Annotated in this window: 66 protein-coding genes; 44 read left to right on the top strand and 22 right to left on the bottom strand. The window is 34.2% G+C overall.

Annotation, left to right across the window (positions count from 1 at the left end):
• The first annotated feature begins 336 nt into the window (after positions 1 to 336).
• From F0000_RS12345 to F0000_RS12315, 9 genes are all read left to right on the top strand, one after another.
• Positions 337 to 2541, top strand: a complete 2205-nt coding sequence (locus tag F0000_RS12345; RefSeq protein WP_149625029.1) for a hypothetical protein — start codon at positions 337 to 339, stop codon at positions 2539 to 2541.
• A gap of 70 nt (positions 2542 to 2611) precedes the next feature.
• On the top strand, positions 2612 to 3679 hold the full coding sequence (locus F0000_RS12340) for a T9SS type A sorting domain-containing protein (RefSeq protein WP_149625028.1): 1068 nt from the start codon (positions 2612 to 2614) through the stop codon (positions 3677 to 3679).
• A 143-nt stretch (positions 3680 to 3822) separates the two neighbouring features.
• Positions 3823 to 6183: a hypothetical protein gene (locus tag F0000_RS12335; protein WP_149625027.1), complete on the top strand. Its 2361-nt coding sequence runs from the start codon at positions 3823 to 3825 to the stop codon at positions 6181 to 6183.
• A 366-nt stretch (positions 6184 to 6549) separates the two neighbouring features.
• Positions 6550 to 6681: a hypothetical protein gene (locus F0000_RS28270; RefSeq protein WP_255452705.1), complete on the top strand. Its 132-nt coding sequence runs from the start codon at positions 6550 to 6552 to the stop codon at positions 6679 to 6681.
• A gap of 252 nt (positions 6682 to 6933) precedes the next feature.
• Positions 6934 to 8676: a M57 family metalloprotease gene (locus F0000_RS12330; RefSeq protein ID WP_149625026.1), complete on the top strand. Its 1743-nt coding sequence runs from the start codon at positions 6934 to 6936 to the stop codon at positions 8674 to 8676.
• A gap of 478 nt (positions 8677 to 9154) precedes the next feature.
• The gene (locus tag F0000_RS12325; protein WP_149625025.1) at positions 9155 to 9367 is read left to right on the top strand and encodes a hypothetical protein; all 213 of its coding nucleotides are present in this window, start codon (positions 9155 to 9157) and stop codon (positions 9365 to 9367) included.
• Between the two features lie 197 nt (positions 9368 to 9564).
• Positions 9565 to 9762 (top strand): hypothetical protein, encoded by a 198-nt coding sequence (locus tag F0000_RS12320; RefSeq protein ID WP_149625024.1) that lies wholly within the window; start codon positions 9565 to 9567, stop codon positions 9760 to 9762.
• A gap of 50 nt (positions 9763 to 9812) precedes the next feature.
• The gene (locus F0000_RS27745) at positions 9813 to 9989 is read left to right on the top strand and encodes a hypothetical protein (protein WP_188112109.1); all 177 of its coding nucleotides are present in this window, start codon (positions 9813 to 9815) and stop codon (positions 9987 to 9989) included.
• 431 nt (positions 9990 to 10420) lie between these two features.
• Positions 10421 to 12214 carry a helix-turn-helix domain-containing protein gene (locus F0000_RS12315; protein WP_149625023.1) on the top strand — a complete coding sequence of 598 codons (1794 nt, stop codon included), beginning with the start codon at positions 10421 to 10423 and terminating at the stop codon, positions 12212 to 12214.
• A 50-nt stretch (positions 12215 to 12264) separates the two neighbouring features.
• Here F0000_RS12315 and F0000_RS12310 read toward each other — a convergent pair whose 3' ends face one another.
• Entirely contained in the window at positions 12265 to 13374 is a 1110-nt protein-coding gene (locus F0000_RS12310) for an adenylate/guanylate cyclase domain-containing protein (protein ID WP_149625022.1), read from the bottom strand.
• Between the two features lie 174 nt (positions 13375 to 13548).
• Between F0000_RS12310 and F0000_RS12305 the strand changes: the two genes are divergently transcribed.
• From F0000_RS12305 to F0000_RS12205, 21 genes are all read left to right on the top strand, one after another.
• The gene (locus F0000_RS12305; RefSeq protein WP_149625021.1) at positions 13549 to 14811 is read left to right on the top strand and encodes a serine hydrolase; all 1263 of its coding nucleotides are present in this window, start codon (positions 13549 to 13551) and stop codon (positions 14809 to 14811) included.
• Positions 14812 to 14830: 19 nt separating this feature from the next.
• Positions 14831 to 15715 (top strand): SDR family oxidoreductase, encoded by an 885-nt coding sequence (locus tag F0000_RS12300; protein WP_149625020.1) that lies wholly within the window; start codon positions 14831 to 14833, stop codon positions 15713 to 15715.
• Between the two features lie 11 nt (positions 15716 to 15726).
• On the top strand, positions 15727 to 16062 hold the full coding sequence (locus F0000_RS12295) for a DUF983 domain-containing protein (RefSeq protein ID WP_255452704.1): 336 nt from the start codon (positions 15727 to 15729) through the stop codon (positions 16060 to 16062).
• A 129-nt stretch (positions 16063 to 16191) separates the two neighbouring features.
• Positions 16192 to 16482: a hypothetical protein gene (locus F0000_RS12290; RefSeq protein WP_149625018.1), complete on the top strand. Its 291-nt coding sequence runs from the start codon at positions 16192 to 16194 to the stop codon at positions 16480 to 16482.
• 11 nt (positions 16483 to 16493) lie between these two features.
• Positions 16494 to 17432, top strand: coding sequence for an NAD(P)-dependent alcohol dehydrogenase (locus F0000_RS12285; protein ID WP_149625017.1), 939 nt, complete (start codon positions 16494 to 16496; stop codon positions 17430 to 17432).
• Positions 17429 to 18007, top strand: a complete 579-nt coding sequence (locus F0000_RS12280) for an NAD(P)H-dependent oxidoreductase (RefSeq protein ID WP_149625016.1) — start codon at positions 17429 to 17431, stop codon at positions 18005 to 18007. Before F0000_RS12285 ends, F0000_RS12280 begins: the two co-directional genes overlap by 4 nt.
• A gap of 106 nt (positions 18008 to 18113) precedes the next feature.
• Positions 18114 to 19070 (top strand): NAD(P)H-dependent oxidoreductase, encoded by a 957-nt coding sequence (locus F0000_RS12275; RefSeq protein ID WP_149625015.1) that lies wholly within the window; start codon positions 18114 to 18116, stop codon positions 19068 to 19070.
• Positions 19071 to 19072: 2 nt separating this feature from the next.
• The gene (locus F0000_RS12270) at positions 19073 to 19783 is read left to right on the top strand and encodes a GNAT family N-acetyltransferase (protein ID WP_149625014.1); all 711 of its coding nucleotides are present in this window, start codon (positions 19073 to 19075) and stop codon (positions 19781 to 19783) included.
• A gap of 82 nt (positions 19784 to 19865) precedes the next feature.
• Positions 19866 to 20894 carry a serine hydrolase gene (locus F0000_RS12265; RefSeq protein WP_188112108.1) on the top strand — a complete coding sequence of 343 codons (1029 nt, stop codon included), beginning with the start codon at positions 19866 to 19868 and terminating at the stop codon, positions 20892 to 20894.
• Positions 20891 to 21328 carry a hypothetical protein gene (locus F0000_RS12260; protein WP_149625012.1) on the top strand — a complete coding sequence of 146 codons (438 nt, stop codon included), beginning with the start codon at positions 20891 to 20893 and terminating at the stop codon, positions 21326 to 21328. Before F0000_RS12265 ends, F0000_RS12260 begins: the two co-directional genes overlap by 4 nt.
• Before the next feature lie 84 nt (positions 21329 to 21412).
• On the top strand, positions 21413 to 22006 hold the full coding sequence (locus F0000_RS12255) for a Crp/Fnr family transcriptional regulator (protein WP_149625011.1): 594 nt from the start codon (positions 21413 to 21415) through the stop codon (positions 22004 to 22006).
• 53 nt (positions 22007 to 22059) lie between these two features.
• Complete coding sequence (locus F0000_RS12250; RefSeq protein WP_149625010.1) at positions 22060 to 22704, top strand: hypothetical protein; 645 nt, start codon at positions 22060 to 22062, stop codon at positions 22702 to 22704.
• Positions 22705 to 22716: 12 nt separating this feature from the next.
• Positions 22717 to 23172, top strand: a complete 456-nt coding sequence (locus F0000_RS12245) for a DoxX family protein (RefSeq protein ID WP_149625009.1) — start codon at positions 22717 to 22719, stop codon at positions 23170 to 23172.
• A 2-nt stretch (positions 23173 to 23174) separates the two neighbouring features.
• Complete coding sequence (locus F0000_RS12240) at positions 23175 to 23708, top strand: NADPH-dependent FMN reductase (RefSeq protein ID WP_149625008.1); 534 nt, start codon at positions 23175 to 23177, stop codon at positions 23706 to 23708.
• A 184-nt stretch (positions 23709 to 23892) separates the two neighbouring features.
• Complete coding sequence (locus F0000_RS12235; protein WP_149625007.1) at positions 23893 to 24261, top strand: hypothetical protein; 369 nt, start codon at positions 23893 to 23895, stop codon at positions 24259 to 24261.
• The gene (locus F0000_RS12230; RefSeq protein WP_149625006.1) at positions 24245 to 24739 is read left to right on the top strand and encodes a DUF1772 domain-containing protein; all 495 of its coding nucleotides are present in this window, start codon (positions 24245 to 24247) and stop codon (positions 24737 to 24739) included. The genes F0000_RS12235 and F0000_RS12230 overlap by 17 nt, the downstream gene beginning before the upstream one ends.
• A 66-nt stretch (positions 24740 to 24805) precedes the next feature.
• Positions 24806 to 25111 (top strand): hypothetical protein, encoded by a 306-nt coding sequence (locus F0000_RS12225; RefSeq protein WP_149625005.1) that lies wholly within the window; start codon positions 24806 to 24808, stop codon positions 25109 to 25111.
• A complete protein-coding gene (locus F0000_RS12220) occupies positions 25098 to 25505 on the top strand; it encodes a DUF5367 family protein (protein ID WP_149625004.1) in 408 nt (135 codons plus the stop codon). Before F0000_RS12225 ends, F0000_RS12220 begins: the two co-directional genes overlap by 14 nt.
• Positions 25506 to 25565: 60 nt before the next feature.
• Positions 25566 to 26411: an NmrA family NAD(P)-binding protein gene (locus F0000_RS12215; RefSeq protein WP_149625003.1), complete on the top strand. Its 846-nt coding sequence runs from the start codon at positions 25566 to 25568 to the stop codon at positions 26409 to 26411.
• Between the two features lie 111 nt (positions 26412 to 26522).
• The gene (locus F0000_RS12210; protein ID WP_149625002.1) at positions 26523 to 27785 is read left to right on the top strand and encodes a serine hydrolase; all 1263 of its coding nucleotides are present in this window, start codon (positions 26523 to 26525) and stop codon (positions 27783 to 27785) included.
• Positions 27782 to 28534 (top strand): hypothetical protein, encoded by a 753-nt coding sequence (locus tag F0000_RS12205; RefSeq protein WP_149625001.1) that lies wholly within the window; start codon positions 27782 to 27784, stop codon positions 28532 to 28534. The genes F0000_RS12210 and F0000_RS12205 overlap by 4 nt, the downstream gene beginning before the upstream one ends.
• Positions 28535 to 28559: 25 nt before the next feature.
• On the opposite strand, the gene F0000_RS12200 is transcribed toward F0000_RS12205, so the two are convergent.
• The 4 genes from F0000_RS12200 to F0000_RS12185 form a co-directional block, all read right to left on the bottom strand.
• Positions 28560 to 29414: an AraC family transcriptional regulator gene (locus F0000_RS12200; protein WP_149625000.1), complete on the bottom strand. Its 855-nt coding sequence runs from the start codon at positions 29412 to 29414 to the stop codon at positions 28560 to 28562.
• Between the two features lie 471 nt (positions 29415 to 29885).
• Positions 29886 to 34100, bottom strand: a complete 4215-nt coding sequence (locus F0000_RS12195; RefSeq protein WP_149624999.1) for a hypothetical protein — start codon at positions 34098 to 34100, stop codon at positions 29886 to 29888.
• Between the two features lie 27 nt (positions 34101 to 34127).
• Positions 34128 to 35555 carry an IS66 family transposase gene (locus F0000_RS12190; RefSeq protein WP_149624998.1) on the bottom strand — a complete coding sequence of 476 codons (1428 nt, stop codon included), beginning with the start codon at positions 35553 to 35555 and terminating at the stop codon, positions 34128 to 34130.
• Positions 35556 to 35812: 257 nt separating this feature from the next.
• Entirely contained in the window at positions 35813 to 36250 is a 438-nt protein-coding gene (locus tag F0000_RS12185) for a hypothetical protein (RefSeq protein ID WP_149624997.1), read from the bottom strand.
• Positions 36251 to 36876: 626 nt separating this feature from the next.
• Between F0000_RS12185 and F0000_RS12180 the strand changes: the two genes are divergently transcribed.
• Complete coding sequence (locus F0000_RS12180; protein WP_149624996.1) at positions 36877 to 37167, top strand: hypothetical protein; 291 nt, start codon at positions 36877 to 36879, stop codon at positions 37165 to 37167.
• A 39-nt stretch (positions 37168 to 37206) separates the two neighbouring features.
• On the opposite strand, the gene F0000_RS12175 is transcribed toward F0000_RS12180, so the two are convergent.
• The 3 genes from F0000_RS12175 to F0000_RS12165 all read right to left on the bottom strand — a co-directional run bounded on the left by F0000_RS12175 (position 37207) and on the right by F0000_RS12165 (position 41851).
• Positions 37207 to 37956: a LytTR family DNA-binding domain-containing protein gene (locus F0000_RS12175; protein ID WP_149624995.1), complete on the bottom strand. Its 750-nt coding sequence runs from the start codon at positions 37954 to 37956 to the stop codon at positions 37207 to 37209.
• An 8-nt stretch (positions 37957 to 37964) separates the two neighbouring features.
• Entirely contained in the window at positions 37965 to 41006 is a 3042-nt protein-coding gene (locus tag F0000_RS12170) for a two-component regulator propeller domain-containing protein (protein WP_188112107.1), read from the bottom strand.
• Between the two features lie 278 nt (positions 41007 to 41284).
• Complete coding sequence (locus F0000_RS12165) at positions 41285 to 41851, bottom strand: hypothetical protein (RefSeq protein ID WP_149624993.1); 567 nt, start codon at positions 41849 to 41851, stop codon at positions 41285 to 41287.
• Positions 41852 to 42464: 613 nt separating this feature from the next.
• Here F0000_RS12165 and F0000_RS12160 point away from each other — a divergent pair.
• From F0000_RS12160 to F0000_RS12150, 3 genes are all read left to right on the top strand, one after another.
• On the top strand, positions 42465 to 43961 hold the full coding sequence (locus tag F0000_RS12160; protein ID WP_149624992.1) for a xylulokinase: 1497 nt from the start codon (positions 42465 to 42467) through the stop codon (positions 43959 to 43961).
• A complete protein-coding gene (gene xylA / locus F0000_RS12155) occupies positions 43958 to 45283 on the top strand; it encodes a xylose isomerase (RefSeq protein ID WP_149624991.1) in 1326 nt (441 codons plus the stop codon). Before F0000_RS12160 ends, xylA begins: the two co-directional genes overlap by 4 nt.
• Positions 45284 to 45846: 563 nt before the next feature.
• A complete protein-coding gene (locus F0000_RS12150) occupies positions 45847 to 47193 on the top strand; it encodes a sodium:alanine symporter family protein (protein WP_255452703.1) in 1347 nt (448 codons plus the stop codon).
• Here F0000_RS12150 and F0000_RS12145 read toward each other — a convergent pair.
• The 3 genes from F0000_RS12145 to F0000_RS12130 all read right to left on the bottom strand — a co-directional run bounded on the left by F0000_RS12145 (position 47190) and on the right by F0000_RS12130 (position 50426).
• A complete protein-coding gene (locus F0000_RS12145) occupies positions 47190 to 47588 on the bottom strand; it encodes a DUF2452 domain-containing protein (protein ID WP_149624990.1) in 399 nt (132 codons plus the stop codon). The two genes, F0000_RS12150 and F0000_RS12145, sit on opposite strands and share 4 nt — an antisense overlap.
• A gap of 11 nt (positions 47589 to 47599) precedes the next feature.
• Positions 47600 to 47884 carry a TIGR03643 family protein gene (locus tag F0000_RS12140; protein WP_149624989.1) on the bottom strand — a complete coding sequence of 95 codons (285 nt, stop codon included), beginning with the start codon at positions 47882 to 47884 and terminating at the stop codon, positions 47600 to 47602.
• 532 nt (positions 47885 to 48416) lie between these two features.
• Positions 48417 to 50426: an OmpA family protein gene (locus tag F0000_RS12130; protein WP_255452702.1), complete on the bottom strand. Its 2010-nt coding sequence runs from the start codon at positions 50424 to 50426 to the stop codon at positions 48417 to 48419.
• 301 nt (positions 50427 to 50727) lie between these two features.
• Here F0000_RS12130 and era point away from each other — a divergent pair, with 301 nt between their 5' ends.
• From era to der, 4 genes are all read left to right on the top strand, one after another.
• Positions 50728 to 51609 (top strand): GTPase Era, encoded by an 882-nt coding sequence (gene era / locus F0000_RS12125; protein WP_149624988.1) that lies wholly within the window; start codon positions 50728 to 50730, stop codon positions 51607 to 51609.
• Positions 51610 to 51998: 389 nt separating this feature from the next.
• Positions 51999 to 56150 carry a collagen-binding domain-containing protein gene (locus F0000_RS12120; protein WP_149624987.1) on the top strand — a complete coding sequence of 1384 codons (4152 nt, stop codon included), beginning with the start codon at positions 51999 to 52001 and terminating at the stop codon, positions 56148 to 56150.
• 178 nt (positions 56151 to 56328) lie between these two features.
• A complete protein-coding gene (locus tag F0000_RS12115; RefSeq protein ID WP_149624986.1) occupies positions 56329 to 57849 on the top strand; it encodes a choice-of-anchor I family protein in 1521 nt (506 codons plus the stop codon).
• A gap of 250 nt (positions 57850 to 58099) precedes the next feature.
• Positions 58100 to 59407 (top strand): ribosome biogenesis GTPase Der, encoded by a 1308-nt coding sequence (gene der / locus F0000_RS12110; RefSeq protein ID WP_149624985.1) that lies wholly within the window; start codon positions 58100 to 58102, stop codon positions 59405 to 59407.
• An 11-nt stretch (positions 59408 to 59418) separates the two neighbouring features.
• Here the strand turns inward: der and F0000_RS12105 are convergent, their stop codons facing one another.
• From F0000_RS12105 to F0000_RS12070, 8 genes are all read right to left on the bottom strand, one after another.
• A complete protein-coding gene (locus tag F0000_RS12105; RefSeq protein WP_149624984.1) occupies positions 59419 to 59751 on the bottom strand; it encodes a hypothetical protein in 333 nt (110 codons plus the stop codon).
• Positions 59752 to 60145: 394 nt separating this feature from the next.
• Positions 60146 to 61240, bottom strand: a complete 1095-nt coding sequence (locus F0000_RS12100; RefSeq protein WP_149624983.1) for a hypothetical protein — start codon at positions 61238 to 61240, stop codon at positions 60146 to 60148.
• 149 nt (positions 61241 to 61389) lie between these two features.
• Positions 61390 to 61830, bottom strand: coding sequence for a hypothetical protein (locus tag F0000_RS12095; protein WP_149624982.1), 441 nt, complete (start codon positions 61828 to 61830; stop codon positions 61390 to 61392).
• Positions 61831 to 61898: 68 nt separating this feature from the next.
• A complete protein-coding gene (locus F0000_RS12090; protein ID WP_149624981.1) occupies positions 61899 to 62252 on the bottom strand; it encodes a hypothetical protein in 354 nt (117 codons plus the stop codon).
• A gap of 384 nt (positions 62253 to 62636) precedes the next feature.
• Complete coding sequence (locus F0000_RS12085; protein ID WP_149624980.1) at positions 62637 to 63737, bottom strand: beta-agarase; 1101 nt, start codon at positions 63735 to 63737, stop codon at positions 62637 to 62639.
• A 630-nt stretch (positions 63738 to 64367) separates the two neighbouring features.
• Positions 64368 to 64697: a MerR family transcriptional regulator gene (locus F0000_RS12080; RefSeq protein WP_149624979.1), complete on the bottom strand. Its 330-nt coding sequence runs from the start codon at positions 64695 to 64697 to the stop codon at positions 64368 to 64370.
• A gap of 2 nt (positions 64698 to 64699) precedes the next feature.
• A complete protein-coding gene (locus F0000_RS12075) occupies positions 64700 to 65812 on the bottom strand; it encodes a CapA family protein (RefSeq protein WP_149624978.1) in 1113 nt (370 codons plus the stop codon).
• A gap of 6 nt (positions 65813 to 65818) precedes the next feature.
• Positions 65819 to 66796 carry a M23 family metallopeptidase gene (locus tag F0000_RS12070; protein ID WP_149624977.1) on the bottom strand — a complete coding sequence of 326 codons (978 nt, stop codon included), beginning with the start codon at positions 66794 to 66796 and terminating at the stop codon, positions 65819 to 65821.
• A 212-nt stretch (positions 66797 to 67008) separates the two neighbouring features.
• On the opposite strand from F0000_RS12070, the gene alaS reads away from it, so the two are divergent.
• On the top strand, positions 67009 to 69639 hold the full coding sequence (gene alaS, locus F0000_RS12065; protein WP_149624976.1) for an alanine--tRNA ligase: 2631 nt from the start codon (positions 67009 to 67011) through the stop codon (positions 69637 to 69639).
• A 27-nt stretch (positions 69640 to 69666) separates the two neighbouring features.
• Entirely contained in the window at positions 69667 to 70614 is a 948-nt protein-coding gene (locus tag F0000_RS12060; protein ID WP_149624975.1) for a GSCFA domain-containing protein, read from the top strand.
• A 50-nt stretch (positions 70615 to 70664) separates the two neighbouring features.
• On the opposite strand, the gene F0000_RS12055 is transcribed toward F0000_RS12060, so the two are convergent.
• Positions 70665 to 71231 (bottom strand): hypothetical protein, encoded by a 567-nt coding sequence (locus F0000_RS12055; RefSeq protein WP_149624974.1) that lies wholly within the window; start codon positions 71229 to 71231, stop codon positions 70665 to 70667.
• 994 nt (positions 71232 to 72225) lie between these two features.
• Here F0000_RS12055 and F0000_RS12050 point away from each other — a divergent pair.
• Positions 72226 to 75171 carry a T9SS type A sorting domain-containing protein gene (locus F0000_RS12050; protein ID WP_149624973.1) on the top strand — a complete coding sequence of 982 codons (2946 nt, stop codon included), beginning with the start codon at positions 72226 to 72228 and terminating at the stop codon, positions 75169 to 75171.
• A gap of 308 nt (positions 75172 to 75479) precedes the next feature.
• Here F0000_RS12050 and F0000_RS12045 read toward each other — a convergent pair whose 3' ends face one another.
• Positions 75480 to 76283: a S24 family peptidase gene (locus tag F0000_RS12045; RefSeq protein ID WP_149624972.1), complete on the bottom strand. Its 804-nt coding sequence runs from the start codon at positions 76281 to 76283 to the stop codon at positions 75480 to 75482.
• A gap of 481 nt (positions 76284 to 76764) precedes the next feature.
• Between F0000_RS12045 and F0000_RS12040 the strand changes: the two genes are divergently transcribed.
• The 3 genes from F0000_RS12040 to F0000_RS12030 all read left to right on the top strand — a co-directional run bounded on the left by F0000_RS12040 (position 76765) and on the right by F0000_RS12030 (position 79670).
• Positions 76765 to 77193 (top strand): TIGR02594 family protein, encoded by a 429-nt coding sequence (locus F0000_RS12040; protein WP_149624971.1) that lies wholly within the window; start codon positions 76765 to 76767, stop codon positions 77191 to 77193.
• Positions 77186 to 77596, top strand: coding sequence for a phage holin family protein (locus tag F0000_RS12035; RefSeq protein WP_149624970.1), 411 nt, complete (start codon positions 77186 to 77188; stop codon positions 77594 to 77596). The genes F0000_RS12040 and F0000_RS12035 overlap by 8 nt, the downstream gene beginning before the upstream one ends.
• Positions 77597 to 77999: 403 nt before the next feature.
• Positions 78000 to 79670, top strand: coding sequence for a T9SS type A sorting domain-containing protein (locus F0000_RS12030; protein WP_149624969.1), 1671 nt, complete (start codon positions 78000 to 78002; stop codon positions 79668 to 79670).
• Positions 79671 to 80204: 534 nt separating this feature from the next.
• On the opposite strand, the gene F0000_RS12025 is transcribed toward F0000_RS12030, so the two are convergent.
• A partial coding sequence (locus tag F0000_RS12025) for an aromatic amino acid hydroxylase (RefSeq protein ID WP_149624968.1) occupies positions 80205 to 81481 on the bottom strand: 1277 nt, incomplete at its 5' end.

Raw genomic sequence — 81481 nt, 5'->3', positions numbered from 1 at the left:
ATATGAACAAGTAAGCAGGTTAGATGGGATAACTATGTCTAATTGGGAGATGTAAAAAACAACAAGTAGCTATAAAACAATAACTTACACAAAATCGAGTTGAAATGAAAAAATAACGATCATTTTTTAAAGTAAAAATATAGCAGAATAGATATAGAATATTTTTAAAAACCAATTAATAGAGGTCCCCTTATAAATTATATGTTATATCTATTCATTGATTTTTAGTAATCTATTAACTAATTATTTTGCTTGTTTTGCAGATTGAAAAAAAATGTAGAAGAAAAGGGGTAACAATTTTATTCCCCAATACATTAAGGGAAAAAAACAAAAAAAATGAAACGAGTGACACTACTTTATGGATTACTTTTATGCTGTTTACAAACAGCTTTTGCCCAAGTACATCCGGGAAATTTAACTATAGATGAGCAATCAGATATTGATTCATTTGCCTACACCTCTATTGATGGGGATTTAATTATCCAGGAAAAATCTGCAGGAGCTATTGTAGAACTAAATGAGCTTTTAACACTAACATCTATTAATGGAAATCTTAGAATTATAGCAAACGGTGCAGTATCCAATTTGGATGGATTTTCTAATCTTACAGATATTGGATCTGGATCTATTACAATTTCTAATAATTCTTCGCTAAACAATATCAACGGATTATCAGGAATTACTACAATTACAGAACGACTTGTTATCGAAGATAATAATGTATTAGACAATCTTGATGGACTTTCTAATATAGCTATTTTAGATGGGTTTGAAGGTTTTTCTTTACGAGTAAAAAGAAATCCAAACCTATCAAATGGATGTGGTATAATACCTATTCTTACATATGATCCAAGTTATGTACCAGTATATCCATCTATAAACAGCAATGGAACTTATACCAGTTCTGTAGAAGATATTATTGCTCATTGTAATACTTGTAACACTTATGAAGGCAATTTAATACTTACTTCTCAGACTCAGGTCGATACTTTTAACTACTGTGAAATAACAGGAAATCTAACAATTCAGGAAAATGTGACAGGAGGTATTACAGACCTATCAAGTTTTGCAACACTAAAAACTTTGGGAGGAGGACTTTACATTAAGAGTAATACAAGTATTACGAATCTGGATGCCTTTAATAATCTTAAAGCAGTTAATGGTTCCCTAGAGTTATCAAAAAATGCAGTTTTAGCAAATATAGATGGGCTATCTAACATAGAGACAATTAGAGGTAATTTGGTGATTTCTATCAATAAAAAAATAACTTCTTTAAGTGCATTCAATACGTTAACAACCCTAAGCGGTAACTTAAATCTACTTGCAAATGAAGGGTTGACAGATTTAGATGGTTTTGTGAATCTAAAACAAATAGAGGGCTTTCTTGAAATTAAAGGGCATAGAAATATGCGCAGTTTTACAGGGCTTAGTAATTTAAATACTATTGGCAAAGACTTACGAATTATTGGTAATGATTTCTCTAATTTGGATGGTTTAATAAAGCTTAAAGAAGTAAAAGATAATATCGAATTAACTAACAATTTTAAGCTAAGCGATATCCATGTGTTTGCTAATATTCTTTCAATTAAGGAATTAAGAATTAAAAATAATAACCTTAGCAATTTCAGTGGTTTTTCGGGATTAAAGGATGTAAGAGCAATAGTTTTAAATAATTGTGATATAACAAATCTCAACGATTTGTCTAATTTAACTTCTCTTGCTAACAGGTTGGTATTGTATAATAATAAAAACTTAGAAAATATTTCAGGAATTTCTAATGCTATAGGTAAGAATATAATTCAACTTGAAATAGGAGGTAATCCAAATTTAGTTTCTCTTTCGGGGGTAGAAAACCTAGAGGTAATTAACTCATTTGTTTCGATTTTTAATAATCAAAAATTAAAGGACTTAGATGCGCTATCTAATATAAATAAGATTACCAAAAATCTAAAAATACAAGATAACTCAGGATTAGAAAATGCATGCGGTATAGTGCAGCTGCTAGAAAATGAAACAGCCGTTGGAGGAACAACAACTATTACTACTAATGGAGTTAATACGAGTGCCGTCGAAACTATTATTGCGTTCTGCGATACCAATAGGGTTTTTAATGGTAATATCACAATTCGTACTCAGGAAGATGTAGATACGTTTAAGTATGCCAAAATTATTGGTAACCTTACTATACAAGAATCTTCTGCTGCTGCAATTAGAAATCTCGATGGTCTCACATCGTTAACAAATGTATCTGGGGATATCCTGATAAAGAATAATGTAGCATTATCTACTCTAGATGGTTTGACAAGCCTGAATACTGTAGAAGGAGAATTTGTTTTGGATACAAACAATACTATTACTGAATTAGGCTATTTTAGATATTTAAGAAGTATTGGTGGTAAACTAAGTGTTATCAATAATCAATCACTAAAAAATATAGATGGTTTTTCTTCATTAAGAGGTGTCTATGGTAATATAATTATACGTAATAATAAAAAACTTACTAATATTAAATGGACTAAGCTCAATCACTTTCCCTTTTAGAAGTAGAATATATAGTGGAATTTATATTGATAATAATCAAAGCCTCAGTAATATTGATGGGCTTATCGGCATGAGAATAGTACCTGGAGATGTCAGCATAACAGCTAATCAGGTATTAAGAACATTAGATGGTCTTTCTAATATATATGGCATCCAAGATCGATTGGTGGTTAAGGATAATACAGGATTAGAAGATGCTTGTGGAATATTACATTTATTAGAAGGTCATAGATTGGATTATCGTGCACCATCTTTAGGAACTTCAGGGTCTGAAATAGAAAATAATGGAAACATTTATACTTCTAAAATCGCGGTAATAGAATCTTGTAACAAAATATTGAATGGGGATATTACACTTACTTCTCAAGCAGAAGTAGATGCTTTTGATTATAACATTGTTAAAGGTAGATTAACCATTGCAGAGTCAGTTTCAGGCAATATTACCAATGTTGATGCCCTACGAATCTTAAAAAAAGTAGGAAGTTTACATATTATAAATAATAGACTATTAGAAAATCTTAGTGGGTTCAATAATTTAAGAAAAATTACAGATACTAACGGAGATATTCTTGTTTTGGATACTAATAATGGATTGCCAAATGATGGAATAGATATCATTAATTATTTCTTTTGCCTTCGTATTATAGGAGGAAATCCAATCCCAGGACCTGGAGGACAATTCATTGTTGTGCCTTATGAAACCATTGGAGGGGAAGAAGTTGTGAAAATAAGATCAAATCTATCAGATCCTTTTACGAGTATCACTCAGATCTCTCCAGAATATCCCTGTGAACCAATACGACCTAAAAATGTTTTTGTACAGAGGGACGGGAAAAGTTATAACCATACTGATGAGAATATAATTACAGAGAAACTACCGATCCAAATAAAAAGTATAGAAAAAATTATACTATACCCAACCATTTCTAAAGGGTATCAAATAAATATATCAGGATTAAAAACAGATTTCGCATATTCTATTTATAGTACAACAGGACAACTAATAGAGCAAAACAAAATATTGAATTCCTCGCAAAACACAATTATACGCTTCAAGGAGCAATTAGAATCGGGAATGTACTTCATAAAAATACAAGAGGAGGGGAGAATCAACACTCTGCGATTTATGGTTAAATAAACTAGTATTCAAAAATATATGTTAGAAAAGAGCTTCCTAATCAGGAGCTTTTTTTAAAATATAACTGGTATAAAGGGTAACATATTGGATCATCAATACATTAATGCTGATTTAAAACTTTAAAAATTTAATTGATTCAAATTATGATAAAAAATAGCATTAAGACATTTTTAGTATTCGCCCTAATGATCATTGGGGTTTCATGTGAAAAAGATGATGAAATACCCGTAATTTCTGAAACATTAGAAAATAACAAAAAAAATACTAAAGTAGCTTTCCAAAACGGAGCTATTGTATTGGGGCAAAAATTACAAAACCCCTATGCCGTAGAAAATATGAAGAAAGCCTATCAAAATCTTACAGATGGTTTAACAACTGGAATCACTGTACCAAATAAAACACACTATTATGTAAAATTTGATCCCAGAACCGAAGAGAAATTAGATCTTCTTAAAAATGATGAATCGCTAGAGTTGTTTTCTTATCCATTGGATTATGAAATGGTAGAAGGAGGAGATTATTATCATGATCCTCAAATACCAATAGATGAGGTAACATACCAATATTCAGCTGTACCAGTTACTTATAAGTTTCCAGATGTGCCTTATCAAATACTAGAAGAATTATATCTTCCAAAAACCAGTTCAAACTCAGGAACTGGAGAAAGATATGACATTTTTATTAATGCCTTGGAGGATGAAGCTTTACGAATTACCGGAAATTTGGATGCGGAGATAAAAACAGATGCCCTTGCTAAGAAAAAATTTGATAAATGGAATCCCGATGGTCATATCATGGTATGGGATAATACAACTGGAGTAAATCGTTTTGTGCCTGTTGTAGGTGTCGAAGTAAGAGCAAGACGATGGTTTAGAATTGAAAAAGCAATCACTGATGCCAATGGATATTTTAGAACTTCCTCGTTTAGAAGACCTGTTAATTATAGTATCAAATGGGAAAGACATGATTACAGTATCCGATCGGGAAATTTTGTACAAGCAATTTTAAATGGGCCTAAAAACAGAGAAAGATGGGATGTCAATTTAGGAACTTCAGGAAGTAATTGGGTAACAGATGTACAACAATATTATGCTTTGATTCATCAAGCAGCACATGATTACTATTATACCGATAGATTTGGATTGTCTAGTCCGCCAAAAAATGGCATTTTAAAACCTCAGATAAAAATTTCAGCAAATTTTAATACTAACCCTAATAAAGCACCTGGTCATGCTGCTTTATATGCGCGTATTGGAGGAATTTTTCCTTCTATCTATATTAGAAGATGGGGAGACGATGAAGAAGCTATTTATGGTACTACAATTCATGAATTAGCACATGCAGCACATTGGGATATGGATCGAGAAGCTTTCAGGTTTTTGGCTAAAAATGCATACCTTAATCCAGGTCTTCCAAAAGAAGCAAAAGAACATTTTGAAAGAGTTATAGAGAGTTGGCCAGAAGGTGTTGAATGGCAATTTACGACACACAGGTACCGTAGGCTTACAAATAATCCACAATACAGTTATGTGCAAGGTAATCAATTTGACACCGCTCTAGAACGACCCATTTATACTCCTGTCGTAGTAGATTTAATGGATGATTTTAATCAAAATACCAATAACTCCGACCTACCCATAGATATAGTATCGGGATATACAATACAACAGATAGAACAAGGACTAATAGGTTCTTTATCATGGAATCATTGGAGAGATAATATGATATTAAGACATAATAATTTTACTGAAATTTTTGTACCAGGACTCTTCAATAATTGGGAAGGTAATGAACCATTACCACAAACCTTCGAAGACGAATATCTAGTTGGTGATTGGGATGGTGATGGCAAAGATAATATTGCCGTGCGTAGAAACAACGAAATTATATTAGACTATAATTTTGATAATATACCAGACTATTCTTTCTTCTTCGGAAATGGTAATCAAGAAGATGAATATCTTGTAGGTGATTGGAATGGTGATGGTAAAGATAACATAGCTGTGCGCCGAAGTAATCAGATCATTATGGACTATAATTTTGATGGAAATGTAGATAGTTCTTTTTTCTACGGTCTAGGCAATGCTGAAGATGAATATCTTGTAGGTGATTGGAATGGCGATAGCAGAGATAATATTGCCGTTAGAACAAGTAATGGTATTGTAATGGATTACAATTTTGACGGCGCACACGATTTTGTTTACTATTTTGGATCCGGACCAGGAGAAGATCAATACCTGGTGGGAGATAGAAATGGAGATGGTAAAGATAATATAGGAATTAGGAGACAGCAATATATTACCATGGATAATTTTTTTAGCAATACTTCAGACTATTATCAAACCTATGGAAATGGTAATACCGAAGATGAATACCTGACTGGAGATTGGAATGGTGATGGTAAAGATAATATAGCGGTAAGACGTGGAAATGAGATTTTAATGGATTATGATTTTGATACTCAAGTAGATTTTTCTTTCGAATTTGGATTTGGTACAGAATAAAATCAAATAACTTAGTCAAAATAAGAAGACATATCAGCAATATATTTTGTAAAGAGCTTCCTAATCAGGGAGCTTTTTTATTTTTAAATTTAAAATGATCAATAGGGTACTCGGTAATTTTTAAAAGATGAAGCTGTGGTATCTCAATTAATACCATTTCTGACTTAAAATTTCCCGCTAAAACTTGTTCTTTTTCGTTGATGCTTCAAAATAAAATGTAATCGTAACTTAGGCTATGCTCGCATTTTCTTTTTTGCTTAAACATAAAATACCTGTTTTTTATTTGAGTATTTTTAAATCAGAACTGGTATAGAACCCATTACCAACTCATTAGAACAACTCTTTTCTGATGTAGATGACACTCGATTGTTAGTTGGTAGTAAAGCATTGCAAGCAGCTTTGTTATACTACGGACAAATAAAAGAAGCCAATAAAAAAGAAGTAAATAGTGCAAAACCTATTTATGAAGATCTAAGACAACGATTTTCCAGAAAATAAAGGACACTATTCTATTATATTCTATGAATCCGAATGATTCTTTATTGAGTCTTTCGGGTTTCTTTTTGAATAAAAAACACTCAGTTTTGAGTCTTTTTCACTCGAATTTGAGTGTTTTATACTCGATCACCAGTATTTTTGATTCCATTTTTTGCTTACATATTATTTTTTAAAAATAATGTACGATTAGGGGGTAACATTTTCTGCTCTTAATACATTAAAGTGACTTAAACATATTAAAAACATAAAATAATGAAAAACAATAAGTTAAATTACTTAAGCTTTCTATCCTTTTTAATCTTGGTGTTGATTATAGGATGTTCTGAAGAAGATAATTTATTAGAAAATGAAGGTTTAGTAGAAACCGAGAACGATTTAGTACTAAAATCCATAATGAGTTGGGGGTTTCCAAAAGATGTCATTGAAGATAATGGAGATCATTATTTGGTAGATGATGATATCGTTTTCCTCAAAAATCAAGAATATGTTTCTCGACAATCCTCGGATGCTAAACAAAGAAGACATCAGAACCTTGTGATTATTAGTAATATAAATATTTATATAAATCCAGGAATGAATTCAGATTGGCAAAGCGCAAGTATTCAAGCTATAGAACGATGGAATGCTATTAATTCAGGACTTAATCTAAAAATAACATACTCAATTACCAATGCTCACATTGAAATTATGTACGATTTACAGGACCCAAGTGTTAGTTTGAGTTCAAGTTCTTTTGGGTTGGGATCATGGCCAACAATAAATGGATTACCTGGTAAGAGAATTTGGGTTAATCCTGATTTTAATTCTAATTCTAATTGTAATAAGTCAATTACTCAAAATATGAGAATTTCCAATGTACAACATGAGTTAGGTCATAATTTGGGAATTACACATACAAATTCATCTTTCGGAACTTTAATTCCGGGAACGCCGAATACAGATTCGCAATCGGTAATGATTGGCGGGAACCCTTGTATAATTGATAATTTTAGTTTGGGCGATATTAAAGCTGTTACTTATTTATTTCCACAACCAGGATTATTACAAATGAGAAGTTGGGCACATCAACAAGGAGATTTTTGGGATGATCAAATATGGTTAGCAGGAGATTTTAATGGTGACGGAAAAGATGATTTTGCCAAAGTTTTCGATGATAGTGGTTTAGCGAGTATGGATGTTCACTTGTCAAATGGAAGTAGTTTTTCAATTCATCGATGGGCTACTAAACAAGGAGGTATATATGGAAATGAAAAATGGGTTACTGGAGATTTCAATGGAGATGGTAAGGACGATATAGCCAAAGCTTTTCCCGATAGTAACTCCTTAGCATATTTTGATGTTCATATTTCAAATGGGAGTAGCTTTTCATTAGAGCATTGGGGCACTAAACAAGGAGGAATGTATGGAAATGAAACATGGCTATCTGGAGATTTTAACGGTGATGGAAAAGACGATTTTGCAAAGGTTTTCCAGGAGGATAGTCACGCTAGTTTTGATGTTCATGTTTCAAATGGAACTAGTTTTGTTATACAACGATGGGCAACCCAACAAGGTGGAATGTATGGAAATGAAAAATGGGTTACTGGAGATTTCAATGGTGATGGAAAAGATGATTTTGCTAAAGCTTTTCCAGATAGTAACTCTCTGGCATATTTTGATGTTCATGTTTCAAACGGAAGTAGTTTTTCATTAGAGCATTGGGGAGCCAAACAAGGAGGAATGTATGGAAATGAAATATGGATGTCTGGAGATTTTGATGGAGATGGAAGGGATGATTTTGCCAAAGTTTTCCAAGACGATAGTCGCGCTAGCTTTGATGTTCATGTTTCAAATGGAACTAACTTTGCTATACAGAGATGGGCAACCCGACAGGGAGGAATGTATGGAAATGAAAACTGGGCTATTGGTGATTTTAATGGAGATGGTCATGATGATTTTACAAAATCATTTAATAATGGTGGTTCTGCTAATATTGATGTTCACTTAAAAAGGTAATAATATCAAAATATTCTTGAAATAATATAATAGTAGAGAAAGAATCATAACACCATTTTATTATTTCAATATTGCTATGGATTCATCAAATTATTAATCATAAAACAAAAATCAGTAGCGAAAATTCTAAAGTTTCAAAATTAAAATTAAACAAATTATCTATTGTTAAGCTCAACACAATGCATATGATAAAAGGAGGTAGTATAGGAGCACCTATCATATCTTCTAATAGTATAATATCAACAAGAACAACTGGATAATTTCTTAATTCAGCTATTTTATCCCTGCTCTTCAAAGAGTGCTCTGCGACAGTTTGCAACTTCGCAGCGTTCTGAGTGAGCGATAAAACTTATGAAATTAATTATAAGAAACAGTTACAAATTAGTTTTGTAGCTGTTTTTTTATGCAATTTAACAAGAATACAGGTAACATTTTAAACGGATAATACATTAAAGATTCATATTAATAAAAAACAAACATGGTAAAAAAGAATTTTGATTTTGCAGGAATGAAAGTATTGGATAAAAAAGAACAAAAATCGATACTTGGAGGTATGAAATGGAAAGGCCGTAGAAAAAGTTGTAATGTGCAATATAGTGCTACATCACCTACAGCATTTGCGAATGCCATATCAACTCCTGCTCTTCGAAGAGTGCGCTCTGCGACAGTTTTCAACTTCGCAGCGTTCTGAGTGAGCGATAAAACTTATGAAATTAATTATAAGAAACAGTTACAAAGTAAGTTTCGTAATTGTTTTTTGATAAAAAGAAAAGAATAAAGGTAACAATTTAAGGACTGGATACATTAAAGGCTCATTACATATAAAAAGACATATATCCTGAGTGTCTATAAAAGTTCAGGTTTTTATAAATATTTAATTTTTTAATTATGTTACAAAACATTTTAAATCTAGAAGGGATTAAAATTCTAGAAAGAACAGAAAAAGGAATGATTAACGGTGGTTTTAATGACATCCCACAAGGTTGTCAAACGTGTCCAGGTGATTGTAGACCAAATCCTTGTCAACCAGAGACTTTTGTTTGTTATTCACCCACAGATCCTACTCTAGTATGTCTAGAACCTTAGGATGAGGCTATTTGAATCTTTAATTTATTAATCATTTAAATAAAATAATTATGTTACAAAACATTTTAAATCTAGAAGGAGTTACATCCTTAAACAAAAAATCTCAAAAATCAATAGAAGGAGGGCACGCTAATCCAGACTCTTGTCTTCGCACGTGTCGGACAACTAGCGATTGTAGAAATGAGGCTCCAGGTGGTGTATGTATTGATGGGTATTGTCTTACCTAAAAACATCTCAGATAAATTAGAGATGAGGCTGTCTAAAAAGGTTTAGGCAGCCTCCTTATGAAGCTATTAATACTTTGGCATGCGCTTTTATAAATGCTTCTATTTCAAATAAATATTCAATAGAATGGTTAGATATTTCAATCTCTCCCGCTACTAGTAAAGACAGGGCCTCACAGAAATGTGAAGCCTTTCCTATTTCTACCTAGTACAGAATAAGTACAGAATTAAGTGTTTTTCAAAGCTTTAATAAATTTTGCTAGGTATTAGTTGGAAATGATGCAATATCGTTTGTAAATATTTTCTAAAAAGTTCTCTGCGAATACGCCAATCTTAAATTAATCTTGAGTTCAACGTCTCATTCTAAAAATTCTTTACAAGAATAAGCCTTCTCTTTCAATACTTTATTAAATTTATAGCTGTGTTTGTAAAAGTTGAATTTATCGAGTGCCGACATAACATCCTTAGACAAATCTATTGTCGTTTTACCGTTTAAAAATTTAAGTGGCGACCATAGCAACGACTATTTTTCAGATGGTATTACCGAAGAAATCATCAATGCACTTACCAAAATTGATGGACTAAAAGTTACAGCTCGTACTTCCTCTTTTGCTTTTAAAAACAAACCATCGGATATTAGAATTATTGGTAATGAGCTAGGTGTAACTAATGCTGTAGAAGGTAGTATTCGAATTGCTAAAGAGCGTATTCGGATTTCAGCTCAATTGACACGGACAGATACTGGATTTTTACTGTGGTCTGAAAAGTTCGATAGGGAACTAGATGACATTTTTGCACTGCAAGACGAAATTAGTCTTTTGATTGCTGATAAAATTCGTGAGAATTTTGGACATATCGATATTGGCGATTCTCTTGCTACAGTACAAACGGGAAACCTTACTTCTTATCAATGGTATTTGAGAGGGCGGTACTACCAGCTTACTTGGAACTTAGCGAATATGGAAAAGGCTATAGAGTTTTATCAAAAGGCTGCAGATTTTGATAGTTCCTATGCCGACCCGATTGTATCCATCGGATGGTGTTATGCTATTATCGCAAGTTGGGGGCATATTGATAGAAAAGAAGGTTTAGAAAAAGCCAATTTATATCTCGATAAAGGATTGAAAATGAATCCCAATTCCTACACAGGGTATTTTGGTAAGGCGACTATTAGTTTTTGGGGAAATTGGCAATTCGAAAATGGTTTCAAAGAACTGCAACTTTGTTTAAATGAGAACTCCCATTTCTCTGAAGGCAGGGAGGCTTTAGCCGAACTCTTTACTGCTACGGGTTTTTTTGAAAAAGCGGCTGAGGAAACAGAGCAGATATTGAAAATCAATCCACTTTCTCCAAACCATTATTATACCAAAGGTAATTTATATTATTTGCAAGGTGATTATCAAACTGCGCTCAAGTGTTTTGAAAGTTCCTTGAAGCTTGACAACAGTTTTGATTTGAGTCGACATTTAAAAGTAGCTTGCCTACTGTTTCTGCGCGATAAAGAAAAAACATTGAACTACGCTAAGTCTTTCCTAGACGATAAGTTGGTGACAATTATAGAAGCAATTTTCAATGCTGTGAATAACAACCAAGTCCCAGATTACGACGAGAGTTTACTATCCCAAAATCTAAATTTAATGGTGTATTGGGATTTTTATTATCTGGTGCATTGTCAAAAAACAGATATAGCTTTAGAACGTTTCAAAGAAATGGTGGAGAAACGCATTGGGCAAATTATAAACTTTCAGTTTGACCCATTCTTAGAACCTCTGAGAAATACAAAGGTTTTCAAGGGCTTACAGGATGTTATTTTTGGTGGTGTTCAAGCATCGACCTTCGATATTGAAACGGATAAAGTAGCAGACACTCCAACGTTTACGAACAAAGAATCAGATGAATTAAAAAGTGCATTAGACAAAACTCTTAGTTGTGAGCAAGCTTTTCTTCGTTCAGATTTGTCACTTCGTTTATTAGCGGAAGAATTAAGCATTCACCCAAACCGTTTGTCAAAATTTATCAATGATTATCTACAAACTAATTTTACAGAATTAGTTAACGGTAAGCGTTTGGAACATTTTCAAAAGATAGCTTTGTTACCCGAAAATAGCCATTTGACCTTATTGGGGTTGGCTTATGAAAGTGGGTTTAATTCCAAAACGGTTTTCAATACCTACTTTAAAAAAGTGGCAGGTATGACGCCAAAGCAGTGGCTAAAAAGTCAAGTATAGAATGATGTTCTACCTATTTGTAATTTACATTACACTCCATAGACAGTAGTTTAATATGAAACCCTTGCGGCCTTGTGAACTGCAAATACTTTAATGGAATTTGTTTTACCTTTTAAGTTTTTAGTTCCTAAATCCTCTAATCTATAGGTTTCTGAAGGTTCTAACTTTCGCGAAAGCGGTTCTGAAATTAAGAAGCCTTTTTTTAGTTCAGTTGTGAGCCCTAGTATTCTAGCAGTTGTATTCAGCACATCCCCTGTAAAGAAAATATCTTTTTTCAACGCTCCTATTTCGCCAGTTGTTACCTGGCCGAAATGTAACGCTGCTTTGAAATCCGGGATAGTATTGTACTTTTTCTTAAAGTTCTTTTTTTGCTTTTGTAATGCAGTTTTCATATCAAAAAAACATTCAACACATCGGTTGTTCTTTAAACCTTTATCCAATTTCCAAGTAATGACAATCTCATCGCCTACGTATTGATAAACTTCACCATAGTTTTTTAGAATAGCATCCGAAAAACTTCGGTAGTAATCTCTTAATAATTTGAAGTAGGTTTTGTGGCCCAGTTTTTCTGCAATAGTGGTGCTATCCTTCATATCCACAAACATAAATATGCGATTTTCATCAACAGGTTTGTGGTAGCGACCTGTAAAGAAATTATATAATATATTTTGTCCCAAGTTTTCGCTAATTTCCGAATACAGCAGGGAGACTAGAAGCGAAAAAAGCAGTTGAATCCAAGTACTGATATGTGTTATACTGGTAAAAAAACCAACGTACTCATTCCATATCTTCTTGCTAAAAAAAGACTCATTGGATACTATACTTGCGGCCAATAAATATAGAATCAAAACCAAAACGGAAAGTACAACAGTATATAAAAACAGTTTGCCAATAATCTTTTGCGGAAAACTTTGCTTTATAAAAAGTTTGTTGACAATAAAGACTTCAATACAACCTACAATACAGCCAACCAAAAAAATGCTGACTGATGCAAAAATCACTATCTCGAATGTTAACGGAACGTCAGATTCTATAATGTCAGTTTGCTCAGGATTCACTGCATATTGAGACCACATTACTAGAAATGCAATCGCAAGCCAAATGATTCCAAAAGGGAGTATGCGTTTAAGATAATATTTGTTTTTGATTGATATTGACATTGTTACAAAGGAATCAAACTTTCAAATCAATTCATAGTAAAAAGTTCCGATTCTCATTGTATAGGTTCTGAATTTCATTTCAGAACGATTGCCTTTCCTTTCCAAGTCATCTTTGTATCATCAAAAAATTATCAATCCACTTCGCAATAGTGCGGAGTAAAAAAACGAACAGTTATGACAACAAGTATTAGAATTATTTTAGCCACTGTATTAGCACTATTACTATCTGTTACCACGTCGTGCTCAAACGATGATGACAACACGGTAGCACAATCGACGCCTAATGGAATCCAAACTCAGGACAACCTTACCGCATACCTTGAAGAAATCATTGAAACCCAAGAAATCCCTGGTTTTGCGCTAAGTATTGTCAACAATGATAATGTTGATTACAAGACCTCATTTGGTTTTGAAGACATTGAAGAACAACGCGATTTTAATAACCAAACAGTTATCAATATAGCTTCCTTAAGCAAATCATTTGTTGGCGTTGCCACTGCAAAAGCTATTGAACAAGGCTATTTTACTTTAGATACACCTATCAATGAGTTATTGCCTGTTGAGATTGTAAATCTTGAAAATCCAGATGCAGTAATTCGGGTAAGGCATTTGGTCACACATACATCGGGTATTGTAGATGACCAAAACACCTACCTTCAAGCCAATTATTTCATATTACCCAATCAAGATATGAGCACAACTGGTGCTACTATTTTGACGAATGGTCTAGGTCTTGAAGTAATGAATCCTGTTTCGCTTGAAGAATATTTAGCAGAATATTTTTTGGAAGATGGAGGGTTGTATGGCAATTCCAATTTTATCGATACAGAACCAGGTGAAGTTTGGTCGTATTCCAATGTGGCTACTTCTTTAATGGGTTATGTGATTGAATCGGCGACAGAAGAGGATTTCGCTTCCTATGTGAAGGCCCATATTTTATCGCCCTTACAAATGAATAATTCCACTTTTGATGTAACAGAAGTGAACCAACAGGAATGGGCCATTTCTTATATAGACAAAAATACACCGCTTCCATTTTATGGAAATCACGGCTATCCTGAAGGAAGTATACACACAACAAATGATGATTTGGCCAACTATCTTTTAGATATGACCAAAGGCATCAAAGGACAATCCAATACGCTTTTCGGAACGGCTTTTTATGAACTATTATTTACCCCGCAGCTTGACGCAGGTATTGTACCCAATGGATTTGCCGAAAACCACGGCTTGTATTGGTACAAAAAAGGGAATCTTTGGGTTCACGGAGGTAATAGTTTAGGAGTGTCTAGCCATATGGAAATTAAGGCAGATGGCAGTTCAGGCTTCTTTGTCATTGCCAATATGGATGGCACTTTCACACAGAATGAAGGGAAGTGGAACACCGTATTACAACTAATTAAAGACGGTATAGAAGAGTATTTACAGAATAATTAATCGAATAAAATGAATGGTGATGATACGAGAAAGAAAGAATAGTAAAATCCTTCTTGCTGGAGCCACAGGCTATTTAGGAAATCATATTGCTCAGGCTATCGTAGCCAAAGGACTGTCAGCAAGATTACTTACACGAAAGAAGGAAAAACTAGCACAATATCAGTCGGAAAGCATTGAAATAATGGAGGCTACGGTTACCGAACCCAATACGCTTTCAAGAAGTTGTGAAGAAATTGATACGGTGATATCCACCATAGGTATCACGCGCCAAAAAGATGGGTTCACCTATATGGATGTAGATTATCAAGCCAATCTAAATCTGTTACGAGAAGCCCAGAGAGCGGGTGTGAGAAAGTTTATTTACGTATCTGCTATTAATGGTGACAAGCATCGAGACCTAAAGATTTTTGAAGCTAAAGAAGCGTTTGTAGATGAGTTGAAAACTTCAGGGCTTGAATACACAGTAATTAGACCGAACGGATTTTTCTCTGATATGAAGGACTTTCTTCAAATGGCAAGTAAAGGGCGTGTGTTCCTTTTCGGAAATGGAGAACAATTGATGAATCCGATTCACGGAGCCGATTTGGCAGAAATTATTTTGAATATGATTGATGACCCTACCAATGAATGTTCTGTAGGTGGACCAGACGTGCTTACACAAAATGAAATTGCAGAACTCGCATTCGATGCTCTTGGCAGAGTGCCCAATATCTGGCATTTACCAGATTCGGTGAGACGTTTCAGCCTTTGGTCGATACGCACTTTCACTTCCATTGAGACCTATGGACCCATTGAGTTCTTCCTGACCTTGATGGCCAATGATAATGTGGCAACTCGCTACGGAACGCATAAAATAAGAGACTTCTATTTCGCGGAAGCAAAAACTAATCAAAATATAAAGTGATGATGCAAAAAATGTTAAGTAATAAGTGTCCCAATTGTGATAAAGGACATATTTATGAAGAGAAGAATATCTATTTCAATTTTAGAAAACCAAAAATGAACAAAAGTTGTTCGCATTGCGGATTTGCTTTTGAAAAAGAACCTGGATTTTTCTTTGGAGCAATGTATGTCAGTTATGCGCTGGGAATTGCCGAAGCAGTAGCTGTGTTTATCATCGGAACATTCTTTTTTGAAAACACATTCGATTTGAAGATTCTTCCTTGGATAGCCATTACCATTCTTTCACTATCCTCATTTAATATGCGAATGGCAAGAATCATTTGGATTTATCTATTGAAGGGAGTTTGAAGCTTTTTAAATCTCGATTATCGAGTAAAAAAGTTCGGATTTACATTCCAGAACGACTGGCGACCTAATCCGTCGCATCTTTGAAACATCAAATTACAAGAGTTTATTCATCAACAAAATCAATCCAGTATGAAAACAGATTTTTATTTACTCGCTACGTACGTGCAAGAGCTACAACTCTTCGCAATACAACTGCATTTAGACACTATCGTGGGCAAAGGACGATGGAATTTTGACCTCGAAGATTGTGACAAGGTGTTGAGACTGAATTGCAACTATGCTAAGAAAGAAAAGGTGATTCGCTTCCTTGACCGAAACGAACTCTTTCACAAAGAACTTCACTACCTAGAAAGTGAGCAATATGCGCACATAGGCAAAGTGAGACCACTCTCGGTGTATAATATTCCTTTAAATGCATAAACCTATCAAAAATGAAAGCAGTAGTATATTCTAAATATGGGGCACCAGAAGTTCTACAACTTAAGGAACTTGAAAAACCTGTGCCTAAGCCCAATGAGATTTTGGTAAAAGTGTTTGCAACCTCTGTGACATCTGGTGACGTCCGATTACGGGCCTCAGATTTTCCACCACTATTTTGGTTACCGGCACGATTGATTTTCGGATTGTTCCGTCCCAAAAAGCAAATCTTAGGTCACGAATGGTCTGGAGCTATTGAACAAGTCGGAGCAAAAGTTTCAAAGTTTAAGGTTGGCGATAAAGTATTTGGCACCACCACTATGTTGAAAACAGGAGCCTATGCCGAATATATGTGTATTCCTGAACATTGGAGTCAAGGGGTTGTGGTTAAAAAGCCAAAACAGCTTTCTCACAAAGAAGCTGCGGTTTTGCCTATTGGTAGTATGACGGCGCTGTTTCTACTACAAAAAGCAAACATTCAGAGAGACCAAAAGGTGCTTATCTATGGAGCTTCGGGTAGTGTGGGAAGCTATGCAGTACAAATTGCTAACTATTTTGGGACGCGTGTTACAGGAGTCTGTAGTACTCGAAATATTGAGATGGTTGAACAATTGGGAGCGGAAACCGTAATCGATTACAAAAAACAGGATTACAGCCAATCATCAGAACGCTACGATATCGTATTTGATACCGTAGGTAAAACCTCGAAGTCGGCTGCTAAAAAGGTACTGAAGCATAATGGGAAATTCGTTTCCACAAAAATGCTCACAAAAGAAAGCACAGAGCTGCTTTTACAGGCCCGTCAATTGGCAGAAACGGGAAAAATAAAACCATTTATAGACAAAGAATACAACTTAGAAAATATAGTTGAAACACATCGATATGTAGATTCTGGCAGAAAACGAGGGAATGTATCAGTAGTTGTCCATCATCAAAAAACAAACGAACAATGAAAAAAGTACTCATCATTAACGGACACCCAGATAAAGAAAGTTACAATTGGGCTTTGGCAGAAAGCTATAAGAAAGGAGCCATTTCGGGAAGTGCCTTAGTAGAGACCTTAAATCTTAGCGAATTGAATTTTGACCCCAATTTAAAATATGGATACAGAATTCCGTATGAGTTAGAACCCGATTTAAAAATGGCTATAGAAAAGATTAAAGAAGCAGAACACTTGGTTTGGGTGTTCCCGATGTGGTGGTACGGTTTGCCTGCTTTATTAAAAGGTTTTATTGACCGAACATTTTTACCAGGTATCACTTTTAAATATCAAAAAGGAAAATTGTTCCCAGATAAACTATTGAAGGGTAAAACAGCACGAATTATTGTAACTGCCGATACGGTAAGCTGGTACAATAGTTTGGTGATGAAAAATCCAGCAATCAATCAGTTTAAAAAAGGAGTCTTGGAATTCTGCGGTGTAAAACCAGTCAAGGTTACATACTTGGCTGCGGTAAAAGATTCCACAGAAAAACAACGAACGAAATGGCTTTCTAGAGTTAATCGCCTCGGAGTTAGTGTATCCTAAAATAAGTCTTAAACACTTTTAGAACAAATCAGACTTCCGCTCAAACAAGTGTTTTGAGCTTTACATCAGCAAATTTGTATCAGTATTAATCAAAAAATAGAAAAAAATGAAAAACATTTTAGCCTTTTCTGGAAGTAACAGTCCAGATTCCATTAACGAGAAATTAATCCAATCCGTAATTGAAAGATATCCGGAGTATGACATTAATTTAATAGACCTAAAGCAATTTGAAGCACCAATTTATTCACCGAGTATTCAGGCAAAAGGTATTCCAAAACCCATTCAGGATTTGTATGCCATTTTTCAAGAAAGTGATGGCTTTATCATTGCTTCCCCAGAGCACAATGGTCTGCCAACAGCATTTTTAAAGAATACTTTCGATTGGCTCTCTGCATTCACACAACAATTCTTTGGGGAAAAACCAGTCTTGTTGCTTAGTACTTCACCTGGTGCCACAGGCGCACAAACGCAACTGGCTTTATTGGAAAAGTTAATCCCGATTTGGGGTGGAATTGTAAAAGCAAGGTACTCGTTGGGAAGTTTTAATGAGAACTTCGATACTAACTACAATACTATAACCAACAAAGCGGAACTACAACTGTTAGACAAAGCATTGTTCGCTTTCGCGGAAGCGGAATATGAACCAAAGAAAACCAATGCGGAAGTTGTACAGTCCTACTTTGATGCTTTTCAAAAAGGAGACTTAGATGGGGTTCTTGATGTCTTTCATCCCGACTGTTATATAGTAAGTGTGAAAGAAGAAGAACGATTAAAAGAACAATTGCACGGTATCTATCGCACCCGCAAGGAAGCGAGACAGTTTTTAAGGAACATTGTATCGCTTTTTGAAACCAAAGAATTCATTGTTGATACGGTTCTAGAAGCGGGCGATAATTTGGTAGTCGCTAAAGGCACATTCTCGCATTTGGTGAGAAGCTCAGGAAAACTCTTTAACAGCAACTGGGTACAGCTTTGCGTTGTGGAAGATGAAATGATAAAAGAATATCGCTTTTACGAAGATTCTGCTGCGCTTATTGAGGCATCTAACATTGAATATGCTTAAAAGTGATACCAGCAGCAATACAACATCAATTTGAATTTTGGAGTCATATCGGTCAAGTGGGTGGATACTTTCATCAATATGAAGGATTTTCCAGTCTTTCCCCTAAAGACGCCACTTGGCCATCCAAAATATTCAACCTTAAAACGCACCATATTGAAAGGTTGAAAGGGAATATTGAAGGATATAAGTTAACTAAGTCGGTCGCTGTTGCAGAAAATGAACACATCGAAGCACTTTTAAAAACACAAGGATTTATCCCAACCTCTTCTGTGGAAGCAATGACAATGAAAGTCCAGTTGAAAACAGTATATACCGAATATCCTGAGATTGAAAAAGTAACGGATGAGATTGGCGCGAAAACTTTTGCAAAAATCGCTTCAGAAGCTTTTAGGTATTCTATTTACAATAGTACCATAAATCCATTAATACAAAACGAAAAGGTTCAGCTTTTCTTAGGAAAATACAAAGGGAATTATGTAAGTTGTGGAATTGTATTTCAAGATTCTAATGGCGATTCTGGACTTCATATGATTGGCGCCAAAAAAGAATACCGAGGTTTGGGATTAGGAAAGAAAATGACCGAACATTTGCTTTCTATCGCATTAAGAAACCATAGTCAATACATTCATCTAGTAGCCTCAAAATTAGGAGCGCCCATTTATCACAAACTTGGCTTTCAAAACCGAGGATATTTAAAATCTTACACCATTTAATACTACTATTATGAAATATATCTATTTAATCCTGTTCGGTGCTATTTTCAGTACCAATGCTCAAAATGTAAATGAACTTTTGTTGAGCGAATTAGATGCTACATCAGAGAATCCTGTACATAGCATTTCCGTATTTATGAAAACTAATGATAGTCTCATAGTAAGCCAGGCAGTTGGACTGCGCGAAAAAAACGGAAGTAAAGCTAGGACAACAGACCAGTTTAGAATAGCCAGTAGCACCAAAATGTTCGTCTCTACCATTATTCTACAGCTAGAAGACGAGGACAAACTCAAAATTTCGGATGAAATATACCCCTATTTAAACGATGTAAAATATTTAAGGCTGGATGATTTCCATTTGTATAAGAACTCCGCTTTCGCGAAAACAATTAGTATAGAGCAGCTACTATCGCACAAAAGTGGATTAACCGATATTTTCAATGACAAACAAGAAGCTTTTTTTGGGCGTGTGATGCAAAATCCTGAGCAGCAATATCAACCTAAAACCATTGTCGATTTATATTTTGAATTTGGATTGAACAAGGAGGCCAAGTTTAAACCAGGAGAAGGGTGGCATTATTCAGATATGAATTATGTATTATTAGGGCTTTTAATTGAAAAATTAGACCAAAAATCGTTATCACAGTCAATTCGCGACCGCATTCTACGACCACTGGATTTAAAGGACACTTATTTTGAGTTTTACGAAAAAACAGAAACGAATAAATCAAGAATGCATCAATATGTAGGTGATATTGATTTTAATGCTGTGAACACCTCATTTGATTGGTCAGGGGGAGGATTAGTAAGCACTCATCAAGACCTAGCCGTTTTTATCAAAGCCCTTTTCAACGGAAAGCTTATTTCTGAAACATCATTACAAAAAATGACGACAACAGAAGCAACTTATGAAAATCATTTGCCCTACGGTTTGGGGGTCTACAAATCGGTTTATAATGGTGACACCTTTTATGGACATTATGGATTTTACGGAACGTATATTGGTTATTGTCCAGAAACAAAAACGACACTTTCGTATTGTATCACTCAAGCAATGCCTTTTTTTAATGTGTATGAATTTGTAAATTACATTGTTGAAAATTCAAAATGAAAACACCTAAAACCATAGCCATTTCTTTCTTCTTGATTGCCTTGGTTATGGGTGTGATATTTTATTTTGATTTGAGCTTCCCTAGAGGTTTAGAAGGATACTTTAAGAAATCGTATTATGGGCAGTTCGGTGCGCTTGCCATTGCCATAGAATTGATAATCGCATCATATTATTTGTTTCGGGGAAATAACAAAGCAAATTTCTATCTAGCACTATTCGGTTTTACGGCTGTTTTGGATATATTATTTCATATCAGCGGTTTTCTCACAAGTAATGTTCCGATTTATGGAATGATTATGTTTGGAATCTGTTCTATCATCTCCTTTTACATTTCATTTTCAAACTCTTTTAATTTAGGCAAGATATCCCTTTGGGGTGCCTTATTGAGCTTTGTAATGGGGAACCTTATTGAGTGGTTTTTTAATTTTTATTAAACCAGTAGGATACCGAAAGCAAACTAATATCTTTTTAATTTCGGACGAATTCTTTAAATTAAGTTCCTGTAAACGTGTTAGGAATTGAATTATAAAGAATCTCATAAGCTTTTACTTCGCAATGTATCTCGGTTTATCAACTTAACTGAGTTAGAAAAGCAGAAATACATCTCTTTACTCACCGAAATAAAGGTGGAGAAGAAAGATTTCCTTATGCAAGCAGGTGAGATTACCAAGTATGAATATTTTATCACCAAAGGATGTTTGAAAGTGTATACTTTAGATGAGGAAGGCGCACCTCATATTTCAATGTTTGCTATTGAAGATTACTGGACTGGTGATTTGTCAAGCTTTATGACCAAGGAACCTTCAAGATATTATATTAAAGCAACGGAGCATTCAGAACTTCTGGGAATTTCGAGAGAGAATTATGATTTGTTGTTTCGAGAGATTCCAAAATTTGAAAGGTTTTATCGCATCTTATATCAAAAGTCTTTAATCAGTTATATCAGACGCTCAAACTACGGCATATCTTTAACAGCTGAAGAACGATATTTAGAATTCAAAAAGAAATATCCGCAAATTGTCAGTAGAATTACTCAAAAAGATTTAGCTGCATACATTGGGATTACACCAGAATTTATGAGCAAAATTATCACAAAAGTCAATCGAATGTAAAAGTCTTAAACTAGTTCATTTTTTTTCACGCTTCACCATCGCAATTTTGAAGTGTGAAAAAAGTAAAACTCATATCAACAGTCTTTATAATTGGTTTTGTAAGTACGTTACAAGCTCAATTTACCCAACTAGAACTCTTTTCAGGTTTTGATAAGACCGACTTCACACTGCTGTCTAGCTATTCAGTTAATGACAGCAACACCTTAAGCATAACCACCCTAGCTTTCTTTCAGAAATTTAGAAAAAAAGAAAATCAAGTCTTTGATGACGTAGGCGTACAACCTACATTATTCTGGAATTTTAATGAGACTATATCCGTCGGACCTTCCCTATACTATAATAGTTTCGGAGGGTTTTCAGAAAGACTATCAGCTCAGTTCACCTTAAAGAATTCCAGCGCTCTATTTATTGTTATTCCAACTGTAGCATATTCAGAAAAGAAACAGGCTAGTCAAGCCGAAATATTTGCCCAATTTCAATTAAGCAAACCACTAACCGCAACTATTTCACTGTGGTTGAATGGACAGTTTCTAACTGTTTGGGATAAGTTCAAATCGCATTCCAGAAGCTTCCAACAATTACGTTTAGGTCTATCCTACAAAGGACATCAATTTGGATTTGGGGCAGATTTTGACCAATACGGACATAAACCTATTCAAAAATCCTCTTTCGGATTGTATTACCGTAAAACATTTTAAACCATACATATTATGAAAAATCTATTCAAAAAATTAATTACGACACACCCTAATTTGGGGTTTAGTATTGCACGTTTAACGCTAGGATTAGTCATATTTCCGCACGGCGCGCAAAAGTCATTAGGACTCTTCGGTGGATATGGTTATTCCGGTACGATGGAGTCGTTGACTACCCAAATGGGTTTGCCTAGTATTGTAGCATTCTCAGTGATTATGATTGAGTTTTTTGGCTCTATTTCATTGGTTCTTGGACTCTTTTCAAGGTTTTGGGCAATGTCTCTTGCAGGTATGTTTACTGGCATCATAATTACTACGCAGTTAGAACACGGATTTTTTATGAACTGGTATGGTAACCAAGCAGGTGAAGGTTACGAATATTCTCTTTTAATAATTGGTCTTGCATTGAGTGTGTTATTAAATGGAAGCGGAAAATGGTCAATTGATTCTATAATCTTAAAAAATAAATAATTATGAAAAAAGTAATCACAATTGCAGGTAGCAACAGTCAAAAATCCATCAACAAAATGCTCATAGAGTACACTGTCACGCTTCTGAAGGATGTGGAAATCTTGACCATTGATTTAAATGATTATGTACTTCCCATCTATGGAGAGGACTTTGAAGCAGAGAATGGCATCCCCACAGCCGTCAAGAGACTAGATGAAATCATCAATACGGCAGATGCATTTATTATCTCTTTAGCAGAACATAATGGTTCCTATGCCGCAGTATTTAAAAATACCTTAGACTGGTTATCACGTTTAGATATGAAAATTTGGAAGGAGAAACCTATGCTACTTATGGCAACTTCCCCCGGAGGAAGGGGCGGCGAAACTGTACTACAAGCGGCAAATGCTTCTTTTCCATTTCTGGGAGCACGAATCATAGAAACATATTCGTTGCCATCTTTTTATGACAAATTTAAGGATGGTGGAATTGTAGAAGAGCACTATAGAAAAGAATTGGCAGATAAAGCAGTGGCATTTTCTAAAAAATTGGGCTAAGATAACGGAACACAACTCTGGAAATTCCTTGATAAACTACATCAAGTTAATAAATAGAAATCCAGATAGTTAATCTTCGATTTGCACAATGCACTTTTCGAACAAATCATATTTCCGCTCGAATAAATGATGGGGAGTATATCTACGCAACTTTGTACCATAATTAACAATCAACCTTTTAACAATGACCACATTAGTGAAATTAATTATCGCCATCTGTCTAGCAACTATGACAGGGCAAAATGACCCTCAGGCATCATCTGATGGATATGAAGGTCTAGCGTATGCAGGTCTATCTAAAGAAGACCCGATAGAGGAAAGAGCGTTTACGGTTCTTACAAACAAATGCAATGTCTGTCACGAGAAACGCAATCGTAGACGTGTCTTCACTGAAGATAATATGAATGGCTGGTCAAATTATGTATACAAGCAGGTGTTCATTAAAAAGCGAATGCCAAAAGGCAAGAAAATAAAACTCACCAGCGAAGAGTATCAAGATTTATTAACCTGGATATCATCCATAAAAAATAATGAAAATGGAAATCAACTTTAAAATCATCATATTGATACTAGGCATCTTATTTACTGGACTCACCGCAGGATTATGTTTTACTTGGTCTAACGCAGTAACTCCGGGAATCGGCAGACTGGATGATTTAGGTTTCTTACAGTCATTTCAGGCAATGAACCGTGCCATCATTAACCGCAGTTTTCTCATCACCTTTTTTGGACCAGTAATACTGCTATTCATCAATGCCTATTTGCATCGTAATGCACATCCCACGACATTTTGGTCATTTATGCTCGCGGCAATTCTATTCCTCATTGGAATAGGGTTGATAACGGTTTTCAAAAATGTACCGCTTAACGAACTGTTAGATAAAACGGTTCTTGAAAACCTTTCGACTATTGAGCTTAAGGAACTACGAACCAAATTTGAGCAGCCTTGGAATCGTTGGCATATTCAGCGTACCATTGCTTCTTTCACATCCTTTGCACTATTGCTTATAGGATTAATTCATTCAAAATAAAGACACTTTCGCAAAAGCGTAATCAGCCAAGTTTAAGCAATTAGATAACCGCAAAACAAAAGAATTATGAATACCAATTTTCATTTACTAGCAACATATGTACAGGAGATACAGCTTCTAGCTATCCGACCCCATTTGGATGTTATCGTTGGTACTGGTCAATGGAATTTTGACCTAGAGGATAATGATAAGGTTTTAAGATTACACAGTAGCCATTCAACCAAAGAGAAGGTGATTCGTTTCCTAAAACGAAATGAACTCTTTCATAAGGAACTTCATTATTTGGCAAGTGAGCAATTTGCGCATATAGGTCAAGTAAGACCGCTTTCATTTTACAATCAATCAAAAACGAACAGTTATGAAATATTTTAGAGCTATCAGTATTGGAATTATTATCTGGATTATTGGGGTGAGCGTATACAATATATCGTTTTTCATCCCCGTCTTAGAAAACCCAGCAGAACAAGCAAACACTGCGTTATTCATTGCAGTAATACCATTGGCGTGGCTTGGAGCAAAGCGGTATTATGAGAAGGAAAATCATACCCAAGGATACAGGGTTGGACTAACATTCTTTTTGATTGCGGCCATTCTGGATGCATTGATAACAGTACCTCTTTTTATTATTCCATACGGAGGTTCTCATTACGAATTTTTTACAGACTTGGGCTTTTGGCTAATAGGTCTTGAGTTTATAGCCATCGCTACACTCTATTGGTTTACTAAAGTCTATACCAAAAGAACCATATCAAATTTTCAAAAATAGAATCAAAAAAGACTTCAAGAGTTGAAGCACAATTATTTATCAATTTAAAAACAAATAAAAATGAAAACTGAAAACATCGTAGTCATCGGAGGAACGGGAAAAACTGGTCGCCGAGTAGTGAAAAATTTAAAGGAAGCTGGATACAACGTTCGAGCTGTTGGCCATAGCACTACTCCCGCTTTAGATTGGGAAAACCCAGAAACGTATGACGCCGTATTAGAGGGTATGGATAGAGCCTATATCGTGTACTATCCAGACTTGGCTGTGCCAGGCTCGAAAGAGGCCATAACCACCTTAACCGAAAAGGCTAAAAAAGCTGGACTACAAAAAGTAGTATTGTTATCGGGTAAAGGAGAAACTGAGGCGGAAGCCTGCGAACAAATTGTAGCAAATTCTGGCTTAGACTACACCTTGGTTCGAGCATCTTGGTTCAACCAGAATTTTAGTGAAGGTGCTTTTATAGACTTTGTATTAGATGGTGTTGTAGCACTACCTATGCCAGAAGCTAGAATTCCCTTTGTAGATGCCAATGACATCGCAGATGTAGTCTCTAAGGTATTAGTGGATGACGCTTACAACGGCCAAACTATTACCGTAACGGGTCCAGAAATGAGGACTTTTGAAGAAGTTGTTGGGATTATGGCGAAAGCTAGCAACAGAGAGCTACAGTATGTGCCTATTTCTATTGAAGAATTTAAGGATGGGATGAGAAAAGCGGGATTGCCAGATTCTTATGTTTGGCTCTTCGGTTACTTATTTAAAGAAGTGTTAGGAAATCCAGATAACCAAGAGATTTCTTATGACGTTGAAAAAGTGTTGGGTAGAAAAGCTATCGACTTTACTGAGTATGCTGCAAAAGTGGCAGCTACAGGTGCTTGGAATGTAGCAGTACCTCAAACCAACTAATTAGTAAGCAAAGGCTCTGTAAAACGCGACGAGTTTTCAGGGCCTTTTAATGTCTTGTTTCACTTTAGAATTTACTTCTATAGATAAAATATCCTTTTCAAAACTCGGCCTATGAAACGATTTTTAAAATATACGGTATGTGCAATTGTATTGATTGCAGTGTATGCAACAATAATTTCCTTTGGTACTGATAGAGGGTGGTGGTATACACCATTTACACAGGAAAAAGCACCTAATGAGTTTATTTCCTCTGTACAAGAGGAGTTACAAAATGAGTTTATTGGTAATATGGCTTTGGGAGTTTTTAAAAATGGAAAACTTACAGCAGAGTCTTTTCACTCGAATGGTAAGACTGTAGATAGAAATACCGTTTTTCAAGTGGCATCATTATCTAAGTTTGTTTCTGCCATTGGCGTGATGAAACTTGTACAAGATGGAAGATTAGATTTAGATGTTCCAATAAACCAATACCTGACCAGATGGCACTTACCAAAAAGTGACTTTGACAATTCAAAAGTAACAGTAAGATATTTGTTAAGTCATACCGCAGGATTAACCGATGGTCTCGGTTATGCGGGTTTTGAAAATACAGAAGATGTTCAAACTTTAGAAGCATCCTTAACCAAAGCGAAAGATGCAGACTCAGGTAGTGATGGTAGAACGGTCGTTGGTATCGAGCCAGGAATTGAGTGGCGATACTCAGGTGGTGGTTTCACCCTTTTGCAACTTATTGTTGAAGAAGTAAGTGGGCAATCTTTCGATGCCTATATGAAAACTGAAATTTTTGAGCCATTACAAATGATATCGTCCTTTTATGAATGGGATGAACGCTTTCGCGAAAGCGTAGCAGATTTCTACAATTCAGATGGTTCAAAAGCAAGACATCGCTATTATACAGCACAGGCAGCAAGTGCGCTTTACACCACTTTGGCAGACTTAGAAAAGCTCTTTTATTTATTTGATAAAGACCATACTAATCAAAAACCATTATCAACTGATTTTCAAAAAATGATGTGGCAGGCGGAAGCAGAAACACTTGGAGCTCCCATTTATGGGTTAGGCACCTTTTTATATACCGAAATAGACAACCAAAACTTTATCATAGGTCACGACGGAAAGAACAATCCACCTATTAACACGGCTTTTCGATACAATCCTGTAACAAAAGATGGCATTATTCTTTTAACAACAGGAAGCGCTGATTTTGCCACAAGAATAGCGAGCGATTGGGTGTATATCCACACAGGTAAAGTAGATGCACTTCTCTTTAAAAGGCAACTGGGAAAGATGATTCAAATTATGATTATTGGCGTGGTCATCATTTTGGTTTTGGTCATATCTATCGCTTTCATTCTTAAAAAAACTAAAAAATGATGATATCGTATCCACTCATCAAGCCTAAATATTATTGGTCTTTGATAAAGGACTTAAGTGCTTTTATTAAATCCCCTGTCTATAATACAGGGCTGCAAAAAAGTACGAGAAGTAAAGTCTATGACACCATCGGGCTCTTTTTAATCAAGGTAGTTTTCTCAGTAGTAGTAGCATCATTACTACAGTTCATTTATGACCCTGAGAATCTGACTTCAACAAATATGGCAGAGCGTTTTTCTCCTATACTTCTATTGGTGGTTGGTGGGGTTGTATTACCACTATTTGAAGAGATTACCTTTAGACTGTCACTAAAATTTAATCCAATATATCTTGCCTTAACCACCGGAGGATTTTCATATTACATTCTAACTAAGGCAGTCTTTAAAAGTAGATTATCGCTTATAGATGACTCATTATGGTATAGAGTAATAACCGCTGTTATAATAGTCCTAATTACGTATGCCGTTTGCAGAAAAAAGAACATTTGTTTAGTGTTACGGCAATTTTGGGAGAAGAATTTTAGAGTGATATACTACTTGTCTTGCCTAAGTTTTGCTTGGTTACACATTTTTAATTTTGAGTTAAGTTTAGTCAACCTTTTGTGGATGCCTATTCTAACACTTCCACAACTATTCAGCGCAACTATTGCAGGATACACAAGGGTTGCCTTTGGTTTTCAATATCCACTTTTGGTACATATGACAACCAACATTTTCTTTTTGAGTCTCGCATTTTTACCGATGGACTAGAAAAGAATTTCAGTGAATTTTTGGATTACTTAATCTGGCTTGGGCGATAGCCAAACTTTTTCGCGAAAGCGTTAGAAAATGAGCTAAGACTATCATAACCTACCTGCCACGCTGCTTCTTGAACAGTAGCTTCATTTTCACTGATAAGTTTGTGGGCAGAAGTTAGCCGTTCATTTTGAAGATATTTAAAGACAGGAACGCCAAAAATAGCTTTAAATTCTTTCTTGAGTCGGGTTGTATTAAACCCGATAGCTTTGGAAAGTTCTGAAAGTGATGGCGGATTCTCTAAATTTTCCAAGAGAATATCTTTTGCTTTATTCAGTTGCTCTCTGTGCAGTGGTTTTGACGCTTCTTCCTGTTTCAATGCAAGCTGACCAAAGAAATGCGATAGTAAAGCAGTAATCTGACTTCTGCAAAACATCATTTTGGTTTTTCCTGAATAGGTGTTTGAGAAAAAAGCGTCCACGATGTGTTCCATCTCTGGCGTCATAAAAAAACTTGGCCCTTCTACGTAATGGTCTTTAGGATTGACTAATTCATTCAGCAAGTCAGAGAACAATTCGCCTTCTTGATTCGGGAGTTCTTCAAGTTTACTCATCTTGGTAGCCACAACGATACATTTAAGGCTCTTTTCTGGGCTAACGGTATGTTCAAACTCTACTTTTTCATCTGCATAAAAAGCAAAGGAAAGTCCTTTGGTGTAATGAAAGTCTTTTCGTTTTTCACCGTATTTAACCGCTAAATCTACATTGCCAGAACCGTAAAAAGCCACAGCTACAATGGGCTCATCAAAATAACACGCATCTACTTCTACCTTAGTTGCATTTGCTTCTTCAACTAAAATTACAAAGTCATTGATATGGATAAAATCACGGGTCATTTTTCGAATGTTAATTTAAGAAATTTTGACGTTTTCTCATACACTGTCTCTCCAGTTTTAGGTTCGGCAGGTTCTTCTATAAAAACCGAGATACAATGCCGTTCAGCACATTCCCTTTCATTTCGTTGCTCTTTATTTCAGGAAAATTTAATTTGTTCAGGAGTTAACATATCATATGTGACTCCGGATCGCGTAAGATGTTTTACTGCTGTGTCCCAAGATTTTCTTTGCTGCATTGCTATCAAAAAATTAACAACAAAAGTACTATTAATGTTGGACAGATATCGCTTATATTTTTTTAGGTATTGGTTCCATATAAGGAACCGATTCTTTTAAAATGATGATAAAGGCTGGCGGGAACTGTTTTGCTATGCTCAATGTAAAGAGGAATACCTGGGTCAACTTCATAGGAATTTACAGTCGAATTGTCTCCAGAATCCTAGCTGTTATTTATCAAGTAAATAATCGAACTTATTGTCTCTTTAATTTTTTTAAAAGCTTTTTAAGTTTATTTTTCACCGGTGTATTGTTTGTTGTGGATGTTCTCTTGTCTTTAGAGCTGTAATCAAACGATATGTTTGGCGAGTGATTAAGGTATCGGCCAGCTTGTTCTAAAGCAATTAATGGATTACCATTAGGACTTTTTACACCTTCGATCTGGGTCCATACTAATCTTGGTTCTCTAGAATGAAATTTCCCTCTTTTTTCTGATTTAGGATTATCAACTGAAATGCTTTTTTTCTTTAATTTTTTGAATACAGAAGGAATAGGGTCTTTTGATCGATTAGAAGGGGCATCAATAGACTTTTTATTACTGGGTTGTGACGAATGGTAAGGTACAGGTCTTTCTACTAAAATTCTATTTCCTCCAATATTAGGGTTTCTGGCACCTTTTATATGTTTCCATTCTCGGGGCGTTTTACCTTTGTTAACCTTTTTTTCAATATTTTGTTTTGTATGCAAGGTAGGCTTTTGTATAATCGAACCGCGTGTTTTTAGTTGTTGATTAATACTTTTAAGATAACTTTCTGTGCAAGCTTCTCTTATTTGGTGTGCTTGAAACATTTTTTCATTAGCTTCGGCATAGGCAAAGTTTGCAATAGGGAGTAATGTGCCGTTTGCTTTTTTCATATGTTGGGTAGATCGATATAAAGATCCTATTGCCCCTACTTGAAGCGCCGCACCAGTAATCCCTAACCCTAACCAAACCCCTTGACCTATACCTGGAACAAACATCATCGGGACACCTGCAATTTGTAAGCCTATACCTGCTACATTAGCACCACCAGAAATATTCGCCCATTTTAATCCCCGTTGGGTAGTCTTTTGGGTTTTGTTGGTGTATTTTAGTCCTAGTTCTCTCCATTGTTCTGCCCCAGAGTGTTGTTCATCTCCTTTTGCCAGACGTTGTATTTCTGGATTTTCCTTTTCATTTTTTTGATAAAGTGCAGCCATTTGTGCAAAAGCTTTTTGGGTAGCAAGCTCTGGTGCATATTGGTATTGGTCTATCAAAGTAGTTCTAAGGTTCTCATAAAATTGTTTATAGGTGTTTTTTTTGTCTAGTTGCTCTTTAATCAAGTCATTTCCACCATCTTTTACCATGCTCATAATAGCATAATCTACTTCGGTTGCAGTAGATTTAGGAAGACCTATCATACTCCACTTTAGATCTTTGGCTACATCTTGTCCTGCAATAGCCGAAAGTTTAGAAGAAGCTTTAGAAATAGTTTTGGTAATAGCTTCGGGACTGGTTTCTGCGGGATATAATGCTTCCTCTATAAATATTTTCTTAAAAAAATCAAGATCCTCTTGCGGCATTCCTTCAGTAATTTCTTTTTGATCAAATAGTTTTTGGAGGCTTGGGCATAAGATAATATTCTTATAAGTTCCGTCTTTTTGTGGATCAAATAAGGCTTCTGCCGATTTTCCTTTGGTGATTTCCTTTAAAAAAGTTTTAGGATCATTGGCTTGTCCTTTCCATAACCCGTTTTCTGATGCTTCAATGGCTTGAGATTTAATAACAATGTTAGGGACCCCTTTGCCAATATTTTGCCCAAGATTACCCAAACTCTTTGGTAATTCCTCACTCTGGCCATAACATAGTACCTCTTCTACATTTGCATCAAACTGTTCAAATCGATTGGCTAGGGTTCTATGGCAAATATCCAAGTCGGTTTGCTGTAGATGCGGCCCCAAAAGTTCAGAAAGATTCGCTGCCTCTAATTGGTTTTCTACCAAGTTGTCAAGATTGCTAGAGTTATTTTCAAAGTATTCCTTCCATTTTTGGTCTACAGCTTCTTGTCGTTTCTGTAGTTCTTCTTTTATATAGTTTTGTTGATCATCTATTTGATTATTTTCAGAGAAATAATTTTGTGCTTCTTGAATTATGGAAGACTTTTCCTTTACGCCATCTGTTATTTTTACACGAGTATTTTTGGTGCAAAACTGTTTAATGAATTCCTTTTTGTAATGATCAGATTTTTGCTGCTGTTCTTGAGTAAGAGTGGCAGCATCCATTTGTAATTTAGACCGCCATACTTTTTTTATTTCCTCGGTAAACGTTTTCTTAAGTTCATCGTTCAGCCCTGTAATCAATACTCGTTCTAGAGGACTTGCGTTTATTGTGATATCTGCCAAACTAGCCAGGTTGTCTTTTTCTGCTTCGATAATGGTAAGTCTAGGTCTGCTGGCTATAGAATTTTTCCAAGCTTGTAGGTTTCTAGAGTATTCTTCTTCTTTTCCTGCTTTGGTACGTTTTGCCTGTGCCAGGTAAAGGTCCATCGTAAACGATTTTAGGTCTTCCTGGTTAACGGATCCTTTTATTGTTTTTATCTCCAGATCATTATCACCATCGATTTTCTCTAAAATATCTTTTAATCTAGTTTTATATTCTTCCTTTCTGGTTTGAAAATCACCGGCATATGTAGCAACAGGTATTTGATCTTGCTCTGTTTCCTTATTTGGGATACCATTTTTTATGTTATTCAACCTTTTATTGATAATAGCTATGCGTTCTCTTTGTGCGTCAAACATTTTACCATTGGCCAGTGCTAGGGCCATGTTTGCTCTGTCGAGATAATCTTTATTAGATCGATACTGATGATATAAAGAGTTTCCTTTTAATACATTAGAGAGTGTAAATCCACTATTGCCTGTGATTCCTAATCCCATAAATACTCCGGGAGGGATTCCTATTCCTGCAGATGCAACAGAGGTAAGGCCTAATCCAACCGCAGAGAGTGCGACACCGCCACCAAATAAATAAGGAGAAGGTTTCAAAGATTGATTGGCTTTTTTATTGGCATTCTGCAATTTGTTACTCTCATGAATACCATAGTCTCTCCATATTTCTGCTCCTGTTTCTCCCCAAATCAAGTCTTTTACGGTAGCGTTCTTTTTTTCTACATAATTATACGTGTCTATAGTTTGTGCAATCGCCCATTGTATAGCTTCTTTAGGGTTTTTGCCTTGTGCCAGATAATGATTTAGGTTTTCTTCATAGAATTTTTTGTAGATATTGCGTTGACCAAGTTTTTCTGTTATGATATCGTTACCTCCATCAGAAGAAATATCTCCAACAGAAAATTCAGACTCTACGATCGATGACTCAGGTTTGTCATACACATTTTTCATTAATGTTTTTTTCATAACCTCGCCTTTTCCTGCTCCAATATTAGAGCCCGCTTTGGATATAGTTTTGGTAATCGCTTTTGGTCCTGTGTTTGGCGGATATACGGCCTCATCAAATAATATGGTTTTGAGATAATCCAGATCTTTTTGCTCTATTTCGTTGCTATGACTAAAACCGTTAGACTCCATAAAAGAGCTGATATTATCATTTTGAAGCTGTTCTTTGTATATAGGGTTTACCAATATGTGTTGATAATCTTCATCGTTTTTAGCACCGATGATTTCTTGTGAATATTTACCCGCCGTTAAAGCATCAAACATCGTAACGGGATCTTTGGCAGCGCATTTGCCTAGCCCCCAGGATTTTGGCTCTTCAGTGTACATGGAAAAAATAGGGACTCCAGAGTCAATCTTGCTACCCAGGTCTCCCAATTTTTCAAATAGTTCCTCTTGTTGTCCATAGCAAACTACCTCCTCAGTTGCGGTATCAAACTCTGGAAACTCTTTACTCATTTTAGCAAAGTCAATATCGTTATCCTCTTTGGTGCCATGGGGACCTAATAATTCACGTATTGTTAGTTCTTGCAACAAAGACTCCCAGTTTTTGGTTCCTCCATTTTTTTGATAAACATTTTCAAAAAACTTTTGATAATCCTTAGAAGATTCTAGTTTTTGAGACCATAATTTTTTTAATTCATTTTTTAATTTGTTTTGAAGCCCAAGTTTTAAACCTGTAGTGATGACACGTTCTAGCGGAGAAGCGTTGAAAATAGCTTCTGCAATTTTCGGAATGTTCTGCTCGGAGGCTTCTATAATTACCAAACGGGTTCTGGAATTCGTAGATTTTCTCCATAGGTTGATATCTTTTTCGTATTCTTCTAAAGTAGTTTGTTTGGATTGCTCTGATTGTTGTTTAAAAATATCTACCGTAAAAGACTCCTGTAATGTTCGGTCTATCTTTTTGTTTCCATGGATTCTGCCATCTATAATTTCTCTCTTAGCAAGAGTTTCTTCTCTTTCTTTTAGTAATTTGTCTTCATCTCTCTTACTTAACATAGAATTTTTTTTTGACATTGCACGTAACTATTCAGCGGTTATTTTAGGCAGGAAATAATTTTTATTGAAAGCTTGTTTGATCTGCTCTAATACATTTTCTTTATTTTTCTTTACAGTAGCAATATAGCCTCTTATAGTTGCAAAGTATTGAGCGTGTGTTTGGGATCTAAAGCATCCTGACACCTTTTGTTTTACCTTTATCATTCTGAGATCTCTTTCCGCTTGATTATTGTCAAAAGGGATATCAGCTTGTTTGATATATTTAAGAAACAAGTCTTTATGCTTTTCTAAAGCAAAAGCTAATCGTTGTTCATCTGTTTTCTTAAATTTTTTATCATATGATTTTATAATAGGTCTTATAATAGCGACATATTCTTTGTAGATTCTTGAATAATATGATGCTTTCAGATTTGGATTTTTCTGTTTATGTTTTTTTGCTCTTACTAGTAGTTCTCTGATTCGCTTTGCCCAAGAAGCCTCAAATGCTTCTTCTACATATATAAGGTCTCTTAATATAAGAGCATTGCATAGACTGTGTTCACATTGATAGGAGAAGTAACTGCTAAAACGATCATGAACGAGTGTTCCATTATATTTTTCTAATATTCCTATAGCATCCATAGCCTTTTTACCTCTTTTTAAGTGATGTGCAAAAAAGCTTATAGTTTTGTTACTGATCACGTGTATCCAAGTATTTTTACCATTAAGACGAATTCCTGTTTCATCTGCGTGTAATAAAGTATTCTGTAATAATTGCTTTGTTATTTGTTGTTCATAGTTTTGTAAATGCGCATAACATTGTTTTTGGAAATTTGACAAACTAGCTGTAGATAGTTGATGTCCTGTCAAGTCATAAATAAACTCAGCACAGCGAGCAAAAGGAAGCATTTGATAATTTTGAAGATATACGCAAAGCGACTTTAGGTTACTGCCATATTGTGCCTTTTGGGTTAATTCTTTAGGAAAAGATCCCATATTTTGTTTACCACAATAACCACATCTTTTCTTAGCTCTTCTATGCTCTGTTACTTTAATAGAGATCGTAGGAATATCAAAAACCTGACGTAAATCATACAACTCAACTCCCTGAGATAAGTCATTACCACAGCAAATACAACTAGTAACGTCGTAGAGTATAACCTGATCAACTTGAGAAACAATCTTCAAATTACTACCCTTATGACCTTTTTGTCCGCCTGGCGATTTCTTAGAGGGTTTACGAAGGCTTTTGGTTTTTTTAAATGGATCTTGGGAAGGGGCAATACTACTATTACCACTATTCTTGGGGTTCTCGTATCTAGAAAGCTTAGCCTCCAATTCCTTAATTCTAGTACTCATTGATTTCACAAGAGCTAAAAGCTCTTCATAACTAGGACGATTTTCCATTTCCTTAATTCTAGTACTCATTGATTTCACAAGAGCTAAAAGCTCTTCATAACTAGGACGATTTTCCATGACATGAAAGTACTAATAGAACTACAAAAAAACAAATAATCAAAATGACTATATGACATGAATCATAAAAACCAACAATGAAAAATTGACATGCGCTAAATAGTTACCATTGCACTTAATTTCCTTTTCAAAACAAAGTCTTTACACTAGATAGGCTTTGGAATTTTGTTGTACCTTAACTGTTTATTATCACCAGAACTTTATTATAAAGACCAATAAAAAGTCGAGTACCCTATTATTAATCCTACTTTGTCATCTTAGGTTTTTGTTTTTTTCTGATTCTTTAAGAGCTGATTTATATACCTTTGGTGCTGTTCCAAAATTAGATTAATGGCCAGTTGTGGTTGTTCTACTTTTGTTTTTATGCACAGATTGACAATTTTCTTGATTGTAGCGGCAGTATATTTTTGGTTGCTGTTTTTGAGTTTGATTTTAGTTATCAACAACATAGCCATCATACAAATTGCCATATGGTTATGAAAACCATGCCATCCTCTGATTTGATAATCTCCCATTGCTACCAGATTTTTTCCTTCTCTAAAAATTTGTTCTACGAATATTCTTTGTCCTTGTTTTTGAGCTAATTCCTTGATATGATCATTTTCCATATTGGTTAAGGAATATTTGGTTTTTCCATCGGCATCCTTTCTAACCAACAATATCAAATCCAGCCATCTATGATTGGTAGTCGACACCTGTACCCTAGCATAATGGAATTTTGCCTTTAGGGTTCCTTTGGTGGATTTTCGGATATCAATTTGCTCAAAATCATCTTCTGATAAACTAGCTATGTATTTATCTACCCTACATTTTTCGTTAGGATCGTTATTGAAATAAATTCGTTGATCGCTTCGGATTATAATAGCTAAATTGTCTATTTACTTTTCTTGTGATTCTTTTGAGGCTGAGTACTATTTTTATAATAATGCTTTAAATGAAATTAGAAAAATAGCAATAGAGGGAAATATTAATTCTAGAAAAATTTCAAAACTAATTTTTTTAGAAAGAATCAACTATAAAAAAATACTTTTCAATAAATGGTTTTTGGAACTAAAGGGAAGAATATCTTTTCATAAAGAACTCAGAAGTAAATATTTTACAACCCTTAATAATACGATTTGTGATTAAAAAATTCGTATAAATTCATTGAATTATTTTTTCTTTATGCAAGGCAAAAAAATCAAGTATAGCTATAGCTACAGTTTATTTTTTAAACGAAGTAGAAAGGAAAAAGAAACGATGAATATGCGAAATTTTTAGTTATAAATCGTATAAATCTCCATTTGAACGTTTTTTTATCATTGAATTACCTTCTTCTTATTTGTTTAGTGAAATAAAAGAAATAACGCAAACTATATCTAAACGTTATTCAAATCTAAGTAAAAGAGAAACACAAACATATTGTCCATATATCTGCTTTTCTAATATAACAGATTCACATTTATTACAATTAAAAAATCAATTATATAATGAAGATTTCAATTTTATTGATGGAAGGCCATATTTAGGTTCTAATTTCTCTATAAAAGCTATAAAAACAAAAGCGACTTCTTCTCCAGTGGATAGGTTTGTATTTTTAATGGAAATGTCGATGAGAGCTACTGATTTTTAATTACAGAGAGAAATTTCAGTAGCTCTCATGTGTATATTATTAGCGATGCATGCTGTCTAAAATATCCATGACTTCTACTTTCTTACGCACAGAAACTGGTATATTTTCTCCATTCTTAAGCATCAGATAGCCACCATCTGCTTTTATAAAAGCACTGATGCATTGAATGTTAACCAAGTGACTTTGATGCACACGTAGGAATTGATAATTTTTCAGCATATCTGCAAAATATTTTAAGGTCTTGGTTACAAAAATCTTTTGCCCATCCTCCAGATAAAAAATAGTATTATTACTATCAGATTCACAACGCACGATATCATCAAGACTTACAATAATGATTTTGTCTAAGGTGTGTAAGGAAATTTTATCAGGTTTTTGTTCTGGAGCAGATAAGGTATCTTGTAAGATATTTAACCTTTCTCTATTCGGTTGTATTTGTTCCTTTGCTTTTGCAATTGCCTGAGCTAATTCTTCATTAGAGTATGGTTTTAAAACATAATCTATCGCTGCAAATTTAAAGGCTCTGATTGCATATTCATCACTTGCTGTAACAAATATGATTTTAGATTTTAGTTCTGGGAATATTTCCAGTACATCAAAACCAGTGCCGTCACCGAGCATAATATCCAAAAATAAGATATCTGGTTCATTGTTGCCTAATGCTTTTGCCGCTTCTACTACACTTCGAGCGGTGTCAACAATATTTATTTCTGGGTGATTTGTTTCCAGGTCACTTTTCAATAATTGAAGTGCATCGGGCATATCTTCTACTATAATAGCTGTTAGCATAATGTTATTTAGTAATCGGTTTCTAATGGTATTCTAAAGGCGATTTGGGTGCCTGCTATTGACGAATCTTCTTCTATAATCTCTTCTATTTGTAAGGCATCTTTCCCAGAAATAGATTCTAATCTTTCTTGGGTAACTGTTAATGCCATAGATTGATGGTCTGTTTTTATTTTGGCTTTTTGAGACTGAAATATACCCAAGCCATTATCTAATATCTTACAATGTAAGAATTCTTCATTAGTATGAAACAAAACTTTTAAAATTCCGTTTTTATTTCCTTTCAAAATTCCGTGTCTTATGGCATTTTCTACAAAAGGCTGAATAAGCATAGGTGGAATAAGAACTTCTTCTGGATCAAACTCAGAATCGATAGAAATAGTATATTCAAATGGTTTATTAGCCATTAGTTTTTCTACCTCTATATAGTGTTTAAGCGTTTTCATTTCCTGATCTAAGGTAATATTATCTTTTCTGGAATTATACAAAGTTTCTCTAAGTAGTGTAGCAAAGGTGTTTATAGTATTATTCATTTTTGTAGGATTACTTGTTCCCATCGCTTTAATACCATTGAGTACATTAAAAATAAAATGAGGGTTCATTTGTAGTCTTAATGCTTTTTGTTCTAGTGATAACAGATGGTTTTGCATCTGTAATCGTTCTCTTTCTTCTTTACTCTTCAATTTTACTTTTCTAATATAAGAAAGTGTGATCGCCGTTAGCGCCAGAAGTATTAACACTAATAAAGTTAACTGAAACCATATTTTCTGATAAATAGGTTTGTCGATAAATAGCTTAAATGTAATAGGTTCGCTTTCTTCCCATCTGTGATTTCTGGATTGAGCAGAAAACGAATGTTCTCCATATGCTAATCCTGCTAAATTTTGTTTCTGATCAGAAGACCAGGGACTCCAGGCAGTATTATTAAGCTTATAGCGGTATTCAATATCATTAGGGTGGTCAAGATCAATAGTTTTATAACTAAAAGACAACTCTGTTTGTGTAGGTGTTAGCTGGAGAATATTATTGTTTTTGGACCAAATATTTGGGTTAATAGAATCCAAGCTTTTATAGGCAACTTCTACATTTTCAAAGAATATTTCGGGTTTGGTAGTGGCTTTGCTGATTTCTCCAGATTCATACTTTGTTAACCCGTAAATTGCTCCAAACCAAAGATTTCCTTTGATATCTTTGGTTACAGCATTTAGACAAGTTTCAATGCCCAAAAAGCCATCATTTCTTCCAAAATGGAAGACATCTGTTATTTGATTCAATAGATTGATTTCTATTCGATCAACACCTCGCTCAGTCCCTACCCATAAATCATTATTATTGTCAAAAATCATCTGGTAGATATTGTTGGAATACAAATCTTTTTCTCCTTTTAATTTATTGAATTTTATTTTACCACTAAGATCAGACCACCAGATTCCCTGACCAGCAGTGCCTATATATAATTTATCATCATTAAATAGTAAGGTATTAATAGAAATTTTTTGATTTATAACATTATTTAGATGCGTAACTTTATTTTTTTTTAAATAACCAACATCGCCATTTTGTGTAGCATACCAGATTTTACCTTTAGGCCCTTTTTTCATATCACTAATTTGTACATCTTCAATACCTCTTCTTTTAGTGAATCTTCGGGTTTTTCTTAGCTTGTTTTTTTTATAATCATAGACAAAACGGGTAATTCCGCTAGAGTTTGACGCTGCCCAAACCGTATCATTGCTTATAACAATGGATCTAATCCAATTTGATAGAAGACCTCTTTTCTTATTAATGATACGATCTTTTATTTCTGTTTTTACTACCGTATATGTTGTTGGTTTTTTAAGATTCGACTTATCAACAACAATACTATCCTTTGTCGTTATTTGCTTATACAGAATTCCTTTACCTTCAGAGCCTACCCATATATTACCCCGGTTGTCATTGGTAATCGTCTTAATCTTTACATTAGCAAATTTTTCATCTTGTTGTATGTCTTGTATGCCATCGGTGTTTATTTTTATAAGACCCGCTTCAGAATTTGAAGCCCATATCTCATCATTAAAAGAATGTACAGCATATACTCTGTTCCTTTTTAATCCTGTTTTTTGATCATAGTGTGTAAAGTTATTAGGGAAATATTTATAAAACCCACCACCGGAGGTTGCTATCCAGATGTTAGATTGACGATCAGAGATACTTTTTCTAATATGAGAAATGGCCAATCCATTTTTTTGATTGATCTTTTTCTTTATTTTGAATTCTCCAAGGTTGACAACAGAAATCCCTCTATTGTCTGTAGAGAACCATAATTCATTATTATGGACAGAAATATGATTTACCCTCATAGGTTCTTTTATCCAGTCGTTACCATAAGTCTTAGCATTGGTATTGAGTACTAAAACCCCTTTGTTAAATGCCGCAGCATACACCTTGGATTTATGATATAATGCAGCCGAAAAATTGAAAGCACTATGTCTTACCATAATACTGGCATCTTTATGTATTTTATTTAATTTCCAAAGCCCTTTGTTTGTCGCTACCCAGAACAATTTACCATCATATACAATATCATTAATAATACTTGTATTGATTTTTGTGTCCAGCATTATTTTTTTGAGTCCTTTTTCGGGGAGGTATTGATGTATTCCTACATTGGTGGCTAGATATGTTTTGTTGTTAACTCTAAAAATTTTATTAATTTGAAATCCCTCAAGATTGTAAAACTTTTTTTTGGTTTTTATGGAAAGCCCTTTCCTGGTTCCTATAAAAAGGCTGTCATTTGCGAATGATAAAGAATGGATGTAGTTAGATAATAATCCATCATCCTCATTCCATACTTCGAATTCTTCACCATTAAACTTGCAAACTCCACCTCCGCGAGTACCTAACCATAAATACCCAATATCATCTTGTATGATATCATATACCTGAGATTGAGGTAATCCATCTTCCAGGGTATATGCCCTAAGTCCATTGTTCTGAGCAGATGTTTTATCAACAGAACAACAGATAAAAGAAATTAAAAAAATAAAATACTTAAAATTATATGGGGACATAAAAAAACTTGGTTTGATAACAAATATAATCAAACTGAATTTTTGATAATGAAAACCCATTAAATACTTATACAGAAATTCATGTTAAAAATAAACCGTATACAAGCAGGCAGTTTTTTTGGGAAAAACAGTTGGAAATAATTGGATAAGCCTGCTGTATACATTGGTCTATACTAGGAGAATGATATTTTCAAGCTTTAAAAAAGCATGAAAACGAATAGAATAACGCAGTAAAATAGTATAATACAATAAAAATATTATTCCTTTCTCTTAAGTTATTAATAGCTGGTAATTGCTGTATTTTTTGAAGGATTGAATTCGTTGTCATTCCAGGTAAAACTTTGTTTTAAATTTATATATTTAACTTCAGAGGTTTCTTTATACAATGTTTCGGTTTCCAAAATATTTCCTTCTACACCATATTTTTGGTTGGGAAAAGTATATTGAGAATCCGTATTAGAGTTTTCACAGTACACATTGGTTAATCGTGGAAGGGAAACAACCTCATTCTTATCCGTAATCATAAAATAGTAAGATTCTACTTCGGCACAACAAGCTAAATATTCAATTTCCATCTTAATCACCTCAGAGATTCCCTGTAAACCGGGATTCTCTAAGGTGGTAATAAAGATGTCCTCAAAAAGCTCCGTATCATCGATAGTGAAAGTAGATAGTTTTTCCGAAATTCCCCCCGAACGTACAAGATCCACCAAATATGTTGGATATTCTGCACCATTCTCTTTAATTTCAGTTACTGCCATATACTTTCCGGTTTTCTGAAAACTTTGTGCTTTCATAAATTGAAACCCTATAATTAAGATGAAAAAGATAATTGCTTTTTTCATATGAGTATATTTTGAGGTTGATTATTTACTCAAAAGTAAGCACAAGAAAAGATAAAAAAGTAAGGTTTTTAGTATTCGTAAGAATTGGACTAGAATTCGTGAAATCAAATGTGCTTGCCAAAATGATTATAGATGAAAAAACAAGGATAACTTGCTGTTATTATTGGGTTTATGGGTTTTTTATTTCTTTTTTTCTTTGCAAAATAACCTCTTGATGTTTTTGAAGTAGCACGTGAAATCCTAAATTTTGATTTTTTATTGTGTATGAAAATAGTATTTGTAGAAGTTGTAAGTTGTATTTGTATTCAGAAAGTACTTTTGTAATTACCAAAGGTCCAGAAGTATTTTTTCTCTAAAAAATAATATACATAGGGCAATTCTTATATAATTGTTGATGAAAATCGTGAATACCTAAGGAACGATTTTTTAAAAGCAGTAGGGTAATTTTTACAAAACAACTGCCCGTTTAAAAATTTGTAAGGTAGAAGTAGTGAAGAAGTTTACATTATTTAACCATACAAGATATAATAAAAACCAAAATTACTATTGAGATCACTCCAAAAAGTGGAAGTTTATCACGTATCTTAACAACTAAAAAAATTAAGAAATATACATGTTTTATATAGGTTTTGATTTGGGGAGTTCCTCTATAAAAGTAGCATTAATAGATGCTACCACAGGCACATCAATTTCAACGGTTCAAGAACCCAAAAAAGAGATGGATATCATTGCTGTCAATACGAATTGGGCAGAACAAGATCCAAATTCATGGTGGAAGAATATTTGTATAGCTTCCAAAAGAATTCTAAGAGAAAATAATATAACGGCAGATCAAATAAAAGGAATTGGGATTGCTTATCAGATGCATGGATTAGTACTGGTAGATAAGCAAGGAGCATTAATCCGAAATTCAATTATCTGGTGCGATAGTAGGGCAGTTACTATTGGTAATCAAGCATTCAATGACATAGGAGAAGATCTATGTATGAACCATATGCTGAACTCTCCGGCTAATTTAACGGCCTCAAAACTTAAGTGGGTTAAGGATAATGAGCCTCATCATTATGATCAAATTTATAAGTTTATGTTACCTGGAGATTATATAGCATATAAATTTTCGGGAGAAATAACGACTACTAAATCAGGGCTTTCTGAAGGTGCACTCTGGGATTTTATAGAGGATAAACCAGCAGATATACTGTTGGATTATTATGGTGTAGATAAGGAGATGGTTCCGGATATTGTAGAAACATTTGGTCTGCAATCAAAAGTATCAAAAAAGGGAGCAGAAGAAAGCGGTTTAAAAGAAGGATTACCAATAGTATATAGAGCTGGAGATCAGTCAAATAACGCATTATCTCTTAATGTGTTTAATCCAGGAGAAGTTGCGGCTACTGGCGGTACATCTGGAGTTATTTATGCAATAACAGACACTCTTTTTGCAAAAGAAGGAGTGAAATTTAATAATTTTGCACACGTAAATCATAGTGCAGACAACATTAGAATAGGTAAGTTACTGTGTGTTAATGGAGCTGGAATTCAATACAGATGGTTGAAAGATAATCTTAATCTGGAAATGAACTCATACCAAACAATGAATTCTTATGCGTCTAAAATTCCTATAGGTAGTGATAACCTGCAATTAGTGCCTTTTGGGAATGGAGCGGAGCGTATGTTTAATAATGCTAATATAGGGTCACATATTTGTAATATTAATCTAAATAAACACACGCGGTCACACATTATTAGAGCAGCGTTAGAAGGGATTGCCTTTTCTTTTATGTATGGAATGGAAATACTCAAAAAAGATGAGACAGAGATTAAAGTAATCAGAGCAGGAAATGATAACTTATTCAGAGCTGAGATTTTTGCGACTACAGTGGCAACGCTGATTGAGCAGGATATTGAGATATATAATACTACGGGAGCAATTGGTGCTGCCAGAGCAGCTGGTATGGCTGATGGTACATTTGATAGTCTGGACAGTGTGATTACAGAAAATGATCATGTAAGAACCTACCGACCACTCCAAAATAAGGAAGCATATCAGGAGGCTTATAAAAACTGGAAAAAAGAATTAAAAAGAATACTAAATAATAAAGAGATATGATCATATCAGATAAAAAAGAATATTTCAAAAATATTTCAAAAATAAAGTTTGAAGGTAAAGATTCTGATAACCCTTTAGCGTTTAAATATTATAATCCGGATCAGGTAGTTGTCGGAAAGACAATGCGAGAACATTTCAAGTTTGCAGTGGCGTATTGGCATACATTCTGTGGAACAGGGGCAGATCCTTTTGGTCCGGGAACAGTAAATTTTATTTGGGATCAATCTAAAGACGCAATAGAAGCTGCAAAGCAAAAAGCAGACGCAGCTTTTGAGTTTATTTCTAAAATGGGCTTTGATTATTATTGTTTTCACGACTATGATCTGGTGAGAGAAGGAGCGACCTTTATCGAGTCAGAAAAACGTTTGTCTACTATTGTGGAGTATCTCAAGGAGAAACAATCCGAAACAGGAATAAAACTGCTTTGGGGAACATCTAATTGTTTTTCGAACCCAAGATATATGAACGGAGCAGCAACGAATCCAGAATTTAATGTGCTTGCCAGAGCAGGTGGACAGGTAAAACTTGCGCTAGATGCTACGATCGCTCTACAAGGAGAAAATTATGTATTTTGGGGAGGTAGAGAAGGATATATGAGTCTTCTTAATACGAATATGAAAAGGGAACAGGAACATTTGGCTATGTTTTTAACCAAGGCAAAAGAGTATGCCAGAAGCCAGGGTTTCAAAGGGACATTTTTTATAGAACCAAAACCCATGGAGCCAACCAAACATCAATATGACTTTGATACAGCTACTTCAATCGCATTTTTAAAGCAGTATGGATTAGACAAAGATTTTAAAATTAATATCGAAGTGAATCACGCAACCTTAGCTCAGCATACATTTCAGCATGAGTTACAAGTAGCGGTAGATGCAAATATGCTGGGAAGCATAGATGCTAATCGAGGAGATTATCAGAATGGATGGGATACAGATCAGTTTCCTAATAATGTGTATGAAGTGGCAGAAGCAATGTTGGTTTTCTTAGAAGGTGGTGGTCTTCAGGGGGGGGGTGTTAATTTTGATGCTAAAGTAAGAAGAAACTCTACAGATATAGAAGATGTTTTTTATGCACATATTGGTGGAGCAGACGTTTTTGCAAGAGCATTGTTGGTAGCAGAAAAAGTACTTACCTCATCACCATACAAAAATTTAAGAGAAAAACGATATAGCTCTTTTGATGCGGGTAACGGAAAATCTTTTGAAGAAGGTGCGCTAGATCTCACTCAGTTATATGAACTGGCTAAAGAGAATGGCGAATTACCGCTTGTAAGCGGAAAACAAGAGTTATTCGAAAATATTATAAATCAATATCTGTAGCAATTTAGAAAGGTTACTTTGTGCTCGAAAGTCGTAATCGAAATATTTTTTTGATCAATGCCACTTTGGCTTGCTTCAAAGTAGTTTACTAACTGATTGTAAAAGATATATGTGTTACAGAAAATAGTATCGGGAATAGTGAATTTTTGATCAGGAAATTGAATCTCGATACTATTTTTTTTGCATATTATTTCGAAAACCCAAGTTGATTTACGCCAAAAGCACTTATTTATCCAATTGTTGTCTTTTTCGCACTAATAGGATGCAGCCATACTGCTGCATCTGTTTTATTTAAAGCATTAGAAACATTTAATCATCTTAAACGATGCGTCTACTTCTCAAGGACAGAAGATCTTGGTTTATCAAATTTAGCCATAGAAAAGTCACTTTTACTGATTAGATTTAATTCAGAATTAAGTGTGAATGTTATAGTTGCAGGGAGTGTTGTAATTTATAATCATAGCATAGATAAACCAGGCTTTATTAAGTTTTCAGAATAATTTATCATAAAGCTGTATCTCAAAATTCATTTTTATGCTACATTTATAGAACACAAGTGTCTTATGATCGAAAAAATAGAAGTTGGTATTAAAGCATTTAGTTCCTGGATATGGGATTGGCCTTTATTAATACTTCTTATAGGTGGGGGGGCATTTTTTTTGATATATTCTCGTTTTACGCCATTTTTATATTTTAAACATGCAATTGATGTTCTCAGAGGGAAATACGACCAGGAGAATGCTCCCGGTCAGTTAAGTCATTTTCAGGCATTATCATCTGCTATTGCGGCTACTGTAGGGATGGGTAATATAAGTGGAGTTGCGGTTGCGCTGGTAGCAGGAGGTCCAGGAACTATTTTTTGGATGTGGATTAGTGCTTTGATAGGTATGGCGACTAAGTTTTATACCTGTACTCTGGCAGTGATGTATCGATCAGAGAGCAAAGAAGGAATTACTTTGAGTGGTCCCATGTATGTGATTACAGAAGGACTGGGTGGGTACTGGAAACCATTAGCTATGTTTTTTGCATTAGCAGGGTTAATCGGGACACTACCTGCATTTACTGCGAATCAACTTACTCAGACTATTATTGATGTTTTTCATTGGAGTGAAAATGATAAGATATACATTGGTATCATATTAGCCGTCATTGCATCTTTTGTAATTCTGGGAGGAATAAAAAGAATAGGATTTGTAGCTGGTAGGCTGGTTCCCTTTATGGTAGGACTCTATTTTATTACTGTTTTTAGTATTCTGATACTGCAAATTGATAAGATTCCTGAAATGTTCTTACTGATTTTTTCGGATGCATTTTCGGGAGATGCGGTAGCGGGAGGAGCATTGGGGTATTTGATTAAAACCGGAGTAAAACGGGCTGCTTTTTCTAATGAAGCAGGAATTGGTACTGCACCTATGATGCACGGAACAGCAAAAACTAATGAACCCGTGCGAGAAGGATTAGTTGCTATGATAGGTCCGGCAATTGATACGTTGCTGGTATGTACATTGACTGCATTGGCTATTTTATCAACAGGTGTCTGGCAACATTCAGACGGAAATGGGATTTCTTTGACGCTGGAAGCTTTTAATGCCGTACTGCCTTATGGAATTGGGAATGGCATCGTCATTATTATGGTGATGGTATTCGCATTTTCAACCCTATTTTCATATTCGTATTATGGAGTGACCTGTTTGGGATTTTTAACCCAACCGAAATATGGGAAATACTATAATTACATTTATATTTTATCAATTGTTGTGGCCGCCGTAGTCAAAATAGAATTTGCTATTAATCTTATTGATAGTGCATTTGCATTAATGGCGATCCCAACCGTGATCTCAGGCTTGTTACTAGCGCCAAAGGTAAATGCGAGTGCAAAACAATATTTTAAGAAACTTAAAAACAGTTAAAGCTTCTTCCACATTTTATCAGCATTTAACCTAAAACTGCCCAAATGCTCAAAAGTACATTCCTCCGGAGCAATAATAGATAGGAAAGATTGCTCTTCCTTATCTTTATATAAATGATATGTATATCCCGCCACTGGTTCAAAACTGAATTTGGAACTGTATACAAGGTTGTTATATTCAAATTCATTGATTAAAGCATCATATTGCTTTTTTAGCTCATCGTATTTAGCCTTAACTTGTTTGTTTACCTTGTAGATATTATTATTTTTCCAGGCCACTGTATCTGTAGTGGTAATTGATGGTGCACCTACATTTGTAGCATACGGTTTTAGCCCTGCATCGTATCTTTCTTCCTGTTCGTTATATACAATTGAATCTGGTTTCTTGTCTGACATCTATAGTTAGTTTATCGTTTTGATATTTTATTTTGAGCAATATGTTTTTGTCGAGAACATTTAAATCTAGGCTCTTTTTTATTAAGGAGTCTTTTTTTAGCGTGCTTTGTTTTTCTACCTTGAACTCGTTGTCTCCACATTCTAAAACTGGAAGGTTTCATCTCTCTACGCATTAAATCGATAACTTCTTGTTCTTTTAAACTAAATTGCAGGTAGATAGCATCAAATGTAGTACGATCTTCCCAAGCCATTTCGATAATGCGATCAATTTCTCTTAAGGTAAACTCTTTTCTCATGATTTCAGGAATAAATTAATCAAAATTTCTGTTAGAAAAAGCTACAATGTCACTTACTGTAGTATGGATCTTTTTGTAATGAAGGCAAAAATATATAGTAAAAGCACAGGAAATCCAGCTGTGAGTGTATTATAAATTGCTTCATTATCTTCTAGTCTAAGATCTCGTTTTGGCTAATTAATAGTTCTTTTTTTTATTAATACTCACATAGATTTCTCATGTTTTCTGCATTGCTCAGTACAATATAAAACCTCTTCTCAAACTGAACTCCATTTTTTGTGCTACATAAAAAGACGTTGGCATACCTTGCACATTTTATTTGAGAACTGGGATATTTTTAAGAAATATCATATTTGTTTAACAAAAGTAATAAATAAGTAAACAAAATAATTTAATTTGATAGATTTAACAAGTTTTTATACCCTGTTTGATTTGCCATCATCAAGCTTAGGGCGGTATTATGCAAGTAAATTCAGAAAAGTAAGCAGTATAGTTTGGGAATTCACTCAGGAAAATAATGAAGTTTTGTCACTCAGTCCTTTACAATAAACTCGCTACGTCTGTTTTCCTGGTGTTCTTCTTCTGTACATGGAACTCCATTGCCGCAATTATTGATCAATTTTCTTTCTCCGTATGCTTTTCCACGTATTCTGCGCCAATTGATCTCGCCATTTTCTATAATGTATTTCACGGTAGCACGCATACGTTTTACGCTCAATTTTTTATTATACCAATAACTGGATCTACTGTCTGTATGTGATCGCACCTCTATTTTTAGTGTCGGGTTTAATTTCATGACTGTTATTACTTTTTGCAGATCGGCAATCGCATCTTCTCTGATTTCTTCAGTATCCAGATCGAAGAAAATACTATTTAACTGTAAAGGAACTACAATATTATCGCCTGTTTTTACAGCTTCAGAAGTGGTAGATAATAATTTTTCTTTCTTAAAATCTATAGGAACTGTATGAGAAGCTTCAAAAATGGTGCTTGATGTAAAAATAGTATCGTTAGGATTATGTTCGTCAATAGAAGATCTTATGATATATTGAGTATCACAACGTATTTCAAAACGATATGCACCTTTAGTATCAGATTTGATGGTGCTAAGTACTTTTCCATCCATATCAAGTAGTGAAACATCTACATTTACCATTATAGTATTTGTTTCATTATCTGTTATAATACCAGTGATATATTGTTTGCAAGTAGTTATTAATTTTTCGGTTTGTCTAAAACTATAAATATCATCATTTCCTTTTCCGCCATTTCTATTACTGGCAAAATAACCCACCTTATTCTCTTCATCTATTACAAAGGTAAAATCATCCTTAGGGCTGTTAACAGGTTTTCCTATATTAAAAACATCAAAAGAATCAACACCTTTTTTTATGGCTACAAATATGTCCAGACCACCCAGACCTACGTGACCATCGCTGGCAAAATACAATCTACCACTATCACTTATGTAGGGGAAAGTCTCTCTGCCTTCTGTGTTAATAGCATCTCCCAGATTTTTTGGTTTGCCGTATTTTCCTCCTGGGAGTATAGTTACCACAAACAGATCAGATTTACCTCTGGTTCCTTTCATATCACTGGCAAAATAAAGTTTTGTGCCATCAGGACTCAATGCGGGATGGGAGATAGAATAATTATCACTGTTAAACGGTAACTCTTCAATAGCAGACCATTTCCCCTTAATGAAATTAGCTTTGTATAATTTTAAAAGGACAACCCCTTTTTTGCTTTTTCCTAATTTGTTGTTTGTAAAATTATTTCTGGTAAAATATACAGTAGTTCCATCTTTACTGAAACTAGTAGAAGATTCGTGAAATTTGGTATTGATTTTACCTTTTAATTTTATAGGTTTCTCATTAGAGACTTTATTTTCTTTTATAACCGATGAGAATAAATCAAGAAATGGCATTCTGTTCCATTCGTGGATTTTAGTTTTTTTTCCACGAGAGGAGGCAAAAACGATTTCATTTTTGTGGTTAAAACTTGGAGCATAATCAGAATATTCAGAATTTATATCTAACATGAATACATCATATTTGCCCGATTGTTTTTCAATAAAATTTAGGTAATCTCTCTTGCTGACAAAAGATTTGGCACGTTTGTCATTGCCAGTTAAGGTGTTGAATTTTTCCATAACTGTATCTGCATCGGCATAACGTTCTACACTTTTAAGGCTTTGTGCATATCTGAATAAGTATTCGGGTTTAAGGTTTTCAGTATAATTAGTGACTAGTTTTTCATACCATTCTACAGAGTTCTCTGGTTCACCAGTAAAATAAAATGAATCAGCTAGTTTTCTAAAAAGGTTTTCAGAGGCATATCCTTGTCGCGCTACATTCAAGTAAATATCTCTGGCATTAATATAAGCAAGGGCTTCAAAATTTTCATCAGCTTTTACCAGCTGTTTGTTTTGTTCTTGACCAAAACCATCAATACTCCCCAATAAGATTATTGCATAAATGTATATATGCAGATAGCAATATCTTTGTGAGGCGAATGAAAAAGAAAGTAAACAGTTTCCCAAAATGATCCCAGTATTTTTGTGATAAGCATCTTGTTTCCAAGGGTTTTTGGAAACATACTGGAATTGAATTTACGAAAAATTAACAAAACCATAAAGTACTTTACGGTTTTTAAGTATTATCAATGTCTTTTGGATGAGGTGAATTATAGAAATAAGTTGAAGTTGTTTACAAGTATTTTGTAAGATATAGCGTATTAATTTTGGTGAGACTTCTGTTGATATTTAGTGAAAATAACAAATTGATTCAAAATAGTTAGGTTGAGTAATATTGACTTACCTTTGCAAGAATAAATTAATGTATATGGCTCATAAAGCAGGTTTTGTAAATATTATCGGAAATCCTAATGTAGGTAAATCCACCTTAATGAATGCCTTTGTAGGAGAAAAGTTGTCTATCATAACTTCAAAAGCGCAGACAACACGCCATAGAATATTGGGGATTGTCAATGGAGATGAATTTCAAGTAATTTTATCAGATACACCGGGGATTATAAAACCAGCATATGAATTACAAGAATCCATGATGGGATTTGTAAAATCAGCTTTTGAAGATGCAGATGTACTGATCTATATGGTTGAGATTGGAGAAAAAGAATTGAAAGACGAAGCTTTTTTTAATAAAATAACCAGTTCTAAAATTCCGGTTTTTTTATTATTGAACAAGATAGATAAATCGAATCAAGATCAGTTAGAAGAGCAAGTACAATTTTGGGCACAAAAAGTTCCTAATGCTGAGCTTTATCCCATTTCGGCATTAGAGAATTTTAATGTAAAAGAAGTGTTTGACAGGATCGTGGAGCTATTACCAGATTCCCCACCTTTTTACCCAAAAGACCAGCTTACGGATAAGCCCGAAAGATTCTTTGTTAATGAGGCAATCCGAGAGAAAATATTAATGCATTACAAGAAAGAAATTCCTTACTCTGTAGAGGTAGAGACTGAAGAGTTTGTTGAGGATGAGAAGATTATCAGAATTAGATCTGTGATCATGGTAGAACGAGATTCTCAGAAAGGAATTATTATTGGGCATAAAGGATCTGCTTTAAAAAGGGTTGGAACAGAGGCTCGTATTACCTTAGAAAAGTTTTTTGGCAAACAAATTCATATAGAATTATTCGTTAAGGTTAATAAAAATTGGCGAAATAATGAGCGTCAACTAAAGCGTTTTGGATACAATAATTAATCATAGATAACTTGTTTTAAATCAGTTTATTTGTAGGATTTTTGTAAGCTTTTTGATTTTGTTAACAAAAGAAATGTTGTATTTTAAAGGTAAAAATATACTTTTTAACGTTTTTTTATTCTTTTTTACGAATGTTCTATTTGATTGATTTAATTTTGTACCCGAACCTTTAAAAATGTCCCAGAATTTATGATATAAACATTACTATTACCTTCACATATTTTTTAATTAACGGCTTAATTTAAAAAAATAAATACAAAAATTCGGGGAAATCATATGATCTAGGATTAATATGGATTTTTTCACATTTTATGTATTTATATAATAAAACCCAAATAAATTTAACCAATTATTGAATTTTAAATTCTTTAAAAAAAAACTACTACACAATGTCAAAATTAACTAGTAGGCTTAACATTTTAAGTCAACAGATAGCTAATCCCAAAGTCGTATCATTCCTCTTTAGTTTCAGTATGCTTGTCATTTTTATGATGACAACTGGATTCGGATCTATAGATGATGATAAAACCGAAGCGGCTACAACGAGTACAGTATGCAAAAACCCTCTAGCTGCGGCATTAGGATATAATGCATTCGTTAGATATGAAACTCAATTAAAAGGAGGCGATACAGAAGGTCCAATTGCCTTAGGTGGCGATTTAACAATGAGCGGTATTATTACTGTTGCTGCACAAACAGCAGGAACTAATTTTTTTAATGGTGATGATCAACCATCATCATTAGTCGTGAATGGAAAAGTACTTTATGAATCTGGAGAAGGTATATATCTTAATCAAGGATATGTAAAGGTAGGTGATCCAAATGGATCATTTGTTCATGATTTAGATACTAATAATGCAACTACTAATACGAGAGTAACTTCTGGAGATTATAATGCAATCCCCAGAGTTCAGGTACAAAGAAAACAATCTGCAAATTCTGTTAAAAATGGTGGATTGATTGATTTTGAGGCAGCCTTTACTTTGTTTGAAGCAAAGTCTATTGAATATAGCACGCTTATAGCAAATGTATCGATAAGCAATGATAATAAAATTTATTTAACAGAAGATACCGTTAATGTGATAAACCTTTCTGGTGCTGAGCTTCAGAACTTATCTTTTTTAACTTTTGAGACTACTCCAAATCAAAATACTCCACTTATCATTAATGTAGATGCTTCTACTGATTTTGAATGGGATGTCTTAAACCTTACAGGTATTGGCGATCCTCAAGGAGCCTACATATTATGGAATTTTTATAATACGTCAAATATTACTCTAGTCGGTGGAGGAACCATTATTGGTAGTTTATTTGCACCAACATCTAATGTTGTTAAAGATTCTTCAGGGAATATTAATGGGCAAGTAATTGCAGCTAATTATTATCATAAACAAGGAGAACTCCATCAGCACGTTTTTGATTCTTGTACAGAAGAAGAAGTGTGTGAGGTATTGGTTGATGCAGGAGATGACCAGGAGATCTGTTTAGGTGATGAGGTAATATTAACAGCTACTGTAGACGGAAATACAAGTTGCGAAAACTGTATAGAATATGGTATTCAGAATACAAATAGTTGTAGGAGAGATGAGAACTATGTGTTCTGGTTGACGGATGGAGATAACTCAAGATGGTTTTCTAATGTTGATTTGGAATGGAATGAACTTGCAGATGGAACAGCAACATTAACAGGAACCATTTTTGATTATACACTTACACAAACAACGTATGAAGTAGATGCGACATTTACCGGAAAAACTAGTGATGCTCCACAAGGAAGTCCCAAAGAACATTTTTGTAATAATGAAGACAGTACAGGTTGGATTTATTATACAGGTTTGACAGGGAGAGTCACAAGTACAGACGGGTCATGGTCGATAGATATTTCCAGAAGAGGTCCTGCGTTTCAATTAGGGAATGGAGCAAATCAGGCAGAAACAGCGCAAGGAAAATTTGCAGCTTCTGGATGGTTTAATACCACGGATAGTCAGTATGATCGTGGTGATTTTAATATCGTATTTGGAGATTGCGTCTCTACAGGAACGAATAATACTTCTTTTTTATGGTCTACAGGAGAAACTACAGAGAGTATCACCGTGTCGCCAGAGCAAGATACTACGTATACCGTTACAGTTACAAACTGTAATGATTGTTCTGCTACCGATGAAGTATTAGTGACTGTAAAATCAGCTGTTGTTGATGCAGGAGATGATCAAACAGTTTGTTTAGGAGATACAGTAACACTTACCGCTACAGGAGAAGGAACTCTGGAATGGTCTACAGGAGAGACTACAGAGAGTATCATTGTATCACCTACAGAAACAACAACCTATACGGTGACAGTTACAAATGGAAGTTGTGAGGCAACTGATTCAGTCACAGTTATTGTGAATGATCCAATTGTAGTTGATGCAGGAGAAGATCAAGAAATATGTTTAGGAGATGAAGTTACGCTTACGGCACAGGTATCAGGTGTAGAGGATTGTATAGATTGTAAAGAATATCTTGTAGAAGGAACAGACTACTGTGCAGGAGATCATAATTTTGTGATTTGGTTGACTAATCAAGATAGAAGTGATCGCAGATGGTATTCTAATGTAGATTTAGTATGGGAAGAATTAGAAAATGGTACTGCTACGTTAAAAGGAACAGTATTAGATTATACAGTAACTCAGGAAACATATGAGGTAGATGTATTATATTCTGGAAAAACAACCACTGCGCCAGTTGATAGTCCTAAAGCGCATGAATGTAATGATGAAGATGCTGTAGGATGGGCGTATTATCCAGAGATGAGCGGTACAATTACTAAGACAGATGGTTCTGAAGTGATTAATATAACAAGAAGAGGAGAGTCATTTCAGGTAGGAAATGGAGCAAATGTTTTTGAAACTGAAGTTGGTAAAAATGGAGCCTCTGGATGGTTAAATGTCACAGATGGATATTTTGCTTATGGTGATATCAACATCAATTTTGGAGATTGTATTAATCCAGGTACTGGAGAAGTGCAATACTTATGGTCTACTGGCGAAACTACAGAAAGTATTACAGTGTCTCCAGAAGAAGATACTACATATACTGTAACAGTTACTGGTTGTACTACTTGTGAAGATACAGATGAGGTAGTTGTAACCGTAAATTCGGCTACGGCATATGCAGGAGCTGATCAGGATATTTGTTTAGGAGATACTGCTACATTAACGGTATCAGGATCAGGAGATATTCTTTGGTCAACAGGAGAAACGACTGCTTCCATAGAAGTATCTCCAGATACAACAACAACGTATTCTGTGATAGTAACTAATGGAAACTGTGCAGCAAGTGATGATCTAGTAGTAACTGTAAATTCGGTTGCTGTGGATGCAGGAGAGGATCAGACTATAGCATCAGGTGAGTCTGCTACACTAACTGTAACAGGAGGAGATACGTATTTATGGTCAACAGGAGAAACAACAGAAACTATTGTCGTGTCTCCAGAAGAAGATACAACATATACAGTTACTGCATATAGTAATGGATGCGAAGCTACCGATAATGTTACTGTGTATATAGAAGGTTGTAGTGTAGTAGCTGATGCAGGAGAAGATCAGACAATCTGTCTTATTTCTAATTCGGGGCCTTCAGTTGTTAATAAAACGACCATCCAAAAGGCATCAACAATGGCAGAAGTGTTTTTGACTGCTTCTGGAGGAGATACTTACTTATGGTCAACAGGAGAAACTACACAATCAATTAGTGTAAACCCTACTCAAGATACTACATATACAGTTACCGTGACTAGTGGTTCTTGTAGTGATACAGATGAGGTAACAGTGTTTGTTACAGAACTTGGTGCGGATGCTGGACTAGATGTAGAAATTGTTGAAGGAGAAAATATAACGCTTACAGCTTCTGGAGGAGATAGTTACTTGTGGTCAACAGGAGAAACTACGCAGTCTATTATAGTGTCCCCAACAAGAACGACCAATTACGGAGTTACTGTTTTTAAAGGGAGTTGTTCTGCTTATGATGAGGTTATAGTCAATGTTGGATGTAAGGGCACTGCTAATGCAGGAGAAGATCAGACAATATGTGCAGGAGAGGTTGCGGTTCTTACTTCTTCAAGCGGAGACCTTATTAGATGGTCAACAGGAGAATTTGGAGAAACGATTACCGTTTCGCCAACAGAAACAACAACTTATTCTGTTACGATCATTAAAAACGGATGTCTTGATATCGATGAGGTAACTATAGTTGTAGAAAGCTGTGGAGGAGGTCTTGGTGGTGGTCCGACTATTGTGAATAATATATACCCAACAGTTTTAAAATCTTCGGATAATGTTTCTTTAGAAATTTCGACTACAGAAAAGAACGATACTGTAAGAGTATCGCTGTACAGTTTATCCGGAATAATAATGGGACCTACAATGAATATGAAGGTTGCTCAGGGAGACAATGTTATGAATATTGATCTAAGCAAAATTAATGTATTACCATCTGGTATATATGTTGTTAAGGTTTCGAATAAAGAAGGAGATAAATTGATGAAAATAGTCGTGAATTAAGATTTTTATCGTCTTAATATAGTTATAGAAAAGCTCACCATTTTTGGTGAGCTTTTTTTGTGGATAACATTAATGTAAACTAGGATAATAAATCATAGGTTTAATTTATTCATTTCATAATATTGAAGATAAATGCATGATTGAATTTTATGAGTTTAATCAAATAATAAAATTAATCATGAAATTTTTAAAAAAGATAATAGCCTCAGCTGCTATATTGGGAGTAATTAATTCTTGCGACTCTGATGATGACATAGTATTACCATCAACAGATACATCTGCTCTAACATTTAATAAAATAGGTTCATTAAAAAATGGAATGGGTGATGAGGGGTTCGCTGAGATCTCTGCATTTGACCCAACTACCAATAAGCTATTTATTGTAAACCCAAATGATGCCGAGATCTCTGTTTGGGATCTCTCAGATCCTGTATCTCCAGTTTCTGTAACAGATATTCCTGTAGATGGAATTCCTAATAGTGTAGCTGCATATAATGGAATAGTCGCTGTCGCATTAGAAAACATAAATAAGCAAGCGAATGGAGTCATTGCTACCTATAATGCTGAAACACAAGTTTTATTAAATACATATGATGCAGGAGCATTACCAGATATGGTTACTTTTAGTCCAGATGGCACATATATTGTTGCAGCCAATGAAGGAGAACCTAATGATGATTATACTTTAGATCCAGAAGGTTCTGTGACGATCATAAACCTCAATTCTGGAGAAGCTGCAAATGCTACTTTTACGACTTTTAACAATCAAACGATTGGTAATAATTTTAGAGTTTTTGGAAAAGAAGCTACGTTGACCGAAGATGTAGAACCTGAGTATATCGCTATTTCTGATGATGCCAAGACTGCATATGTATCACTACAGGAGAATAATGGACTGGCCGTCGTGGATCTTGAGTCAAAAACAATTACTGAGCTTTTAGGATTGGGTGTAAAAGATCATTCTCTTCCCGAAAATCAGTTGGATGCCAGTAATAAGGATGGGATATCAGGTAATTTCAAAAATTGGCCAGTATTTGGGATGTATCAGCCAGATGCTATTAAATATGTAACTATTGGAGGTACCGGGTATATTATCTCTGCCAATGAAGGAGATGCCAGAGATTATGATGGGTTTTCTGAGGAAAGAAGGTTAAAAGATTTACAGTTAGATCCAGAAGTTTTTCCGAATGCGGCAATGTTACAGGAAGATGAAAATTTAGGGGAATTAAAAATTACTACTGCCAATGGAGATATAGATGGGGATGGTGATTTTGATAAAATATACTGTTATGGAGGAAGGTCATTTACGATCTGGAGTACTTCTGGTGATATAATTTATGACAGTGCAGATTTTATAGGAAAAAAAACGTATGAACTAGAAGCTTCTTTGTTTAATAATGATGAGGGAGTTGTAGATGATAGATCTGATGATAAAGGAGCAGAACCCGAAGCTATAGAGACATTGAGAATTGGTGATAAAACATTACTGTTTGTAGGGTTAGAAAGAACAGGAGGAGTCATGATATTTGATATTACAAATCCTGTAGCTCCACAATTTCTGGATTGGATAATAGACGCTTCAGATCAAGGGCCAGAAGGATTATTAGCTGTTGAAGCTTCAGACAGTCCAACAGGAAAAGACCTGCTTATTATTACCAATGAAGTGTCAAATACCGTAGCAATTTATGAGATCGAATAATTTCCATAAAAAGTTTGTTGTTTTGCAGTAACCACTTTTGACTGATAGTTATTACCTTTGAATAAAGTAATTATTTCACTGACTGACTATCAATTATGAAAAAGTTCAATAGGTCGATGCGCTGACCATTGAGCTTTTTCGTTTTTACAGTATTTCCGATCAGGCACTATTTATTTTTCTGGTATTCAAACTTCAATAGTATGGCAAGAATAAAAAGCCTAATTTTGCAAAAATTTTAGAATTTAGAATAATGAGTAATATAGTGGCAATTGTAGGGAGACCTAATGTAGGTAAGTCTACTTTTTTTAATCGGTTAATCCAAAAGAGAGAAGCAATTGTAGATGCAGTTAGCGGAGTAACTCGTGATCGTCACTATGGCAAGAGTGACTGGAATGGTAAAGAATTCTCTCTAATTGATACTGGCGGATATGTCGTAGGTAGTGATGATATTTTTGAAGCAGAAATAGATAAGCAGGTAGAATTGGCCATAGATGAAGCAGATGCTATCGTTTTTATGGTTGATGTAGAGTCTGGAGTTACAGGCATGGATGAAGAAGTAGCCAATTTATTGCGCAAAGTGAATAAGCCGGTATTTCTTGTTGTAAACAAGGTGGATAATGGAAAAAGAGCTGCAGATGCTGTTGAGTTTTATTCTTTGGGATTAGGAGAATATTATACAATAGCCAGTATTAACGGAAGTGGAACAGGAGAGCTATTAGATGCACTGGTAGAAGCTTTGCCAGATGTAGCAGAAGCAGAAGAAACAGAATTACCACGTTTTGCAGTAGTAGGTCGGCCTAATGCAGGGAAGTCATCTTTTATAAATGCATTAATAGGAGAAGATCGTTATATTGTGACTGATATTGCAGGAACTACACGTGATGCTATTGATACTAAATATAATCGATTTGGATTTGAATTTAATTTGGTAGATACTGCCGGAATAAGACGTAAATCGAGAGTTAAGGAAGATTTAGAATTTTATTCTGTAATGAGATCGGTTAGAGCCATAGAACATAGTGATGTATGTTTGGTTGTAGTGGATGCTACCAGAGGTTTTGATGCTCAGGTTCAGAATATATTCTGGTTAGCAGAACGCAATCGCAAGGGTATTGTGATTCTTGTTAATAAATGGGATCTTGTAGAGAATAAACAAAGTAATACCATGAAGGACTTTGAAACGCATATTCGTAAAGAGATAGAGCCTTTTACAGATGTGCCCATTGTCTTTATTTCTGTGTTGACAAAACAACGGATCTTTAAAGCTATTGAAACAGCAGTAGAGGTGTATAAAAATCGTTCTAAAAAGATAAAAACCAGTGTTATGAACGATACAATGTTGCCTATTATAGAGCATAACCCTCCACCGGCATATAAAGGTAAATATGTAAAGATTAAATACTGTATGCAATTACCTACTCCCCAGCCGCAGTTTGCTTTTTTTTGCAATCTGCCACAATATATCAGAGATCCATATAAACGATTTTTAGAAAATAAATTACGTAAAGAATTTGATTTTCATGGAGTGCCAGTAGCTGTTTATTTTAGAAAAAAATAGTTATTAGAAAATCAAAATTTTAACCGTTCTACGAGATAAAAAGACAAGCTTCTCAATTCTGTACCTGTAGGAGTACCATTTTTGGTAGGTAGTTTTATAAACTTTGGCATTTTTTTTATGATAGTATCTATTTGATCTTTTAGTAGCATGAATGACTGATTATTGATAAATTGCTTGTGTTTTTTTGTATAAAAATCTCGTACGTGAGGGCCAGATTTTTTTAGGATCTTTCCTTCTTCTGTTATAACTAATTTTAGGTGGAGATCATTACTTTTTTTTGATTTATTATCAATTAACACCCTATTTAAAGTAGCTTCTTCATTGGGGATATTAAATATTGCCAACTCTTGATTCTTTGCGTCATATTTTTTTCGTTGTAAGCGATAAGAGGTATTAGTAGCATTAAATTCTCGTAAGATATATTTTTCGATTTCTACAATATTTTGTTTTTGAAAATCTTCAAAACTTTTACAATCTTCACACGACTTAAATACTCCAGAAGATTGCCATGTAAGCTCCCCGTCACATAAAACCTGTTGTATTTCATCTATTTTTCGTATAATAGGTAATGAATAGATTCTGTCATGTGATTTATACGATTTATAACTAAAAATTTCGCATATTCATCGTTTCTTTTTCCTTTCTACTTCGTTTAAAAAATAAACCGTAACTATAGCTATGCTTGATTTTTTTGCCTTGCATAAAGAAAAAATAATTCAATGAATTTATACGAATTTTTTAATCACAAATCGTATTAGTAATGTTTAGCGTATCAATAAATTTCTTTTTGAAAATACTGATAATGCGATTGTTTAGTTTTTTTGGATATGTATTGGTCCATATATTATGTAGTTCTCCTTTTAAGTTGTAATTGAAAAATAATTTTGTAATTGGGATGGCACTATTAAATTTGGAAGTATTAATTTCTTTGAACCTTAGTTCTTTATCAAAAATTTTAGTAAAAGGATTTTCTTTGAGTTTTGAAATTTTTTCTTCTGTCAGATTTTCATTGATAAACAGCTGTATAGTTTTTCCTGCTTGTGACTTAAACGGAATTCCATTTCTTCTGTCAGGTTTTATGATTTGTGATTCATATAGTTTGACTACACGGGTAATTTCATATTCTACTTTTTTTGAATAAGAAACAGTTTTTAAATCAATTATTTTTCCTTGTCTTATGGTATTGGGGAGGTAGCTATGAACTTTTAGATCAATCATTTTACCTTTTTTATCAATTTTAAAAGAGATAGGTGCTCTTAACTCTCCAATAATTTGTTCTTGTGTTAATACATCAGGATTTATGGAATTTATAATAAATTTTTCCAGATCTTTTTTAAAACAGCCATAAGCATCACTAAATTCGTTTTCCACACAGTTTTTAAACATGGGAGGATAGTCACTAACGATAGATGTACTAGCATTAATGATTGTTTTGCCTTCTTCTTTAGAAAACAATTGGATATAATTTCGGGCTTGATACAAATCCTTAAGATTTGGTATTTTTTTGATCAAAAAAGATTTTAAAAAGACCTCGATTTTTTTATTCAGATCTTGGTTACCTGTATAAATTCTAAAATTCCAAGGTCTGCCATCCTTAGTAACCTCAAACTGAGCCCTGATACTATTGTGTAAATTGGGAGGAGTTGTATAGTCACTGATTAATGTCAGCTCTTGAGGAGTTATATATTTTTCCAAACTCAAAGAAAGTTCATTTTTTGCAGAAGGCTTGTTTAAATGTATAAAAGTTCTGTGTTCCTGCGCTGTATTCAATAATGCAAATTGTGAATACGAATGGATGCTAAAAAATAGTAGAATATATAAAATCTTATTCATCTTTTAATAGGATTGATTGATAGTGTAAATTTGATTCTCGTGAATGAGGTTTTGTAATTATTTATATTCGAATGTGTTTACATACTTTTGATTCGGATACTTCTTAAAAATTCTCCTAAGTAATTTATTTTTGTAGTATTTAAACTCTATTATTTTATTCTCGATATTGCCGAGCCGTAAACCACGTCTTTCTTTGCTAATAGATTATCATCGTCATAGGTGAACAATTCTATGATTTTTAGAGTATCTGTTTTCTTTGTAGTATTGTTTTTTGGGAATCTGGTAATATGTATTTCTTTTATTTTCATGGAATTATCAAATACAACTGTTTTGGATTTATTTAATTTACCCTTGTAATAAAAAGATATGTTTGTTTCTTTTTTGTTTGGGTCATATTTCATGACTTTTCTTGATGTGATACTGTTTTGATGAATAATTTCGGAAACATTTTTTTCTGTTTTGTTTTCTACAATAAGTTTTTCACGTTGTTTTTTGTTGTTAAAATCCTTCGTGATAATTCTTACAGTATCTTTTGAATATATAGAGGTATCACTCTCACAATTATTTTTTTCACATCTTTGGATCTGCATGATTCTATTGTGATCATTATATTCGTATCTGTATGTAGTAGGATTGAAGCTTTTTCCATCAATTAAACTTACAAAAGGATATGTAAGTTTAAAATCGCCCGTTCTTTCTTTTTTCTTTTCTTATATAGATTATTTTTTGCATCATAGAAAAAAAGAGTTTCATTGGATATTCCTTTCTTTTGTTCAGAGATCTTTTTTAGATTACCTGTATTATCGTATTTGGTAATTGTTCGGTGAGTTGGTAGTTTACGATTAGAGGAACTACTGGGGTTGTAGGTTTCTTTTGTTTCCCGTTGTATGCCAAGCTCTTTTTTTAGTTCAGTTTGTTTGCTAAATAGAGCATATTCTAAATCATTATCAAAAAATTGACCGAATGAATTAAGGTACACACCTAAAAGAATAAATAATATCGTTTTTGGCATCTGTTTGTAGTGCGATGTATTAATAGTGCTATGTAAATATATGTCCTAAAGAAGTAAAATGTTACCTGCTTGTTAAAGAAATTTTGCATATAACCGTAATATAAAATCGAAATACTGATTTTTTTATAAAGCAGTGGATTGAATAGTTCCTGTTAATGAGCTCATCTTGAGTAGTGTGGTTTTTAACCGAAAAGTTTGACTTTTGTGCTATAATGAAGTTTATATTTTTCAGTATAGCTTTTTGGTTAAAGAGATCGACAAAATAGGGTGCAAAATGTAAATTTTGCAGGTCAAAGCATTACTCAAGATGAGTTCAATAAAAAAGAGCTAATAACAAGTGTAGTAGTTATCAGCTCTTTTTATAGTAGTATGGAAACGGGTGTATTATTTTTCTACTGGTTTCATAATTCTAATCCAGTCTATTTTCATAGTATGATCTTCTGCAGACCCATCAATTTCCTCATCCGTAGGAAATCTGTCTAAAGCAGCATTCCAGTTCTGTACTTCTGTATTGAGGATAATGTCCATTTCTTTGCTTAGTCCTGTTCTGTCTTCCGGATTCCCTGTAGGAGAGGTATAGTTTAATGGATCAATACCATCTTTACCATTTTTATTGTCCAGATCATCCATGACTTTAATTAGTTTTCCATTTAGGTAGTATTCTAGATCAGTTGGACTTTTCCAGTATACACCTATTCTTATCCATTTATCAGACCAGAAGCCAGAAGTGTTCTCAGGATCAAAGTACCATGTACTATCATCTTTTGGCTGGTAATCCTGAAAAGGCTCTCTGATAAATACATGATGACTGATGTGCAATCGTTGGCTAAGCCATAACTGATCGTTTCTTGTGTTTTGTGCCCCATAAGCTTCGAGAATATCAATCTCCTGTGTATCATCAGGGCTTAACATCCATACATCCGAAGCAATAAAAGCATTTGCTATTTTTACTCTGGCTTCTACATATACCGGATACAGTACTCTTTTTGTAGAGGTGACACAGCCGAGTCTCGTTGCTTTGTCAGTAAATGTTGTATTGGTGCCATTTACAAAAGCATCATATTGTTTCATTTCACCAAGTGCTCTTGTGGTTAATAGGCGTAGGTTTCCATCTTGTACGATAGAATTTTCATGTCTCCAGATTGTGGGGCCTGGTCCTGTCCAATTTGCGTGATAATAATTATACCATTTATCATTACCAAAATTAGTCTGAGTGGTATTTCCTTCAAAATTATATTCAAAATCATCAGAAAAGTCATCTTGAAATTCCCATTCGAACCCTTCTCCAGGATCTGCCGGTACTAGAATTGTTTTAAAATCTTTACCTTCTCCATTTGTTAAGTCTTCTTCTGGAGCTGGATTATCAGTCCCATCCGGATCAGGTGTTATAGGAGGTGGTGAATCATCACTACTACTACAGGAAATAACAATTAGAGAAAGTAGTAGTAATACATTAAAAATTTTGGGTCTTTTTTTCATTTTCATTTTTTTATAAGTTTATAAAGTTAGTTAAAATGAAAACATCATCAAAATAATGTTAATTTATTAACATTTGTGCTAAAAAATGGGATTAAAATTAATGTTTTTAAATGTGTTATTCCTTTGAGAGTTTATCAGGTTTTTTATAAATTTTTTTGCTGTGTTTTTTATGAATTTAAAATTTAGTAAAGATGTTATACGATTTATAACTAAAAATTTCGCATATTCATCGTTTCTTTTTCCTTTCTACTTCGTTTAAAAAATAAACCGTAGCTATAGCTATGCTTGTTTTTTTTGCCTTGCATAAAGAAAAAATAATTCAATGAATTTATACGAATTTTTTAATCACAAATCGTATTATATCATTTGTCATTTGAATTTTTTAAAAAAGAAAAGTACGATTTTTTTATCTCGGTGTATTCAAATAACAACAGATCCTATGAAAAGCTATTTTTTTGGCCAATTGAAAAAGTCTAAATGAGTGTAGTAAGAAAAAACACTTTAATTGAGTAAAAAATAACTGTTTTTCATCAGAAACAAAAAAGTGTAAACTACTTCTTAGCAAAAAGATGTATTGTGATGTTTTTGTTGCTGTTATTACATTTTTAAAGAAAATCAGAATAGAAAAATGTTTTATTATAACTGCTCTTTAATCTTTACTAGCTGAGCTCTGATAGATTCTAGTTTCCTAATAATATCAAAACTATCTAGTGCTTCTTGTTTTTGTTCTTTTAGATGAATTTTTGCGCCTTCTAGTGTAAATCCACGTTCTTTTACCAAATGATATATTAATTCCAGATTTTTGATATCTTCCTGAGTGAATTTTCTATTTCCTTTAGCGTTTTTTTTTGGTTTTAGGATATCAAATTCTTTTTCCCAAAAACGGATAAGTGAGGTGTTTACATCAAAAGCATCCGCGACTTCGCCAATACCATAATACATCTTTTTAGGTAAGTCAACATGCATAGCTAATCTTCTTTTTTTTGAGTAAAACTTCCATCTTTTTTAAATACGATGTTGCTTTCAGGGAAATCTTCTGCTGTAAGTTTCTGAATCTCTTTTAAAGCTCTTTTTTTATCATCCATAAAAGGGTATATCTCATCAATTTGTTTTGCAGAATGCAGTTTTCCATCTATAAAGTTACCGTCTGTATCTACTTTAATCTCTGCAATAGGAGCGTAGCCTTTTATGCCGGATAAGTTAAATCTGGAATAGGTGCAAAAATTACCAAGACTGTAGGTGATAAATTTATTTTTATATATTTCAAAAGCTCTTGATACGTGAGGTCCGTGTCCCAGAATTATATCAGCTCCAGCATCAATCATAGTATGTGCAAACAAATAAACATTACCGCGATCTTCTCCATAAAAACGTTCTGTCTTCCTGGGTACATGAGTGTGGTCTGCTCCTTCTGCTCCTCCGTGAAATGAAACAATAATAATATCCACTTTTTCTTTTAGTTCTGCTACAATTCTTTTAGCATTGTTTAAGTTATGGATTTTTATGCAATCTTTGTTTGGTGCAAAAGCACAAAATCCATACGTTATTCCGCCTTTTTTAAAAATAGTGGATTCTTGTGCAAAAATTCCTGCATAAGCAATATCTAGTTTTTTAAGAGTTTTTGCTGTGTTTTTTATGCCAATAGGGCCAAAATCACCAATATGATTATTAGCAATACTCATGACATCAAAGCCGGCTTCTGAAAGATATTTACCAAAAGATTCTGGAGATCTAAAGGAATAGCATTTTGAAGGATCAGAGCATCTTTTAGCATTTTCTCCTTGATCGGTCAAAGTGCCTTCCAGATTTCCGAATAGAATATCTGCCTCTGATAACACAGTATTAACATCATCAAAAGGACCTTTGCCTTCTGGTGGCATATAACCTTCATTAGGGAAATTAGTGCCCATCATAATATCTCCAACTGCCATGATTTTGATAAATGCAGGTTTTATGAATTGTTGACGTTTAAAATCCTCAACAATAACTGTCATAGAATCAATAGTTTCTTTGGGAAATTTCTGAGCGTGTATTGCAAAACTAAAACCTAATAGCGTTACATATAAAAGTGCTTTGCGCATAAGGATTTAGTCTAGAGTTTCGTTGATGAGAGAAGAGGCTTTTAGCATTTCATTAAACTCTTCAGAAGTCAAACTTCCGTAGTAAAAATTTCGAGGATTTATGCGGTTTCCATCTTTAAATATTTCATAATGAAGATGTGGCGCTACAGATCTTCCTGTGCTGCCTACATAACCAATTACATCACCTCTTTTTATTTTTTGCCCTTTTTTTACGTTGTATTTACTAAGATGTGCATATAAGCTTACATAGTTAAACCCATGATCTATTCGTACATGTTTTCCATATCCTGTAGAATTTGCATCTGCTCTGGTAACGGTACCATTGCCCGATGCATATATGGGAGTTCCTGTTTCTGCAGAAAAGTCCATACCATAATGGAACTTACGAGCCTTGGTAAATGGGTCACTTCTCCATCCATATCCTGATGCCATGCGTTTAAGATCTGTATTTTGTATGGGTTGGATTGCAGGTATGGTAGACAATAATTCTTCTTTCTGTTCGGCTAGGTTCTTGATTTCATCCAATGATATAGATTGTACTGCAATTTGTTTTGTTAGCTTATCGATTTGTTTCTGACTTTCAATAATCATCTCAGAATTATCATATCCTTCATATCCTTTATATCTGTTAACACCTCCAAAACCAGCTTTTCTTATTTCTTCAGGAATAGGTGGAGCGCCAAAATAGAGTCGATAAATATTATCATCTCTTTCTGCAATTTCTTCTAAAACAGCATGATCTTTTCTTAATTGCTTATTCATTAATTCATACTGAAGTTTCATATTCTCCAGTTCTCTTTTATAGGCTTTTTCTTTAGGAGTCTCTAATTGTGGGATGTTTAAATAAATTACCAGAAGGAGCAGACCCGCCAATAAAGAACCAAGAATACCCAGAATTGCAAAACCAAATTTGCGTCCTTTCTTATGTTCAATTCTGCGATAAGACAGCGTCTCGCTATCGTAGTAATATTTAACCTTTGACATAATCTAAAATATACTATTTTTGCAGGATATTAGCCATAATGGCAAGTGTTTTATCCAAGTGATAAGAACAAATATAATAAAATGTGGCAAAGTCCGGAAAAAACTGTAGAATATAATAGATCACCTACCTTGATAGTTTGCTGATATAAAATCTAGTAGCTTTGTAAAAGTTTTGAACGGAAATACATACATAAATAATAAAAAGAAAACCTGTGAAATCCCAAGAAATCAGAAATCAGTTTTTAGAATTTTTTGAATCTAAAAAGCATAACATCGTACAATCTGCACCGATGGTAATTAAGGATGACCCAACATTGATGTTTACCAATGCAGGGATGAATCAGTTTAAAGAATTCTTTTTAGGAAACGGGACACCCAAGAATAATCGTATTGCAGATACCCAGAAATGCCTGCGTGTAAGTGGTAAACATAATGATCTTGAAGAAGTAGGGATGGATACATATCATCATACAATGTTCGAGATGCTAGGGAATTGGAGTTTTGGAGATTATTTTAAAAAAGAAGCAATTCATTGGGCTTGGGAACTTCTTACAGAAGTATATGGAATTGATAAAGATATTTTATACGTTTCGGTTTTTGAAGGAGCAAAAGATGAGAATCTGGAGATGGATCAGGAAGCCTTTGATTTATGGAAAGCTATCGTACCAGAAGATCGGATTATTATGGGTAATAAGAAAGATAATTTTTGGGAAATGGGAGATCAGGGGCCTTGCGGACCTTGTTCAGAGATTCATGTTGATCTGAGATCAGAGGAAGCAAAGGCAATGATCCCGGGACGAGATCTGGTAAATCAAGATGATCCTCTGGTTGTAGAGATTTGGAACCTGGTTTTTATGCAATATAACCGAAAGGCAGATAGGTCATTAGAAAAACTACCCGCACAGCATGTAGATACAGGAATGGGATTTGAGCGATTATGTATGGCTTTACAAGGTGTTAAATCAAATTATGATACCGATGTATTCACGCCATTGATAAGAGAGATAGAAACCATTACCAATTCTAGTTATGATAAAAATAGTTTGACTACTGATGAAGAAGGGAAAGTCAGTGTGGCAATTCGGGTAATAGCAGATCACGTTAGGGCAGTTTCGTTTTCTATTGCAGATGGTCAATTACCCAGTAATACAGGTGCAGGGTATGTAATCCGTAGAATTTTACGTAGAGCAATCAGATATGGTTTTACTTTTCTGGATACCAAAGAACCTTTTATATACAAACTGGTAGAGACATTAAGTAATCAGATGAGTACTGCTTTTCCAGAGCTGAAATCTCAGAAAAATTTAATCGTTAATGTAATTAAAGAAGAAGAAAACTCTTTTTTGAGAACATTGGATCAGGGATTGGTGCTATTAGAAACAATCATAAAAAATACAAAAGGGAATGTAGTATCCGGCGAAAAAGTATTTGAATTGTACGATACTTTTGGCTTTCCTAAAGATTTAACAGCTTTAATCCTTAGTGAGCAAGGGTATGAATATGATGAAGAAAGTTTTGAAGCAGAGCTGCAAAAACAAAAAGATAGATCCAGAGCAGCATCACAGGTTTCTGCTGGGGATTGGGAAGTGTTACTAGATAGGTGTGAAGAAGAATTTATAGGATATGATCACCTTATATCAAATGTGAAAATTTCTAGATATAGAAAAGTAAACAGTAAGAAAGATGGAGAGCTATATCAATTAATTTTTGATAAAACACCTTTTTATCCAGAAGGAGGTGGACAAGTTGGTGATAAAGGATATCTGGAGGCTGTAAATGGAGATGTGGTATATATTATTGATACAAAAAAAGAGAATAATCTAATTGTTCATTTTGCTAAAACACTGCCCAAACATCTCAACAAAACATTAACGGCAGTAGTAGATGGTAAGCAGCGAACAAGAACAGCTTCTAATCATACAGCTACACATTTATTGCATCAAGGTCTGCGTGCAGTTCTGGGAACTCACGTAGCTCAAAAAGGCTCTATGGTTCATAGTAGAAATTTACGTTTCGATTTTTCTCATTTCTCTAAAGTCTCTGAAGATGAATTGCAGCAGGTAGAAGATTTTGTGAATGCCAGAATTCGTGAAAATTTACCATTAGAGGAACAACGAAACATATCCTACGATCAGGCAATTGCCGAAGGTGCAATTGCGCTGTTTGGCGAAAAGTATGGAGATTCAGTAAGAGCAATTCGTTTTGGAGAATCTATGGAGCTTTGTGGAGGAATCCATGTGCAGAATACTAGAGATATTTGGCATTTTAAAATCACATCAGAAAGCGCTGTAGCAGCAGGAATAAGACGTATAGAAGCGATTACCAATGATGCTGCAAAAGAGTATTTTACGACAGAGTCTGAATCGTTTAGGAAGGTGAAAACAGTTTTGAAGAATGTAAAAGACCCAGTAAAAGCAATTTCAGCTTTGCAAGAAGAAAATATAAACTTAAAGAAACAAGTTGAAGCGTTATTAAAAGCTAAAGCAAAAAATCTGAAAGGAGATCTTAAATCCGAATTTAGCGAGGTGAATGGAATTCAGTTTCTGGCAAAAAAAGTAGATTTGGATGCTTCGGGAATTAAAGATTTATCTTTTGAGCTGGGGGGAGAGATAGAAAATGTTTTTATGCTTTTTGGATCAGATACCAATGGTAAAGCTTTATTGTCTTGTTATATTTCTAAAAACTTAGTTGAAGAAAAAGGACTAAACGCTGGTCAGGTAGTTCGTGAATTGGGTAAATATATTCAAGGCGGCGGCGGCGGTCAACCATTTTTTGCTACAGCTGGAGGTAAAAACCCAGCGGGCATACAAGAAGCATTAGAAAATGCTAAGCAGTATTTATAAATTTTTAGTTCCTTTTGTTACATTATAATGAATTTACAGACGAACATATCCATAGCGCCTCAGCAACCCAAAATCAATTACAATTCTGAATTATTATTATTAGGTTCTTGTTTTGCCGAGAATATAGGCGATAAGTTTGCCTATTATAAATACAAGACACTGGTAAATCCATTTGGGATTCTGTTTCATCCTAAAGCTATCGAAACGTTTTTGTGGATGGCTACTCAAGAAGAAGAATATACAGAGACAGATATATTTTATCATAATGAACAATGGCATTGTTTTGATGCACATTCAAAACTGAGTAGTCTGGGGCAAATCCAATTATTACGATTGCTCAATAATGGATTGTATGCAACACTTCAAAAAATTAAATCAGCTACCCACGTGTGTATTACCTTGGGGACTTCCTGGGTGTATCGACTACAGTCTCTGGATATGATTGTAGCAAATTGCCATAAGATGCCACAAAAAGAATTTAAAAAGGAGTTACTGTCTATTGACGAAATTAAACAGTGTTTACAAAACAGCGTAAACTTAATTCTTAGTCAAAATCAAAATGCAAAAGTAATATTTACAATATCTCCGGTACGGCATATCAAAGATGGTTTTATAGAAAATAACCGCAGTAAATCACATTTGCTCGCAGCAACCCATGAGGTAGTATCATCAATAGAACAGTGTAGTTACTTTCCTTCTTATGAGATTGTTATGGATGAGTTGAGGGATTATAGATTTTATGATACAGATATGATCCACCCAAATACTATTGCTATAGATTATATATGGGAATATTTTAAACAAACCTGGGTATCAGAAGAAGCATGGCAAACGATGTCCAAAGTAGAGGAAATTCAAAAAGGTATTGCGCATCGGCCATTTAACCCTAGAAGCAAACAATATCTTGAATTTATAGAGAATTTAGAATATAAAAAATACCAGCTTCAGGAGCAATATTCTTTTATCACATTTTAAAAATAGTAGTATTGCTGTTTTCTGTTTTGTTAAAAACGAAACCAATCAGTCTAATTTGTCAATTGTAAAGGCCCTGTGTAGTTAAATTGCATAGTTCCCAGACATGATGGTGATGTTGCACCAAATACATTAAAAATATCCGAAGTCAATGTAAATTGATCTCCATCTTTAATGATTGAAATATTTTTGCTGGTATCATCTTTAGCTGCAAAAAAATCATCATCCGTTAGATCTCCATCATCCCGAATCACATGAAATTCTACACCTCCACAGCAAACAGATCCAGATGAAAAAGTCCCGAAAGTAAGTTCTGAATCCTCTGGAGAAGAATCTGGAGGATAAACTTCCAGACGTAATTTATATTTCTGATCATTAAATTCTCCATCAATAGCTATCTCATAACCACGAAACATTTCTTCGGTATCAGGGTCAAAAATAAATAAAGTAGCTTTATTTTTTGATAGTGTAATTTTTTTATCCAGAAAAAGAAATGTATTGAGATCTGTGTTGTTGCTACCAATTTGTTCTGTTCCAGACGCATTGTCATCTCCAGAACAAGAGACTAATAATGCGGAGAAATAAAAAGCTAACCCTAATCGTATAAATATCTTTTCCATTTTTTTAAGTATTTATTGTTGATCTCAATTTAATCCCAAGCACGCCAGTTTGAGTGAAATTCTGATAAGAATTTGATATAAAAAACAAGTGTTTTGGGATTGAAAACCTATTCTCAATACACTTTTCTTCGCCAAAGCACGAAGAGACAGTTTTTTAACCTTCTATGGTAATAATCGAATTTAGGTTGTTGTATAATAACAGTTGTAATTCCAAAAACCCTACTTTATATTTTTTGTTAAGTTGTCAGGACATAGTAATATTGAGGGTTTTATGCCACGTATTCTTTTGAATTTACTCGATAATCGAGATTTAAATGCTCTGAGACTTGCCTCGAAATCGAAATATTTTTTTTCAATTGATACCTCGTAGTAGTTTACTGGAATAAATATTCTTTTCCACTTCAGTTTCAGAAGTAGACTGCCCTGCTTGTTATGTTTAATCTATAGAATTCCTCGACGCTCTGCATCGGGGTTAAGAGGGAAGTTTGAAAACCTTAGGTTTTCATCAAACTAAAAATAAATTTTCTTCCGTTGAATACCTCGACGGCTCTGCCTCGGGGATTTTTTATTTTTTATTCTTCATTAAAATAAAAAAATCATGATTCCCCTTTGCAGTAGATTCAAACAACAAATTGTTCCTATATAATCTTAAATATGACTTTTTTTTAGATTTATAATATTTTGGAGACCAAAAATATTTTAGATACAATAAGCAGCGTATCTGCGGTTCATCACTTGTGGTTGTCTATAATATCTCCATTTTTTTGTTTGAGTAACTTTTAAAATCAGGAATGATATAATACTATTCGATTCTCGAATGAAATTACCTGCTAAAATAATTTCTTTTTGTCCCCTATATATTATTTGAGTTTCCTTAGTTTAGAATAGTATTGTTTTTAATCATATGTTTTTAATTTTTGGTGATTATTGCTATAAATATGATACAGCTTTTTATATACTTGTATTATTGTATAGAACTTATTAAACTTAACTTATGAAAAAAAGAATATTTTTGTTAATGCTGTATACTGCTTTTTTTAGTAGTTACGGACAAATATTAGATGAGGATTATTTTAATGCATTAAAAGCATCAAAACAATTGTCTAACCCTGATTTTGAGTGGAGACAGTTTGGTCCAGGTAATTCTGGATATTGTGAAGAGTTTTGGGTACATCCTACCGATCCTGACTGCTATTATATGTCTCCTGATTTGTCTAACACGTATGGCACTTTTGATAATGGAGAAAGGTGGCAGACTATAAAAGAAATTGATGGTAACGGGCGAGGGATGCGAAGGGTTCAGGCAATAACATTTTCTCATCAAGACCCTAATCTGGGATATGCAACTAACGTGAGGGGTTTTTTATACAAATCAACAAATAAAGGACGAAGCTGGAATAAAATTTTAGAACTACAAGAAGGTAGACATTCAGAATTAGTAGTAGACCCCTCAGATGATAATAATTGGTATATTGGAGCAGGAGATTTCTGGAATGTAAAAGGGTATCATAGAAATCTGGCAAATCCCCAGGGAAATATCGATAGATTTATTGCCTATGGCCATATATACAGAAGTGTTGATAAAGGAGATACCTGGCAACAAATTATAGTGGATCCGGCTCATGAGAATGATTTATCTATAGGAGTGATAATTGTGGATCCTCAAAATTCTAATTCTATTATAGCAGGGACTAATTTTGGTTTGTATAAAAGTAGTGATAAGGGACTTACATGGCAGTTGGCGACAGTTACCGGTTTGCCACACAATCTTCCCAGAGATATGGATTACCATATAGACAGAAGTAATCCCTCTAATCCTGTGACAACTTTATATTTGGTAGAGCAAACACATTACACTCCTAATGGTAATACAGTTAGTGCCACAGGAGGAGTATATAAGAGTGTTGATTTTGGTGAAACGTGGACAAGCATTACAGGGAATCTGGGAGTACGATTTACTTCAGATTCTAACTCAGGAAATGATAATGCTGATGGAGTGGATAATTTTACATCTGTAGATAAATATTACAGATCTATTGCATATTGGTTGGGGATTGATAAAAATCAGGCGAAAACTACTTATAATCAACTCCCTGCAACTACTATTTTATCTGTGTATAATAGATTAATTGTAAATCCAGTTAATAAAAACGAATTATATATTGCTTTTAATTCAAAACACGATTTCAGCTTTGGTCCGGGTGACGTATGGAAAACAGAAGATGGAGGTCAAAATTGGTTTCCCTGTGTGCGTACCGGAAAATATTGGAATGGTTCCCGTGATGATGATTATTGGAGTGCAAGAAATAGTCCGAATAATGTAAATACTAAATTTGCGCATTTGGAGAGAGAAATGCAGGAAAGCGAAGAATTTTCCGGATGTCGCTTTTTAGAGATTAATAAAAATGGAGAAGTATTTATTAGTATAGATCAGCAAACATTTCGCTCTAAAGATAATGGTAGCAGCTGGCAACAAATAGATGATATAGAAACCTCTCCTGGGAGTAAAAAGTGGATAGGGAGAGGTGATAGTAATCTTCCAGGTAGATTTATTTTGACAGAAACAGGAGTTCCTGGTAGAAAATTATTGTGTTCTGGAGAACATGGTTTATGGCAGACAGTTCCTCATGATGATTACCCTAATGCAGATGAATTGACTGTCGCTGCTGAGCAAATAGAAGGACAAAATAATCCTAACGGAGCGCATTCAATTGCATCGGTTGCTGTGCATCCTAATGATCCTAATACAATTTTTACATTACAATTCAGACAGAAGCATCGAGGGTATCTGAGAAAATCAGTAGACGGTGGAGTAACTTGGGATAATATGGCATTTCCGTTTGAAGGAGATTATTCTGGAACCAATGAATCCTTACAACATATTTTTCAGTACAATTTATTGATAAGGCCAGATCTCCCGGATAGAATGTACTTCTGCGTGATGGAAAATCCAGTTGCCGAAGTGAATGCATCTTTTAGAATTGTTACAAGAGATGCAGATTTTGGAGTACGACGGAGTTTTGATGGGGGGCAGACGTGGGTTTCTGCTAATGATGGATTGCCAGCGAAGCCTAGTGTGCGTCGTATTGCTTTTAATCTGGATAAGCCCTGGCAAATGTATGCGGCGCTTAATATTAGTAAGAATGGAACTACAGGAGGACTTTATGTGTCAGATAATAGTGGCCAATTTTGGAATAAAGTAACAATTCCTGCAAAGATAAAATCTGTTAATAATGTCTTTGTAGATACACATAAAAATGCAGGGAATTTAAATGATATTTACATTTCCTGTGGACAATTTCAGAGTACAGATCCTGATGAAGGAGGTGTTTGGAAAAGCGCTGATGATGGAGTTACCTGGAAAAAAATATTTGATATGCCTTATGTTTGGCAAACAGAAACATCCCCTGTAGATCCTAATATTATTACAGTAAACGTTCCGGTTCAGGATGTTAAAGGAAGAAATGTTACGATCTTTAACCCAGGAGCATATGTCTCATTTGATGGAGGTAGTACCTGGGAAAAAATTAGTAATGATTTGGGTCAGCCAGATTTGATTACTGATCTTAAACCAGATCCCGAAGAGAAAAATATATTCTGGCTTGCCCTAAAAGGAAGTGCTTGGGCTAAAGGAATATATAGAGGAGGTTTGCTAAGTGTTAGTGATCTTGATGCTTCTCAGGAACAGAAGATTAGAATTTATCCTAATCCGGTTATAAAAGATGAGGTTGTTATAGAGAGTAAATACCTTTCATTAGATGAAAATATAAAATTAGAAATATTCAATTTACAGGGACAACTTATAAAAACATATGCCGATGCAGCGTCATTTTTTGAAGGTAAAGTAAAAATATCTTTTGCAGACCTAACGGCCGGAACTTATTTGGTCAAAATAAAAACTAATGATAAGACATATATAAAGAAATTGATTAAAAAGTAATTTTCTTATCAAAGAGGTTTTTATACCAATTCTGTTTTAAAAAGATTCAAATAAAAAGAGCAGATTTTAAATCAGCAAAGGTAATATCATATCAAGGGTATTCTGTATTGAGCAGAATGCCCTTGTTCATTTATGAGTATTTTATAATTTTTTACTTTATGATGTTAACCTATCTCTAATGAATAATACTAATATGTAAAAAACAGAAATAGTTGATATAAAGATCTTTATTGTGAGGTTTTTACACTGAGATCGGGTAGGTTAAATAATTTTATTGTACTCGGTCTCTTTTTTTTAAAAACTGTGGGTTAGTTATTTCTTCTCAATTCCTCTTCCAGAATTACAATTTTGGTTTCAAGGTCGTGCAGTCGGTCGTATACATCTACAGGTTCTGGCATTTGCTTAGAAGCAAACATAGTAACGTACCAGGCTTCCATAATTTCTTCAGAATTGATTGTGTAGGTAGGGTAATTACCATCTTTGTTATCGGATTTTAAAATCAACTTTCCTCGCTCTTCAATTCTGTTAATTACTCTTTTGAGTACGATGCCATCATTTTTACTTACGATTACATAGATCCTTCCATCTTTAATGTCACTTAGATCTTCTATATATTTCCCAAAAACCAGATCTCCATCAAAAAAAGTGCGAACCATAGAGTTTCCTTGCACTTCAAAACATCTGAAAGTACCATTCGTGAGATGCGGCATGCTAAAAGATGGAAGTGTTTCTATAAATTCTGTATCTCCATATCCATCCAGGTAGCCAGCTCTCGCTTTTGTAGGTACATATACGATGTTTTCGTCACCTTCTTGATCTACTGCAATCACCTGGGGAATTCCATCATATGTTTGATTTTTTTGTTTTTTCAGAGACACTATAGTGTTGCTTTTTCCGAAAAGATATTCAGGGTTGATATTAAATTCTGTAATGATGTTTTTTATCAAATCATACCCGGGTTTAGTGCGTTTTCTGGAGCCGTCAGGTTGTAGTCTGCCTGTAGTGATACTGTCTATGGTTGTGCTTGTTACACCTATTTTTTTTGCGAAAGAATGATTGTTTAAATCTAAAAAATTTATGATATCCCTTATTTTTTGATTGATTTCTGCCATATTTTTTTAAATATTTAATTAAAACAAATGAGGAATATAGGTTTCAACATTTAACAGAATACCTCTGTGTTTTGTTGTGTAATTCTGTAAAATGTTTTATATTTACACCGTAATTAGCTGCTAAAATACAAAAAATAGTTAATAGTCAAACATTTGTATTATATATTACAACATTTTCAGGTGAAATAGAATGTGGTGTCATAGTAAAACCACTTCGGATGGTTAGCTTTTCAAACAAAAGTTTGAAAAGAGTATATTTCTTTGTTCAATTTTTAAATTTAAAAGGCTTATGCAACGAAATAGACTGTTATTAGAAAAGCGCAAACAGTTTGTTCAGAATTATGTCGAAAACAATTCCGAAAAACAAATGAAAGTTATTGTTCAAGAGTTGATTGAACAACTTTTCATATCAGAGAAAACAATTTATAATATCCTAAAAGAATAATACGCTTGTATTTAGGTAATTAAACATTTTAAGCACATGAATATTTTAGAAATTGCGCTATCGCAGTATGGCGTTTCAGAAATTAGCGGTTCTAATGATAATCAAAAAATCATTTCCTATTTTAATGAGTTGGGATACAAAGGTTTAGAGCTGAATGAAGAAACTGGATGGTGTAGTGCCTTTGTCAATTGGGTGGCTAAGAAATCCGGCTATTCTTTTTCCGGAAAACTCAATGCCCGCAGTTGGCTTACTGTAGGAGAATCTATTCATACTCCAGAGTTAGGAGATGTGGTAGTTCTATGGCGAGAAAACCCAGTTAGTTGGAAAGGGCACGTGGGTTTTTATATTAAAGAAACTAGCGGATTCATATATGTCCTGGGAGGTAATCAGAGAAAAAGGGTGTGTATACAAGCATACCCCAAAAGTCAGGTATTAGAATTTAAAAAACTAATTAAGCATGGATAAAATAATGAATATAATATTTTGGTTACTTACGATCTTATCACCAGTGAATGGTGTAATGTTAACAATGGTTTTCCTGATTTTTGTAGATTTTATTACGGGTTGGTATGCATCCTATAAAAATAAGCTCCCGATCAGTAGTCTGCGGATTAGTAATACAGTCTCTAAGTTTTTTATTTACAATTTGGTGATTCTGGCATCTTTTCTGCTGGAGAAGTTTATTGTTGATGAGATTCCTTTTCTTAAGATTATTGCTGGATTTATTGCTATTACAGAAATAAAATCAATTTTAGAAAACTTCAATAAAATCTATGGAATAGATCTTTTTAAAGCCTTAATAGGAACCTTAAAGTCAGGAGGTCTTTCTGATACTTTAAAAGGGCTACCTAAAGATGGAAAAAAATAAATAATACAATGAGTGGTGTAAGCTTTTATTCTAGTATCACAAGGATATTCTTTTTATATTTTACAAGACTTCTGTGAAACGCAAAAAAAAACTCCAATGGATCAAGAAGTTTACACCACTTCATAGATAAAACTGCTGATATTCAGTTATTTTTTTATTTTGATTACGACCTAATAATAGTTTTATATAATAAATAAATAAATAATCATATCTGTCCTATTTTTATTGTTTAGTGATTTCTGTTTTTACAGATTTAGAATGTTCATAATGATTGATTTAAACAAGATATTTAGGGTTACAATAAAGTAAATACCCATTAAATTATAGAGGATTTATACTTTTTGTATCTTTGAGCAGCTTAATTAATATGAAAACTAAATAATCTTAAAACTGCATTGGTCTTATGAAGAAAAATATTTTATGGATCGCGATACTTCTTTTAGGTATAGCTGCCAAAAGTCAGGTTACTAATGATGGAGTTCCTGAAAGCTGGAAAGACAGTGATAAAAAAAGTCAAAAAGAACTTTTTACGATAGAAATGCCAAAATTTGACTTGGCAAAGATTAGAGCAGAAGATGCTGTGAATGATTTAGATAGGTCTAAAGTATATCGCTTTGGATATGAGTTTAATGTGGATTTAGGATTTAAAAATGCAGGAACCTGGAGTGAATTAGAAAACGGTGATTTCATTTGGAGAATCCGTATCAAATCAGAAGGAGCTAAAACCTTAAATTTTGTTTTTAACGAATATAAATTACCAAAAGGAGCTTCTCTTTATTTATATAGTATGGATAAAAAAGATTTATTAGGAGCATATACGCATACTTTTAATAGAGAAGACGGAATGCTGGGAACCTGGATGGTTGAAAGTGGAGATGTTATTATTGAATATTACGTACCAGCATCTCTTAAAGGTAAAGGAATGTTGAATCTCTCTAAGGTAATTCATGGATATAGATCTGTTACGGATGACGATATCATACAAAAAGGGTTGAACGATTCTGGTGATTGTAATCAAGATGTAGACTGTTCTGTAGGAAGCGATTTTGATACCTTAAAAAACGATTTAAAACGCTCTGTAGCTCTTTTTATATTGGGGGGAAGTACTTGTTCCGGAACATTGATTAATAATACAGGGAATGATAGAAAGCCATATTTCTTATCTGCAAACCATTGTTTTAAAAATGCGAACGGAACAACACTTAGTAACCCTTCAACCTGGGCGTTTAGATTTAATTGGGTGAGTCCTAATCCATCGTGCGCGACAACAACACCTAGTACAAACGGGTCATTTGACCAGACCACTAGTGGAGCAACACTATTAGCAAATAATAATAAGTCTGATATGTTATTGGTCAATATTGATTCTGCACTACCGGATAGTTGGAATTTAGAGTGGGCAGGATGGGATAGAACAGGTAATACCCCTGATTTTGTAGTAGGGATTCATCATCCATCGGGTGATATTATGAAGGTATGTAGAGAGAATCAGTCTCCTACCAAAACTGCAATAAGTTTTAATGGGAACTCCAGTACAGAAATGTGGAGAGTTGCTAATTGGGATCTTGGAGTTACAGAAGAAGGATCATCAGGATCAGCTCTTTTTGATCAGGATGGTAGAATCATAGGTGATTTATCAGGTGGAGCAGCTGCATGTAACGGAACTAATGATAATAATCAGTTTGATGTGTATGGTAGGTTTGAGGTGTCATGGGATTTTGGTACAACAAATGCTACCAGGCTTTCTAACTGGTTAGATCCTACAAATACTGGAAGAACTACATTAGATACATATTCTCAGGAAATATTACTGAGTGTAGAGGATATTGAGCTTTCCAAAAATATAGTAGTGTATCCTAATCCTTCTCAAGGGATATTTACGGTTAGTAATAAATCTGGAAATCGATTGTCATATGATTTGTTTACTATAACCGGACAGCAAATAAGTTCTGGTCAGTTGTCAAGTGAAAGTGAAACATTAAATATCTCAGGAAATGGTAACGGGATTTATTTTATTTCGATTACAAATCCAGATAATGACTCAATAACCACGAGAAAGATTATTGTTCAATAATAAAGATTATATAAAATTTTATAAATAAAATAAAGGTTTAGGCACTATGTGCTTAAGCCTTTGTTATTATATGGGTTGCGTGTTTTGTATGATTATGATTTGTCATTTGAATTTACTGCAATAAAATGTTTCTTTTTCACCTCACCTTCAGTATAATACAATTTACGGATGAGAATTTCGTAAAAATAATGGCAAGGATTTTTCGCTAGATTGATGAATCAAATTAAAGAATAGCCATAGCTATTGTTTCATTTTATGAAGAAAATATAGTAGAAAAAGAATGTCATTAGATGCGAAATTTTTATTCGTAAATCGTATAATACCATTTCTATCTTAAAATTACTCACTAAAATTTGTTCTTTTCCCCTTATGCTTCAAAATAAAAATTAAGGGTAGACTATGCTGAACTTTTCTTTTTTGCCTAAAGAAAAAACAACTGTATTTTATTTGGGTAATTTTAAAGGAAAAATGGGATAAAAAATATCTGGAGGATAAGTGAAAGTTTAAACCACTTCTTAAAGAAAAATAACGTTATCAATTATCTTGATACTTGAGGTTTTGCTGAATAATATCGATACCACTATGAATAAGTTGTTTTAGATGAGTTTTTTTATTTTTTATAGTATCCAGATGCTGTAAGATATGGTTTGCAAAATTTGGCTCTCTGTTATATACAAGTTCATAAATTTCCAAAGGTAATAACCAATCTTCTTTGTGATCTGCTTTCAGAATAGAAAAAACTGCTTCCAGAGAGAATTTAGTATTTTTTCCATTTCTTACATTTTTTACGGCTAGATATAATGCGTGTAATTCCTCTTCATTTGCCGAGTATATTCTTTTTGTTGTATTTGTATGAGATTGATGTGTAATCATGTCAAAAGAGTAATCATCAGCAGGTCCTGAGAACGCAGATACGATTTGATTTCCTACCGCCAGGTCAAAAGTACCCCACTCCGGTTTAAAAAGAAATTCACCCTTATATTTTATAGTGCACTCACTAAACTGAATTAGAATTAACTCTCCCTGAATATTTCTCATTCCTGTAATATTGATCCCAGAAACAGTAATTCCGCTTTCATATTCGAATTCTATGCATTCTCCATCATAAAAATTATAAGCTTTGAGATCTCGCGGAGACATATTCTCAATAGCCAGATTGATTCCTTTTAGTTTGCCTATTGGAGATCTAAAACCATTAGGGTGAGTCTCAACTCCATGACCAACTAATTCTCTTTCTCTAAAAGAAAGCGCTGTAGGTCCTTGAGTCTCAAAATAGATAACCTCATTGTCCTCATTCTTTAGCATTCTTGTGAATACTCCAGAGATTTGTAGACCAGTACTTAGTTCTATGGTTCCCAGATTTTGGGATTCAATAAGTTTGGTAAGTCCTCGATGTCCTCCTTTTCGTAATGCCATTGTATCAGCAAATTCTTCCAATACCTGACATAGATAAGCAAAATCAGGGGTTACAAATAACTGGGGTTGAGGTTTTGTAATATCAAAATCCTGAAATGCCGCTTCAGGACCATATGGTAATTTCTTCACCTGTTCAGTCATACACCAATCACTTTCTCCAATAGAAGAAAGTAAGCCTGCGCCATATATCCTTGGATTGTCTGTAGTTCCTATCAATCCATACTCTACAGTCCACCAATGCAGGTTTCGGATAAGTGCCATTTCTGAAGGTTCTGATTGCTGATTTTGTATTGCTGTAATTCGATTTTCTGCGATCTGGATTTCTTCAGGTTTAGTATCAGCTGCTTCTTTTAGAATAGAAAGCGTTCTTACTGCATCATACATATCATAATCTT

This window comes from Aquimarina sp. RZ0 (genome assembly GCF_008370685.1).
GTDB lineage: Bacteria > Bacteroidota > Bacteroidia > Flavobacteriales > Flavobacteriaceae > Aquimarina.
The sequence above is the reverse complement of the archived record's forward strand: the minus strand, read 5'-3'. Positions and strand labels throughout refer to the sequence as shown.

Excerpts from the sequence above, each read along its gene's own strand:
- F0000_RS12345 (WP_149625029.1), top strand. The coding sequence starts at position 337 with ATGAAACGAGTGACACTACTTTATGGATTACTTTTATGCTGTTTACAA.
- F0000_RS12340 (WP_149625028.1), top strand. The coding sequence starts at position 2,612 with ATGAGAATAGTACCTGGAGATGTCAGCATAACAGCTAATCAGGTATTA.
- F0000_RS12335 (WP_149625027.1), top strand. The coding sequence starts at position 3,823 with ATGATAAAAAATAGCATTAAGACATTTTTAGTATTCGCCCTAATGATC.
- F0000_RS12330 (WP_149625026.1), top strand. The coding sequence starts at position 6,934 with ATGAAAAACAATAAGTTAAATTACTTAAGCTTTCTATCCTTTTTAATC.
- F0000_RS12325 (WP_149625025.1), top strand. The coding sequence starts at position 9,155 with ATGGTAAAAAAGAATTTTGATTTTGCAGGAATGAAAGTATTGGATAAA.
- F0000_RS12320 (WP_149625024.1), top strand. The coding sequence starts at position 9,565 with ATGTTACAAAACATTTTAAATCTAGAAGGGATTAAAATTCTAGAAAGA.
- F0000_RS27745 (WP_188112109.1), top strand. The coding sequence starts at position 9,813 with ATGTTACAAAACATTTTAAATCTAGAAGGAGTTACATCCTTAAACAAA.
- F0000_RS12310 (WP_149625022.1), bottom strand. The coding sequence starts at position 13,374 with ATGTCAATATCAATCAAAAACAAATATTATCTTAAACGCATACTCCCT.
- F0000_RS12305 (WP_149625021.1), top strand. The coding sequence starts at position 13,549 with ATGACAACAAGTATTAGAATTATTTTAGCCACTGTATTAGCACTATTA.
- F0000_RS12300 (WP_149625020.1), top strand. The coding sequence starts at position 14,831 with ATGATACGAGAAAGAAAGAATAGTAAAATCCTTCTTGCTGGAGCCACA.
- F0000_RS12295 (WP_255452704.1), top strand. The coding sequence starts at position 15,727 with ATGTTAAGTAATAAGTGTCCCAATTGTGATAAAGGACATATTTATGAA.
- F0000_RS12290 (WP_149625018.1), top strand. The coding sequence starts at position 16,192 with ATGAAAACAGATTTTTATTTACTCGCTACGTACGTGCAAGAGCTACAA.
- F0000_RS12285 (WP_149625017.1), top strand. The coding sequence starts at position 16,494 with ATGAAAGCAGTAGTATATTCTAAATATGGGGCACCAGAAGTTCTACAA.
- F0000_RS12280 (WP_149625016.1), top strand. The coding sequence starts at position 17,429 with ATGAAAAAAGTACTCATCATTAACGGACACCCAGATAAAGAAAGTTAC.
- F0000_RS12275 (WP_149625015.1), top strand. The coding sequence starts at position 18,114 with ATGAAAAACATTTTAGCCTTTTCTGGAAGTAACAGTCCAGATTCCATT.
- F0000_RS12260 (WP_149625012.1), top strand. The coding sequence starts at position 20,891 with ATGAAAACACCTAAAACCATAGCCATTTCTTTCTTCTTGATTGCCTTG.
- F0000_RS12245 (WP_149625009.1), top strand. The coding sequence starts at position 22,717 with ATGAAAAATCTATTCAAAAAATTAATTACGACACACCCTAATTTGGGG.
- F0000_RS12240 (WP_149625008.1), top strand. The coding sequence starts at position 23,175 with ATGAAAAAAGTAATCACAATTGCAGGTAGCAACAGTCAAAAATCCATC.
- F0000_RS12235 (WP_149625007.1), top strand. The coding sequence starts at position 23,893 with ATGACCACATTAGTGAAATTAATTATCGCCATCTGTCTAGCAACTATG.
- F0000_RS12230 (WP_149625006.1), top strand. The coding sequence starts at position 24,245 with ATGGAAATCAACTTTAAAATCATCATATTGATACTAGGCATCTTATTT.
- F0000_RS12225 (WP_149625005.1), top strand. The coding sequence starts at position 24,806 with ATGAATACCAATTTTCATTTACTAGCAACATATGTACAGGAGATACAG.
- F0000_RS12220 (WP_149625004.1), top strand. The coding sequence starts at position 25,098 with ATGAAATATTTTAGAGCTATCAGTATTGGAATTATTATCTGGATTATT.
- F0000_RS12215 (WP_149625003.1), top strand. The coding sequence starts at position 25,566 with ATGAAAACTGAAAACATCGTAGTCATCGGAGGAACGGGAAAAACTGGT.
- F0000_RS12210 (WP_149625002.1), top strand. The coding sequence starts at position 26,523 with ATGAAACGATTTTTAAAATATACGGTATGTGCAATTGTATTGATTGCA.
- F0000_RS12205 (WP_149625001.1), top strand. The coding sequence starts at position 27,782 with ATGATGATATCGTATCCACTCATCAAGCCTAAATATTATTGGTCTTTG.
- F0000_RS12200 (WP_149625000.1), bottom strand. The coding sequence starts at position 29,414 with ATGACCCGTGATTTTATCCATATCAATGACTTTGTAATTTTAGTTGAA.
- F0000_RS12195 (WP_149624999.1), bottom strand. The coding sequence starts at position 34,100 with ATGTTAAGTAAGAGAGATGAAGACAAATTACTAAAAGAAAGAGAAGAA.
- F0000_RS12190 (WP_149624998.1), bottom strand. The coding sequence starts at position 35,555 with ATGGAAAATCGTCCTAGTTATGAAGAGCTTTTAGCTCTTGTGAAATCA.
- F0000_RS12175 (WP_149624995.1), bottom strand. The coding sequence starts at position 37,956 with ATGCTAACAGCTATTATAGTAGAAGATATGCCCGATGCACTTCAATTA.
- F0000_RS12170 (WP_188112107.1), bottom strand. The coding sequence starts at position 41,006 with ATGTCCCCATATAATTTTAAGTATTTTATTTTTTTAATTTCTTTTATC.
- F0000_RS12165 (WP_149624993.1), bottom strand. The coding sequence starts at position 41,851 with ATGAAAAAAGCAATTATCTTTTTCATCTTAATTATAGGGTTTCAATTT.
- F0000_RS12160 (WP_149624992.1), top strand. The coding sequence starts at position 42,465 with ATGTTTTATATAGGTTTTGATTTGGGGAGTTCCTCTATAAAAGTAGCA.
- xylA (WP_149624991.1), top strand. The coding sequence starts at position 43,958 with ATGATCATATCAGATAAAAAAGAATATTTCAAAAATATTTCAAAAATA.
- F0000_RS12150 (WP_255452703.1), top strand. The coding sequence starts at position 45,847 with ATGATCGAAAAAATAGAAGTTGGTATTAAAGCATTTAGTTCCTGGATA.
- F0000_RS12145 (WP_149624990.1), bottom strand. The coding sequence starts at position 47,588 with ATGTCAGACAAGAAACCAGATTCAATTGTATATAACGAACAGGAAGAA.
- F0000_RS12140 (WP_149624989.1), bottom strand. The coding sequence starts at position 47,884 with ATGAGAAAAGAGTTTACCTTAAGAGAAATTGATCGCATTATCGAAATG.
- era (WP_149624988.1), top strand. The coding sequence starts at position 50,728 with ATGGCTCATAAAGCAGGTTTTGTAAATATTATCGGAAATCCTAATGTA.
- F0000_RS12120 (WP_149624987.1), top strand. The coding sequence starts at position 51,999 with ATGTCAAAATTAACTAGTAGGCTTAACATTTTAAGTCAACAGATAGCT.
- F0000_RS12115 (WP_149624986.1), top strand. The coding sequence starts at position 56,329 with ATGAAATTTTTAAAAAAGATAATAGCCTCAGCTGCTATATTGGGAGTA.
- der (WP_149624985.1), top strand. The coding sequence starts at position 58,100 with ATGAGTAATATAGTGGCAATTGTAGGGAGACCTAATGTAGGTAAGTCT.
- F0000_RS12100 (WP_149624983.1), bottom strand. The coding sequence starts at position 61,240 with ATGAATAAGATTTTATATATTCTACTATTTTTTAGCATCCATTCGTAT.
- F0000_RS12095 (WP_149624982.1), bottom strand. The coding sequence starts at position 61,830 with ATGCAGATCCAAAGATGTGAAAAAAATAATTGTGAGAGTGATACCTCT.
- F0000_RS12090 (WP_149624981.1), bottom strand. The coding sequence starts at position 62,252 with ATGCCAAAAACGATATTATTTATTCTTTTAGGTGTGTACCTTAATTCA.
- F0000_RS12085 (WP_149624980.1), bottom strand. The coding sequence starts at position 63,737 with ATGAAAATGAAAAAAAGACCCAAAATTTTTAATGTATTACTACTACTT.
- F0000_RS12080 (WP_149624979.1), bottom strand. The coding sequence starts at position 64,697 with ATGCATGTTGACTTACCTAAAAAGATGTATTATGGTATTGGCGAAGTC.
- F0000_RS12075 (WP_149624978.1), bottom strand. The coding sequence starts at position 65,812 with ATGCGCAAAGCACTTTTATATGTAACGCTATTAGGTTTTAGTTTTGCA.
- F0000_RS12070 (WP_149624977.1), bottom strand. The coding sequence starts at position 66,796 with ATGTCAAAGGTTAAATATTACTACGATAGCGAGACGCTGTCTTATCGC.
- F0000_RS12060 (WP_149624975.1), top strand. The coding sequence starts at position 69,667 with ATGAATTTACAGACGAACATATCCATAGCGCCTCAGCAACCCAAAATC.
- F0000_RS12055 (WP_149624974.1), bottom strand. The coding sequence starts at position 71,231 with ATGGAAAAGATATTTATACGATTAGGGTTAGCTTTTTATTTCTCCGCA.
- F0000_RS12050 (WP_149624973.1), top strand. The coding sequence starts at position 72,226 with ATGAAAAAAAGAATATTTTTGTTAATGCTGTATACTGCTTTTTTTAGT.
- F0000_RS12045 (WP_149624972.1), bottom strand. The coding sequence starts at position 76,283 with ATGGCAGAAATCAATCAAAAAATAAGGGATATCATAAATTTTTTAGAT.
- F0000_RS12040 (WP_149624971.1), top strand. The coding sequence starts at position 76,765 with ATGAATATTTTAGAAATTGCGCTATCGCAGTATGGCGTTTCAGAAATT.
- F0000_RS12035 (WP_149624970.1), top strand. The coding sequence starts at position 77,186 with ATGGATAAAATAATGAATATAATATTTTGGTTACTTACGATCTTATCA.
- F0000_RS12030 (WP_149624969.1), top strand. The coding sequence starts at position 78,000 with ATGAAGAAAAATATTTTATGGATCGCGATACTTCTTTTAGGTATAGCT.